Annotated in this window: 98 protein-coding genes, 1 tRNA gene and 1 pseudogene (2 of these 100 cut by a window edge); 51 read left to right on the plus strand and 49 right to left on the minus strand. The window is 55.8% G+C overall.

Features of this window, described 5'->3' with window-relative positions; all coding sequences use genetic code 11:
- A protein-coding gene (locus QWU00_RS00585; protein ID WP_035381769.1) for a methyltransferase domain-containing protein crosses the window boundary here: on the plus strand, positions 1–751 show its 3' portion. The gene continues 131 nt to the left of window position 1, outside the view; 751 of the gene's 882 nt are visible here — the last part of the coding sequence; its start codon lies beyond the left edge, outside the window; the stop codon is at positions 749–751.
- Positions 752–755: 4 nt separating this feature from the next.
- Here QWU00_RS00585 and moaA read toward each other — a convergent pair whose 3' ends face one another.
- The 3 genes from moaA to QWU00_RS00600 all read right to left on the minus strand — a co-directional run bounded on the left by moaA (position 756) and on the right by QWU00_RS00600 (position 3,613).
- Positions 756–1,772 (minus strand): GTP 3',8-cyclase MoaA, encoded by a 1,017-nt coding sequence (gene moaA, locus QWU00_RS00590; protein WP_035381767.1) that lies wholly within the window; start codon positions 1,770–1,772, stop codon positions 756–758.
- 564 nt (positions 1,773–2,336) lie between these two features.
- Complete coding sequence (gene galU / locus QWU00_RS00595; protein WP_035381766.1) at positions 2,337–3,221, minus strand: UTP--glucose-1-phosphate uridylyltransferase GalU; 885 nt, start codon at positions 3,219–3,221, stop codon at positions 2,337–2,339.
- 305 nt (positions 3,222–3,526) lie between these two features.
- Positions 3,527–3,613: transfer RNA gene (locus QWU00_RS00600), tRNA-Leu, on the minus strand.
- Positions 3,614–3,687: 74 nt separating this feature from the next.
- On the opposite strand from QWU00_RS00600, the gene lipB reads away from it, so the two are divergent.
- Complete coding sequence (lipB, locus tag QWU00_RS00605; protein WP_035381764.1) at positions 3,688–4,377, plus strand: lipoyl(octanoyl) transferase LipB; 690 nt, start codon at positions 3,688–3,690, stop codon at positions 4,375–4,377.
- Here the strand turns inward: lipB and QWU00_RS00610 are convergent.
- Together QWU00_RS00610 and QWU00_RS00615 are read right to left on the minus strand one after the other, a co-directional pair.
- Positions 4,355–4,948, minus strand: coding sequence for a LolA family protein (locus QWU00_RS00610; RefSeq protein ID WP_231551856.1), 594 nt, complete (start codon positions 4,946–4,948; stop codon positions 4,355–4,357). The genes lipB and QWU00_RS00610 overlap by 23 nt on opposite strands.
- Complete coding sequence (locus QWU00_RS00615; RefSeq protein ID WP_035381762.1) at positions 4,945–5,283, minus strand: BolA family protein; 339 nt, start codon at positions 5,281–5,283, stop codon at positions 4,945–4,947. The genes QWU00_RS00610 and QWU00_RS00615 overlap by 4 nt, the downstream gene beginning before the upstream one ends.
- A 44-nt stretch (positions 5,284–5,327) precedes the next feature.
- Here QWU00_RS00615 and QWU00_RS00620 point away from each other — a divergent pair, with 44 nt between their 5' ends.
- From QWU00_RS00620 to cobT, 3 genes are all read left to right on the plus strand, one after another.
- Complete coding sequence (locus QWU00_RS00620; RefSeq protein WP_081473519.1) at positions 5,328–5,939, plus strand: J domain-containing protein; 612 nt, start codon at positions 5,328–5,330, stop codon at positions 5,937–5,939.
- Between the two features lie 93 nt (positions 5,940–6,032).
- Positions 6,033–7,040: an AAA family ATPase gene (locus QWU00_RS00625; RefSeq protein WP_006557648.1), complete on the plus strand. Its 1,008-nt coding sequence runs from the start codon at positions 6,033–6,035 to the stop codon at positions 7,038–7,040.
- A 25-nt stretch (positions 7,041–7,065) separates the two neighbouring features.
- The gene (cobT, locus tag QWU00_RS00630) at positions 7,066–9,006 is read left to right on the plus strand and encodes a cobaltochelatase subunit CobT (RefSeq protein WP_006557649.1); all 1,941 of its coding nucleotides are present in this window, start codon (positions 7,066–7,068) and stop codon (positions 9,004–9,006) included.
- Here cobT and QWU00_RS00635 read toward each other — a convergent pair.
- Both QWU00_RS00635 and QWU00_RS00640 read right to left on the minus strand, forming a co-directional pair.
- A complete protein-coding gene (locus QWU00_RS00635; protein WP_035381760.1) occupies positions 8,995–10,464 on the minus strand; it encodes a pyridoxal phosphate-dependent decarboxylase family protein in 1,470 nt (489 codons plus the stop codon). The genes cobT and QWU00_RS00635 overlap by 12 nt on opposite strands.
- A 3-nt stretch (positions 10,465–10,467) precedes the next feature.
- Positions 10,468–11,460, minus strand: coding sequence for a bile acid:sodium symporter family protein (locus QWU00_RS00640; protein ID WP_035381758.1), 993 nt, complete (start codon positions 11,458–11,460; stop codon positions 10,468–10,470).
- Between the two features lie 161 nt (positions 11,461–11,621).
- Between QWU00_RS00640 and QWU00_RS00645 the strand changes: the two genes are divergently transcribed.
- Entirely contained in the window at positions 11,622–12,521 is a 900-nt protein-coding gene (locus QWU00_RS00645; RefSeq protein ID WP_052051515.1) for a hypothetical protein, read from the plus strand.
- 267 nt (positions 12,522–12,788) lie between these two features.
- Here QWU00_RS00645 and QWU00_RS00650 read toward each other — a convergent pair whose 3' ends face one another.
- The 3 genes from QWU00_RS00650 to QWU00_RS00660 form a co-directional block, all read right to left on the minus strand.
- Entirely contained in the window at positions 12,789–13,232 is a 444-nt protein-coding gene (locus tag QWU00_RS00650) for a hypothetical protein (RefSeq protein WP_231551855.1), read from the minus strand.
- Between the two features lie 266 nt (positions 13,233–13,498).
- Positions 13,499–16,981 carry a transcription-repair coupling factor gene (gene mfd / locus QWU00_RS00655; protein ID WP_035381756.1) on the minus strand — a complete coding sequence of 1,161 codons (3,483 nt, stop codon included), beginning with the start codon at positions 16,979–16,981 and terminating at the stop codon, positions 13,499–13,501.
- On the minus strand, positions 16,978–17,301 hold the full coding sequence (locus QWU00_RS00660) for an FAD assembly factor SdhE (RefSeq protein ID WP_035381754.1): 324 nt from the start codon (positions 17,299–17,301) through the stop codon (positions 16,978–16,980). Before QWU00_RS00660 ends, mfd begins: the two co-directional genes overlap by 4 nt.
- Before the next feature lie 68 nt (positions 17,302–17,369).
- Between QWU00_RS00660 and recG the strand changes: the two genes are divergently transcribed.
- The gene (recG, locus tag QWU00_RS00665) at positions 17,370–19,511 is read left to right on the plus strand and encodes an ATP-dependent DNA helicase RecG (RefSeq protein WP_035381751.1); all 2,142 of its coding nucleotides are present in this window, start codon (positions 17,370–17,372) and stop codon (positions 19,509–19,511) included.
- A gap of 296 nt (positions 19,512–19,807) precedes the next feature.
- Here the strand turns inward: recG and QWU00_RS00670 are convergent, their stop codons facing one another.
- The 5 genes from QWU00_RS00670 to QWU00_RS00690 form a co-directional block, all read right to left on the minus strand.
- Positions 19,808–20,431 carry a thiamine phosphate synthase gene (locus QWU00_RS00670; protein ID WP_035381750.1) on the minus strand — a complete coding sequence of 208 codons (624 nt, stop codon included), beginning with the start codon at positions 20,429–20,431 and terminating at the stop codon, positions 19,808–19,810.
- On the minus strand, positions 20,428–21,204 hold the full coding sequence (locus tag QWU00_RS00675) for a thiazole synthase (RefSeq protein WP_035381749.1): 777 nt from the start codon (positions 21,202–21,204) through the stop codon (positions 20,428–20,430). The genes QWU00_RS00670 and QWU00_RS00675 overlap by 4 nt, the downstream gene beginning before the upstream one ends.
- Before the next feature lie 3 nt (positions 21,205–21,207).
- Positions 21,208–21,405, minus strand: coding sequence for a sulfur carrier protein ThiS (gene thiS, locus QWU00_RS00680; protein ID WP_006559437.1), 198 nt, complete (start codon positions 21,403–21,405; stop codon positions 21,208–21,210).
- A gap of 212 nt (positions 21,406–21,617) precedes the next feature.
- Positions 21,618–22,604, minus strand: coding sequence for a glycine oxidase ThiO (gene thiO, locus QWU00_RS00685; RefSeq protein ID WP_035381745.1), 987 nt, complete (start codon positions 22,602–22,604; stop codon positions 21,618–21,620).
- 116 nt (positions 22,605–22,720) lie between these two features.
- Entirely contained in the window at positions 22,721–23,197 is a 477-nt protein-coding gene (locus QWU00_RS00690) for a DUF3429 domain-containing protein (RefSeq protein WP_035382015.1), read from the minus strand.
- A 182-nt stretch (positions 23,198–23,379) separates the two neighbouring features.
- Between QWU00_RS00690 and eno the strand changes: the two genes are divergently transcribed.
- Positions 23,380–24,657, plus strand: coding sequence for a phosphopyruvate hydratase (gene eno, locus QWU00_RS00695; RefSeq protein WP_035382013.1), 1,278 nt, complete (start codon positions 23,380–23,382; stop codon positions 24,655–24,657).
- Between the two features lie 171 nt (positions 24,658–24,828).
- Positions 24,829–25,158 (plus strand): FtsB family cell division protein, encoded by a 330-nt coding sequence (locus QWU00_RS00700; RefSeq protein ID WP_035382012.1) that lies wholly within the window; start codon positions 24,829–24,831, stop codon positions 25,156–25,158.
- A gap of 808 nt (positions 25,159–25,966) precedes the next feature.
- Here the strand turns inward: QWU00_RS00700 and rpmG are convergent.
- Positions 25,967–26,134, minus strand: coding sequence for a 50S ribosomal protein L33 (rpmG, locus tag QWU00_RS00705; RefSeq protein WP_003623017.1), 168 nt, complete (start codon positions 26,132–26,134; stop codon positions 25,967–25,969).
- A gap of 141 nt (positions 26,135–26,275) precedes the next feature.
- On the opposite strand from rpmG, the gene QWU00_RS00710 reads away from it, so the two are divergent.
- The gene (locus QWU00_RS00710) at positions 26,276–27,475 is read left to right on the plus strand and encodes a molybdopterin molybdotransferase MoeA (RefSeq protein WP_035381743.1); all 1,200 of its coding nucleotides are present in this window, start codon (positions 26,276–26,278) and stop codon (positions 27,473–27,475) included.
- Positions 27,476–27,495: 20 nt separating this feature from the next.
- Here QWU00_RS00710 and QWU00_RS00715 read toward each other — a convergent pair whose 3' ends face one another.
- Complete coding sequence (locus tag QWU00_RS00715) at positions 27,496–28,650, minus strand: carbohydrate porin (RefSeq protein WP_150395581.1); 1,155 nt, start codon at positions 28,648–28,650, stop codon at positions 27,496–27,498.
- 466 nt (positions 28,651–29,116) lie between these two features.
- On the opposite strand from QWU00_RS00715, the gene lexA reads away from it, so the two are divergent.
- Positions 29,117–29,788: a transcriptional repressor LexA gene (gene lexA / locus QWU00_RS00720; RefSeq protein ID WP_035381741.1), complete on the plus strand. Its 672-nt coding sequence runs from the start codon at positions 29,117–29,119 to the stop codon at positions 29,786–29,788.
- A 215-nt stretch (positions 29,789–30,003) separates the two neighbouring features.
- Here lexA and bioD read toward each other — a convergent pair whose 3' ends face one another.
- The 3 genes from bioD to QWU00_RS00735 are packed head-to-tail and all read right to left on the minus strand — an operon-like array spanning position 30,004 to position 33,288.
- Positions 30,004–31,413 (minus strand): dethiobiotin synthase, encoded by a 1,410-nt coding sequence (gene bioD, locus QWU00_RS00725; RefSeq protein WP_035381740.1) that lies wholly within the window; start codon positions 31,411–31,413, stop codon positions 30,004–30,006.
- Between the two features lies 1 nt (position 31,414).
- A complete protein-coding gene (locus tag QWU00_RS00730; protein ID WP_035381737.1) occupies positions 31,415–32,104 on the minus strand; it encodes an alpha/beta fold hydrolase in 690 nt (229 codons plus the stop codon).
- Entirely contained in the window at positions 32,101–33,288 is a 1,188-nt protein-coding gene (locus tag QWU00_RS00735; protein ID WP_035382010.1) for an aminotransferase class I/II-fold pyridoxal phosphate-dependent enzyme, read from the minus strand. The genes QWU00_RS00730 and QWU00_RS00735 overlap by 4 nt, the downstream gene beginning before the upstream one ends.
- Positions 33,289–33,348: 60 nt before the next feature.
- Here QWU00_RS00735 and QWU00_RS00740 point away from each other — a divergent pair, with 60 nt between their 5' ends.
- Positions 33,349–34,644, plus strand: coding sequence for an adenosylmethionine--8-amino-7-oxononanoate transaminase (locus QWU00_RS00740; protein ID WP_081939117.1), 1,296 nt, complete (start codon positions 33,349–33,351; stop codon positions 34,642–34,644).
- 448 nt (positions 34,645–35,092) lie between these two features.
- On the opposite strand, the gene QWU00_RS00745 is transcribed toward QWU00_RS00740, so the two are convergent.
- From QWU00_RS00745 to QWU00_RS00770, 6 genes are all read right to left on the minus strand, one after another.
- A complete protein-coding gene (locus QWU00_RS00745; protein WP_035381734.1) occupies positions 35,093–35,542 on the minus strand; it encodes a molybdenum cofactor biosynthesis protein MoaE in 450 nt (149 codons plus the stop codon).
- 6 nt (positions 35,543–35,548) lie between these two features.
- Positions 35,549–35,809 (minus strand): molybdopterin converting factor subunit 1, encoded by a 261-nt coding sequence (gene moaD / locus QWU00_RS00750; protein WP_035381733.1) that lies wholly within the window; start codon positions 35,807–35,809, stop codon positions 35,549–35,551.
- A 46-nt stretch (positions 35,810–35,855) separates the two neighbouring features.
- Positions 35,856–36,383 (minus strand): hypothetical protein, encoded by a 528-nt coding sequence (locus QWU00_RS00755; RefSeq protein ID WP_035382007.1) that lies wholly within the window; start codon positions 36,381–36,383, stop codon positions 35,856–35,858.
- A gap of 180 nt (positions 36,384–36,563) precedes the next feature.
- A complete protein-coding gene (gene pgsA / locus QWU00_RS00760) occupies positions 36,564–37,133 on the minus strand; it encodes a CDP-diacylglycerol--glycerol-3-phosphate 3-phosphatidyltransferase (RefSeq protein ID WP_006558424.1) in 570 nt (189 codons plus the stop codon).
- 98 nt (positions 37,134–37,231) lie between these two features.
- Positions 37,232–39,154 (minus strand): excinuclease ABC subunit UvrC, encoded by a 1,923-nt coding sequence (gene uvrC, locus QWU00_RS00765; RefSeq protein WP_081939128.1) that lies wholly within the window; start codon positions 39,152–39,154, stop codon positions 37,232–37,234.
- Between the two features lie 265 nt (positions 39,155–39,419).
- Positions 39,420–40,502, minus strand: coding sequence for a dipeptidase (locus tag QWU00_RS00770; RefSeq protein WP_052051512.1), 1,083 nt, complete (start codon positions 40,500–40,502; stop codon positions 39,420–39,422).
- 193 nt (positions 40,503–40,695) lie between these two features.
- On the opposite strand from QWU00_RS00770, the gene QWU00_RS00775 reads away from it, so the two are divergent.
- Entirely contained in the window at positions 40,696–41,502 is an 807-nt protein-coding gene (locus QWU00_RS00775; protein WP_035381731.1) for an exodeoxyribonuclease III, read from the plus strand.
- Positions 41,503–41,934: 432 nt separating this feature from the next.
- Here QWU00_RS00775 and QWU00_RS00780 read toward each other — a convergent pair whose 3' ends face one another.
- On the minus strand, positions 41,935–46,326 hold the full coding sequence (locus QWU00_RS00780) for a translocation/assembly module TamB domain-containing protein (RefSeq protein WP_052051494.1): 4,392 nt from the start codon (positions 46,324–46,326) through the stop codon (positions 41,935–41,937).
- Positions 46,326–48,251: an autotransporter assembly complex protein TamA gene (locus QWU00_RS00785; protein WP_035382000.1), complete on the minus strand. Its 1,926-nt coding sequence runs from the start codon at positions 48,249–48,251 to the stop codon at positions 46,326–46,328. The genes QWU00_RS00780 and QWU00_RS00785 overlap by 1 nt, the downstream gene beginning before the upstream one ends.
- A gap of 295 nt (positions 48,252–48,546) precedes the next feature.
- Here QWU00_RS00785 and QWU00_RS00790 point away from each other — a divergent pair, with 295 nt between their 5' ends.
- The 8 genes from QWU00_RS00790 (at position 48,547) to QWU00_RS00825 (ending at position 59,816) form a co-directional block, all read left to right on the plus strand.
- Complete coding sequence (locus QWU00_RS00790; protein WP_035381729.1) at positions 48,547–49,626, plus strand: lysophospholipid acyltransferase family protein; 1,080 nt, start codon at positions 48,547–48,549, stop codon at positions 49,624–49,626.
- A gap of 162 nt (positions 49,627–49,788) precedes the next feature.
- On the plus strand, positions 49,789–51,210 hold the full coding sequence (miaB, locus tag QWU00_RS00795; protein WP_035381727.1) for a tRNA (N6-isopentenyl adenosine(37)-C2)-methylthiotransferase MiaB: 1,422 nt from the start codon (positions 49,789–49,791) through the stop codon (positions 51,208–51,210).
- A complete protein-coding gene (locus QWU00_RS00800; RefSeq protein ID WP_166443771.1) occupies positions 51,207–52,316 on the plus strand; it encodes a PhoH family protein in 1,110 nt (369 codons plus the stop codon). The genes miaB and QWU00_RS00800 overlap by 4 nt, the downstream gene beginning before the upstream one ends.
- The gene (gene ybeY, locus QWU00_RS00805; protein WP_035381726.1) at positions 52,300–52,839 is read left to right on the plus strand and encodes an rRNA maturation RNase YbeY; all 540 of its coding nucleotides are present in this window, start codon (positions 52,300–52,302) and stop codon (positions 52,837–52,839) included. The genes QWU00_RS00800 and ybeY overlap by 17 nt, the downstream gene beginning before the upstream one ends.
- Positions 52,836–53,768 carry a hemolysin family protein gene (locus QWU00_RS00810; protein ID WP_035381724.1) on the plus strand — a complete coding sequence of 311 codons (933 nt, stop codon included), beginning with the start codon at positions 52,836–52,838 and terminating at the stop codon, positions 53,766–53,768. Before ybeY ends, QWU00_RS00810 begins: the two co-directional genes overlap by 4 nt.
- Before the next feature lie 84 nt (positions 53,769–53,852).
- Positions 53,853–54,476, plus strand: a complete 624-nt coding sequence (locus QWU00_RS00815) for a thioredoxin domain-containing protein (protein ID WP_035381997.1) — start codon at positions 53,853–53,855, stop codon at positions 54,474–54,476.
- Between the two features lie 41 nt (positions 54,477–54,517).
- Complete coding sequence (locus tag QWU00_RS00820) at positions 54,518–59,071, plus strand: AAA family ATPase (RefSeq protein ID WP_035381719.1); 4,554 nt, start codon at positions 54,518–54,520, stop codon at positions 59,069–59,071.
- Positions 59,058–59,816: a hypothetical protein gene (locus QWU00_RS00825; RefSeq protein ID WP_035381718.1), complete on the plus strand. Its 759-nt coding sequence runs from the start codon at positions 59,058–59,060 to the stop codon at positions 59,814–59,816. Before QWU00_RS00820 ends, QWU00_RS00825 begins: the two co-directional genes overlap by 14 nt.
- A 483-nt stretch (positions 59,817–60,299) precedes the next feature.
- Here QWU00_RS00825 and QWU00_RS00830 read toward each other — a convergent pair whose 3' ends face one another.
- Positions 60,300–61,817 (minus strand): acetyl-CoA hydrolase/transferase family protein, encoded by a 1,518-nt coding sequence (locus tag QWU00_RS00830; RefSeq protein WP_035381715.1) that lies wholly within the window; start codon positions 61,815–61,817, stop codon positions 60,300–60,302.
- A 286-nt stretch (positions 61,818–62,103) separates the two neighbouring features.
- On the opposite strand from QWU00_RS00830, the gene QWU00_RS00835 reads away from it, so the two are divergent.
- The 4 genes from QWU00_RS00835 to gltA all read left to right on the plus strand — a co-directional run bounded on the left by QWU00_RS00835 (position 62,104) and on the right by gltA (position 65,204).
- Positions 62,104–62,832, plus strand: coding sequence for a metallophosphoesterase (locus tag QWU00_RS00835; protein WP_035381710.1), 729 nt, complete (start codon positions 62,104–62,106; stop codon positions 62,830–62,832).
- 69 nt (positions 62,833–62,901) lie between these two features.
- Positions 62,902–63,219 (plus strand): chorismate mutase, encoded by a 318-nt coding sequence (locus tag QWU00_RS00840; protein ID WP_006558973.1) that lies wholly within the window; start codon positions 62,902–62,904, stop codon positions 63,217–63,219.
- Entirely contained in the window at positions 63,216–63,743 is a 528-nt protein-coding gene (locus tag QWU00_RS00845; RefSeq protein WP_035381709.1) for a SixA phosphatase family protein, read from the plus strand. The genes QWU00_RS00840 and QWU00_RS00845 overlap by 4 nt, the downstream gene beginning before the upstream one ends.
- A gap of 150 nt (positions 63,744–63,893) precedes the next feature.
- Positions 63,894–65,204, plus strand: coding sequence for a citrate synthase (gene gltA, locus QWU00_RS00850; RefSeq protein ID WP_006558971.1), 1,311 nt, complete (start codon positions 63,894–63,896; stop codon positions 65,202–65,204).
- 182 nt (positions 65,205–65,386) lie between these two features.
- Here the strand turns inward: gltA and QWU00_RS00855 are convergent, their stop codons facing one another.
- The 3 genes from QWU00_RS00855 to QWU00_RS00865 all read right to left on the minus strand — a co-directional run bounded on the left by QWU00_RS00855 (position 65,387) and on the right by QWU00_RS00865 (position 67,156).
- Entirely contained in the window at positions 65,387–65,785 is a 399-nt protein-coding gene (locus QWU00_RS00855) for a hypothetical protein (protein ID WP_035381708.1), read from the minus strand.
- Positions 65,786–65,879: 94 nt separating this feature from the next.
- Complete coding sequence (locus QWU00_RS00860; RefSeq protein WP_035381706.1) at positions 65,880–66,116, minus strand: hypothetical protein; 237 nt, start codon at positions 66,114–66,116, stop codon at positions 65,880–65,882.
- A gap of 116 nt (positions 66,117–66,232) precedes the next feature.
- Positions 66,233–67,156: an ELM1/GtrOC1 family putative glycosyltransferase gene (locus QWU00_RS00865; protein ID WP_166443770.1), complete on the minus strand. Its 924-nt coding sequence runs from the start codon at positions 67,154–67,156 to the stop codon at positions 66,233–66,235.
- Positions 67,157–67,257: 101 nt separating this feature from the next.
- Here QWU00_RS00865 and QWU00_RS00870 point away from each other — a divergent pair, with 101 nt between their 5' ends.
- From QWU00_RS00870 to QWU00_RS00885, 4 genes are all read left to right on the plus strand, one after another.
- Complete coding sequence (locus QWU00_RS00870) at positions 67,258–68,010, plus strand: orotate phosphoribosyltransferase (protein WP_006558967.1); 753 nt, start codon at positions 67,258–67,260, stop codon at positions 68,008–68,010.
- A gap of 13 nt (positions 68,011–68,023) precedes the next feature.
- Positions 68,024–68,875 carry a glutamate racemase gene (locus QWU00_RS00875; protein WP_035381705.1) on the plus strand — a complete coding sequence of 284 codons (852 nt, stop codon included), beginning with the start codon at positions 68,024–68,026 and terminating at the stop codon, positions 68,873–68,875.
- A 962-nt stretch (positions 68,876–69,837) separates the two neighbouring features.
- On the plus strand, positions 69,838–70,740 hold the full coding sequence (locus QWU00_RS00880; protein ID WP_081939115.1) for a glycosyltransferase family 2 protein: 903 nt from the start codon (positions 69,838–69,840) through the stop codon (positions 70,738–70,740).
- Between the two features lie 394 nt (positions 70,741–71,134).
- Entirely contained in the window at positions 71,135–72,358 is a 1,224-nt protein-coding gene (locus QWU00_RS00885) for an alpha/beta fold hydrolase (protein ID WP_150395573.1), read from the plus strand.
- A 20-nt stretch (positions 72,359–72,378) separates the two neighbouring features.
- On the opposite strand, the pseudogene QWU00_RS00890 reads toward QWU00_RS00885, so the two are convergent.
- Together QWU00_RS00890 and QWU00_RS00895 are read right to left on the minus strand one after the other, a co-directional pair.
- Positions 72,379–73,112 (minus strand): annotated as a pseudogene (locus QWU00_RS00890) (IS5 family transposase).
- A gap of 77 nt (positions 73,113–73,189) precedes the next feature.
- Entirely contained in the window at positions 73,190–74,578 is a 1,389-nt protein-coding gene (locus QWU00_RS00895; RefSeq protein WP_035381701.1) for a hypothetical protein, read from the minus strand.
- A 1,018-nt stretch (positions 74,579–75,596) separates the two neighbouring features.
- On the opposite strand from QWU00_RS00895, the gene QWU00_RS00900 reads away from it, so the two are divergent.
- The gene (locus QWU00_RS00900) at positions 75,597–76,523 is read left to right on the plus strand and encodes an MFS transporter (RefSeq protein WP_316248926.1); all 927 of its coding nucleotides are present in this window, start codon (positions 75,597–75,599) and stop codon (positions 76,521–76,523) included.
- Positions 76,502–76,828, plus strand: a complete 327-nt coding sequence (locus tag QWU00_RS16940; protein ID WP_316248925.1) for an MFS transporter — start codon at positions 76,502–76,504, stop codon at positions 76,826–76,828. The genes QWU00_RS00900 and QWU00_RS16940 overlap by 22 nt, the downstream gene beginning before the upstream one ends.
- A gap of 226 nt (positions 76,829–77,054) precedes the next feature.
- Here the strand turns inward: QWU00_RS16940 and QWU00_RS00905 are convergent, their stop codons facing one another.
- Positions 77,055–78,125, minus strand: a complete 1,071-nt coding sequence (locus QWU00_RS00905; RefSeq protein WP_035381699.1) for a polyprenyl synthetase family protein — start codon at positions 78,123–78,125, stop codon at positions 77,055–77,057.
- A 115-nt stretch (positions 78,126–78,240) separates the two neighbouring features.
- Here QWU00_RS00905 and QWU00_RS00910 point away from each other — a divergent pair, with 115 nt between their 5' ends.
- Entirely contained in the window at positions 78,241–79,011 is a 771-nt protein-coding gene (locus QWU00_RS00910; protein WP_035381697.1) for a tRNA1(Val) (adenine(37)-N6)-methyltransferase, read from the plus strand.
- A gap of 131 nt (positions 79,012–79,142) precedes the next feature.
- Here the strand turns inward: QWU00_RS00910 and QWU00_RS00915 are convergent, their stop codons facing one another.
- The 3 genes from QWU00_RS00915 to QWU00_RS00925 all read right to left on the minus strand — a co-directional run bounded on the left by QWU00_RS00915 (position 79,143) and on the right by QWU00_RS00925 (position 83,344).
- A complete protein-coding gene (locus QWU00_RS00915; protein WP_006558959.1) occupies positions 79,143–80,159 on the minus strand; it encodes a ribonucleotide-diphosphate reductase subunit beta in 1,017 nt (338 codons plus the stop codon).
- A gap of 65 nt (positions 80,160–80,224) precedes the next feature.
- Complete coding sequence (locus QWU00_RS00920; protein ID WP_006558958.1) at positions 80,225–82,156, minus strand: ribonucleoside-diphosphate reductase subunit alpha; 1,932 nt, start codon at positions 82,154–82,156, stop codon at positions 80,225–80,227.
- Positions 82,157–82,360: 204 nt separating this feature from the next.
- Complete coding sequence (locus QWU00_RS00925; RefSeq protein WP_035381696.1) at positions 82,361–83,344, minus strand: Gfo/Idh/MocA family protein; 984 nt, start codon at positions 83,342–83,344, stop codon at positions 82,361–82,363.
- A 373-nt stretch (positions 83,345–83,717) separates the two neighbouring features.
- Between QWU00_RS00925 and secD the strand changes: the two genes are divergently transcribed.
- Together secD and secF are read left to right on the plus strand one after the other, a co-directional pair.
- Positions 83,718–85,283 carry a protein translocase subunit SecD gene (gene secD / locus QWU00_RS00930; protein ID WP_187668703.1) on the plus strand — a complete coding sequence of 522 codons (1,566 nt, stop codon included), beginning with the start codon at positions 83,718–83,720 and terminating at the stop codon, positions 85,281–85,283.
- A gap of 12 nt (positions 85,284–85,295) precedes the next feature.
- Positions 85,296–86,228: a protein translocase subunit SecF gene (gene secF, locus QWU00_RS00935; RefSeq protein ID WP_035381693.1), complete on the plus strand. Its 933-nt coding sequence runs from the start codon at positions 85,296–85,298 to the stop codon at positions 86,226–86,228.
- A 91-nt stretch (positions 86,229–86,319) separates the two neighbouring features.
- On the opposite strand, the gene QWU00_RS00940 is transcribed toward secF, so the two are convergent.
- From QWU00_RS00940 to mscL, 3 genes are all read right to left on the minus strand, one after another.
- Positions 86,320–87,789 (minus strand): glycosyltransferase family 2 protein, encoded by a 1,470-nt coding sequence (locus QWU00_RS00940; RefSeq protein ID WP_052051492.1) that lies wholly within the window; start codon positions 87,787–87,789, stop codon positions 86,320–86,322.
- A 407-nt stretch (positions 87,790–88,196) separates the two neighbouring features.
- The gene (locus QWU00_RS00945; RefSeq protein WP_052051491.1) at positions 88,197–88,568 is read right to left on the minus strand and encodes a hypothetical protein; all 372 of its coding nucleotides are present in this window, start codon (positions 88,566–88,568) and stop codon (positions 88,197–88,199) included.
- Positions 88,569–88,617: 49 nt separating this feature from the next.
- Positions 88,618–89,076, minus strand: a complete 459-nt coding sequence (mscL, locus tag QWU00_RS00950; RefSeq protein ID WP_006557105.1) for a large conductance mechanosensitive channel protein MscL — start codon at positions 89,074–89,076, stop codon at positions 88,618–88,620.
- 279 nt (positions 89,077–89,355) lie between these two features.
- On the opposite strand from mscL, the gene rpmE reads away from it, so the two are divergent.
- From rpmE to QWU00_RS00965, 3 genes are all read left to right on the plus strand, one after another.
- Positions 89,356–89,583 (plus strand): 50S ribosomal protein L31, encoded by a 228-nt coding sequence (gene rpmE, locus QWU00_RS00955; protein WP_035381688.1) that lies wholly within the window; start codon positions 89,356–89,358, stop codon positions 89,581–89,583.
- 197 nt (positions 89,584–89,780) lie between these two features.
- Positions 89,781–90,293, plus strand: a complete 513-nt coding sequence (locus QWU00_RS00960) for an Hsp20 family protein (protein WP_035381687.1) — start codon at positions 89,781–89,783, stop codon at positions 90,291–90,293.
- 210 nt (positions 90,294–90,503) lie between these two features.
- The gene (locus QWU00_RS00965) at positions 90,504–91,109 is read left to right on the plus strand and encodes a DUF1013 domain-containing protein (RefSeq protein WP_035381686.1); all 606 of its coding nucleotides are present in this window, start codon (positions 90,504–90,506) and stop codon (positions 91,107–91,109) included.
- A gap of 116 nt (positions 91,110–91,225) precedes the next feature.
- On the opposite strand, the gene QWU00_RS00970 is transcribed toward QWU00_RS00965, so the two are convergent.
- Positions 91,226–91,390: a YdcH family protein gene (locus QWU00_RS00970; protein ID WP_081939127.1), complete on the minus strand. Its 165-nt coding sequence runs from the start codon at positions 91,388–91,390 to the stop codon at positions 91,226–91,228.
- Between the two features lie 233 nt (positions 91,391–91,623).
- Here QWU00_RS00970 and QWU00_RS00975 point away from each other — a divergent pair, with 233 nt between their 5' ends.
- From QWU00_RS00975 to QWU00_RS00985, 3 genes are read left to right on the plus strand one after another with little or no spacing between them, the layout of a single operon-like run.
- Complete coding sequence (locus tag QWU00_RS00975; protein WP_006557097.1) at positions 91,624–91,830, plus strand: YdcH family protein; 207 nt, start codon at positions 91,624–91,626, stop codon at positions 91,828–91,830.
- A 33-nt stretch (positions 91,831–91,863) separates the two neighbouring features.
- Complete coding sequence (gene purE, locus QWU00_RS00980) at positions 91,864–92,403, plus strand: 5-(carboxyamino)imidazole ribonucleotide mutase (RefSeq protein ID WP_081939114.1); 540 nt, start codon at positions 91,864–91,866, stop codon at positions 92,401–92,403.
- Positions 92,400–93,605 (plus strand): 5-(carboxyamino)imidazole ribonucleotide synthase, encoded by a 1,206-nt coding sequence (locus tag QWU00_RS00985; RefSeq protein ID WP_035381685.1) that lies wholly within the window; start codon positions 92,400–92,402, stop codon positions 93,603–93,605. Before purE ends, QWU00_RS00985 begins: the two co-directional genes overlap by 4 nt.
- Positions 93,606–93,626: 21 nt before the next feature.
- On the opposite strand, the gene QWU00_RS00990 is transcribed toward QWU00_RS00985, so the two are convergent.
- Positions 93,627–94,409: a JAB domain-containing protein gene (locus tag QWU00_RS00990; protein ID WP_231551852.1), complete on the minus strand. Its 783-nt coding sequence runs from the start codon at positions 94,407–94,409 to the stop codon at positions 93,627–93,629.
- A complete protein-coding gene (locus QWU00_RS00995; RefSeq protein WP_035381683.1) occupies positions 94,406–95,218 on the minus strand; it encodes a JAB domain-containing protein in 813 nt (270 codons plus the stop codon). Before QWU00_RS00995 ends, QWU00_RS00990 begins: the two co-directional genes overlap by 4 nt.
- A 48-nt stretch (positions 95,219–95,266) precedes the next feature.
- Here QWU00_RS00995 and QWU00_RS01000 point away from each other — a divergent pair, with 48 nt between their 5' ends.
- The 6 genes from QWU00_RS01000 to QWU00_RS01025 all read left to right on the plus strand — a co-directional run bounded on the left by QWU00_RS01000 (position 95,267) and on the right by QWU00_RS01025 (position 103,430).
- Entirely contained in the window at positions 95,267–97,498 is a 2,232-nt protein-coding gene (locus QWU00_RS01000) for an ATP-dependent helicase (protein ID WP_081939112.1), read from the plus strand.
- Positions 97,498–98,409: a 50S ribosomal protein L11 methyltransferase gene (locus tag QWU00_RS01005; protein WP_006557091.1), complete on the plus strand. Its 912-nt coding sequence runs from the start codon at positions 97,498–97,500 to the stop codon at positions 98,407–98,409. The genes QWU00_RS01000 and QWU00_RS01005 overlap by 1 nt, the downstream gene beginning before the upstream one ends.
- Positions 98,410–98,493: 84 nt before the next feature.
- The gene (locus tag QWU00_RS01010; protein ID WP_035381678.1) at positions 98,494–100,278 is read left to right on the plus strand and encodes an aminopeptidase P family protein; all 1,785 of its coding nucleotides are present in this window, start codon (positions 98,494–98,496) and stop codon (positions 100,276–100,278) included.
- Between the two features lie 94 nt (positions 100,279–100,372).
- Complete coding sequence (locus tag QWU00_RS01015; protein ID WP_006557089.1) at positions 100,373–101,404, plus strand: isocitrate/isopropylmalate dehydrogenase family protein; 1,032 nt, start codon at positions 100,373–100,375, stop codon at positions 101,402–101,404.
- A gap of 116 nt (positions 101,405–101,520) precedes the next feature.
- Positions 101,521–102,246 carry an NUDIX hydrolase gene (locus QWU00_RS01020; protein ID WP_231551850.1) on the plus strand — a complete coding sequence of 242 codons (726 nt, stop codon included), beginning with the start codon at positions 101,521–101,523 and terminating at the stop codon, positions 102,244–102,246.
- Positions 102,243–103,430: an MFS transporter gene (locus QWU00_RS01025; RefSeq protein ID WP_052051490.1), complete on the plus strand. Its 1,188-nt coding sequence runs from the start codon at positions 102,243–102,245 to the stop codon at positions 103,428–103,430. The genes QWU00_RS01020 and QWU00_RS01025 overlap by 4 nt, the downstream gene beginning before the upstream one ends.
- A 34-nt stretch (positions 103,431–103,464) precedes the next feature.
- Here QWU00_RS01025 and QWU00_RS01030 read toward each other — a convergent pair.
- The 4 genes from QWU00_RS01030 to rpsD all read right to left on the minus strand — a co-directional run bounded on the left by QWU00_RS01030 (position 103,465) and on the right by rpsD (position 108,673).
- Positions 103,465–104,552, minus strand: a protein-coding gene (locus tag QWU00_RS01030; protein ID WP_150395605.1) for an IS3 family transposase whose coding sequence is annotated in 2 segments (ribosomal slippage) — positions 103,465–104,291 and positions 104,291–104,552 — 1,089 coding nt in all. Because the reading frame shifts where the segments join, the coding sequence is not laid out codon by codon here.
- 250 nt (positions 104,553–104,802) lie between these two features.
- The gene (locus QWU00_RS01035; protein WP_052051565.1) at positions 104,803–105,981 is read right to left on the minus strand and encodes a glycosyltransferase family 32 protein; all 1,179 of its coding nucleotides are present in this window, start codon (positions 105,979–105,981) and stop codon (positions 104,803–104,805) included.
- 424 nt (positions 105,982–106,405) lie between these two features.
- Positions 106,406–107,953 (minus strand): peptide chain release factor 3, encoded by a 1,548-nt coding sequence (locus QWU00_RS01040; protein WP_035382376.1) that lies wholly within the window; start codon positions 107,951–107,953, stop codon positions 106,406–106,408.
- 102 nt (positions 107,954–108,055) lie between these two features.
- Complete coding sequence (gene rpsD / locus QWU00_RS01045) at positions 108,056–108,673, minus strand: 30S ribosomal protein S4 (RefSeq protein WP_035382398.1); 618 nt, start codon at positions 108,671–108,673, stop codon at positions 108,056–108,058.
- A 362-nt stretch (positions 108,674–109,035) separates the two neighbouring features.
- Between rpsD and QWU00_RS01050 the strand changes: the two genes are divergently transcribed.
- A complete protein-coding gene (locus QWU00_RS01050) occupies positions 109,036–109,590 on the plus strand; it encodes an HdeD family acid-resistance protein (protein ID WP_035382377.1) in 555 nt (184 codons plus the stop codon).
- 91 nt (positions 109,591–109,681) lie between these two features.
- Here QWU00_RS01050 and nhaK2 read toward each other — a convergent pair whose 3' ends face one another.
- A complete protein-coding gene (gene nhaK2, locus QWU00_RS01055; protein ID WP_035382378.1) occupies positions 109,682–112,300 on the minus strand; it encodes a Na+/H+ antiporter NhaK2 in 2,619 nt (872 codons plus the stop codon).
- Between the two features lie 346 nt (positions 112,301–112,646).
- On the opposite strand from nhaK2, the gene fumC reads away from it, so the two are divergent.
- The 4 genes in view from fumC to QWU00_RS01075 are tightly spaced (at most 47 nt apart) and all read left to right on the plus strand, a layout consistent with a single transcriptional unit that may run on beyond the window.
- Complete coding sequence (gene fumC, locus QWU00_RS01060) at positions 112,647–114,095, plus strand: class II fumarate hydratase (RefSeq protein ID WP_035382379.1); 1,449 nt, start codon at positions 112,647–112,649, stop codon at positions 114,093–114,095.
- A 47-nt stretch (positions 114,096–114,142) separates the two neighbouring features.
- Positions 114,143–114,325: a hypothetical protein gene (locus QWU00_RS01065; RefSeq protein WP_035382380.1), complete on the plus strand. Its 183-nt coding sequence runs from the start codon at positions 114,143–114,145 to the stop codon at positions 114,323–114,325.
- A gap of 12 nt (positions 114,326–114,337) precedes the next feature.
- Positions 114,338–114,493: a hypothetical protein gene (locus QWU00_RS01070; RefSeq protein ID WP_156105428.1), complete on the plus strand. Its 156-nt coding sequence runs from the start codon at positions 114,338–114,340 to the stop codon at positions 114,491–114,493.
- A gap of 22 nt (positions 114,494–114,515) precedes the next feature.
- On the plus strand, positions 114,516–115,343 hold the 5' end (the start) of the coding sequence (locus QWU00_RS01075) for an ABC transporter substrate-binding protein (protein WP_392388307.1). 900 nt of this gene lie beyond the right edge of the window; only the first 828 of its 1,728 coding nucleotides appear in the window; the start codon lies at positions 114,516–114,518; the stop codon falls past the right edge of the window.

Genomic DNA, 115,343 nt, shown 5'->3' on the forward strand with positions numbered 1-115,343 from the left:
CACGCGCCCCCTTCATTCGGCTCTGGATTTAGGAGGACGCGGGATTATCGCGCCACGCCTCCTGAAGCGCGGAATGGACGTTGTCTGTTGTGAGCCCACACCTCCTCCCACCTTATCCGAAAGCGCACCAACTGTGTGCGCTGATGAAGAGTGGCTGCCTTTCGCGCCTCACAGTTTTGATCTGGTTGTTGCCAACCTGTCCCTTCATTGGATCAATGATCTTCCGGGCACGCTGACCCAGCTCCGCCAGACCCTCAAGCCAGACGGACTGTTTCTGGCCAGTGTTCCCATTCTGCCAACGTTACGGCCGCTCAAACAGGCGCTGGAAATGGCGGAACTCGCTTTGAGTGATGGTGTTTCCCCCCGCGTTTCTCCTCTTCCCACACAGCAGAGTTGCGCCCACTTGCTTCAACGGACAGGTTTTGCCCTCCCTGTAGTGGATACGGAAAAACTGGATCTTCGATACCGCTCATTGACCAGCCTCATACGGGATTTGCGCGCTGCCGGAGAAACCAATGCATTAAAACTGCGCAGCCACATCATTCCACCGCGCATGCTGTTTCCTGCCGCAGCAGCAGAACTCGCCGCACTGGAGGATCAGGAGGGGACTTTTGCCATGCCGTTGCACATGGCCATTCTTACGGCATGGAGCCCTTCCCCCTCACAACCAAAACCTCTCCAGCCGGGACAATTCACGCACTCTCTTGAAGAAGCGCTGAAAAACCCAGTTCCGCCGAATACACCTTCCTGAGGCCTTATCCGCCAGTCACACTCATATGGCGGGCTGGTCCCTGAACATCTCCGGGCTTAACCCCCAGCATGAAATTATGACCACGTGGCTTGAGGGCAATGGCTGTTTGAATACCAGCCAACAGCGCTGCATCATCCCCACCGGAACGCATGATTTCGCGCAGGTCAATCCCGTCTTCCTGCCCCAGGCATGTGTAAAGCCGCCCGGTACAGGATACTCTTACCCGGTTACAACTATCACAGAAATTATGGCTCATAGGGGTAATGAACCCAATGCGTCTTCCGGTTTCAGCAACCCGCATATATCGGGCAGGCCCGCCTGTTCTGTCTCCCAAAGGTTCCAGCGTCCAACGGCTCCCCAACTGTGTTTTTACCGTGGAAAGTGGAAGGTATGTGGCCGTACGGTCTTCCCCTGTCTCGCCCATCGGCATGGTTTCAATCAGACAGAAATCCGCTCCGATGTCTCCACACCATGCCAGCATGTCATCAAATTCATCATCATTCACACCTGCCATGGCAACGGTGTTAATTCGCACAGCCAAGCCTGCCGCCCGTGCTGCACGGATGCCCTCCAGTGTGGCAGCAAGCTTTCCTCGTCGCGTTATCTGCGTAAAACGTGCCTCATCCAACGTATCCAGACTAACGTTCACGCGACGTACACCGGCTTTGAACAATGTTTCCGCATAAAGGGCCAACCTGCTGCCGTTAGTCGTCAACGTCAGTTCCTCAAGCCCCCCGTCCTGTTCAGGATGATGAAGCCAGTGACCAAGATGCTCGAGAAAGACGCCGATATCCTTGCGAACAAGCGGCTCCCCGCCAGTAAGACGCAATCTTTTAACGCCATGCTTCACAAACACGCGGCACAGACGAAAAAGTTCTTCGAAATCAAGAACATCAGCGCGCGGCAAAAACGTCATGCTTTCGGCCATGCAGTAAACACACCGCATATCACACCGATCTGTCACCGACATTCGAAGATAGGAAATACGGCGGCCAGCAGGATCAATTAAAGAGGACAACATAGGTCCACTATATAGCAAAACACCATCACGTTGTCGAAATCCAAATGCGGGCCGCGCCTATCGGGCACGAGAGCTTCTTCAGCCAAAGAAACCATATGTGGAAAAGAAAAAAGAGCAGAACCTACGCCACAAACCAACCCTGGCTCGTCTTCGCTCATTATCAGAAACGGAGAGCCAAACAGAAACGATGACTAATGGCTTGTAGGATGGTCTGGAAAATCAGGCTCTATAGCGCAAGTTGCGCGTGTCAGATTTTTTCGGCGACTCTTCTAAAGTAAGAGCCGTCTTCAATGTATGAAGAAAAATAAAGAATTCGGGGACGGAAGGCAACCAATACGCCCCCCTTCCCAACTCTAAGGCCCCTTATCCTGCATTGTTTCAAACGCAGATGAAGGAAGACACTCATTATATCCTATTGCTACCGTATTCCCCCGCCTGACTGGAGACATTGCAAAAGTTAGCCCTTTCGCAAAAGACATCCTCAGCCGTCAGCGTTGACCTACACCCAGCACGAATATCGTACTCGTGCTGGGTGCCGGGTTCAACACCATGCGAAAAAAGCGCTCACAGGGTTTGGGTATAATTTTTCAGGAAGTCTTTTACATCATCAGCCAAATCAGGGCGTTCGAGGGAGAATGCAATCTGCGCTTCCAAGAAGCCGATCTTATTGCCGCAATCAAAACGACGGCCTTCATACCGCAGACCATGGAACGGAACTTCGCCAATGGTTTTTGCCATGGCGTCTGTCAATTGCACTTCACCGCCTGCACCTTTTTCCAGCTTGGAAAGATAAGGCATGATTTCAGGGGTAAGAATATAGCGTCCAATAATGGACAGGTTGGACGGTGCCTCTTCAGGTTTCGGCTTTTCAACCAGACCTTTCACCTCGACCAGACGCCCATCATCCTTACCGGTATCCAGAATACCATAGCGGTTGGTGTGTTCACGCGGCACTTCGGTAACGGCAACAACGCTACCACCCGTCTGGTAATAGGCATCAGCAAGCTGCTTCAGGCAGGACGTTTTTGCCTGCACAATGTCATCGGGTAGCAAAATGGCGAACGGATCATCCCCAATAAAGCTGCGTGCACACCAGATGGCATGCCCCAAACCCAGCGGTTCCTGCTGACGCACCGCCACCAGAGACCCTGCTTCAATGGAACTCGGCTTCAGGGCTTCCAGCGCCTCTACCTTGTTACGCTCACGCAGTGTTGCTTCCAGTTCGTAAGCAATATCGAAATAATCGATCAGGGAATCCTTTCCACGACCTGTAATCAGGCAGAATTCCTCAATCCCTGCTTCACGCGCTTCATCAATCGCATATTGAATGAGAGGCCGGTCAACAACTGTCAGCATTTCCTTGGGCATGGCTTTGGTTGCCGGCAGGAAGCGTGTACCCAGTCCTGCAACAGGCAGAACTGCTTTACGTAAAGGCTTGGGCTTGGACACGAATACGACACCTTGAATTAAAGTTCAGTTGCAACAAATGCGCCACGGTATCGCTACTATCGGGGGCCTGCTTCGTCAAATCAGCCCAGATAGTGCCACACCTGCTCTTGTAGAGAGCGAACTCTCCGATAAGGTAACGCATTTGCGATAACAAAGATTACCGGGATTTTAAACAAACAAAGAAAGGCCTGACTATGGCATTTGGGCCATTTTCAGACTGAAATAATATTTTTATGCTAAAAATTCATGATTCCGAGAAAAATCAGCTTTTATGTTTTGCTGAATTTTTCCGGAAATCAGAGAATTGGTGCGGCCGAGAAGACTCGAACTTCCACGGGGTATTCCCCCACAAGCACCTCAAGCTTGCGCGTCTACCATTCCGCCACGGCCGCCCCGTGACAACCAGTACCGAAAGAGCGATACCGTTTGGTGAGAAGCCCTATAACCGAACCAACATCAGGCGGCAATGACCAACAAACACTTTTTATGGGAAATCAGCAAAAACCCGGTCCCTTACCCTTATGCTCTCTCCCGCATGCAGGATATTGCCCAGAAAATCCGCTCCCAGCAGGCAGAGGAACGCGTCTGGCTGCTTGAGCATCCCCCTCTTTATACAGCCGGAACCTCCGCCAAACCGGCAGATCTCTTCAACCCCCACCATTACCCTACCTATGATGCCGGACGCGGCGGGCAATGGACCTATCACGGCCCCGGCCAACGAATCGCCTATGTCATGATGGATCTGCAAAAACCCCACGGGCAGGTCCCGGCGCGCGATTTACGGGCCTATGTGCACGCCTTGGAAAATTGGATCATCCGCACATTGGCAGAATTCGGCTTGAAAGGAGAATGTCGGGATGGACGTGTCGGTGTGTGGGTCATTGATCCGCAAAGCGGTCAGGAAGAAAAAATTGCCGCAATCGGGGTGCGCGTTTCACGCTGGGTCAGTTGGCATGGCATAGCCATCAACTTGTGCCCCGACATGGAGGATTTTGACGGCATCGTGCCTTGCGGCATCCGGGAATTTGGGGTCACCAGTTTTCAGAAACTTGGCCTGCCCGTGACCTTTGCCCAACTGGACGCCGCCCTCGCCAAAAACTGGACGGCGGTATTTGGTGAGCCCCCTTCAGCGTTTACGCCTCTTCAAGACGAATAAACAAAGTACGGCGCCGCTCATCAACAAGCCGGATCTCATACAAAGCGAGCCTTGCACCATCATCCCGGAAAATCAGGGTAACGAGCCCCTGAGACGGGTTTTCCGTGCGCGCAAGTGACACCTGAAGAATTCCGGCAGGCTTCTGAATGTCCGTCACCGTCACGGCACCTGTGAGCGACAAAGGATTGCCCATCAGAAGCCCCAGCGGGTTGTGGGCCAGCCCCATACGGGTTTCTGAGCCTGTCTGACTGTCTTTAAATACGGCGTGAGAGCCAGATGCCTCCAGATCCATGGGATGAGGCGCTGTGTAAATCAGGTGGAGATACCCTGCATGATATGTCAGCACGCCTCCGCCTATCGTACCATTGGGCCATGTCTGGCTAAAGGGCACATTCTGCAATTTCACAGCGCGAAGATAGGCTTCAACCCTGTGAACATCATCCTGCCCGGCAGGAGCGCCCTCTCGGCCTGTGGCACACGCCGCCAACGCCAGCAGCCCGAACAGAGCGATGCGGCGGGAAACGCCATAGCGCATGGGGCGACTGGCAGAACCGTCAAACAGAATGGTCATGAAAGAGCTGCATCCTCTTCTGGTGTCCGTAATGTCAGGGCCAGAGCGTGCAGACCGCTGCCAAATTCATAACCAAGCGCGTCATGCACCATGCGCGACCGATTCACGCGGCTCACCCCTTCAAACAGCCGACTGACCAGCAGAACGCGAAAATGCGTTTCCGTTGCTCCGGCTTCTGGTCCTCTTGTTATGGCCACATGATGAGCATGACGGCTGCTTTCATCCAGAATTTCGAGCTTTTGTGGCGCAAATGCGGCGGTCAGTGCCTCTCGCACACGGCAGGCCCGTGCGCCACTCGCCTCAGATGTCGATGCAGAATTGCGACGCGAAGCCATATGTTCCCCCTTGCACAGAACAGTTCATGACGCACATAACCCTGATGATGAAGCGAAGGAATACCCGTCATCGGGCGTTCGATCCGGATCCGGACGCCCCGCAGCGCTGCTGTGACATGCCGGATTGTGACAAACCCGCCGGTTATCGCGCCCCTCGTTCGCGTGAGACGCTCAACCAGTATTACTGGTTCTGCCTCGAGCATGTGAGGGAGTATAACGCCCGGTGGGACTATTACAAAGGCATGTCACCCGGCCAGATCGAAGCGCATCTGCGTGCCGATATCGCATGGGATCGGCCATCGTGGGCGTTTGGGCAGAGTTCAGCCCGCCCCCGCAGCCAGAATTTCAATGAAGAAGAGATCCTCGATCCGCTGGATATTCTTGGTCAGAATCGTCGCGCCCGCGCAGAACGTCGCCGTCAGGCGGCCAGACCGCATATCCCCGACGCCCTGCGTGAACCACTGGCAACGTTGGGTCTGGACTGGCCTGTCACGATGGATGAAGCCAAGGCCCGTTACCGCTCGCTGGCCCGCAAGCACCATCCAGACACAAACAATGGAGATCGTGAGGCGGAAGAACGCCTCAAGGTTATCAACGTTGCCTTTACGATCGTGAGATCACATCTTGCAGGAGAGGGTCTCGAAAAAGCTGGCTGATCGTGCCATCCTGCATCCCCTTCTCTGCCCACCGGGCTCTGTGCATCTGGCCGCATGACCGGAAAGCCCACTTAAAAATCAGACGGATAAAGAATGACTGCTTCTGCAAGCCCGGCTTCCACGGGTGACCTCCCCCCGATTTCCGCCCTTTCAGCGCCGGATCGCGAAGTCTCGGTCCGCGAAGTGTTCGGCCTTGATTCTGACTTCACGGTCCCTGCCTTCTCCCTCCGCACCGAGCATGTGCCAGAAATTGATCCGGCCTATCTGTTCGATCACGATACCACCCTGTCCATTCTGGCCGGGTTCGCCTTCAATCGGCGCGTTATGGTGCAGGGCTTTCACGGAACAGGGAAATCCTCCCACATTGAACAGATTGCGGCCCGGCTGAACTGGCCGTGCATCCGCATCAATCTGGACAGCCATGTCTCCCGTATTGATCTGGTGGGGAAAGACGCCATTGTGGTGCGTGATGGCCAGCAGGTGACCGAATTTCAGGAAGGTCTGCTGCCATGGTGCCTGCAACACCCCTGCGCACTGGTGTTTGATGAATATGATGCCGGACGCCCGGATGTGATGTTCGTGATCCAGCGCGTTCTGGAAGTGGAAGGGCAACTCACCCTTCTTGATCAGAACCGTGTCATCAAGCCGCATCCATGGTTCCGTCTGTTCGCTACAGCCAACACCATCGGTTTGGGCGACACCACAGGCCTGTATCATGGCACCCAGCAGATCAATCAGGGCCAGATGGACCGCTGGAACATTGTCACATCACTGAATTACCTGCCGCATACGCAGGAAGTCGGCATTGTGCTGTCCCGCCTGGGCATTGACCCGAATGACAAAGCAGCCCGCGGTACCATTGAAAACATGGTGGCCCTTGCCAACCTGACACGGGCAGGATTCATGGCGGGCGATCTTTCCACGGTCATGTCTCCCCGTTCGGTCATTGCGTGGGCTGAGAACGAACGGATTTTCAAGGACACAGCTTTTGCGTTCCGCGTCACGTTCCTCAACAAATGTGACGAAGCCGAGCGCAACATGGTGGCGGAATATTACCAACGCTGCTTCAACACGAGTCCTCTGCCTAAAAAGGGCTTCTGAAGTTTGAAGGGAGAGCGGTTTTTCAATGGCTGACAGCAGGAGAGGAGCACAGGCTCCACCGCCGGGCCATAACCGGAATCAGGGAGCGTCAGACTCGGAAAACCGGATTGACGCCTTCAAGCAGGCCACAGCCGCTACCCTGCGCGCATTGGGCGGCCAACGCGATACGGATGTCTCGTTTCATACGGGCAATATGCCGGTCGCGCCCCTCAGTGTGGGGGGGAGTGTGCGTCTTCAGCAGCCCTCCCGCCATCTGCGGGAAGATGAAATTTCGCGTATTCGCGGTGCTGCTGATGCACAGGCGCTACGGCTGAAACATCACGATGCCGATCTGCACAAATCCCGCACGCCTGACGACAGCATGGCGCGGGATGTGTACGATGCTCTGGAACAGGCGCGTATTGAAACCGTCGGCGCACGGCACATGAAAGGGGTCGCCGCCAATCTGCGGGAGCGGCTGGAACAGGACTGCCGTGAAGGCGGCCTTGAACGTATGACTGACCCCAGTCAGCTTTCTCCCGCTGTAGCGCTGGAGCTTCTGGCGCGCGAATATCTGACGGGCGAACCTGCCCCGGTGGCAGCGCAGGGTATCCTGCATAAATGGCGGGAAACCCTTCCCCCAAAGGCTTTGCAGGCCCTTTCAAAGCTTAGTGAAAATCAGGATGATCAGGCTGCTTACGCCCGCACATCCCGCCAGCTTCTGGCTGCCTGCGCCCTGACGGAGGAAGACACATCTTCTGACGAACTGGAAGAAGATCCCGACGGTTCGGACTCTGCCGATAGTCAGGATGAGAATGACGCATCCCCGCCTGAATCAGAAGAAAACGCACCGCCAGCCGAACCAGAATCGACCGAGGCCGCTCCACAGCCTCAACTGATGGCCGGAAGTGGTGAAGCCTCACCAGACATGCTGGAAGAGGAAACCGAGGGCAGCGGAGCAGAAGGAACGGGCGATGCCGCAGGGCCGGGCAACCGCCCGGAAACCCCACCGGGCGAAACCGCCAAGACCTACCACGCTTACACCACAGCATTTGACGAAGAAATTCGCGCCGAAGATCTGTGTGATCCAGAAGAACTCAACCGTCTCCGCCACCAACTGGACCTGCAACTGGCCACCTTGCATGGCGTAGTCTCGCGTCTGGCCAACAAACTGCAACGCCGTCTGATGGCGCAGCAAACACGGTCCTGGGAATTTGATATGGAAGAGGGTCTGCTTGATGCTGGCCGCCTCTCCCGCGTGGTGGTTAACCCCCTGCTCTCTCTCTCCTACAAGCAGGAACGCGACACGGAATTCCGGGATACCGTTGTCACGCTGCTGGTGGACAATTCCGGCTCCATGCGGGGCCGCCCTATTTCCGTGGCAGCTTCCTGCGGTGATATTCTTGCCCGCACGCTGGAACGTTGCGGGGTAAAGGTGGAAATTCTCGGCTTCACCACGCGCGCGTGGAAAGGGGGCCAGAGCCGTGAAAAATGGCTGCAGGATGGAAAGCCGCCAGAGCCCGGCCGCCTGAATGATCTGCGTCACATCATTTACAAAGCGGCCGATATGCCGTGGCGCCGCGCCCGCACTAATCTTGGGCTCATGCTGCGCGAAGGCCTGCTGAAAGAAAATATTGATGGCGAAGCCCTACTGTGGGCATGGAAGCGCCTGAAAAACCGGCCGGAATCCCGCAAGATTCTGATGGTAATTTCAGATGGCGCTCCGGTGGATGACAGCACGCTTTCCGTTAATCCGGGCTCCTATCTTGAAGATCACCTGCGTGAGGTGATCCATATGATTGAAGACCGCAGCCCCGTGGAACTGACAGCAATCGGCATCGGGCATGATGTGGGGCGCTATTATCAGCGCGCCGTCACCATTACCGATGCGGAAGAACTCGGGGGCACCATGTTGCAGGCACTCTCCGGTCTGTTTGATGAAAAAAGTGCCCAGCGTGGCCGCCGGAAGGCGCGCTCACGCCGGTAAGGTCTCGGCGCTCGCCCGGTGCAGGGTTTTCCCTGTCCGGGTTTCGGCCAGATCAAGCAGGGCATTCAGCAGAATATCGGCGTCCTGCTCCGTGGTGCGGTGATTGACAATAGCCGCACGAATGGCCCGCTTCCCATGCAGCGTGGTGGTGGAAGGTGCTGCAATTCCACTTTCATGCAGATCCTTCACCAACTCGCCATTCAGCGTATCCAGATCCTCGTTCTCCACCACCACACGGAAACAGACGATATTCAGGGTAACTGGAGCCAGCAGTTCCAGACATGGCGTGTCGTCAATCCGGGCTGCCAGATAACGTGCGACAGCACAGGACCGGGTCACCACCTCCCCCAGCCCATCGGTGCCAAATCCGGCCAGAGTAAACCAGACCTTGAGCGCCCTGAAGCCACGTGACAGATCCGGCCCCAGATCACAGAACCACGGCGCACCTGCCGCCAGCCCTCGGTCTTCCCGTGCCAGATAAGCCAGAGACTGGGCAAAAGCTGCGGCCTGCTTCCCTTCTTCACGCACAATAATGCATCCGGCATCGTACGGTGTCTGCGCCCATTTATGGAAATCCAGCGCTATGCTGTTGGCCTGCTCCATTCCGGCAAGTGCTGGAGCATATTCAGCCGAAAGCCGCGCTAAAGCGCCAAAAGCGCCATCCACGTGGAACCAGAGCCCCTCATCCCGCGCAAAAGCCGCCAGATCAGCCAATGGATCAATGGAACCCGTATCGACTGTTCCCGCAGTACCCACCACCAGAAAGGGTTCAAACCCGGCGGCCCTGTCCTCCGCGATCATGGAGCGCAATGCGTCCATATCCATACGAAATGCCGCATCCATCGGCACACGCCGCAATGCATCGGTTCCCAGCCCTGCCAGATCAAAGGCGCGGGCAATGCATCCGTGGGCCGTTTGCCCGGCATATCCCACCAGCCTGCGGCTTTGTATCCCCTCAGCCCGCATTTTCACACCCGCGGGCACCGCGCGGCTGGCCGTAATCACACCAATGAAATTCGCCATTGAAGATCCGGTAACCAACACGCCGGTCGCTGTTTCTGGAAAACCAAGCATGCTGGCTGTCCAGCGAATGACCATCCGTTCCACTTCAACCGGAGCATGGTCTCGTCCGCCTAGATTGGCGTTAAGCCCAGCGGCCAGCATCTCCGCCAACATGCCCTGAGGGGTGCCACCACCGTGCACCCACCCCATAAAACGTGGATGCCTGTTACCAACTGCATAGGGCAAAACCTGCTGGGTAAACTGATGGTAAAGCTGCTCAACAGGAGCGCCTGACTGCGGCAAAGGCACATCATGAAATCCCTGCCTGACACTTTCAGGCATAGGTTGCCACACTGGCCCCGCAGCCACGGTCTTCACATTATCCAGCATGTCATCCAGCATGCGGTGGCCCAGGGCACGCAGGTCTTCCCAGTTTTCCGGATCAAGCCCAGCCATGGTTCACTCTCCTACTTCGGCTGGTGTCAGGAGCGCTTTTTCTGCCTCGTGCTTCTTCATCATGACCGCAAATTTACGTGCCAGCACAGCACAGACAAACAACTGGATCTGATGATAGATCATGAGCGGCAACACAACGAGCCCGACCGAAGCTGGCGGAAAGAGCACGTTGGCCATGGGCACCCCTGAGGCCAACGTTTTCTTGGACCCGCAGAACACCACGGCGATCTCGTCCCGCAAAGGCATGCCCACCATCCGGCTGCCAAAAGCCGTGATGACCAGCACACACACCAGCAACAGAAAGTCCACCACGGCAATCAGGCCGAGTTCGCTCAGCGGCAGACGGTGCCACAGCCCCTGAATCACGGCATCACTGAACGCTGTGTAAACCACAATCAGGATAGACCCGCGATCCGTCATGGATAGCAACTTCTTGTTGCGGTGCGCCCATGCGCCAATCCACGGCTGAAGAATCTGCCCCAGCACAAACGGAAGCAGAAGCTGGAAGACAATATCCATCACGCCACCAGACTGCCCACCATGGCGCGCCAGCACCAACCCGACCAGAAACGGCGTAATGAAAATGCCAAAAACATTGGATGCCGTCGCCGCACACACAGCGGCGGGCACGTTCCCCCCGCCGATGGATGTAAACGCGATGGAAGATTGAACGGTGGACGGCAGACAGCACAGGAACAGAACGCCCAGCCATACCTCGTTCTGCAACAGGCCGGGAAAAGCGGCATGCAACGCCAAACCCAGCAGCGGAAACAGCACAAACGTGCAGCACAGGATCATCAGATGCAGGCGCCACGCGGTCAGCCCTTCCACCACGGCCTTACGAGAGAGGCGCGCGCCTTGCAGGAAAAACATCATGGCAATGACAATAATGGCCAGCCACCGAAAAACCGGCACGGCTGCACCATGGCAGGGAACAAACGTGGCCAGCAGCACAGTGCCGATCAGGCTGAGAAGAAACGGATCTAATCCAAACATGCCGCGTACCGTCTTTCCTGTTTTTTCCGGGGCGTATAGTCCGTAACCCAAGGCACAGCCAACCCGCACTATTTTTTCACATCAAGATTGCGTCTGCCGTCTGCTTACGCCACCTTTACGCACAAATGAAAGCACACACCATTCCCCCTCTGGCCTCTCTCATGCTCGTGAGTGCGGGTCTGGCCTACCTTGCAACCTCACCCGTGCGGGCGCTGGCGGCACCACCCGGAAGCTGCGCTGTTATAAACCACGGTGCGGTTCAGACGTCCGCCCACGGCGTGACGTATCAAAACACCACCGTACGCACGCCAGATGGCAGCACCACGCTTACCGTCAAGCAGATGCATTACACCGCCCCGGAGGGGGATGACGATTCCATACAAAATCAGGCAGATGCGGCATCGCTCCTGCTGGTTTCCGCCATGACGGGCCACCACAACGCTGCCTGTTCTGACTGGCTGCAACAGCAGGGCCAGAGCGTGGCCAAAGGCCTGAAAGCTGGAGGCACCTATGATCTGGCATGGAGTAGTGCTGCAATCAGCCGCGGCTCCGCGCATGTCGGTATCGGGGCGGCTCACCTTAAACTGGAAGGCAGCACCACAGCCCATACAAGTGCGGCCACCCTGGGCCTAACCGGACTGTCCTTCCGGAATGTCGCTAATCAGGACCTTCTCCCCACCACCGCCCATGCTGCGTTCTCTCTTCCAGCATCGGAGCTTCCCGCGCTTATGGCGGCTATCGGCGGCAAGGCAGAGCAAGCCCCGGCGGTGCATGTCACCATCTCCAGTTTTGACGCGCAACGCGACACCGTGCAGTTGAAGGGAAATGGCACGGCAACCCTTACCGGTAACGTCAACGCCACCTCCGCATCCGGCCATCTGGAAATAACGGAACTGGAATCCCTGATCGAAAAGGCGCGTGCAGCCCAGCAGATGAAACTCGCAGCCGGTCTCGTTCTGGCCCGTCTGGTCAGCCATACGCAAAACGGCGCGAATGTCTGGAATACCAGTTGGGAAGGCGGCATTCTGACTGTGAACGGCTTCCCTCTTCCATTAAAATAACGAGAAGCGTCGCACTCTCCTGAGCACGCTCCACCATCGTCTGAAGCGAGAGCGTATCGAAGAAGCTGGGTAAAAAATCAGCAGATGTTGGCTGGCGAGGGATTTGTGGGGCCAAACAGGCAACTGTGGCGGCCCCATGATGGGCCTTCACGACGGCGTTCAACCGCAATCGTCGTTGCCCACAGCAAGACCAGCGTACCATTCTTTTTCAAAACAGCGTCTTAAGCTGCTTTTACAAGAATACGGTGGCAGCCACCTTATGCACCACTACCACCCAATCGGCCCCATGCCTGGGTCCCAGTTCCCCCATGCCGGGTTCCAGGCTCCCCATGCGCCCCAGTTCCATTGGGCATCATCATACATCTGAGCCGTCATTTCCTGCTCATCTGCTAACGCCTGTGCCTGCACATATTGCTGGTAACGGCTATAGGCCGCCTCATCCCCCACATACAGGCAATCACACACCAGCGGGTCTGAATACACGTAGAACACGTGATCATTCTTCACGCGCCTTACCAAATGATGCGCGGGCAAACGGTTCAGCATGGCCTGCCGTTCGGGCGTATCTGCCGGTTTCTGAAAGAAACCCGCCGCGGCCAGATGGTCTTCCTTCCCTTCAATCTGTTGGGACGCCGTCTCACAAGATGGAAGCATCATCAGGAGCCCAAAAGACAGAACAGCCAGAAATCCGATAGGCGGGCGATGCATCATCCTGTTTCCTTTTCCTTTGACAGACCAGAAAGGATCTGACAGGGCCGCCCCTTGCCCCACATCTAAAGACGGAAATGAGCCCCTGTGATGCAGGCTGGAAGGCAGCATGGTCGTCTGGCGGCCGCTTTATGCCTAACAGCCCCCTACTTTTGTGCCAGAAAACTCTTTTTTAAAGATGGTTTGAAGCAATCAACACGTCAGCCCCATCAAGCCATCCAGCAGCTTCTCCTGTTTTCCCGCCAAAACCTTGCCGGAGCAGAGAGGACTCAAGCCCTCTCTGCCACAGGTGCTCTCTCCACCAGCTTGACCAGATCACGCAATACCCGGCGGGCCAGATCAATACGCTGCACATTCGTCAATTCGCGCACCACCGCCAGTTTGTGGTCAGGCCGTAATCTGACGGCACCATCTTTCCAGCGCCCCATCCATTGCACCAGCCCAGCGGGGTTCTTGAAGCTATTCTGACGGAACTGAAGCACCATTCCTTTTGGCCCAGCTTCCAGACGCTCAATGCCCGCAGCCCGACACAATCTTTTAAGATCAACAATATCCAGAAGGTTTTTTACCTCTGGCGGCACTGCGCCAAAGCGGTCCACCAGTTCGGCTTCCATGGCTTCCAGTTCCGCATCGGAAGCAAGCCCGCTGATACGCCGATACAGTCCCAGCCGCACCGGCAGGTCCGGCACATAATCAACGGGAATAAGTACAGGCAAACCGACAATGATGTTGGGGGTCCAGTCTCGGTCCTCGGCACGTCGACGGCTGGCGTCCGCACGCAGATCAGCCACGGCGTCTTCCAGCATCTGCTGATACAGCTCAATGCCAACTTCGCGCACATGGCCAGACTGCTGATCTCCCAGCAGGTTACCCGCCCCGCGCAGATCAAGATCGTGAGACGCCAGCGTAAAGCCAGCGCCCAGCGTATCCAGAGTCTGCATGACTTCCAGCCGCTTTTCGGCTGAGGCCGAGAGAACATGGGTTTGCGGCCATGTCAGGTAGGCGTAACCGCGTTGCTTTCCACGGCCAACGCGCCCGCGTAGCTGATACAACTGCCCCAGCCCGAACATGTCAGCCCGATGGATGATCAGCGTGTTCACCGCAGGCATATCCAGCCCGCTTTCCACAATGTTGGTGGAGAGCAGGATGTCATATTTCCCGTCAGAAAACTCGGTCATAACCCGTTCAAGTTCTGTGGGAGTAAGCCTGCCGTGCGCCTGAATCAGCTTGGCGTCCGGCACAATGGCTGTCAGCCGTTCCGCCAGCCGGTCCAGATCTTCAATACGCGGGGCCACACAGAAAATCTGCCCCCCCCGGAAGCGTTCACGCTGAATGGCCTCCCGAATCACCACGCTGTCAAACGGCATGATGAATGTCCGTACTGCCAGCCGGTCCGTAGGCGGCGTGGCAATCAGGCTCATCTCCCGCACACCGGAGAGAGATAGCTGCAACGTTCTGGGCAACGGCGTTGCAGAAAGCGTGAGTACGTGCACATCATCGCGCAGCGCTTTCAGTTTTTCCTTATGCGCCACACCAAAATGCTGCTCTTCATCAATAATCAGCAGTTCAAGGGCCGCGAACTGGACCGTCTTGGCCAGCAACGCGTGCGTGCCGATCACCACATTAATGGACCCATCAGCCAGCCCTTTGCGCACGGCTGTGGCATCCTTGCCCGTTACCATGCGGGAAAGCTGGGCTACCTTGATGGGGAAGCCCTCAAACCGGGCAGCAAAAGTGCGGTAGTGCTGGCGCGCCAGCAAAGTGGTCGGCACCACCACGGCCACCTGCCCGCCAGACATGGCGGCAACAAACGCAGCCCGCAGCGCAACTTCCGTCTTGCCGAAGCCTACATCCCCGCACACAAGCCGATCCATCGGGCGGCCTGAACCCATATCCTCAAGCACATCAGCAATGGCGCGGGCCTGATCATCCGTTTCCACAAACGGGAAGCGGGCACAGAATTCATCCCACAGACCCTCCGCCGGGGCCAGCACTGGCGCTTCCTTCAGCGCACGGGCCGCAGCCGTCTTGATCAGGTCGGACGCCATATCGCGGATGCGCTGCTTCATCCGGGCCTTACGGCCCTGCCACGCAACACCGCCCAGCTTATCCAGCGGCACACCGGCCTGATCCGAGCCAAAGCGGCTCAGCAATTCAATATTTTCAACCGGCAGGTAAAGCTTTTCATTCCCGTCATACAACAGGCGAAGGCAGTCATGCGGCGCCACGCCAACACTGACGGTTTCCAGCCCATCATACCGGCCAATGCCGTAATCCTGATGCACCACCAGATCACCTGCCGTAATTTCTCCGGCCTCGGCAATCAGTTCATCGGCACGGCGGCGGCGGCGTGGTGGGCGGCCAATACGCTCCCCAAGCAGATCCTGCTCAGAAACAAACGCCATGTCCTCCGCAACAAAGCCGCGTTCCAGACCCAGCGTCAGCAAGCCAACAGAACCGGGCTTGGCCTTTTTCGCCTGCTCCCAGTTCTCATAGCTCTGGGTCACTACCCCGTGTTCGCGCAGCAGGGTGCCAATGCGCTCGCGTGAGCCCTTGCTCCACGCCGTCACATACGCGCGGCGATTGACCTGCCCCCAATCCCGCACCTGCTCGCCCAGCAGGGTGAAAACCTTTTCACGCTCGGCATTGGGCACGATCTTGGCGAACATCTTGCCGGGGCGTCCGCCCACATCCATACCGCGGGCCCCATCGGGCTTGGCATAGGGGCTAAACGCCACAACCGGCAGACGGCTGAGGATGGCATTCCATCCTTTGGAATCCAGATACAGAAGATGCGGCGGCAGAGCCCGATATGGCGTTTCTCCCTCCCGCGGCGGCTGACGACGCGCCTGATAGTGGTCGTCAATCATTTCCAGCCGGGTTTTGAGCACCTCTTCCGCCTGATAATCGAGCGAGACCGACACGCCGGGCAGATAGTCAAATACCGTTTCCATCTCGGTATGAAAAAGCGGCAACCAGTGTTCCAGCCCCGGATACCGGCGGCCGTCGCTCACATGTTCATAAAGCGGGTCCGCTGCGGCGGCAGGCCCAAACACGTCCCGCCAGCCCGTGCGGAAACGGGAGATACTTTCTGGATCAAGCGAAAACTCGGAAACGGGCCGCAGGGTCAGTTCCTGCAGGCGCGATGTAGACCGCTGGCTACCCGGATCAAAGGCCCGGATATTTTCAACTTCATCACCAAACAGATCCAGCCGCACAGGTTCTGCTGCCCCAGCGGGATAAAGATCAAAAATCCCCCCACGGCTGGCAAATTCACCGGCTTCCATCACCGTATCTGTACGGGTGTAGCCATTGGCCACCAGAAGTTCGATCAGAAATTCCTGATCAAGGCTTTCTCCCTGCCGAATGATCAGGGACTGGCCTTTAAACGTGCTGCGGGGGGCCACACGCTGCACAACCGCCGCCACCGTTGTCAGAATCAGGCGCGGCTTGCCATTGGCTGGCTCCAGAAGTCGGGTGAGTGTCGCCACACGTTCGGCCACAATGGTCGGGTTGGGAGAAACCCGATCATATGGCAGGCAATCCCAGGCGGGAAAGCGAAGTGTCTCAACATCAGCCCCCATATAGGCCAGCAAATCTGCCAACCGTGCGGTAGAGGCATCATCCCGGGCAATATGCAGCACCGGTCCCTTATGCTCACGCGCTCTGCGCGCCAGCAGGAAGGCATCATACCCCTCCGCAACACCCCATATGGAGGCTATGCGGTCCTCGACACTCGCTTCTGCCGTCATTCCGTCTTCCCGGCTCCTTTGGCGCGGCTGGCTTCCACCATCCGGCGTAACATGGGGGTGGCTTTTTCCTCGGGCAATGGCAGGCGGCCAAACAGCCAGTCTGTCAGTTCCGGGTCCGGCATCTGCATGATGGCTTCCATATCCGCCAGATCAGCCTCGCTCATGGTCGCCACGTTGGCCTCCACAAACCCGCCGATCAGAATATCGGTCTCAAATGTACCACGATGATTGGCGCGGAACACCAGCCTGCGGCGGCGGGCCGCAAGCGGATCATCCTCGGATACGGCGGAAGCGGGGGCACTACTAAAATTGTCTTGCATGGCGTTACTGTCCTATAGCCTTGGCATTCCTGTCTGTCAGCCGCCAAACAGAGGCTTATGCATCTTCGGTGTCCAGTCCCTTTTCCATCACATCCTCTCCGGTTACGGAGCAGACGGATCTTTCACCCCTTTCCGCGGTGCTGGCCCCGCTTGACAGCCTGCCCGGCGTCAGCGCCGCGCGTGCAAAGCTGCTCAGCCGCATAGCGGGCGGCTCCCGCGTGCTGGACCTGCTGTTCTGCCTGCCGGAAAGTGTAACAGACCGCCGCGTCCGCCCGCCGCTTGCGCAACTCAGCCCTGACAGCATTGCGACGGTCACAGGCACGGTTCTGGATATCCGGGCCCCTGCCCCCCGCACGCGCCAGCCGTGGCGTGTCACCATTGAAGATTCGACCGGGCGCCTCGAACTGGCTTTTTTCTCCCCGTGGCAGGCCAAGCAGGTCGTGGTTGGCGAATCTATTGTGGCCTCAGGCAAGGTCGAGCGATTTCATGACAGGCTGACCATGACCAGCCCGGACTATCTGCTCCCCGCCCGCTCGGCAGACCGCATTCCACGTCTCGACCCGGTCTGGCCCCTTACCGCCGGACTGTTCACCGGGCAGGTAAGGCAGGCCATGACCGCCGCACTGGAGCGCCTGCCTGCCACCCTGCCTGAATGGCACGCGCCTTCCATTCTCAAGCGCAGACGCTGGCCTGATTTTGTCACCGCCCTGACCTGGATGCAGTTTCCTGACCGTATTCCCGGCAGCGAAGCAGGCGAGGAATGGCGGAGCGAACAAACCCGAGCCCAGGCACGTCTGGCCTGTGACGAACTGCTGGCAGATCAACTTGCCACCCGCATTGCCCAACGTGCCTCCCGCAGTCGGCCCGGCCGTTCATTGAGCGGGGATGGCCACCTGCAACAACAGGCACTTGCCACGTTTGGCCATACGCCCACGCCCGGCCAGAAAAAAGCCCTGTATGAAATTGAAGCCGACATGGCGGCCCCTTACCGGATGAGCCGCCTGTTGCAGGGCGATGTTGGCGCGGGGAAGACGTTGGTGGCCCTGCTGGCCATGCTACGGGCAACGGAAGCTGGCGCACAGGCGGCCATCATGGCCCCTACGGAAATTCTGGCCCGCCAGCACGCCCTGACATTTGAACGCCTCTCCCCCGTGCCGGTGGTCTATCTCTCCAGCTCCGTAAAGGGAAAAGCCCGCAAGCAGGTGCTTCAGGCCATTGCGGATGGCTCTGCTCCTCTGGTGGTGGGAACACACGCACTGGTTCAGGAAACCGTGCAGTTTGCAGACCTCGGCCTTGCCGTAATTGATGAGCAGCACCGTTTTGGGGTGGAGCAACGTCTGGCGCTGGTTGAAAAAGGCCATAACGCGGACATGCTGGTCATGACCGCCACACCGATCCCACGTACCCTTTTGCTTACCCGCTTTGGTGACATGCAGATCAGCAAACTGGAAGGCAAACCAGCAGGCCGCAAACCGGTGCGCACATCCCTGCACAGCATTGGCACAATGGACGACGTGCTTGCCGGCCTTGACCGTGCCCTTGCCAAAGGCGCGCAGATCTTCTGGGTCTGCCCTCTGGTGTCTGAAAGCGAAGCACTGGACATTGCAGCAGCAGAAGCCCGCCATGCAGACCTGACAGAACGATTCGGCCCCATAGCCGGACTGGCCCATGGGCGGCAGGACGCCACAGTGCGGGAAGAAGCGCTTCAATCCTTTGCGCAAGGCAAAACCCGCATGTTGGTGGCAACCACGGTGATTGAAGTGGGGGTGGATGTGCCAACCGCCACCATCATGGTGATTGAACATGCAGAACGCTTCGGCCTTGCGCAGTTGCACCAGCTACGCGGCCGCGTAGGGCGAGGCGCGAAGGACTCGTTCTGCCTCATGCTGCATGATGACGGGCTGGGCCTCACAGCCCGCCGCCGCCTCACCTGCCTGCGTGAAACCGAAGATGGCTTTCTAATTGCCGATGAGGATTTCCGCCTTCGTGGCGGCGGAGACGTAACGGGCCGCAGGCAGTCCGGCCTTCCGGATTATCGTATGGCCTCGGAGATCCTCGTGGATATGCTGCTGGATGCCGCGCACGAGGAAGCCGAACAGATCCTGCCCGATACGGCCCCAGACCAGAATGCGCCATTGCCCCCAGCAGCGCAGGTGCTGCTGGCTCTGTTCAACAAGACCGATGCTGCCCGTATCTTTGCTGGCGGCTAGATGTGTCGTTGCGGAGTTTGACGGTGCGCTGCCTTTTCACGGAAGCAGAAGGATGCGCCTGCGCCAGCTTCACCACAAAAGCCGGAGCGCCCACGCGAACACATTCCTACCCAGCCCTCCGTCCAGTCGCCATTTGAGAAGACGGCAGGAGAGCGGGCTGGCTCGAAATTTTGGAGAAGTGAAACGCCCACATTTTAAGAACGGACGAGCGCCACCCTGCCATCAAAGTTTTTTCAACAGCATTTCAGGGGCGGTTTCAGATGATCTCTTTGTGACGACGCTTTACAAGACGTGCCTCAGACGGCAGCGCGTGTCTCGGCGTCCGCTTCTGCCAGCCAGCGCTTCACCTGCCCTTCCGGATCAGCATGCAGCGTAAAGTCAGAGACTGCGGCCACGCTATCCGCACCGGCGTCCAGACAGGCCCGTAGCCGCTCAAACGTGATGCCGCCGATCGCCACCAGAGGCAGATCACCGATCAGCTTTTTCCATTCTGTCAGCTTTTCCACACCCTGCGGGCCAAAGGCCATCTTTTTCAGGCGCGTGGGCCAGATGGGGCCAAGGGCAACATAATCCGGTGCGCAGGCCAACGCCCTGTCCAGCTCTTCATGGCAATGCGTGCTGATACCCAGCCGGACACCAGCCTTCCGGATTGCGGCCAGATCTGCCGTATCCAGATCTTCCTGCCCCAGATGCAGGTAATCAATGCCTTCATCCAGCGCGATCTGCCAGTAATCGTTCAGCACCAGACACACGCCATGTTGCTTGGCGTAAGTGTGAGCCCGACGAATTTCAGCCACCAATTTCTCCGGCGAATAATCTTTTATTCTCAACTGGATAAAGCGTGCGCCAGCCCCACCGAGCCTGTTGACCCATTCTGCTGTATCGACAACCGGATAAATTTTCTGAGGGAGTGCACTCATGCCAGCATGGCCTTTCCTGCAACAGGGGTGGAGGGAACAGCCATATCGCGCTCTTCCATAGGGTCAGCCACGCGTGCCAGCACGCCAGCTTCTACAGCCAGCCGGAACGCCCGCGCCATCACGGCAGGATCACCCGCCTTGGCAACGGCGGTGTTTATCAGCACGGCATCATAGCCCAGTTCAAGGGCCTGCGCCGCATGTGATGGCACACCGATCCCTGCATCCACCACCAGCGGCACATCTGGAAAATGCGCACGCAGGGCCCGCAGCCCGAAAATATTGTTAAGCCCTTTGCCGGAGCCAATAGGCGCCCCCCAAGGCATCAGCACGTCACACCCCGCCGCAAGCAGCCGCTCAGCCACCACCAGATCTTCCGTGGTGTAGGGAAAAACCTTGAATCCGTCTTCACTGAGAATACGGGCGGCTTCCACCAATCCGAAGACGTCAGGCTGAAGCGTATCAAGCTCACCGATCACTTCCAGCTTAACCCACTCGGTACCGAAGACCTCACGCGCCATGTGGGCTGTTGTCACGGCTTCCTTGACCGTATGGCAGCCAGCCGTATTCGGCAGCACCGGCACACCCAATTCACGAATAAGGGACCAGAATGCCTGCCCGGCCCGCTCACCTGCAGATTCGCGCCGCAGGGAAACCGTCACCACTCCCGGTTGGGCAGCCTGAACCGCATCCCGCAAAATATCAGGGGACGGATACTGCGCCGTTCCCAACATAAGGGGAGAGGAAAGTTCAACCCCATAAAAGCGTGCTGTCATACGTCAGCCTCCCTGCATCGGGGCAACAATTTCCACCTGCGCACCATCATTCAGCGCAGTTTTATCGCGTAGCGGCACGGGCACAAAGCTACCATTCATTGCCGTGGCAATGCGGGCGCCACCGTAGCCGAGTTCATCAATCAGCGCCGCCAAGGTGGTGGCGGATACTTCATGAACTTCATCATTGACCACGATCTTCATGCGGGCGTTCTCCCTTGTTTCTCTTCGGCACGTAAGCACAGCATCCCGATCACGCAACCTCTTCAAGGCTGTCAAAAAACTCTCTGCATCACCCTGCCCAGGGAAAGCGCGAGCTTTTCTGCTCCGTTTTTTCCGGAGGGATAGTGCGGTCAATTCTCTCAGAGCCACTTGGCCCTCGCAGCCTTACCTCTCCGCTTGTGAAACGGCCCTAATTACCCAGCATTTCCCACGGAATTACCAAAAATCATGTCTGCAGCTTCCCGCGCGCGCGCCGGGGAAAGGAGGAAGCCGTGACGGTACATACCGTTCACAAACACATGGTTCCCTTCCCGCACCACACGGGGCATGTTGTCCGGGTAGGACGGGCGCAAGCCGGTCCCCATCTCCAGAATTTCCGCTTCCGCAAAGCCGGGGTGCAGCACCCATGCCGCATTCAACAGTTCCGTCATGGAGCGCACAGTCATGCCGCCTGCGTTTTCGCTTTCAATCATGGTGGCCCCGACCATGAACACATGGTCCGCACGCGGCACAATATAAATGGGAATACGCGGATGCAGCATCCGCACGGGGCGATGCAGCACAACATCCGGGCAACGGAGCAGCAGCATTTCCCCACGCACCCCACGCAGAGTAGGCAATTCCTGCCGCACATTCAGGCCCGTACAGTCAACAATCCAGTCAAATGCAGCGTCATCGGGCACATCTGCGGCTGAAAAGACAGCTTTGCCCCCCAGACTTTCCAAGCGGGCCAGCAAGGCAACCAGCGCCTTACGCGGGTCGACATGGCCTTCATCTGCAAAGAACAGACCTTTATGAAAACGGCCAGCCAGATCAGGCTCCAACCGGGCAATTTCCGCACTGTCCACAGTCTCGAAATGCGTGGTGCGACGGCCAAAGCGGGCAATTTCCCCACTGTCACGCGGCGGAGCCAGAACAAGGCTGCCTGCCCGCACCACATTGGGCACGTGCGCTTCCCACCAGTCAACCGAATCTACGGATTGTGCGGTCACTTCTGGTGGAGCGGATTCCGCTTCACACCACGGGGCAAGCATTCCCCCAGCCATCCATGATGCGCCAGCCCCCACACGACCGCCGGGTTCATAAAGCGTGACCACGCCGCCACGCTCCGCCAGCGTAACTGCGGCCGTCATGCCTGCAACACCAGCCCCTTTTACCAATATGCGGGGAGTATGGGTCATGATGTGTTGGCCTCCTGCCACCCGATCCTGTGTATGCTGCCGAGCGTCTCGAATTCTGGAGATATGTTATAACGCACGCAGCAGCCTCGGCCACCCCTTGTCCGGTCACCAGCCCGTCAGAAAGCACGCGCCAGCAGCACCACCACCAGACAACATTCCATCACCGCCGTGGCAATCCAGCGCAGCCCCATATAGCCGCTGGGCAACGCGCCGCGCCGCCAGCCTTCGCGCTCAACCAAAGCCAGAATGGGCACAGCCAAAGCCAAAGCCGCCACGCCAGCAACAGGCTGCCATGCAAAAGCCAGATAGGCCGCCAGCCAGCCCGCCAAGGCAGGCACCACGCCCAGAAGCAGCCGAAAAACATCCATACGGTCTGCGCCAGCCGTAATAATGGAGGGCGAAGGGTCCAGCGCCAGGCCCCATTGCACCGCCCCCCAGAAGCTGAGGGTCACTGCACCATAAAACACAAACGCCATAAGCAGATTGGGAACGGGCACACCCGAAGAGAAGAACACGATACAGCATGCGCCGAACAAAAAGGGCAGTAATCCGGCCATTGTCAGCACCACGGCTACAAATGGAAGTCTTTTCATGAGCGTTCGGCGTGCCTCCTTTGCACGGTTTCCTGCAATAGATTGGTTGACAGAAAAGCCCAAGAGGCTGCCACTAGCAACCACACGGAACATTGGCTTCCATGTTTCGTTACGCTCGAAAACAAGAACAAGACACCGCTGCCGGACGCATAGCCGGCGCCAGAAACGGGAATGAAAAAAGTATGAGTGCCATTGTCGATATCATCGCGCGCGAAATCCTCGACAGCCGCGGCAACCCAACGGTTGAAGTGGATGTAGAGCTGGCTTCTGGCGCAAAAGGCCGGGCAGCCGTTCCGTCCGGTGCGTCCACAGGCGCGCATGAGGCAGTGGAACTGCGTGACAAAGACCCCAAGCGCTACAACGGCAAGGGCGTGCTGCACGCTGTTGAAAATATCGAAAACGAGATTCTCCCCACCTTGCAGGGTGCCGAATCCTCCGATCAGATTGATATCGACAACGCGATGATCGATCTGGATGGCACCCCTAACAAAAGCCGTATGGGCGCCAACGCCATTCTTGGTGTCTCGCTTGCGGTGGCCAAGGCCACGGCAGCAGAACTTCAGGTGCCGCTCTATCGGTATGTTGGCGGTGTTTTTGCCCATACGCTTCCCGTCCCCATGATGAACATCGTGAACGGGGGCGAACATGCAGATAACCCCATCGATATTCAGGAATTCATGATCCAGCCGGTTGGCGCGCCCACCGTGGCCGATGCCATCCGCTGGGGAAGTGAAATCTTCGCGCATCTGAAAAAAGCGCTACAGGCTGCGGGCCTCAACACCAATGTTGGGGATGAAGGCGGATTCGCTCCGGCCCTGAAATCTGCTGATGAAGCACTGAGCTTCATTTCCCGTGCCGTCGAATCCGCAGGTTACCGTCTGGGAGAAGACATCACCTACGCTCTGGATTGCGCTTCCACCGAATTTTATCACGATGGCAAGTATGATCTGAAAGGCGAAGGCAAGGTTTTTGATGCAGGCGAAATGGTTGCCTACCTTGAAGATCTGACCAAACGGTACCCCATTGTCTCCATTGAAGACGGCCTTGCGGAAGACGACTGGGAAGGCTGGAGCCTTCTGACCGAAACCCTTGGCCGCAAGGTCCAGTTGGTTGGGGATGATCTGTTCGTCACCAATCCCGAACGTCTGCGCCGTGGCATTCAGGCGGGCGTTGGCAACTCCCTGCTGGTGAAAGTCAACCAGATCGGCACGCTGACGGAAACGCTGCAGGCCATCGAACTGGCTCACAAGGCTGGTTATACCGCCGTCATGAGCCACCGCTCTGGTGAGACGGAAGATTCCACCATTGCGGATCTGGCCGTCGCCACCAACTGCGGGCAGATCAAGACAGGCTCCCTCTCCCGCTCTGACCGTACCGCCAAATACAACCAGCTCATCCGGATTGAACAGGAACTGGCAACGGCTGCCCAATATGCGGGCCGCACCATCCTGAAAGTCTGATCCCGCACTCAGCCTTTCCTGAAACAGGAAAACCGGAGCCGCATGGAGAACCGTGCGGCTCTTTTTTTTACATTATCAGGCCGCCTTTTGCTTTTCTGTCTGGGTGTTCATGGTTTAGACATACTGTTCTGGGAAAATTCATTTCCTGATGGCAAAAAGGACAAGAACAACGTGCAGATAGGCCGCATGATCAGACGCGCAGTACGAGCCGTTGTTCCCCCCATGATTTTTCTTGGTATCGCAGGTTATTTTGGCTGGAACGCGACCCAGGGCGATCATGGCATGAAAGCCTATCAGCAACAGCTTCTTCTGCTTGATCAGGCCAAACAGTCCCAGCAGGACGCCATTGCCGAGCAGGCAGCATGGCGTCGCCGCGTTAATGGCCTGCGTGAACAGTCTCTGGATACAGATACGCTGGATGAACGGGCGCGTGCCATGCTCAATCTGGCCGACAAAAACGATATCGTCGTCCCCTATGATCGGCGTGATCCGCTATATTGAAACGCAGACACACTTAACCCCATTCGAACGGCACACTGCGATAAAGGGTTTAACAGTCCTGACTTAATGGCCCTGTTTAAGAGGATAACGCCTGCCACCACATAGGGAAGTGGTAGCCTCCAACGCAAGCAATGTCCCTTCCCCTAAAAATAGCACACTTGAGCAGCAGCTTGCACCCAGCAACCGCCGTTGCTCATCACGAAAGAAAAGAGTGATTTGTGATTGCTCCATGCTCTGACACACCCAGAGACCCAGTGTGCATAGAGAAATTCCTCTGCAGGACGGAAAAAACCACTTTCGCCAACAATACGAAGTATCCGCCAACGCCACACTTGAAGCCGCCCGGCCTCCGTTCCTAGATCCGCAGACGTTATCTTCCGAGTAATCGTGGTAGCCAGACCAATTCAATGGTCCGGCAGAAGCACAGTCTCAAGGACTGTAGAAAAAATACGAACGTCGCGTGGGTTAGCGCCCGTACACCATTTTCCTTCCCTCACGCGATAAAGCGGCCGATTGTTTCACCTTTCCTGTAGACGCACCGCAATGCGTCAGGGCAACAGATAAAGCTGTTTCCTCGCCTATCATCACCTCACCCGTTCTGCCTCTTCTCTCAAAGAGAATGGAGCCGGTTGCTTAAGGAGTGCTTCCCTTAAACTCAATCACCGACCACACGAGAGCAACGTTGCATGCTTCAAGAACAAAGAATCTGGTCTGCACGTGCTTTTAAGTTCACTTCATCCTTACGCACTACAAACAAAAAACGGCGCCCTGAGGCGCCGCATTTGCATCATCCACGCAGGGCGGATGATTATTTGATCTTTGCTTCGCGGAACACAACGTGCTTGCGGGCAACGGGATCATACTTTTTCAGTTCCATTTTACCGGTATGCGCACGAGCGTTCTTCTTCGTGACGTAGAAATAACCAGTGTCCGCCGTGGAAACGAGACGGATCTTGATAACATTGGTCTTGGCCATGGCTTCCTCAGCAGAGCATCATGAGTCCGGACAGAAGGCCCGGGTGGTGTTCAAGTGGGCGCAAAATGCGCATACAAGAGCCAAAGGTCAAGTATTCTTCCATCAATCAGGCGTGGTAAAAGCCAAAAGGAGTAAAAAAACATGCTGGATGTGGCTGTTGCGCGCGCCCGAATCCTGGAAAAACTCTCTCCGTGCGGTCTGGAAACAGTTTCCGTGGCACACGCCTGTGGCCGCGTGCTCGCCGCTCCCGTGGTCGCCCGTCTCTCAAATCCGCCCGTTTCCGTGTCATCAATGGATGGATACGCCGTCAGGATAGACGATGTGCAGGAAGGAGCCACGCTCGATATTATCGGCGAAGCACCCGCAGGCCACCCATCCAGCCTGACGGTAAAGAAAGGCCAGTGCATGCGTCTGTTTACCGGCAGCCAGATTCCGGCAGGTGCGGATACGGTGCTTATTCAGGAAAACATGCGGCGAGACGGGAACGCCGTAACGCTGCTTTCCGGCGGCAAGGCAGGACAGTTCATCCGCAAACAGGGTCAGGACTTCCAAAAAGGGGAAACGCTTCTTTCGGCAGGAAAGGTTCTGACAGCGCGGGATATTGGGCTGGCCGCCGCCGCAGGGCATGTCTGGCTGACAGTCAGCCGTCGTCCCCGCGTGGGCATTCTCGCAACGGGGGATGAGATCGTGCTGCCGGGGGACCCGGCCCAACCTGATTCCATTGTGAATTCCGGCGCATTCATGGTGACGGCGTTCCTGCGCTCCATAGGCGCCGAAGCTGTTTTACTGCCGGTAGCCCGCGATAATGTGGAGTCTCTTTCCACCGCCATCGCGCAAGCCGATCATCTTGATCTTCTGGTTACGATCGGTGGAGCCAGTGTAGGCACGTATGATCTGGTGCGCGAAGCCTTCAAGCCCCATGGCCTCAATCTGGATTTCTGGAAAATTGCCATGCGGCCCGGTCGCCCCCTGATGTCTGGTCAGCTTGGCAAAACCCCCATGATCGGCCTGCCAGGCAACCCCGTTGCCGCCATGGTGTGCTCCGTGGTGTTTGTTGCAGCCGCGGTGCGCACACTCATGGGTCTTCCCCAAGGCGCTGAACTTGAAACAGAAACAGCCATTCTCGGCGCTGACCTGAAGGAGAATGACCAACGGCAGGATTTCCTGCGCAGCACCCTGCGTTCTCAGCCCGATGGGCAGCCACCCATCGCCACGCCCTTCGCCTCGCAGGATTCTGCTCAGATGAACATTCTGGCGCAAAGTGACGCTCTGATTATCCGCGCGCCCCATGCCCCTCCCCAGAAGGCGGGTACACTTTGCCGCATTCTGCGCCTTCCATGAAAATACTTTAAAATCAGAGACTAAAAGTCCACGCTTGAATGAAGACCAAAGATCGCTTCATCCTTCACGCGGCGGCCATTATCCCCCACCACGCCGCCGCTGGGGGAGAGGATGCCCTGAATATCGGGCTGAACCAGCAACCAAGGACATGCCTGCCATTGATATGTCAGTTCCAGATGATATTCGTTCCCCTGTGCGATTTCATGAGACCGCCGTTCTGAGCGCGCCAGAATTTTACTGGGGGCACCCACACCAAAACCTAGACCGAGAGAATCATCGGCGCGCTGAAAAGGGGCGTTAAGAACAAGCCCTGCATCTACGGAATACGCAATCTGGTTGCGATCAGCCTCCGCCGTGCCGGTGCCTCGCGCAAAGGCGGAGAGAGTTTCACGCCCCGGCAGTTTTGCTATCACCTGATCCGCCACGGCATAGAGGGCCCAGTTCCCCTTGTGCCGCATTTCAAGAGTCGCCTGATCCGGAAAACGGCCGGTATCGCCATATCCCCCCAGCTTGAAAGTGCCCGCATAAACCGGAGCCTGCGTGCGGTACTGGGCCTCCAGAAACATCAGCGCCCCCGTCCCGAAATGAAAGCGTGTGCCCCCCGGGTCCTGATTCTGGTTCCATGGATCATTTTCGTTAATGAACCCAGCGCCAATAGGGTTGTCATCCCCTACGGACGCCAACACCGTCCAATGATCATCCGGATGGTATTTCACCCTTACAGCGGGCGTGGCCAAAGGGGATGAAGGCCCTTGATCATAAAGGTTATTATCAGGCAGCATCGGCCAGGAAAAAGACGCGTTCAGGAACGTCTGGGCCGTATCGCTCCCCATAAAATCCCGGCTTAAATCCAGCTTGCCAATCCGCACGTCCCCCCGATCATGATCGAACGTCTGATCATAGGCGAGTTCATACAGGCGCAGGTTATCGTCCGCCTCAATGCCGGAAACCTGATTGAACACGTAAAGCGGCTGGTTGCTGAACGGTCTGCCACGAATATCAACGCCGCTGATATTGAATGTACCCAACTTCAGCCCAGTCATACGGCGCAGATCAAGCAACAGCGTTGCCGTAGTCATGCCAATGTAATTATTGGACGGCTGGCTGCCACCAACGGGCACGCCCCAAAATTCGTTCTGGTCATTTACTTGAAAATCAATGCCATAGGATTGCACAGTTTCCCGCAATCCGCCCCACTGGCCTGTCAGCTTGTCCGCAAAAGCATTCCCCTCAGCGCGTACGGGCTCAGCTAGATATCCCTTTGCAACAGCAAGGGCCGCAACCCCCAGAAAGCAGAGCCGCCGAAAAAGGATGCGGTCACAGGAAATGAAGTTTCTCCATCAAATATCCATCAGAGCACACAGGAAGCTAAAACGTCCCTCAGCAGCGGCTCAGAACGTCACACCACCCCCATATGCTCTGCGCACCTATCCCGAAACAGACCGGATGAAAACTGACGGAACCCGGACCCAGCCCCTCAGACCATAGGGACGCAGCCAGCCCCTACCCCAGACCGCCGGCGTTTTTCAGAATATGGAGGAGGTGAAACAAAGGGGAATAACACCTTGACCAGAAAAGAGAACTTATATAGAACAAATCCTTTAAGTAAGGCCGTTTGATTCTGTTTTGAGGTGACCCAAGATGCTGACACGTAAACAGCACAAGCTTCTGCTTTTTATTGATGCACACCTCAAGCAGACCGGCTTTTCTCCTTCCTTTGATGAAATGAAGGAAGCCATGGGCCTCCGGTCCAAATCAGGCATTCACCGGCTTATTTCTGGGTTGGAAGAACGCGGCTTTCTCCGCCGCCATCATCATCGCGCACGGGCTTTGGAAGTCATTCAGCTTCCTGAAATGGCACCTGCGCCTGCGGCCACCCCTACCCCCACAAATGTGGTCCATGCCGATTTCTCACGCCCGGTAGCACAAACCCTCAAGGTCCCCCTTTACGGACGCATTGCTGCTGGCCTGCCAATTGAAGCTATGGCGGAAACAGACTCTTTTCTCGATGTACCACTCACTCTGGTAGGCACCGGGGAATATTATGCGCTGGAAGTAACGGGGGATTCCATGATTGACGCAGGAATCATGGATGGGGACTTCGTTATCATTCGTCGTACAGAGAGTGTCGAAAACGGCCAGATTGTCGTGGCGCTCATTGATGATAATGACGTCACACTCAAACGCCTGCGCCGCAAAGGCAATGCCATTGCTTTGGAGCCTGCCAACCCGAATTATGAAACGCGCATTGTCCCTGCAGAACGCCTGAAAATTCAGGGCAAACTGGCTGGCTTGATCCGCCGATACCACTAATGCCTTGAAGCGACACCCCTCAAATATAAAAGAAGGCCTCTTCTTCTAAAGAGAAGAACCATCAGATCGGAGAGGCTTTTAAGCTCAGCCTGCCCGCCCAATCTCGCAGTGTTAGATTTTTAAGTTGGTTTAAACTTTCATAATCATAAGATTATACGATCTTTTTAAGAATTTGTCTGATCTCTGATATTTTCATTTTAGCCGGACTTATTTTATCAGGCTCCGCCTCTCACATCCGCCCACGATGGTAACGTCTGGGCTATGCCCTCCACACTTTGCGCCGACACGTCTGCTTGAAACGGAATTTCCGCCAGAATACGAACCTTCCCCTTTTCGGTTATGGTCTCCCGGTTCGCCGGATTAAGGGGGCCGTTCAGCACCACGCCCGCCATGGCAATCCCCCGCTGACGGAGCGCTTCAAGACTCAAAAGGGTATGGTTCAGTGTGCCCAGCCCACTCCGTGCCACCAGCACAACAGGCAACCCCCATTGGGCGGCGAGATCACACATCATCAGTGTTTCCGTTGCAGGAACCATCAGGCCGCCCGCCCCTTCAACCACCATTGGCCGTTCAGGCTCCTGCATGCGGAGCGCCAGACTGGCAGGATCAATGGTCACACCCTCTGCTCGCGCCGCCGCTTCAGGCGATAAGGGGGCCTGAAAAGCTCCAGCAGGCGGCAGGCAGTCCTCAGGGGCACAATGCGTCAAAGACAGAATGGTTGGCGTATCACCAGCCTCTTCCGCCAATCCGCTCTGTAGCGGTTTCCAGTAGAGAGCCTCCCATGCCTTGACCAGACAGGCGGAAACAAAGGTTTTACCCACGCCGGTATCCGTGCCGGTGATAAACACACCCGCCCGCGGGGGCTTTTGAAAACACCCATAAGCCAGACGCCATGTCACCACACTCCCCTGCGCATCAAAACGCGCCAGACTGCGCCGTAAAGCCGACAGTTGCATGGGACGGTACCCCGCACGAGGGACGGACGCCCCGGTCTCTTTCAAATGGCGCAGAAAAGCCCGTCCATTACTGAAAGTCTGCACACAGGCTTCAGTCTCCCATCCACCATTGAACAAGGAGGGATACCATTCCCCTATGCTCGCGGCTGAAGGGTAATCAGGCGTACCACTTTCCTCATGTTCCACAGCGCAGGCCGTGCGCCACTCCTGAAAAGTACCATCCATCAAAGTGGAGAGAGCAAGAATTCCGCCCGGAGACAGCAAGCGCCCCAGCCTAGCAATGGCCTGCTGCGGGTGCTCCAGCCACTGAAACACCAGATTGCCGCAAACAATATCAAACGGCCCGCTTACGTCAGGCTCTCCGGCATCCATGATACGGTAACAAAGCCCTTCACCTACCCGCTGCTGCGCGCGTTCCAGCATGTGAGGCGCAATATCCGTGGCAACAATGTCCGCCTGAGGCCATGCATTGCGCAACTTTTCGGTCAGAAATCCGGTGCCACATCCTAATTCAAGAATACGCAGGGGCACTCTCCCCTCCATCCGCTCCTGAAGTTTTTCAAACAGGCGCTGGGCCGCCACCCGTTGCATGGTGGCCGCTCCCTCATATCCCACGGCCCTGTCAAAACGATCCCGAACCAAAGCACGCCGATCTGTATTCTGCCCCATTCTAACCAGCGTCCTTCATAAGCTTCTGGATGTGTGCTGCACAAAATTCAGGATGGGTCAGCGGTAGCATATGCACCCCCTTCTCCTGCCATTCGATTTTTATATCCTGAGGAAAAGCGGCCTTCGTCATACTTGCGGATACAATAGGATCTTCTCCGCCCGCCAAGGCCACCATGCAGGAGGCGTCATGCGCGACAACACGCTCGATCTGCGCACGGACATCCCCCTTCGCCAGCAAGGATAATCCAGCCTGCAACGCTGAAACATGACATGTGGAAGACTCTACAGCCGCCATCCCGCAACGGGCCCGAAAGCTGTTCACAACAGTCCCTGCGTCCCGCGCCAGACCTGCCTGCATACGGGCGAGCACACGTGGCCCTACACCTTGAGGAAAATCCGCACCAGAGGCAAACCGGCCAAATGCATTGATCCCCACAAAGCGACTTCCTGGCGGCCAGTCCCGTTGAGAGAGCAGCCACATCAACCCCATTGAATGCCCCACGCCCAGAATAGGCCTGTCCGCTTCCAGCGCAGTCAGAATCTGCCCATCGTCCCGTTCTCCGGCAGACTTGGCAAAATACCCCAGATCAATCAGATGAGCGGGTGGCAGGTTCAAGTGTGCCAGTACGGGCTGCCAGATTTGCGGACCACAGGCCCACCCATGCACAAAAACCGGCTGCAACGCTGTCATGGATTTTTCTGCACCCCAGATAGAATCGCCTCCGCCAGCGCGTCCACCTGTTCCAGTGTATGATGCGCATGCAGCACCACGCGCAGACGGCACGCTCCCGGCGGCACAGTTGGCGGACGGATGGCCACAGCCAGAAAACCAGCAGCCTCCACATAACGGGAAAGTGCGAGCGCGCTCTCTTCCTCTCCCACTACCACCGGCACAATCTGAGTGGAGGATGGCCCCGTATCCAGCCCGACTTTCTGCATATGCTGCCGGAAATGCTCCGCTAGTCCCGCTACCCGGTTGCGGGCAATCACCATCTCCGATTGAGGCAGCAATTCAAGTGCAGCTTCCACTGCACCCAGCACCATGGGCGATGGCGCTGTGGAGTAAATATAGCCAGACCCACTATTTTCCAGCCATCGGCACACAGCCGAAGAGGACGCGACAAACGCGCCCATTCCGCCCAGCGCCTTGCTGAACGTACCCATAATCAGATCAGCCTGACCGTCCGCCAGACCTTTCCCGCCTTCCCCCAGAATGCCAGTTGCGTGCGCCTCATCCACACAAAGAAACGCATCATTCTGGCGGCAGACTGCACCCAGAGCAGCGATATCCGCCCGGTCTCCATCCATGCTGAACACGCTTTCCGTCAGCACAATACGCAGGCCCGGCTCATTCACTTGGTGAAGCAGGGCTTCAAGATGGCCAACATCATTGTGCCGAAACCGAAGCGGCCGCACACCTGCCGCAGCACACCCTTGATAAAGGCTGGCATGAATTAGTTTGTCCGCCAGCACAACGGGAGGCGAGCCCGTAACCGCAAGAGACAATCGTGCCAGCGCAGGCACCAACGTGGCATTGGCCTGCCAGCCGGAAGAGAGAATACAGGCTGCTTCCATGCCTTTCAGGCGCGCCAGCCGTTTTTCCAGCGCGACCGCGCCCGAGCACGTGCCCGCCACCAGACGGGAGGCACCAGAACCCGTACCAAACCGCCGCCCCCACAGAACTGCACGCTCCTGCAACAGCGGATGCCTGCGCAAGCCGAGATAGTCATTTGAGGAGAAATCGACCAGAACAGCACCGTCCGCCCGTTCCAGAAGACCATGGCCTGCCGGATTCAGCGCGCGTGGCGTGCGAAGACGCCCCTGCTCAGCCAATTTCTCCAGCCCCTGCTGGAAAAGATGATCAAACCGCGTCATGAGAAGACTGGTGCCGGAGGCCGGGCCGCCGGTCAATCACCCAGCAGGAGAAGAACCAGAATGTCTGCGTCCGCCAGCCGTCCCAGCTCATCCACACAGCAGATGCCACAGTGGTACGAGGACGGCCTGCCCCACATCTGGCTCCCTTATTCCCAAATGAAGACAGCCTCAGCTCCGTTGGCTGCCGTCCGCACCCATGACACACGCATAGAACTTGCAGATGGCCGAGAACTGGTGGATGGCGTGGCAGCATGGTGGACGGCCTGCCACGGCTATAATCACCCCCATATTCGCGCAGCGGTTAGCGCTCAGCTTGCTGCCATGCCGCACATCATGTTCGGCGGCACAGTGCATGAACCCGCTCTCAGGCTTGCAGCGCGCCTCTGCGCCATGCTGCCGGGAGATCTGGAACGGGTTTTCTTTACCGATTCCGGGTCAGTCTCTGTTGAAGTCGCCATGAAAATGGCCATTCAGTATCGGCTGAACAAAGGCGAGACAGGCCGCACCAAACTGCTGGCCTTCAAGGGTGGCTACCATGGAGACACCTTGGCGACCATGGCGGTCTGTGACCCTGAAGAAGGCATGCACCACCTCTATGGCTCCGCGCTGGCCGAGCATATTATCGCTCCTCTGCCACAGGATGAGGCCAGCACCGCTGAATTTCTGCGCCTGCTGAAAAACCATGCTCACGAGCTAACAGCCATCATGACCGAACCTCTGGTGCAGGGGGCCGGCGGCATGCTGTTCCACAGTCCGGAGGTATTGCGCACCCTACGCAAGGCCGCCGATGACCACGACCTGCTGCTGATTCTGGATGAAATTTTTACCGGCTTTGGCCGCACAGGCAGCATGTTCGCCTATGAGCAGGCCGGAATCGTGCCGGATATTGTCACCCTCTCCAAAGCGCTCACAGGCGGCACGCTGGCGTTGGCCGCCACCGTGGCCCGCCGCCACGTATTTGAAGCGTTTCTGTCTGACAACCCTGAGCATGCGCTGATGCATGGGCCCACCTTCATGGCCAATCCGCTTGCCTGCGCCTGTGCCAATGCCTCTCTTGATCTGTTTCAAACCGAGCCCCGGCTGGAGCAGGTTCAGGCCATCAACGCTTTCCTGACGGACGCACTGGAACCCTGCCGCACCTTACCGGGGGTAAAGGACGTTCGCACATTGGGCGCTATTGGCGTGGTGGAACTGGAAAAAATTGCCAATCCAGATGCGCTGCGTCAGCGCTTTATTGCGGAAGGTGTATGGATACGTCCGTTCCGTTCCATCATTTATCTCACCCCCGCCTTCACCATGACACAGGCAGACCTGAAAACCCTGACGGACGCCATCTACCGCGTCCTGTCCAGCTAGGAGAAAAACCCATGCGCCTCCTGCTTCCTGAGAAGCATCCGACCACCAGATGGAGCCATAGCGGAGCAGGACTGGGGCCTCTTGATCATACTGTGAAGGGGCGACCTGAAATCAGCAGCAGAGCTGCCGGTAAGGCTCAAGTTTTTTCGAACAGAAAAATAACTCGAATACCCGGCACGAGGGAAAAACAGGCAGAAAACCGTGCTCCAACTAACGCAAAAACGCACGCTCGAGAGCAGACTTGCAGCTTTCTCAAATCTGCCTTTTTATAAGACCCCAAAAACCAACAAAGACACTCAAAACACGCTTGAATAGTCTGTCCTACAGGGCAAAGCTTTTTGCTTGGAAGTTTTCCGCTTCTGCGGCTTCACTCCCCACTTTCTCTGCCGCAACTCGTCTCTTACGCAAAAATCTGGCCGAGCTTTACGTTCCCCTGCCTTCTTTCACGCTAACCCCAGAGGGCAGCAGCTTCATCATCCGTGTCACGCGCTTCGACCCACCTTTTGCGACCATCCGTAAACCGCTCACATTTCCAGAACGGTGCGCCGGTTTTCAGACGATCAATTAGAAACGAAGTGGCCTGAAGAGCCTCGGCGCGATGCCCGGACGCCGTGCCCACAAACACAATGGGTTCCCCCACGCGCATGGTGCCCACGCGATGAATAACCGTGCAGCCCAGTAAGCTGAAACGGCTCCCGGCCTCTTCCGCCAGCGTTGTCAGCACCTTTTCAGTCATGCCGGGGTAATGTTCCAAGGTCAGGCTTTCCAGCCCGTCCCCTTGCGCGCGCACCTGCCCCATGAACACGCTCATCCCGCCAACATTTTCAGATATCTGGGAAAGGCGCTCCATCTCTCCTGCCAAATCAAACGCAGCAGTCTGAACCACAACACGTATCATTAGAGATCATCCCCCCGTCATGGGTGGAAAAAACGCCAGTTCATCACCGGGTCTTACACTATCCTGAAAGCTGCCAAGCGCCTGATTGATCGCCACTCTAATCCGTGGGGTCTGCTCAAACAGATCATTCAATGCAGCATCCCGAGCACGGAGAGCCGAAAGGAGAGTGGCTACGCTCTCCCCCTCGGCAGAAACGGTCGCCGTTTCCTGCTCCCGGCCCAGTTGCTCGCGCAGGGAAGCAAAATAGAGAATGGTCACAGTGGCCACCCTGCTTTCTCCTTTTCTGCAATCCTCCGTCACACTCCTGAACGGTTTAGTGAGCAGGCGGGGATATCGTTTTTTTGGATTGAACGGTGCTAACCGACCCATCCGGGTGGATAAGTGTTACCGTTCCATCTCCGTTCGGAATTTCAATGGTCGAAGCCGTTCCGCGCTGCACGCCATATTTATCGGCGGCATCAGGTTCAGCATCAGGCAGTTTACCATGCGGCTCTTTAACCGGGGAACTTCCCTCGGGCACGCTGACACTCATTTCGCCGCCGTCCTGCAACTGCGGTCCGCTCTCGCCCATGCCACCACCAAGCACTGTGCCTATGCGGTCTTTTTCAACATCTTCAAGCGTGGGCAACGGAGCAGGAGGGCCCGGCCAGATATCACCACCCTGCGGCAAAATCGGGGTTTCAGCGGTGGAGTACCCATGTACCCGCCGCATGTTCAGATCTTCTCCCGCCGGAGAATTGGGGTTCTCTCCCGGCAGAGTCGCAGTATCGGAAATATATTTCCCAAACCCGGAACATCCGCTCAAAACCAGACAGGCTCCCAGTAGAGCAGCTTTCCGCATCATCTGACTCCGCTAACCATGACGTTGCACAGGCAAATCAGCGATGCCCGCTGTAGCGACACTGTGCCAGAGAAAGGTAAATAACGGTTTGCGGAGGGGATACAAGCCAATGCCTTCATTTTGAGACAATTATGCAACAGGCCACCCTTGGTTGAACCAGGTATCACCCACAGTCACCCGTTACAGGTCCACATGCCGCAAACCTGTGGTGAGATAATCCCAGCCGGTGATCAGGGTCAGGGCTGCGGCAATCCAGAGCAGAACGGAGCCAATCAGCGCCACGTGCAGCCATGGCATACCAAGCAGCATACCCGTACCATCCCCAGCCAGCAAAAAGCCGATGGCGGTCATCTGAAAGCCGGTTTTCCATTTAGCCAGTCGCGTTACCGGCAGACTGGCCCGGCGCTCCGCTAGATATTCCCGCATGCCGGAAACCAGAATTTCCCGACACAGAATAACAATGGCGGGCCAGAGGCTGAGGTAGGGAAGCCGGGCAAAGCCTGCCAGAACCATCAGGCAGGCCCCCACAAGAAGCTTATCGGCAATGGAATCAAACATTCTGCCGAAGTCTGAAAGCTGGTGCCGTGAACGCGCCAGCTTGCCGTCAAAATAATCCGTAATGCCTGCCAGAATAAACAGCACGCAGGCCGCAGCATCAGTCTGCGGCGTTCCCCATGCGGCAAAAACCACCACTATGGGAATCGCCACAATGCGCGATATCGTCAGAACATTCGGCAAATCTGTCAACATTGGCGGGAGACTAGCCTATTTCCCGCCCGGCTGAAATGGTTTCTGGCACCGCGTTCATGCCACTCACCCAGAAACGTAGCGCAGCCCTGCCCTTCACGTCAGTTTGGCGTCCAGTCTGGATGAAAATGCCCATACACGGCCCGCGCTGTTTCCCGATTGATGCCGGGTGCCGATTCGAGTTCTGATAGCCCTGCCTGCTTTACGCCCCGGGCCGAACCAAAAACATTCAGCAGCATGCGTTTCCGCGCTGGCCCCACCCCCGGAATATCATCCAGCTCGGATGTCACCAGCGTTTTGGAACGCCCTGCCCTATGGGTTGTAATGGCAAAGCGATGCGCTTCATCGCGTAGCCTTTGCAAGTAGTACAGAACCGGATCACGCGGATCGAGCTGAAACGGCTCGGCATCGCCAGTATGAAACCACTCGCGCCCGGCATCCCGGTCCGGCCCCTTGGCAATGCCCACCAGCTTCACCCCTGTCACGCCCAAATCATCCAGCACGGCTCTTACGGCAGAATACTGCCCGGCTCCGCCGTCAATCAGCAGCACGTCAGGCCAGTTGGATAGATCGCCCTCAGCGGCTTCCTTCAATGCGCGGCCAAAGCGGCGCTCCAGCACCTCACGCATCATCGCAAAGTCATCCCCCGGCGTTACCGGACCTTTGATCAGGAATTTGCGATAGGCTCTGCGATCAAACCCTTCCGGGCCGCCCACAATCATGACCCCGTAAGCATGAGACCCCATGATGTGGCTGTTGTCATACACCTCAATCCGCTGGGGCGGCGCATCCAGCCCGAAGACCGTCGCAACACCCTCCAGCAGTTTGGCCTGCCCGGCGGTTTCGGCCAGCTTACGGTGCAAGGCATCCCGTGCGTTCGCCACAGCATGATCCAGCACCTGCTTTTTCTCGCCGCGCTGGGGAGAGAGGATTTCCACCTTCCGCCCCCGCTTGAGGGAGAGAGCCTCACTCAGCAGGAGTTCTTCCGGCAAGGGATGATTAACCAGCACCTGCGCCGGGCATGGCTTGTCATCATAAAACTGCGCAATAAAGGCGGAGAGTACATCTCCCGGCTCCTCATCCTTGGTGTGAGCCGGAAAGAACGAACGGTTTCCGTTGTTTCTGCCGCCCCGGATGAAGAACACCTGAATACAGGCCTGCCCCGCTTCCTGCCAGATGCCAAACACATCCGCATCATGCAGGGACGCCGGGTTAATCACGCTCGATTCCTGCATCTGCGCCAACGCCCGAATACGATCCCGCAGCATGGCGGCCCGTTCAAAGTCCAGCGCTTCCGCGGCCTTGTGCATTTCGCTGCTCATCTCTTCCCGCAAGGCCATATCCTTGCCGGAGAGAAACTCCCGCGCCTGTTCCACCAGCCTAGCGTAGGAGGGCTGGTCGATACGATCCACACAGGGGCCGGAACAGCGTTTGATTTGATACAGCAGGCAGGGCCGCGTCCGGCTGTTGAACACCGCATCCGTGCAGGAGCGCAGCAGAAACACGCGCTGCAACAGGTTGAGCGTCTGGTTCACAGCCCAGGCCGAAGCAAATGGGCCCCAGAGGCTCGCCCCCTTCACGGGCTTTCCCCGGTGCTTGGCCACCTGCGGGAAAGGATGTCCGTCTGTCAGCATCAGCCACGGATAGCTTTTGTCATCCCGCAGCAGAATATTGAAGCGGGGCTTCATGCGCTTGATGTAGTTGGCCTCAAGCAGCAGGGCCTCGGCCTCGGTATGGGTGGTGACAATCTCCATGGAGGCTGTCTCGGACACCATACGCCGCAGCCGTTCAGGCAGACGCGCCACCTGAGTGTAAGACGTTACACGCTTTTTCAGCGCCAGCGCCTTACCCACGTAAAGCACATCCCCTTTCTCGCCCAGCATACGATACACGCCCGGCGAAAGCGGCATGGTCTTCAGGGCATTCCGGATCACCTCCACACCTTTGGGTCTGGCAGCCGACACCTCCACAGCCGCAGGCACGCCTACGGGCACATCATTTGAAGAAATGTCAGTTGTCATCAGGCGCTCTTCCGAGAAATCAATTTCATCCACCGTTTCTGTGGATAAGTTTGTGGAGTACCGGGCTCATCGCCCCTGAAACCCGCAGATTTCCAGCCCCCTCAACGCTTTGCATATTTTTTAGACACACAACCCAAACCCTTGATTTACAAAGGGTTTATAAAAGGACATTTGAGGAGGAAACGTGCGTTTCAGAGATTTTGTTGAAAATAAAGGAAGTCAAGGGAGGAAGTGGACAAATTGTGCAGAAATCTGTCCACCGTGGTTTTTACGCAGTGATCGCGCTTTGTTCCGCAACCTCTTCCGCCTTCTTCAGCAGCCGCATGAAGTTTCCACCCCAAAAAGCCGCGATCTCGCTGCGGTCATAGCCGCGACGCAGCAATTCTTCTGTCACGTTCACGCCCTGCGTGGCGTTCTGCCAGCCTTCAATTGCGCCACCACCGTCAAAATCGGAGGATATCCCCACATATTCCGGCCCAATGCGCTTCACCACATAGTCAATATGGTCCACAAAATCCGCAACATTGGCGGTACGCGGGCCATCCCCTTCCCGTGGCTTCAGGAACGCAGGCATAGCCGTGATCTGAATCACACCACCGCTTTCCTTCAACGCATCAAGCTGCTCATCATCCAGATTGCGCGGATGATCACACAGCGTGCGTACACAGGAATGGCTGGCCACAACCGGCACAGCGGACACCTGCACCGCCTGCAACATAGTGGATTTGGCAGAATGTGACACATCCACCAGCATCCCCAGCCGGTTCATGTGGGCGATGGCATCCCGCCCTACAGCAGAGAGGCCACCATGCCGCTCCGGCTTGTCGCCCAGGCTAGGGCGATGCACGGCCGCATCGGCCAGCGCATTATGCCCATTATGCGTAAGCGTAACGTAGCGTGCGCCCTTCGCGCGAAACTGTGCCAGTAGCGCGGGGTCGTCTCCCATCGCGTAGCCGTTTTCCACGGCAGGCACCACCGCCAGCGCGCCCTCTGCCTGCGCTGCAAGCATGTCCGCCACAGTCGAGCAGACGCGTGCTGTCACACCATTCTGCGTGCCTTGCATACGGTTGATGGCATCCAGCATGGCCAGACATTGCGCCTGAGCCTCGGCGTGACCTTTTTCCGTCACCGGCCCCTGCCCGATATAGGCCACAAAACACCCGGCAGACATGCCGCCCTGCTGCATTTTCGGAAGATCAACCCTGCGGGTTTCCGTGTCCACAAAGGCATCACCCTGATCCGGCCACGGAATATCAATGTGGCTGTCCAGCGTGAAAAGCGCGTTATGAAGCGCACGCGCAGCAGAAGAAGCGGAAGGTTGGCTCACCGGAGCCGAAGAAGGAAGCGTCATGCTGCAGAAATGGTCCCATATGCGATAAATGCAAGGCGCACGCCCTGCCGGTTTTGTTTCCAAAGACTGTTTGAAAGTTCAGCAGCACAACGGCTGGCGCGGAACGATACACGCCAGAGAGACCTGACAGACTTTTCAAACACCTTCCCTACTATGTGCCGAATTTCACTTGCCCCGCAAACCGGGATGCGCAATGCCGTTGGGCATGCGACTTGTAACCTGGAACATCAACTCCCTCCGTCTCCGCCTGCCAGTGCTGGAAAAGCTGGACGCCACCCTCGCGCCAGACATCATCTGCCTGCAGGAAACCAAAGTGCCAGACCCTCTTTTTCCGGCAGATGCATTGCGGAACATGGGGTTTGAGCACCTCCACTACAAAGGGATGAAGAGCTACAATGGCGTGGCCATCCTCTCGCGCCATCCCATTACGCCGCTTGAAAAACTGCCGGACTGGCATGGCAAGGAAGACTGTCGCCACATAGGCGCGCAGGTGCATCTGCCAAGCGGCCCTGTCGAACTGCACGATTTTTACGTGCCGGCAGGCGGCGATATTCCTGATCCCGAAACCAATCCGAAATTTGCCCACAAGCTCGCCTTTGTGGAGGAAGTAACCGAGTGGTTCACCACCCGCAAACGGGACCGGACTGTGCTGGTTGGGGATTTCAATATTGCCCCACTGGAGCATGACGTCTGGAGTCACAAGCAGCTTCTGAATGTGGTCAGTCACACACCACCAGAAACGGAACGCCTGAATGCGTGGCTGAATGTGGGTTTTGTTGACGCCATGCGCCACTTTGTCCCTGCCAGCGAGAAGCTGTACACATGGTGGTCCTACCGTAACCGGGACTGGAAGAAATCCAACCGTGGCCGCAGGCTGGACCATGTCTGGATTACGCCTGACCTTGTGCCAGACCTCACCGGCATGACCGTCGTGCGTGAAGCCCGAGACTGGGATACCCCGTCTGACCACGTGCCTGTGATTGTCGATTTCAGTCTGTAGCCATTGCTTGAACGCCTGCGGATAGGGATTGGTGCAGGATTTCGAGGGTGAGAAAGCGGATATAAAGGACACGGGCCCAATCTGCCGGGAGGGAAACCTCGCGCAATTTCAACCGCCAAACGCATTCAACAGCCCAAAAGACCCACCACGCCGCCTACTGGGTCTTTCAAGCAGTCATTCACGAGACGCGTTAAAAAGTCAGACGTTGAAAGAGCGTGTTCCTGTGCACGCCTGACTATGTTGTCTTTAGCCATCTCCGTCACACGCTGCCGCGCGGCGGAAAGACCTCTTTTTTATCCTAAAATGCCGCGGCAGCCTTTATTTCCATACTTTTGAAACAGGCTCCAAAAAGAAAACAGGGCTGCTGGCAATCAAGCCACGACATAAAACGTCTCTGCCAGTTTTGCTCCGCTTCCCAAGCAACTGCCTCGCTTAATAACGGTACTGCCAAAGCAGGCCCACGCTGCTGCCCGGATCATTTTCCGGCGTGGTAAAGCCCGTTACGTTTCCGCCGGTGCCGACGGTGGTGTTCAGCTTGAGGTGTTTTGTCAGATCCACCTGCACCTGTGCCTGCGTGCCTGAGCCAGAGGTTGCCTGCTTGGCTCCCACATAAACACCCTTCATTACGTATTTCCCGGCTTCCACCGTTGTTCCACCGTTGCCCACACCAGACCCGCCGCCAATGGCCAGACGGTCCAGATGCAGGGTTTTCCGCAATGTGCCCATCGGATCAAATGAGGTCATGCCAGTCAGCGTCGCCAGCGCTGTTCCCAGTTCCACCATCTGCGTGGAAGAAAGGGAGTGGGCATCCGTGCCAAACAGCAGCATGGCCAGCACCTGATCCTGAGGTAGCGGCGGGTTGGAGACAAAGCTGATCTTGGGGGCACTGGCATATCCCCCCACCTTGAGCATGGCGGTCTCACCATTCACCACACGGTCGGCTTCAAAATCCAGAGTGGGGTCAAGCTTGTGGCTCACACCACTCCCGTTGAAAGCCACGCGCCCCTTGGTGAAGTTAAGAGAGATCCCGGCGAGGTCAAAGTTGCCGCGCTTCAGGTCAAACCCGCCGGTAACCTGCGGTGCCTGCGCTGTGCCATTCACTTTGAGCTTGCCTGCCATTTCGGCATCAAGCCCATGCCCACGGACGAAGAATTTACCCGGCGATGTCACTGTCAGGTCCAGCCCGATGACAGCCGCCTTGGTGTCGGCTGTAGCCTCCTTGGGTTCCGGCGGTTTGTCACCAGGGCGAACCACATCAAGACGCGCCACGGAAGACGGCAGGGAGTTGGGGATGTTAATTTCCACCCGTGGCAGGGATATACCTCCCACAACATCCATACGGGTACTTACCTGCCCGCGTATGGCGATATCCGCGTTCATGACGGCTGTCAGCAGATCGCTGGAAATGGGCCGTGCGTTCTTGGCCGTAATATGCATGTCAATCGGCATGCCCGGCGCCATGACACCCACAGACCCTGTAACGCCGAGCGTGCCTTCACCCGCCTTGGCTGTCAGGTTCTGGATGACGACATTCTCGTGCGAGCCGACAACCCGGCCATTGATCTCCGCCAAATGAACGCCCTGAGCAAAATCCTGAAAATCCGCATTATGCAGATCAACTGTGCCCGTCACGTTGGGGGACGCCATGGTGCCAGCCACCTGCATGGCAAGCTGCACATCGCCTTTGGCCTGCCGCGCCTGCGCACCCAGCACCCCATTGGCAATGGCCAGATCAAGATGCCCGTCAGACCGCAGATTGATCGGCCCTGTTTTGGAAAGCGGAGCCGTGCCAGCCACAGTCAGCGCCAGCTTCGGCCCCGCCGCTGCCTTTACGTTCACCTTCGCGGCTGTCCCGGCCAGATCGGCCTGCGCATCCACACTTAACGCCGGAATGGAGGCTGCTGCACTGCTGCCATCCATTCTCAACCCGCGCCCGGTCAGATGCACCTGTCCTGTCGGCCGATCCATGCTGCCCGCAACCTTGGCCTGAAGGGAAAGATCACCCTGCGCATGAACATCCGGCGCAAATGGACGCGCCAAAGCAGGCGTCACGTGCCGGATATCTGCCGTAACGGACAGTGTGGGCTTGATGCGCCCTGCCACATCCAAGGTGGCGGGTTCGGCCCCACGCGTGCTGAGAGTAGCACGCAGACGGTCCACCCCCATTGTGTCGCCAAAGGAAACCAGTGCGGGTGCCAGCAGCTTGAGGGATTCTTCCTTGGCGGTTGCCGCCAGTTTCTGCACCTTCACCTGCTTTGCAGGCAGATTAAGCAATGCCGCCGTATCCAGAGACAACGGACTCCCTGACCAGCTTGCCGGACCAATCTGCGCTGTCAGCGCCATGGCGTTGTCTGGCCCTTTGGCCGTTACCCGCGCCTGCCCTGTAACACCCGCAGCAGAGAGACCGGCCAGCTTCAACGTCAGATCCGCATCTGGATGCGCGGCAGGGTCACGCACCGTGCCCGCCAGCGCCAGAGACCCGATTTTAGCCTGAGCAGTTGAGACGTTGCCGTCCAGCTTCAGCGCTACCTGAGGTTTCTCACCCACCTGCGTGGTCTGAACAGACGCTGCCAGTGCCCCGGCAATCTGCTGACCAATCAGGTTTCTGAAATCTGCCAGCCGCCCGATTTTGAGGGTTAAATTCCCTAACGGCACAACCTCACCCTGTGGCAGCGAGAGATCACCCGCCCCTTGCAGGCTGTTCCAGGAGAGTTTTTTCAGATCAAGCTGGCGCGCGCCTTTTTCATCCTGCGCAAAGGCCGCATCCAACACCAGAGGCGCTTTATCAACTGAGCCGTTTGCCGTCAGCGTGCCTGTGGGCGCAGAGGGAAGATGCGTCAATGCGGCATCCAGCACAACGGGGCCACGCGGCATGGTGGCAGTGCCGGGATCACCTTCCATATGGAGGGTGGCGGCAAAGTCCTGCATCAGCCCTTTGGCATTCAGCGCAAGGGTCAGTCCGCCACGCAATGACGGCAGCGCCTTGCTCAGGTCCGGCAACGCCAAGGTGGAGGCAACATCCATATCATGGCCGGTATTCACCCGCCCATGCGCTGCCAGATGCAACGCCTGCCCGTCCACAGCCAGCTTGGTGATATCTACCTGTTGCCCGCCAGAACTTTCTGCCTTTTCGGCCTTCGCTGTGGCTTTGTCTGTTTCAGGCTTATGAGGCGTCTCGACAGCAACCTTGCCAGCCCCATGATCCGTTGCTGCTGGCTTCACACCGTTCTGCGGCGCAGCCAGTTCCGGGCCATTATCCTTCTTGGGAGCCGTTTTTTCCGAACTCCCTTCCGGCTGCACCATTCCGGGTTCCAACGGGCGAAGCGTTGTGACAAGCGAGAACGTTCCCTTCGGACCAATCAACCCGACTGCCTGTGGCTGGCCACCCGTAATAACCAAGGTGCCATCCGCACTGACATGCGTATCACCCGTCGCTTTGGCAGGAAGATCAAACGCGGCTTTCATGCCCATCTGCCCTTGCAGGGGCGTATTGCCCATCTGCCCGAAAGGACGCAGATCAGGGAGCGCCAGTTCCAGCGTGCCGCGCTGTGGCGCGGCTGTCATCACATTGCCGGTCAAATGCAACAGCGGGTGCGACACATCCAGTACCAACGGCCTGCCATCCGCCTGCGGAGAAATTGTAGCATCCAGTTGCACCGGGGCACTGGCCAGCAAGGTGGGGGCGGAACCCGGAAGCCGCACACCATCCGCCGTCATAACCAGATGCATCTGGTCCGCTGCGCCGGGGTGACCGCTCTGCCCGGTAAAGGCAGCCTTCAACGTGCCGACTCCCGCGCCAGATGCCACAAGCCGGTCTATCTGGAGGGAGCCGGTCCCATCCGGCTGGCTCATCTTGCCTTTTAGCTGTGTCACCAGATGAATGGCGTCCCACCCCAGATCAGGACGCAAGGCCAGCTTGGGCGCATCCAGTTGCGCCCTAAGGCTGCCGAGTTTTTCACCCAGCAGATCAAGCACACCGTCCGCCTTGGCGGTAATCGGCCCTGCTCCGGCAGAAAACGCCAGAACCGCAGCGTTTGTTGGCCCTTTGATATCCAGAGAGAGCGCAAGCGGGGTCAGTTGCGGCATCTGCAGTTTGGTGGCTGCAAAGCCATCTTTTCCTTCCTTGGCGTCCAGATGCAGGCCCAGCTTGCCGCCGCCCGTAGTGGTGGCCAGATCAATCTGCCCCTCTGCATCAAGCCGCTTCACACTCAGCGCAATGTCCGATCTGGGCAAGGATGGCAGCGTCAGCCCATTCAGCACCGGATCAATGGACGATAACCGCCCGTGCCCTGCCAGCGAGAAACTGGCTGCGGTTCCCGCCAGTGGGGCGCCCACGTTGATCCGCCGCACGGCAAGATCCTGAATATCGATCCCCAACCCCAGACTGGATTTACTGGTGGATGGCTTGGCCGGGGCTGCCTGTGTGTCAGACACCGGCAGACGCGGGATATCCAGCTGATCCGCCTTGATCGCGTAAATGCGGGCCGTACGCCCAACCAGACTTAAAGGAGACCAGTTAAGGTCAATATTCTTCAGCGACAGCCACACGCCCTGCTTATCGCGCAGCGCAATGGAATCCAGATGGAAATTATCAGGAAACCGGCCTGAAAGCCCGGAAAGCGCCACCATCCCCCCGGTGAGGGAAGTTGTCTGCTGCATCAGCAACCGTCGACCCGGCCCGGTATTGGCGCCAACCAGAATAACCCCAACCGCCAGACCTGCCACGCCAGCCAGAACGCCAACTGTCAGCCCGGCAATGCGCCCTGCACGCCGCAAAGCGCTGCGGCGCGGCGGTGCGGGCATATCCCCATCCTGCCCCGCCATCAGAACGTTTCTCCCAGCCCGATATAAAGGTCCCACTTGTCCCCACGATGCGGACGGTTGAGCGGAACCGCCACATCCACGCGCACCGGGCCAATAGGCGTGTAGTACCGAACGCCACCGCCCGCACCCACGCGCAGAGTGCCTGTAAAGGGAGAACTGCTGCTGCCCACCTGCCCGGCATCCACAAACCCGGCCATACCAAAACTCTTGAACAGCCTCTGCCGGTATTCAACCGTGCCTGCATCCAGCGAAGTACCGCCGATAGCGTAGCGGGTACGGCCATATTGCGGCCCCACGCCCTGCCAGCGATACCCGCGCACGGTGGCGCTGCCACCCGCGTACATGCGCTGGTCTGGTGGAATATCGTAGGTTCCAGCGCCCTGAATACTGCCAATGGTCCCGCGAATAGCCAGAATACTGCGCCCCGGCTTGCTGATCCCCAGATGTTTGAGGTCAAAATAATACGAGGCAGACGCATTCATGATCGTGAAGAAAGACGTGCCACTCCCCTTGCTCCCCAAGGAGATGGAAGGCGAAATATTCACGTTGGCACGCACACCATGAGTGGCAGGTTCAATGGGGTTCCCAACTTCCGTATTATCAAAGGTCGCGCCCAGAGGCAGAGAACCGATGGTGTAATCACGCGTCACGCCAAACTGTTCAATCTGCTCCTGCTCTCCGGCCACCCCGAAATTGACATTCCAGTAGCGGTCAATCTGGCGCGTAATCCCGGCGCGCACCAGAAAAGCCGTCTGCCGGTAGGACCAGAACAACTGCCGCAAGGCCTCAACACGCACGCTCAGATTCTGCTTGCGACTATAAAAACCGGGTTTGAAGAAATCTGCATACACATCATACCCCAGCCCCTGCTGGGCAGACCCACCCAGACCGGTAACCAGTGCCGTCAGCTTCAGCCGTTCCGCATTGCCCAGCAGATTGTAGTGGGTCCATGTCACGCCGCCACGCACCCCCAGATCTGTTGAATACCCTGCTTCCGCCCCAACAGAACGGCGCTTGGCTTCCTGAAATGTAAAATCAAGCGGCATGGTGCCGTTTACTGGCTGTGTTGCCCCATCCTTGACCGCCACGTTGGAAAACACGCCCAGAGAGGTCAGATCCTGTCGGGCTGCATCAATTTTGGATGGCTGGTAAAGCTGGCCTTCTTTCAGCGTCAGTTGTCGCCTTACAAAAGGCTCCCGCACCCGTTTGAGGCCAGACACATCAATCCGGCCCACATTCAACACTGGCCCGGGTGAGACAGGATACACAACATCCAGCGTGCGGGTTTGCGGGCGCAAATAGGCCTGCGGCTTGTCCACCTGCGCCAGCGCATGGCCATCTTCCCGCAGGGCATCCAGCAGCGTGCCTCCGGCCCCCAGCACCGTCTCCGCTTCGGCCGCATCCCCTGTTTTCAGGGTGAACGCGGCTTTCTGCTCAGGTGTCAGCTCCGCCGGACCATTGGTTTTTTCGTCAACCAGCTTGACCGAGCCCAGATGGTAAAGAGGGCCTTTTTCTACCGAGATATCGGCAGTCACCTTCTCATTGGCGGGAACCGATTCAATCCAGTTGGAAAGTGCCGGAGACTGGCCATCCATCACCACTGCGTCTTTGTCCTTGGCGCGGTGAAGGGTGATTTTTACCGTTCCTTCGTAATACCCATAGCTTTCCAGCGCGGATTTCAGGCGGTCATACTCATTGCGCACGCGCCCGGCCAAGGCAAAAGGCCCCACGGCATGCGTCCCCTGAAGGCCCAGCAGATCAGAAGATGATTTCAGCGCCGTATCCAGATCAGCCTGCCCGGTGGGCTTCAGGTTGGTCACATAAGCCTGCGTTTCCGCTGCCCAAGACCAGCCTCCCGCCGCCACACCCCACAGGGAAAAACCAACAACCACACGATTCGCCGTCAGCACGAGTCCGTTCAGGATGCCTCTACCGCTCATCCTCACCCGTTTCTTTCCGCCTGCCGTTGCACCGTTGCCGCCACTTTCTCATCTGTGTTTTTTCAAGGTCTGCATTGCTCCATGCCGTATCACCATGACGAAAATACGGTCAGTCGCACAGCACAGTCCAACAGAATGGGTCTTTTCGCCTTTGTGCCATCTCCGCTCCAGAATGCGAAGCACGATTGTCCACCTCCACAAGTTCGCGTTATGAAAGCCGCATGGTTTTTCATTCCTGTTGCCTGAGCAAAACCTGCCACCCTGTGGCAGGGGCAAGAACATGACCCGCGCTCGCCCTGCGCCAAAGCGCTCTTCTGCTCCTTCCGGCCCTACCGATCCCGCCGCCCTTTCGCCCCTTCCTGTCTGGGCGGAGCGGCTCTGCACGCTCTCTGCCAATATCCGTGGCAGCCTGCGTCTGGGCGGGATCGTGTTCTGGGTGCCGCTTTCAGTCGGGTTTGAAGCGTGCCTGCTTCTTGTTCCGGGCACGGCAAAAATCAGATGGACGCGTGTCATCTGGGGCGTGCTGTGCAAACTGCTGGGTGTGCGTATCCGGGTAGTGGGCAAACGGGCGGGCACGGTTGGCGGCCTACGCGCCCGCAAAAGGGGTGAGCGACCCGTCATTTACATCTCCAACCATTCTTCATGGCTGGATGTGCCCATTCTGGGGACGATTCTGCCTTCCGTCTTTGTTGCCAAAGGCGACATTGAAAACTGGCCCATCATGGGGCTGGTCTCCAAAATCGGGCGTACCATTTTTGTCAGCCGCCAGCGCAGCACAACAGGCCGCGAACGCGATCAGATGATTCGTCGCATGGTGGAGGGTGACAATCTGGTGCTGTTCCCAGAGGGCACATCATCTGATGGCTCACGCGTGCTACCCTTCATGTCCGCCTTCTTTGCCATCGCCAAACTGCCCAAACTGCGTGATGGCATGGACAAATCACTCCTGCCCATCACGTATGAACCGGGCATGACACCCATTATCCAGCCCGTGTCCGTGGTGTATGACAGGCTGGAGGGCTTACCCGTCCAGCGCCTGCGTCGGCCCGTGTTTGCATGGTATGGAGACATGGATCTCGGCCCGCACCTCTGGCAGATGGTGCAGTGGAAATCCCTTCAGGCCAGCGTGATCCTGCACGAACCGCTAGACCCGGAACTGTTCCCCAGCCGCAAGGCTCTGGCTCAGGCCGCGTGGCACGCTGTGGCCAATGGCGCAGCAGAACTCCGCCAGAATGAAGAAGGCAGCACGCAACCCGGTCGCTGTGATCCTGCCGAGCTTCCGTGCAATAAAACAGGATTTCTCAAACGTCAGCTTGACAGAGTGGCCTCCAGTTTTGCTTCATACAGAAACAGGCACTGAGCAGACGAAAAAACGGCTGCTCCACATGCAGGAATACCCTGCGGAAGGAGGTCTCTCCTGTCGGTTTCAGAACACAGAACTCTGGCACGGATATCCTTGATGTGAGAAAAGAGGCTTGACCTCGGACGCTGTCCGCCTGATTTCCTCCCCCTGCCGTATGGAATGGGCCTGCGGCACGCCGGAGCCCCTGTTGTCATGACTGGATCGACCACCGCCCTGTCTCCCTCTCGCCGCGGCCTGCATGTCATCACATGGGGCTGCCAGATGAATGTGTATGACAGCGCCCGCATGAGCGACGTGCTGCGCCCGCTGGGTTACCAATCCGTGGACGCGCCTGAAGCTGCGGACATGATTATCCTCAATACCTGCCACATCCGTGACAAAGCGGCGGAAAAGGTATTTTCCGAGCTTGGCCGTCTGCGCAAAATCAAGGAAGCCCGCAAGGAAGAAGGCGCGCAGACCATTATTGCCGTGGCTGGCTGCGTGGCACAGGCCGAAGGGCAGGAAATTCTGACCCGTGCCCCTTACGTGGATATCGTGCTCGGCCCGCAGACCTACCATCGCCTGCCGGAAATGGTGGCCCGAGCCGCCCGTGCTGGCGGTGCGGTCATTGATACCGATTTCCCGGCAGAACAGAAGTTTGACTTCCTGCCAGATGCAGCCGCACCGCAGACACCGGGCAACTACACTGCGTTCCTCACCATTCAGGAGGGGTGTGACAAATTCTGCTCCTTCTGCGTGGTGCCTTACACCCGGGGCGCCGAAAGCAGCCGCTCCGTGGCCTCCGTTCTGGCCGAAGCCCGCCGGATGGCGGAAAGCGGCGTGAAGGAAATCAGCCTGCTGGGCCAGAACGTGAACGCCTATCATGGGGAAGGCCCGGATGGTTCCGTCTGGGGGCTGGCACAGCTTGCAAACGCGCTGGCAACCATTCCCGGCCTCTCGCGTATTCGGTACAGCACTTCGCACCCGCGTGATATGGATGACGCCCTGATCAACGCCCATCGCGATTTACCTGCGCTTATGCCGTTCCTGCATCTGCCAGTGCAGTCCGGCTCTGACCGCATCCTGCGGGCCATGAACCGTGGCCACACGGCTGACGAGTATCGGGACATTGTGCGTAAGCTGCGTGAGTTACGGCCTGATCTGGCCCTTTCCTCAGACTTCATTGTCGGTCATCCGGGTGAAACGGATGAAGATTTTGAAGCCACCATGCAACTGGTGCGGGATATTACGTTCGCGCAGGCTTATTCTTTCAAATACTCCCCTCGTCCAGGCACGCCTGCCGCAGGAGCCCCTCTTCAGGTGCCGGAGGATGTGAAGGACGCTCGCCTGCAGGCGCTTCAGGCCCTGCTCCGCCAGCAGCAGGATGCCTTTAACGCTGCCTTGGTGGGGCAGACCGTTCCCGTGCTCTTTACAGGGGAAGGCCGCAAACCGGGCCAGATTACAGGGCGTTCCCCCTGGCTCCAGCCCGTTCATATTTCTGGCCCGCGTCATCTGATCGGTCAGGAACTGCCTGTCAGAATTACTGAGCGCCTGACCAATTCACTGGGGGGCACTTTGGTAGAGGAGACCGTGTACGCTTGAACACAACGCACCAGCCCCTTTCAGCCCCGCCCCCTGTTTCCGGCTCTGGTGACCCGGAAAAACCGCTAACGCTGTTGTTTGAAGACAACACGCTACTGGCCAGACTGGTGGGAGATCATGACCGCCACCTGCGGCATCTGGAAGAAGGGCTGGATGTGCAGGTGGCACGGCGCGGCAACCGAATCTCCATAAAAGGGGCCGCACCCCACACAGCATTGGCCCGCACAACGCTCAGCACCCTGTATCAGAAACTCGCCTCCGGTGGTGCTGTAGACGTTAGCGCAATAGATGCGGTTATCCGCATGACCCGCCTGCATGAAACCATAAGGCAATCTCCTATGCGGCCATCCGATACAGAAACCATTGCCCCTGCATTCCTCCCCACTGAAGGGCTGCCAGCCCTTAAAATGCGGCATGGGGTGATCGAACCCCGCTCCGCCGGGCAGGCCACCTACATGAAGGCGCTTGCCAACAAGGAACTGGTGTTTGGCATCGGCCCGGCGGGAACAGGCAAAACCTATCTGGCCGTTGCGCAGGCTGTGGCCATGCTTCAGGCTGGCTCGGTCGATCGCATCATTCTCTCCCGGCCTGCGGTAGAGGCTGGTGAACGTCTTGGCTTTCTGCCTGGAGATATGAAAGACAAGATCGACCCGTATCTGCGCCCGCTTTATGACGCTCTGCACGATATGCTGCCGGGCGATCAGGTCATGCGGCGCATGGCAGCGGGTGACATTGAGGTCGCCCCCCTCGCCTTCATGCGCGGTCGCACTCTCTCCCACGCCTTTGTTATTCTGGATGAAGCGCAGAACACCACCATCGCGCAGATGAAGATGTTCCTCACCCGTCTTGGGCCAGGCTCCCGCATGGTGGTAACGGGCGATCTTACCCAGATTGACCTGCCTTCCGGCACCACCTCCGGCCTGAAAGACGCCATTGAAACACTGGCGCACGTGCGGGGTGTCACCATATCTCGCTTTGAAGCAGCAGATGTTGTGCGACACAGACTGGTCGCCCGCATTGTTGAAGCGTATGATGCAAAAGCGACGGCTAACAGGGAGACCTCCCGCAATAAGGGCCGTCAGGAGAACAATGGAACCGCCAAGTAGCAGTAGTCACGTTCAGGCTCAGGACGTGACTTATGGGGAAAGCCCTGTTTTTGCAGAGTCTTTCCCCTCCTCCGCCTTTGAAGAGGCGCCTGAAGTCCTTGTTGAGGACAGGCGCTGGCGCAGTTATGTCGCCGCCCCCGAAAAACTGGTCTGGCGTGCGCTTGCCGCCTGCACGGATTACGGAAGGCAGCCCGGCAGCGTGGTGTTATCCACGGACCGTGTTGTCAAACGGCTGAATGGCGAACATCGCGGCAAATACCGCCCCACAAATGTGCTGACTTTTGAACCTCCACCCGGCATTCCGGGAGGAGACATCATCCTTGCGCTGGAAACGGTGGTGCGGGAAGCCCAGAAGGCTGGCCGCCCGGTAAGCCACCATCTTGCGCACCTGATCGTGCATGGAAGCCTCCATCTGGCAGGCTATGATCACCACCACGCGGGGGAAGCGCGAGAAATGGAAATGCTGGAATCCCGTCTGCTCTCCCGGCTGGGTGTTCCCAACCCGTGGAAGCCGCGATCATGAGCGAACACGACACCACGCAAGAAAGCCCGCAGAGCCGTGGGGGGCTGTTTTCCTTCTTCAGCCGCAAGAAGAATGCCCCCGGCCTGCGCAGTTCCATTGCCGCCCTTGTGCAACAGGCTGCCGACGAATCTGAAGAAGAAACAGCAGATGGCGAAAAGCCGGAACTGGATCGTCAGGAACGAGCGCTGATTGCCAACATTCTGCGCCTACGCAACATATCAGCAGATGATGTGATGGTCCCGCGCCCTGATATTGTGGCCATGTCCGTCTCCATCAGTCTGGACGATGCACTGGCCATGATGCGGCGGGAAAACCATTCCCGCATGCCCGTCTATCGGGACCAGTTGGATGATATTGTGGGCATGATCCATGTGAAGGATCTGATCGCCTATGTGGGCACCAGTGAAGCCTTCAATCTGGAAGCCCTGCTGCGCCAGCCCCTTATGGTTGCGCCACAGATCCCCGTGCTGGACCTGATGCTGCAAATGCGCCAGCGCCAGACCCATATGGCGCTGGTGATTGATGAATATGGCGGCATTGATGGTCTGGTGACCATTGAAGACCTGATTGAAACCATTGTGGGCGACATTTCGGACGAGCATGACGAGCCCGCCGCTACCTTGATTGTGGAACGGCCCGATGGGTCATTTGATGTGGACGCCCGCTGCCCGGTGGAAGAGTTTGAACGCCAGATTGGCCCGATTCTTACGCCCTCGGAAAAAGAAGCCGAGATCGAAACCATTGGCGGCCTCGTGTTCCGTATGGCAGGGCATGTGCCCACTCGCGGCGAAGTTCTGACGCACGAGAACGGCTATGTCTTCCGCGTTCTTGATGCGGACGCCCGCCATATCCGCCGTGTAAGGCTGCGCAAGCTGCCAAATGCGCCGGAAAAGCCCGCTGGCAACGGCCAGAACACAGCGCAAGAATAAAGAACGGGTTGACGGCAGCATGGTTCTGCCGTCATGCCTATTTTTCTGGATCAGTCCCAACTAGTTCACGGAGCCCGGATTTCCATGGCCTTTTCTCGCCGCTCACTTCTTGTCACAGCAGGTACCGCACTCGTTGCAGGTGCAACTGGCGGTCTGGCGCGCGCTCAGGGCACAACCACGGACACCCGGATAACCCCCCGTGAACTGGGTGACCCCAAAGCCAAGATCGTGGTGGAGGAATGGTTCTCCCTCACCTGCATTCACTGCGCCCATTTTGCAGAAAACACCTTCCCGCTGGTGAAGAAGAACCTGATCGACACGGGCAAGATCCGCTACGTGTTCCATGATTTCCCCACCGATCAGCTTGCAACCGTTGCCGCCATGGTGGCTCGCACCTTGCCGCCAGAACGGTATGAAGCTTTTGCCGTCTCCCTGCTGTCCAGCCTTGACCGCTGGGCCTACGTACAGAACGGCAGCCCGCTTGAAGCGCTGAAGAAAATGGCGGCCTTTGCCGGCATGCCGGGCGAAACGTTTGATAAAACGGTGGCAGACCAGCAGCTGATGCAGTTCATCCTGGCTCAGCAGACGGAAGCACAGGACAAATATCATTTTGATTCCACCCCCACCTTCCGCTTCAACAACAAAATTCAGGTTTCAAACGATATGGACTATGAAACCTTTGCCAAGAACGTGACGGACGCAAGCTGAGCATCCGCACGGCACACGTGTTCGTGCAGGCCCGTTCTTAAATGACCGTCCGTTTTGTTCGTCTGCGGATTGCCGGTTTCAAGAGCTTTGCTGATCCCATAACGGTGGAAATCCTGCCCGGTCTCACCGGTATTGTGGGGCCAAACGGCTGCGGAAAATCCAACGTTGTGGAAGCTCTACGATGGGTCATGGGGGAATCCTCCGCACGCTCCCTGCGTGGTGGAGAACTGGATGACCTGATTTTTGCTGGCACAACGGGCCGGGCTGCCCGGTCTCTGGCAGAAGTCACTGTAACGCTTGAAGGTACAAAAGGCCTTGGGCCTGCCGCTTTTACGGACCTTGATGAACTCCAAATCAGCCGCCGGGCCGAACGTGGCTCCGGCAGTGATTACCGTATCAACGGCAAACCCGTGCGTGCACGTGATGTGCAAACCCTGTTTGCCGATCTCGCCTCCGGCGCACGATCTTCCGCCATGGTCAGTCAGGGCCGTGTGGCCATGCTGGTGGGGGCCCGCCCGGAAGAGCGCCGCACCATTCTGGAAGAAGCCGCCGGAATCACCGGCCTGCATGCCCGTCGGCACGAAGCCGAACTCAAGCTGCGGGCAACTGAAAATAATCTGACGCGCGCAGAAGATCTTCGGCAGCAGCTTTCTACCCGGCTGGATGGTCTGGCCGAACAATCGAAAGAAGCAAGCCGCTACCGGGAACTTGCATCCGCCCTGCGTGAAGCGGAGACAGAATTGCTGGCCGTGCTGCACGCCCGCGCCCGTCTGGCGGTAGAACGCGCCATTGACCTGGCCGCCCGCGCCCGCACCGCGCTGACCGAGCATGAAGAAGCTGCCGAAACAGCGGTTATTGTTGAATTTGAAGCCAATCAGGCGCTTCCCGCCATTCGGGAAAAAGCCGATACGGCCCGCACGCTTCTGGAACGGTGTCGCGTCACGGCTGAAGGTATGGCGCGAGAAGAACAGCGCGCCACGGCACAGGCACAGGCTGCCACAGAACGCCTGAACCAGCACGAAGCCGATTTTGCTGCCGCGCAGACCCGTGCGGACGATGCCGCCGCCACGCTGGAACGCCTGCAAACAGAACAGGCAGAAGCACAGGCTGCCATAACCTCCCTGCCCACGCGTATGGCGGAAGCCGAGGCACAGCAGGCACAGCTCACCGCAGATCTGGCCCAGGCTGAACAGACCCTGACCCGACTGACAGAAACCCTGACCGCCGCCCGCACCCGGCGAGACCGGGCTACGGAAGAACTTGAAACAGCCAAGGCGCTACATGCCCGCACCTGCGAGGCCGTAACAGCGCTTCAGACCGAACTGGACAGCCTGCAAACCCGCATGCCGTCCGAAGAGGAACGGGCAACAGCCGCCTCCGCGCTGGAAGCCGCGACCAAGGCACAGGCGGATGCGCGGACGGCACTGGAAGAGGCTGAACGCACGCGGTCTCAGGCCAGCGTGGCGCTCTCGATCGCCCGCAATGATGCGGAAAATGCCCGGCAGACACAGGCCGAAACCAGCAAGACGCTGGACCGTGCGCGAAGCCGCCTTCAGGCATTGCGCAATGATCTGGCAAACCTTGAAAAGCGGCATGCAGATACACAGGCCGCTTTGCTGGCCGACTCCGCACTTCAGACCTTGCGCGATCAGGCAGCCCACGCCAGCCAGACCCATCAGGCTGCTGCCCGCACTCTTGAAGAAAGTGAATCGGCACGCCGCACAACCAGCGCGGCCCTGACGGACGCCAGCCGTCGCTTTCAGGCGGATGAAGCACAACGTAAAAGTGTAACGGAAGCCCGGCGCACGGCAGAAACCGCCCTGCAACGCGCCAGACAGGAAGAAGAAGCCCTCACCCGTGGCCTTGAACAGGCCATGAAGGAGGCGTTGCCGGACACAGTTTTGCTGGAAGCCCAGCAAAAACGCGGTGCGCTGGAGGAGGATCTTCAGAAAGTCGGCACGGCACTCACACAGGCCGATACGCACCTTACGGACCTGAAAGCAGCGCAGACCGAAGCCTTCCGTAACCATGATACGCTGCGCACGGAACTCACGCGGCTAAAGGCGCAGGCGGATGGTCTGGCACAGGCTCTTGGTCAGGATGAGACAACGAGTGCTGAGCCCGTCTCTGCCCAGATTGATGTGCCAGAAGGGTACGAAGCCGCTCTGGCCGCTGCGCTGGCAGAGGGACTGGATGCACCCGCCGCTGATAACCAACCACGCGGCTGGCATCTGCTGACAGGCGCGGAAGGTACCGCCCCCACACTGCCCGGCAATGCCACGCCGCTTAAAACACATATCAAGGCTCCGGCGGTGCTGGACAGGCTTCTCGGTTTTATCGGCCTGTTGCCTGATGGAATTGATGGCGCAGCGTATCAGGCTTTGCTTCTGCCCGGGCAGAGTCTTGTCTCACTCAAGGGTGATCTATGGCGGTGGGACGGGTTCTATACGCGCGCAGGCGAGCCGGATGCCGCAACGCGACGCCTCGGCCAGCGCCGTATTCTAAAAGAGACAGAGCAGCGCATCACTCTTCTGGAACAGGATGCGCCTATCGTCGAACAGGCAGCCAAAGCGGCAGTGGAAGCAGTGCAGACTGTGGAACGGCAGGTCGCAGAATACCGCACCCAGCGGGCCCGGCTGGAGCAGGCACTGCAACAGGCCCGCGCGCAGGAAGCGGATATTGAACGCCGCCATGCTGCGTCCCGTGCACGGCTGGATGGCTTGCGCCCCCAGCAGGAACGCGCGGCTGGTGCCCGCACGGATGCAGAAACCGCTCTCGCTGCCGCCCAAGCCGCAAGCGAAGCTCTGCCCTCCGCCGAATCGCTCCGCGCTGCACTGGAAGACGCACGGCAGCAGGACACCACGGCACAGAATGCCGAGCAAAAAGCCCGCTCGGCCCTCAAAGCCGCCGAACAGGCCCTGCGTACCGCCAACGATGCCCTTACCCGAGCCGAAAATCAGCAGGCGGCGGCCAATGCCCGCATGGAAACCCTGCTGCCTGAACGGGAACGTCTGCGACAGAACGTAGCGACGGAAGAAAACACACTGGCTGAACTGGAAGCCCGCGTAAGTGCGGGGGCAGCCAACAAACAGTTTGAAGACGCCCTGCGCGCAGCGCAGACCCATCAGACAGAAGCGGAAGCCGCTTTCCGTAAAGCAGAGCAGGATGCCGCCGCTGCTGAAAAAGCGGCACAGGAAGCCAGTATTGCGCACCAGCAACTGCAACAGCAAGCACTGGAACTTCGCTCCCGTCTGGAAGCGCTGACGCCGCGCCTTCAGGAACTCACAGCAGAAAAAGCTGAGCGGGAAGATCTGTTGGCCCGTGCGACCACCGCGCTGGACGAGGCCTCTGCCTCCGTGCCGGAAAATGCGGATGCCGAAGTCACCCAGCTTCAGGACCAAAAAACCACGCTGGCCACCCAGCTTGAACAGATACGCGACTTACGTGCTGAGCTGCTGGCTGAAAAAGCCACACTCGCCACCCGTCAGACCACTCTGGCCGCTGGCATTGAAGAATGGACCACCCGCGCCGCCACAGCCCGTACGGATCTGGATCACGCCCGCCTGCGCCTTGAAACAGCCCAATCAGAACACCAGACCGTTTCTGAACTGCCAGCAGAAGCCGAACGCCAGAAAAAAGAGACGTTGCGGGCGCTGACCGAAGCTGAAGAACAGTATGCCGCGGCTGATAAAGCCCGCGCGGATGCAGAAGCCGCCCTTGCCGCGGCCAACGAGCAACGCCGCAAGACCGAAGGCGAACTGACTACCGCACGCGAAAACCTCCTGAAAGCCGAGGCCAAGAGCGAACAGGCCCAAGCCATTCTGGACCAGTTGCTAACGGAAACGCCTGCCCCACCCCGCCCCCCGATGGGGGACCTGACAGAAGCCGCTGAAACCTCCCTGCGGCGCAAGATCGCCCGGCTGACTCGGGAGCGGGACGATATGGGGCCAGTCAACCTGCGCGCGGAAATTGAAGCGGAAGAAGCCTCCACCCAAGCGAATACCTTAGCTGCTGAAATTGCAGACCTTGAAGCGGCTATTGCCCGCCTGCGCGGGTCTATCGGCGCGCTCAACAAAGAAGGTAGAGAGCGGTTAATGGCCGTTTTCACACAGGTCGATCACCATTTTCAGTCGCTCTTTTCACGCATGTTTGGCGGTGGCCGTGCGCATCTGGGACTGGTTGGCAGTGATGATCCGCTTGAAGCAGGCTTGGAAATCTACGCGCAGCCCCCAGGTAAGAAGCTGGCAACACTCTCCCTGCTTTCCGGGGGTGAACAAGCTTTAACCGCTCTTTCATTGATTTTTGCCGTCTTTCGCTGTAACCCAGCCCCCGTTTGCGTCCTCGACGAAGTTGATGCACCTCTTGACGATGCCAATGTCGGGCGCTTCAGTGCTCTACTTGGTGACATGGTAACAGAAGCAGGGACTCGCTTTCTGGTTGTGACACATCATCAATTGACAATGGCCCATATGGACCATCTGTTTGGCGTGACCATGCAGGAACGTGGGGTGAGCCGCGTACTGTCTGTTGATCTTGCGCGTGCGGCGGCTATGGCTGGCCAGCAAGACAGGGAAACCACACATGTCTCATCCTGAAATGACGGTGGACGCCCCTAAACTTGAGGGGAACCCACTCAAACGATGCCTGGGCAAGGCCGCGCTGGCTATTGGCGTCTGTGCGCTGACCGGGTTCGGGTTGGCACTCCATCACTCAAAAGCCTATGGGCTGATGGCCCGTATTCATCATGGGCTTGTTATCTGCACACCGGGCACCGGGCTGAGCATGACTCCGGCCTCTACCGGGCTACTCAGCGGCGCAACCTCCCCAGCCATGATCCGCTTGGCGCTTGCCACGCAGGATGATGGCCGCGTCATTGTGGTGCCAGGCTCCAATCAGTTGAGCGATGTTCTGGCTTCTTCCCGCCGGGCACATACTCTGTTGATGCTCGATCTGAACGATACCAACCCGGTAGATGTGGCAAAGCTGGTCCGCAAAGCCAGAATGCGTGATCGCGTGGTGCTGGTGGCTCCCAATCATGACGGTATTGAAGCTGCTCTACAGGCAGATTCGGCCATGATGGTGGCTATTCCCATCAACTCCACACGGGATGCCTACGCAGCGCATAAGCTGGCTAGACACCATCCGTACGCAGCCTATCTCTCTCCCACGGCGTCACCGGGCCTCTTTACCTTGGTGCATCGTGATGCCGAAGCGATCATCACGGAAAATCCTGCCACCCCCTCTTTCTCGGCTTCTCAGTTTCTCTCGGAACGCCCAGTTGATATCGTGGTGACAAAGCAGCCAGCGCAACTCACACAAGACCTGACGCTACACAACTAACCGGCCTCTCCCCTCCCTTCGCTGTGTGCTGCATCTGTTTTGAAAGCCGACACCAGGTACCGATGGGGAAAGTTTGGAACATGAGCATGGGTATGCCGGTCTAATCCGTAGGCCACATACCCAAAAATGGCGGTCATCGAGACAAAACTCTCGCCAGAACGCACTGTCATGCTTTTCCACGCGGATTCTGACTCTAAAACAACAGTTTCAAAGGTACCCCGCTCAATCGGGTAGTCTTTTTTACCTGAGCGCTGTTGTCTTTATTGTCCTACGCTACCGTCTCAGGCAGCAAAACGCCTTTTCAGCCATAAAGCATCCTGCTGAGCCGTTACCTCCAGCTTTTCGAAGCACTCGGAACGCCCTGATCAAGGCGCGGCCTTGTACCCAACGCTGATACCTACTTTCGTGGTGAAATAACAAAAGGCCGGGCAACAGAGGTTTCCCCTCTGCGCCCGGCCTTTTTCTGTCTGCAAAAAAGCCAGATCAGGCTTTGAGCATGCTACCCGTTTCAACAAAACGCTGATGCCATGCCAGCGCTTCATCAAGCAGATGCGGCGTATGCTTACCAAACGAGTCTTTCAGCGCACGGTCCAGATAATCCTGAAGCATCGGCTTATAATCAGGATGCGCACATTTGGAGATAATCTCCTGCGCGCGCTTGACCGGAGACAGTCCACGCAGATCAGCCAGCCCCTGTTCGGTCACAAAAATCTGGGTGTCCTGCATGATATGGTCAACATGCGCGGCCATCGGCACAATGGCGGAAATCTTGCCGCCCTTGGCCGTGGACGGAGACAGGAAGATGGACAGATAGGAACTACGGGCAAAGTCGCCTGAGCCGCCGATCCCGTTCATCATCTTGGACCCCATCACGCGGGTGGAGTTCACGTTGCCGTAAATATCCGCTTCAATCATGCCGTTCATGGCAATACAGCCAAGACGACGAATCACGCCGGGGCTGTTGCTCACGTCCTGCTGGCGCAGAATGATCTTGTTGCGGAAGAAATCCATCCGGTTGTTGATTTCTTCGGCAGCATCCGGGCTCAGTGAGAAAGACGTGGCCGAGGCAATACGCATCTTGCCGGAATCCAGCATGGACAGCATGCCATCCTGAATGACCTCGCTGTACCCAACCAGATTTTCAAACGGCCCTTCGTTCAGCCCGTCCAGCACCGCGTTAGCCACGTTGCCCACACCGGACTGAAGCGGCAGCAGGGACGGTGGCAGGCGGCCCTGTTTGACTTCATGCTCAAAGAAATCAAGCAGATGCTTGGCAATAGCCTTTGCTGTATCATCCGGCGCGGCAAACGGCGCATTCCGGTCCCGATCATTGGAGCGCACAATCGCCACGATCTTGTTGGGGTCCACTTTCAGGGAGTGGCCACCAATGCGCCCATCAGCTTTGGTCAGGGGGATGATGTCACGCGGCGGAATCCCGCTGATATTGCCATCCCAGATGTCATGAATGCCTTCCAGACCCGGATGCTGCCATTCATTGACTTCGATGATGACCTTCTCGGCAATATCGAGAAATGTCTGGGAGTTACCAACAGAAGATGTTGGCACAATGCCGCCATCTTCCGTAATGGCAGTGGCTTCCACCACGGCAACATCAAACTTGCCGTAGTTGCCCTGTATGGCCCGGCCAGCAACCTGCCCCAGATGGTTATCAAAATAATCTGTCTCACCCGCGTTGATACGGTTGCGCATGCCGGCATCCGTATTGAAGGGTGAGCGGAAATAAACGCCATTCACCTTGGCCAGCGCGCCATCAAGCTGCGGGCCGGTTGAAGCGCCGGTAATCAGGCTGATACGATAATCTTCTCCCTTGCCGTGCGCTGTTTCCATCAACTGGGCCAGTGCTTCCGGCACCGCCTTGGGGTAACCAGCCCCGGTAAAACCGCTGGTACCAACCACATCGCCCGGACGAATCAGTTCTGCTGCGGCTTCTGCCGGGCGGACCTTGCTGCGCAGGGAGGCATTACGAATGCGCTCTGTCATGAGAGGCTTTCCTGTTCCTGTTCTTACTGTTCTGAAAAAAGGCCGAACGAAGAAAGGGGACACATATACTGCATGTGGGCATGCAGCTACCGCCCTCTATATCCAGCCTTTTTCCCACCGACACCGTCCCGGCGCCGGGTAATGGCGTAACCTAGGCAGAAAAACTTCTCTCTGGCGTGTCACATGCTTGTGCACAAAAAGCCGAATGCAAAAAAATATCGCCATCCCCTTCCCTGTCCAGACTAGTGAAGCCTACATGGAAGGAAGGAATGGTGGACAAACGCGGATGGACAAAGGCTTCTTCCTTGACGAAAACGTGAAAAAAGCAATGCGGAAAGGACTCCGCGTTGTAGGAGATGTGCACGGTGATCTTGACGCTTTCCGACACGCCGTCGCCACAGAACGTTTCATCATCCAGTTGGGAGATCTTGTCGATTACGGGCCAGACAGCGCAGGTGTTCTGCGACTGATGATGGAGGTCATGCAACAGAAGCGTGGCCTGTTTCTCATCGGGAATCATGACCGCAAGCTGGGGCGGGCGCTGCTGGGCCGTAAAGTGCGGCCGGACCCGCCGCTTGAGGCAACGCTCTCACAGCTTGCCCTGCCCGAAAATGCCGATATTGCCCGTGCCGCACTCTCCTGCCTGGAATCAGCCCCCGCATGGCTGGTGCTGGACCGCAAGATTTTTGTACATGGTGCCTTTGATGTCCGCATGCTTATGGAACCACCGCCACCACCGTTGGAACGGGTGACATTCCTGCTCTCACGCGCGTTGTTCGGTGAAACCACCAACCGCATGCAGAAAGATGGCTACCCCGAACGGTGCCTGAACTGGGTCAACCATATTCCCGGTGGTTACACTGTTTACTGTGGGCATGATCAACGCTCCACCAATGGGTGCCCCCTTACCATTCCCGGCCGCGCAGGGGGGCAAGCCATCTTTACAGATACCGGAGCCGGCAAAGGCGGCCATCTTGCATGGCTGGACCTGCCACCGGTTTCGATGGAAAACTGAACTGGAGCCGTATAAAAAAGCGCTGAAACCCGGCCTCTTTGACCTTCAACCAAGAGATACCATACCACCGTGACAGACCAGACTTCTCCCGCAGATGCTCTTCAGGACCTCCGCCGCAGCATTGACAATATTGACGCAGCCCTTGTTGCCATACTGGCAGAGCGTTTTCGTTGCACAAAAGCTGTTGGAGCCCTCAAGGCCCGCTATGGCATGCCGCCTGCTGACCCCGCGCGTGAAAGCCGGCAGATCGCACGGCTGCGTACCCTTGCAGAAGAAGCTCATCTGGACCCGGATTTTGCTGAAAAATTCCTGAACTTCATTATTCACGAAGTCATCCGGCATCATGAAGCGATTGCCAGACAGTCTTCAGACTCGGCAAACACATGACACGCCGCCTGCTGCTGCTAAGGCATGCGGAGGCAGCCCCGCCCCCTGCAGGTGACTTCAGTGAAACGGCTGATCTCGCCCGCCCCCTGACGGCAGCAGGCCGCGCCGCCGCCCAAAGATGCGGTGCCTGGCTGCGGCAGCATACGCTCTCGCCAGACCTTGTACTGTGCAGCCCCTCCGTTCGCACCCGGCAGACTCTGGAAGGGCTACTTCCCTTTCAGCAGCCTCCTGCTTTCCCTACCCGCTTCTGCCCCGAAATTTATGAAGCGCCACCAGAAGCACTGCTTGCCCAGATTCGTACCGCACCAGTTCAGGCACGCACCGTTCTTCTGATCGGCCATAATCCGGGCATCTCCGCATTGGCCCGCCTGCTGGATCAACAGGCCATTGCACTTGATCAGGGATTCGCAACTGCGTCTCTCGCAGTCTTCAGTATGTGGGGGTCAGACACAGGAACCGACACACCAAACTGGGCGCAATGTGACGGACAAAGCCTGACTTTGGACACATTCGCGCGACCCTAGCGCGGAAAAACAGCGGTTTTCCGGCGGAGAGCTCCCAAGATAACGCGCGGTTTATCGGCACACTTCTTCCTGTTTCTCACGGGATCGGAGACAACACTCAAACAGCAGGCCGCAACAGGGCTGCGGTCCCTAAATGCAGAAGGAAACATCATGAGCGCGTCGCAGAACGAAGGTAAGCAGAACACCGCCAGCCTTTCGCTGGGTGGAAAAACTGCCGAATTCCCTGTTCTTTCCGGCACCCTGGGGCCGGATGTTGTCGATATTCGCAAGCTTCCGGCTCAGCTGGGCGTTTTCACCTTTGATCCCGGATACGGTGAAACAGCATCCTGCAACAGCAAGATCACCTTTATTGATGGGGATAATGGTGTCCTTCTGCATCGGGGTTATCCGATCGCCCAACTGGCAGAACAGGCATCTTACGAAGAAGTCATTTACCTTCTGCTGAATGGCGAACTGCCGAGTGATGCTGAATACAAGAAATTCACGCACACCCTGACAAACCATACGCTGCTCCATGAGCAGATCCGCAATTTCTTCAATGGTTTCCGGCGTGATGCTCACCCCATGGCCATTCTGTGCGGCACCGTTGGGGCGCTGTCTGCATTCTACCCGGACGCCAATGACATCGCGGTTCAGGCCAACCGCGATCTGGCCGCCATGCGGTTGATTGCCAAGATCCCGACCATTGCCGCATGGGCTTACAAATATACGCAGGGTGAAGCCTTCATCTACCCGCGGAATGACCTGAACTACGCCGAAAACTTCCTCTCCATGATGTTCGCGCGCGTTTCAGAGCCATACAAGATCAACCCTGTTCTGGCTCGCGCCATGAACCGTATCCTGATCCTGCATGCGGATCATGAGCAGAACGCCTCGACCTCTACCGTTCGTCTGGCAGGGTCCACGGGCGCCAATCCGTTCGCATGTATTGCCGCTGGCATTGCCGCCCTTTGGGGACCTGCTCATGGTGGCGCGAACGAAGCCGTTCTGAAAATGCTGGCTGCCATTGGCAAGAAGGAAAATATTCCTGATTTCATTGCCAAAGTGAAAGACAAATCCAGCGGCGTAAAGCTGATGGGCTTTGGCCACCGCGTGTACAAGAACTTTGATCCGCGCGCCAAGATTATGCAGCAGACATGCCATGAAGTGCTGACCGAACTGGGCATCAAGGATGATCCGCTGCTGGATCTGGCGATCGAGCTTGAAAAAATCGCCATCAATGATGAGTACTTCGTGCAGCGGAAGCTGTATCCGAATGTGGATTTCTATTCAGGCATCATTCTGAAAGCCATGGGCATTCCCACCAGCATGTTTACCGTGCTGTTCGCTGTGGCCCGCACCACCGGCTGGGTCAGCCAGTGGAAAGAAATGATCGAAGAACCTGGCCAGCGCATCAGCCGCCCCCGCCAGCTTTACACTGGTTCCGCAAAGCGGGATTTTGTTCCGTTCGACAAGCGGTAATCACCAGCTTCGGGGAAGGTTTTTCTGCCTTCCCCGGCTTTCCTCTCCAGACGTTCTCAAAACGAGTCAGCCAGCGTTTCTAGCGCGCCCTCTCGTTTCTAATGCGCCATCTGGAAGCAATTGTTTCTTCTTAAGCGAACAGACTTTCCTCAGCATTTCTGTCTGATGAACAGACGCAGCTTTCAGATTTCGGCTTCCACCAGAAGCGCCTCGTCCTGCGTGGCCTGTCCTTCCCGAATCATCAGAAACTGGCCAGACCAGTTACCCGATATGGACCATGTTCCACTGATTTCCGTCGCATCGTCATTGACCGTGCCGCTGTAATGCACGTCATGCGCGCGGACTGTGCCTTCATAAGTCTTCACAAACACAACCTGCCGCCCTGTATGATGACCGCTCAGCACAGCATAAAGAATGGAATGGTCAGGCGTTGTTTCAGTCGCCTTTTCCGTAATGGCACCAGACAGCATGCCTGCTTGATCGAGTAGAGAAGCCGTGAAAAATTCTGCTGCATACCCGCGCGGATACGTGAACTGCCCCTGCCATAATCCTGTCAGGGAGGATGTATCATGCTGTGTCATGATGCCTCTAAACAAACAAAAAGCCAGACCGGAATACCCGATCTGGCTCACACTCTTCCACAGAAGAATTTGAAACCTCGATAGACCTCAGCCGTTAGCAGTCGCAGCCTTTGGTCGGTCCTTCAGATTTACGCACAACGTGATGATCAATCCATTCAGAGACCAAGCGACGTGCTTCGTTCAGAGACGCTTCAGGATGATGAATGCGATAAAGCGTGGTGCAAGCATGAAACGCGGTTACGTCTTCAGTGCCCACCTCACGCAGCTCCTGATACGCCGTGATAACAGCACGCTCACATTTACGTGCGATCCGACTTAGTTCAACAGCCACAGCACCATCCTTAAGTTAATAATCAATCTCAACAAGTTCAGATTAAACGCCTCTTCCCTCCCCTACGCAAGCAGGAATGTCTTTTCTCCTGATCACAAGTTTTTTCAGTGACATTTTTACAAGGCCCAACGCGCCTTCATAATGTCCGCCACACGGCCTGCTTCATCAAGCACAGAGCGGGGCCAGGGCACAAAATCATCTTTCAGAATCCGCAGATGCCTGTCTTCAATCAGCCTCAGAGCAATCCTGCCACGGGCTCCACGCAGGTCCTGCTCCCGCTCCATCAAAAAAACCGGCACATCCACAACACAGGCTTCCACCAACATCGGGCTCTCGCCTCCGGCCACCACAACGCAGTCAGAGCAAGCCATAAACCCCAAGGTAGGGTCCTCATCCGGCTCGCCCTTGCACCAGACGAGCATGAATGCGGACGAAAGCCCGGTAATAAAGGCATCCGTCAGGCTCCTGCGGTTTTCCCCCCGCACACTCAGCAGAACGGAACCCCCGTAGCGGTTCACCATCATGGCCAGTTTCTTGCCACTCAGCAGGGCTTCTTCCTCGGTGCGGAACGCGCCTTCACCCACGGCAACGGCAACCCGCGGATGAGGCAGATGCTCCAGCCGCTCCTGCCACGCTTTACCAGCACGCGCCACAAGATGAGGCGACACAATACTCAGCGGTCCCAATGTCGGGCAGAATCGGGGGGCAACCGCTGCGGCGGAAGACGCCACCACCAGATCGAACGGCAGAGAACGGAGCATGGGGGCTGTACGGGCCTCTCCCCTTACACACCAGACCACCGGGCATTCTGCTTTTCGGGCCGCACGCAGGGCCGCGTAGCCGCTCCGCACGCCCGATGTCAGAATAAGCCCCGGTGCGCGCCGTCCCTTAAGGTCCGAATCGAGCGCCAGATCATCCACACTGATGCGCCTGAACAAACACCCAAGCCGGGACGCCAGAATATAGGCGGGCCCAGCTTCTCCTGCTGCGGCCTTCTCCACCACCCATACCGGGGCCAACTGCGTCACAGACAACATCATTTTTTCATTCCGCCGCCGAAGACTGAGATGAAGCATAGATTTTCAGGCTGCCTGAGGCTATTGCAAAGCAAATTCCAACCGCCAATTCAAGGAAACGCTTCATGACGTCACCCGCAAACCTGGCCGCCCCCCATTCTGGCGAGACCAGCGATTGGGACCGCGATGCGGCTCTGAGCACGGCACGTCTGTTGCTGGAAATCAAAGCTGTCAATTTCCGCCCGGAAGAACCCTATACCCTGACCTCCGGCTGGAAATCCCCGGTCTATATTGATTGCCGCCGGATTATTTTCTTCCCCCGCGCCCGCCAGAAAATTGTGGAACTGGGTGTGGAAAAAATCGGCCGGCACGTTGGGTATGAAAGCCTGGATGCCGTGGTTGGCGGGGAAACAGCCGGTATTCCCTTTGCAGCGTGGATGGCGGATCGCATGCTGCTGCCCATGGCTTATGTGCGCAAGAAGCCCAAAGGCTTTGGCCGTAATGCCCAGATTGAAGGCGATGTGCCCGAAGGCATGCGCACCCTGCTGGTGGAAGACCTCACCACGGATGGCGCATCCAAAGTACGCTTCGCCAACGCCCTGCGGGATGCTGGTGCGCTTGTGAACCACGCATTCGTGGTCTTTTACTACGGTGTGTTCCCCGGTGCGCAGCGCACGTTGTCTGAAATGAATGTTGCCCTGCATTCCCTCTGCACCTGGTGGGATGTTCTGGAAGCCTGCTCAACCCGTCCTTATTTCTCGGAGTCTGCTGCGGCAGAAGTCAGGCGCTTCCTTGAAGACCCGTGCGCATGGTCTGCCCGCCACGGCGGTGTTGGCAGCCTGGAAGAAGCCGCAGAATACAAAGCTAAACAAGGCTGATCTTCGCAGAAAAATGACTGGTCCCGCACATTCAGGCACACACCATCTTCTGGCGTTTGATTCCGGAATAGGTGGGCTTGGCATTGTGCGGGCCTTACGCACGCTTAATCCTGCACTGGCCATAGAGTATCTGGCTGATACAGCCGTCTTTCCTTATGGTGAGCAGGATGACGCGTTTCTGGTTGAGCGTATTCTCACCCTCATTTCCGAGGCCATCAGCAGGCTACGCCCACAGGCTGTTGTCATTGCCTGTAATACGGCCAGCACCCTCGCGCTGGATGCCCTGCGTGCCGCATGGCCGGATATGCCGTTTATCGGGTGCGTTCCCCCCATCCGCTGGGCCGCCCGAATCACTCGCTCCCACGTCATCGGTCTTCTGGCCACCCGCGCCACTATTCGGCGGCCTTACCTGACACATTTGCACGGTTTGTATGCGCCGGAGTGCAAACTCCTTGCCCATGCCGCCCCCGGCCTAGCCGCATGCGCAGAACATCTGTTCCGGGGAGAAGACGTACCTGCCCGCACCATTCAGCAGGAAATTGCTGGGTTGTTTGAGCGCGACACCAAAGGAGAACTGGATGTAGTGGGGCTAGGATGCACCCATTATACCTTTGTACTAGACCAACTCCGGGCGCTCTCTCCTGCCCGCGTTACGTGGCTAGACCCGGCAAACGCCGTAGCGCGCCACGCTCTCAGCCTCCTTCAAAACCACCCTGAGCACACGCCCCCCACCTTCCAGCCACACGCATGGTTCACCTCCATGCCGCCAGACGCTGAGGCGCTACGCCGGAAACTGCCTGATTTCGGCTTTGAAGACATCGCCCTGTGGGAGAACCTCCCCACATCAGAAAAGATGACGGCTTAACAATAGCTGGGCTTCACATAAGCGCCACTAATGACCGCGTTCTGGATGAAGGGCATCTCATACATACCTCCCGTAACCGCTCATTCGGCCCCAGTTTCTTGTCAAAATGCCAGGCAAGAAACGAAGCAATCGGAACAGTTCCCTTGCTTTGGATTCTGCGAACAGACAGTCCATAGCGTAATCTACCTACTATATTTGGTAATTAGATCATGGTCTTCCGTCGCTTCAATGATTGGGATAACAGCAATATATTTAGGCAGGTTTTCGTTTCCATCTCGAACGGTTCAGACATGGAAGTTAATCGTCACTGTCAAAGAGTAGTAAGAGAGAAACGTCACCAGAGCATAGGGTTGTTCAAAAAGCAGCATGGCAACAAAATTCTGGCACTTACAGTTGAGCGGAGCAATCTCTCGCGTTTATGCCGAATGCATTGACATCACTTCGATCGCATAGAAGTGCTAGCGTTTATTGATAACCTCGCATTCGATGCCTTTATCGTCGGCAATCCATTCTATAGCGCTGCTATCGTCGTCATTTCCCAGAATCCAAGACACACCTTCTGGATAAAGAAATGTGTGAATCGCAGCGTTTTTATCTGATCGAAAACTTTTCCCGCAAGTTCAAGAAATCCAAATACATTGCAAGACAGATCGACAAAACAGACAAAAACTTTAACCCGCGGAGCTATGGCATGGTAGCCTCTATTCAATCGCGATAAATTCCCGCAGACCTTAGTTTGGCTCTGGTACTTCTACAATAAGGGTGTAGAGACTGACTATCAAGTTTTGTCCTGACGGCCTATCTTCACTGATATTTGCAGAAAGTTGTAAAAAATCACTTCTATCACCTTTCTGCATCAGAATTTGAAGCGTAAAGTCTCAGGATTGTTGAAATATTTTGGGACAACTATCACTGATCTTTTTGGGTTATTGAACGCGAGCTGTAATGACAGATGAGTTTTAGTGCGTATAAAAAACAATTTTGGGGAGGAAAAATTGAGTTTTTGTGTTGTAGCGTGTGCCAGGAATGAAAATTTATATATAAACGAATGGATTATATATCATCTTCATATAGGATACGATCATATATTCTTATACTGCAACGACGATGATCCTGCATTACTGTTTTCTGCCGTTCTACCTTTTATCCAAAGTGGAAAACTTACCTTTCACCACCATCCCACTAAAGGTGATCAGTGGGGAATGTACAACCACTTCAATCACGTTTATAGGAATGATTACAAATGGGTTACTTATTTAGATGTAGATGAATTCATAACCATAAAAGACAATAAAAATATAAAACAGTTTATGGCTGAATACGACAGGTATGATTGCTTATATTTAAATTGGGTCTTGTTTGGCACCAATAATCATGAAACCAATCCCGAAGGACTTGTCCTTCAGAATTATACTAAAAGAGATCAGAAACCAAATACAACTTTTAAAATAATTTTGAAAACTTCTTCTATAGACGTACCTTTTATGGATCAGCATAGGTGCCCATTCTGGCACGGAGTCGGCTATGGGGATTGGGCATACAATCCGTTTAACCATAATGAGCTAAATAGTGTAAATGTTAATCACATTAAGATAAAAGATGTCTTGCAAGAAAACGATAAATACACAGATGAAAATTCAGAAACCATAATGAAACGTGGTTATGTTTCTCATTTTTATTTAAAATCTTCTCAAGCTTATCATGAACGAATTCGTAGAGGAAAAGAATTGGGTCCCGGCTGGTCTTTAGACTGGGAAGAAAAGCTAATTAAAAATGAACATCTTATTGAAATTGATCGCACCAACTCAACAGAAGATAATTATTTAAAGAACATCTCTTCCAACCTTTTTTGGTTTTGCTTTTGATATGCTGTTCATGAAAATGGATGCGAAACCATTGTCTGAAGCACGCTCTGTCTATCTGATTGTCGGCCCAACCTATGTCGATACATGGCTCTATCCTTTCTTTCGTGCTCTGCATTTAGATTAGAGTTAGTGTTCTCCACTTAGAATCACCCTGCTGCTAGGCTAGCTCTCTTGAGAAATCAGCCTAGCAGCAGAGTTGAAGACGGTATCGGACAGTCAGCCTGCCGCGCAATGTTCTATTGGGTTCTCAATAACGCGGATGAAATAGCGCCATCTACGCTTTCTGCTCAGAAAAAATATTCGGCCCACTCCAATCCTCAGAATGGCGATGTCCAGCTTTTCAAACACTCTCACTCCATGTAATTTTAAACGCCCGCCAAAGATTGGAATAAATATGACTGATACTATAACGGAATTTGAAAATTCAGGTTATATTGTAAGAAGCTTCATCCCTGATGAAGTTGCGGATATTGTCATTGTTAGTTTTACAGGTGTTGGGGCACCTGAGCGGCAAAACGGGTCTTTTTTTGGAGAGCCTTTAGCAAAAGCTCTCAATATGCCTTTTATTGGTCTAATTGCGAAATCAGACAGCTGGTATTTAGAAGACGGGATTGATGATGCCATAGGCGCGATTAAAGTCATTCTGGATAGAATTCGCCGGAATGCAGCCTCTTTTATTCAAGTGATCGGCTACGGGATCTCGATGGGAGGATTTGGGGTTATAAAACATTCTAAGGCGCTTGGTTTGGACGCACTGCTCTCCCTCGCGCCTCAGTGGAGTATCGATTCTTCGGAGACAGGAAGAAAAAGTAGTTTTTCAGGATATTATCAACATTATATGCAACATATGGGGCCACGAGCCAGCGATGTAGCCATCCCATCCTATATATTTTATGATCCTAGGCTAGATGAAGAACGAGCAGAAGCTGAGTCCTTCAGTCAAATTCCGACAGTAGTTTTAGTACCTGTCGCACATGCTGGGCATATGGTCACAAATTCCCTTAAAGGATCGAAAAACTTTCAAGAATTGTTAAATGCTGTTTTACGTGGCGAAGATATTCTTTCCACCACCAAGATAATTCGCAACAAAAGCAAAGAAAATGTTTATAATATAATACTGAAGTGTTTGGAGAAAAAAATAGATTTTTTCCCTCTAGCTTTATCAAGTAAACGCTCTGAATCCACTGGGGCAAAAGAATTTATTGTTGCGAACCATAAAGAAGCTTGGCGTGCCATCGCAACTTTATTCGAACGTGGTCAAAAAAGCTCTGCTTTTAAATTGGCCCACATTTTAGCCCCAAGGGATTTATTATTTCCCTCTTTCACCAAAATTCTCGCTTGGACCGGTGAGTTTATTGTCTACAATCCACTTGAAAAAACTTTTAGTCAAACAGAACATCATCACATTACGCAAGGTGAACTTGTCGTTGTCATTAATGGTTCCATTTATTCGCTCTCCGCTACCGGATTAATGAAATTGCCATATTCTACCGAATTTAGCGAAGACAGCTTTGTCATCCGCGCCGCTGATGGAAAGGCTCTCTCTGCGCGGGAGAACGGAAAAATAGGATTTACAGAATGGGTTGCTCGGTGGGAGAAATTTACCACTTTCGACTAGGTCTTAGGTCTAATCAACATTCAAGTGGTCCAGATCATGGTTGCTGCGAAATGGGTGGTTCTGCGATCGTAGCGCTTTGCGAAACAACGACAATGTTTCAGGCGATTGAAGCATCGCTCAATACGGTTTCGGTCTTTGTAAAGATCTTGGTCGTGCGGGATGGACACCTTCCGGTTCCGTTTTGACGGAATGACAGCCTCTGCGTTCATGACAGCAATCTTTTCACGGAGCCCATTGCTGTCATAAGCCTTATGGGCGATGACCGCGTCCACAGTCAGGCCTTCGAGCAATGCAGATGCCTGGGTGGCGTCATGAACCTGACCGCCGGTGATAATGAACCGTAACGTGTCACCCCAGAGCATCGGCCCGCATGTGTATCTTGGTGGTTAATCCGTCTTGGGAACAGCCTGATTTTGCGCCTCCCTTTTCAGGTTGTCGCGTACTGGTGGGCGCGGACAATGGTGCTATCGATCATCAGACACGCATTGTCGCGATCGGCGGTCAACGCGGTGAATACCCGCTCCCACACACCCGCATGGCAGCAGCGGCTGAAGCGCCGGTGGACTGTCTTCCAGTTACCATAGTGTTCCGGCAGGTCGCACCAGTAGGTGCCGGATCGCAATACCCATAAACATCCGTTTACGAACACACGGTTATCCGATCCAGTCCACCAAGGATCACTCGCTTTCCCAGGCAACAGAACCCTGATCTGTTCCCACTGCGCTGTGCTCAATTCGTATCGCTTAGTGTCCATCGTCCGCTCCGCCCATCAATACGAAGACCGATGAAGCAGCAATGAACCTATTTGGGAATCCTGAGTGTCGATTGGCCCTAGATCAAGACATCAGGCTTATCGTCGTCCCTAAGTATGCTCAGGTAATTTTTCATTCGTAATGACCGATCTTCACGATAGATGCACGGCCAGAAATGGGCAAAACCCAAAGCATCATTTTTTGAAAAGTCTATCTTTTCAGCCGCAGGCACTGAAGTTCTTGGCGTAATTAAATCACCACTGAAAATGTCAAACTTCCGAAAGATAAAATTGAGTATGCTTTGATCATCATAAGGAATCGATTTCCTTCCATGTATATGCATATATTTGCGCATCATGACATCCGCCGCTCTGAGATAGCGCCCGAATTTTTGGAAACTCGGTATGCCGATCACTCCTCCATTAAAGCCCGCGTCATCCTCGATAGGAAATGAATCATCAGCATAAAGTGTAGCCCCACAACTCTGTGTCTGAGTTACCCAACGCTCTTCTTCTACTTGAGCACTACACTTATCAGATATCACAAGTTTTGTTAGGAAATTTTTGATTGGCAAATCAATTACTACGTCTAGGTCTATATATAGGAATGGCTGATATTCATAAATGAATTTTTTATTGAAAATTGATATTCTACAATCAACATAATCTTGTTGATCAATTGCATTCATATAAAATATTTTTATATCTTTACGATATTTTTTATTTATTATTCCATAAACATATTCCTCAGAATTATTTGTTACTATTAGAACTGTTCCCTGAAATTTCCCGATTTCAAATAGACTCTCAACTGATACACGGAACTGATCAGAAATCATTCCTTTCCCAAAAAAAGCATACATTACAACGGGATTGTAAAGAAGAAATTCTTCAGGCTTCCACTCATCAAGATGCATAATTATAGAATTTGGAGCAGATCCCTTTTCTTTTAAAAGATCCTTTTCATAGTTTATAAATGGAAAATTCTCATGAATGTCGACCCGACATCCATCAACCATAAGGAACTCATTCTCAAAGCCTGAAAAATCTATATCTGCAATCTTACCTGTTGATTTCCTCACCCACTGGTTTCGCATGAGTTGCATGACGTCCCGGACAAGATCGACTTCGAAAAAACGAAAAGTTTCCCACAGACCGTGAGTAACAGCGAGCATATCTATTTGATCGTTGTTATTCGCTCGCAAATATCGATCATCTCTACGAATCGTTACGATTCCGCCATTATGATGACGATCAACAATCAGGCTATCGGTGATTACGGCCCTGGTAAATGACATACTTTCAAGGTCAAGTGTGTTTTCATACTGATCTTGCAACACCCAATGTCCATGGGCCTGAACAGCCACAACGAGCTCTTCTATTGTGGAGATATCCGAGATTGGCTTTCGTATGACAGATGTCCCGTCCACACATAAAATTTTTCCATCATAACAAGCAATTGCGAACATTCAGTCTGTCTCACCTTACAAATATGTTATCAGTATCCACTTTAGATCAAGACATCTTACAATATGTTTGTCTTAAATTTCTATAGCTCTTCAGCTCCAGAGTAACAGCAATATATTGTTCTACGGTATGTTGTGGGTTAGGAATAACTTATGTAAAGGCTGTACTGTTTTGACGGAAGTGCAGGGTGTTTTCCTAGTTTTAGGAAAACCAACAGAGCCGATGTTTATGCTTTACGGGATGGTAGTCTATTTATGGAGGCTGCGCTGCACCGTTACCGCGCCGGTATCCTATGGTAACGAGGCCTTGCTGTCCATTTGAGAGACTGAAGAAACATACTTCGACGTCTGAGCCGCAAATGTGAACGTGGTGTGATTGATCGGATCTTTCGTTATTTAGTCGCTGATAACCGTAATAAATACCTGATGATCGACAGCATGATTGTTCCGATAAATTAAATACAAAATGCAGGTGCCCAGCAAAAGGGGACACGAAACCAGGGCATTGGACGATCACAAGGCAGGCTAACTACGAAAACCCACGCAAACTGGATGCCCTCGGCAAACATGTGGCATTCGATATCATATAAGGAGAGGATGCCAACATCACCCAAGCACATATTTCTGGATACGATCAACCAGAATGCTTTCTTCGCCAACCGGGTCTACGATATAAACAGACTGATCGACAGCCTGACATAGCTAAGGATACACCATTTATTCCCCTCAAAAATAAAAGAGGGTCACAAAGGGAAACATACTTCGCGCTCTATAAGGAATCTTATCGGAGGCTTTTTCAACAAAATCAAACTCTCCTGCGCCATCTTGACGCGCTACAATAAACTCACACCCTCTTTTCTGCAGCCGTTTGGTTTTCTTGGATCGTCATTCTGTTTACTGATGACACACCGTATGCTTCCAAGAAGTAGACCATACCCCCCCCGAAGACGCAAAGAGGCTGTGTGAACTCTCCGTATGCAGGCACCTCACACAGTATCAAAAAAATAATAAGGATCGTCTCGTGAGCCAGTCTCTTGCCGAACGCCCCACCCGCACCAGGTCCACCGTATTTCCAGTGCTAGGGGCCATCAGCTTCTGTCACTTCCTGAACGACACCATGCAGTCGCTTCTGCCAGCGCTTTACCCTATCCTGAAAGGGAGTTTTGCGCTGGATTTCGGGCAGATCGGCTTTTTAACCCTTGTCTACCAGATCACGGCCTCCCTGCTTCAGCCACTAGTTGGATTGGTCAGTGATCGCAAACCCCGCCCCTATTCCTTGCCGGTAGGCATGGGCTTCACGTTAATGGGGTTGGTCACATTGGCCTTCGCACCGTCCTATTTGCTTCTGGTGTGTGGAGCTGCCCTTCTTGGCATTGGCTCATCCGTTTTTCATCCCGAATCGTCACGCATTGCCCGGTTGGCGTCTGGTGGGGCGCATGGGCTGGCTCAATCCGTGTTTCAGGTCGGTGGCAACTTTGGCACCGCCATGGGCCCACTTCTTGCTGCCTATTTTGTGCTCCCGCGTGGGCGCGAAAGTCTGGCATGGTTTGCTCTGGCTGCGTTAGGAGGCATGGCGCTGCTGGGTATTCTGGGCCGCTGGTATGAGCAAACCAGCCGAACCCAGGCAGGTAAACCATCCCTTACGGTCCTTCATGCCCATCTCAGCAGGGTACAGGTGGGCAAAGCACTTCTCATCCTGATTGCGCTGGTCTTTTCCAAATATTTTTATCTGGCAAGTATCACCAGCTATTACACCTTCTACCTCATGCACCATTTCGGTTTGCCTGTGCGCACAGCCCAGACCTATCTGTTCGTCTTTCTGGCCGCCACCGCTGCAGGCACCATTATTGGTGGCCCTGTTGGGGATCGGATTGGCCGCAAACTGGTTATCTGGGTCTCCATTCTGGGGTGCTGCCCTTCACTCTCATGCTGCCCTATGCGGGGCTGAACGCCACCATCGCCCTGAGCATTCTCATTGGGCTGATTCTTTCCTCGGCATTCTCAGCCATCGTAGTGTATGCGCAGGAACTCATGCCGGGACGAGTTGGTACCGTAGCGGGACTTTTTTTCGGTTTTTCCTTCGGCATGGGCGGCTTGGGTGCTGCTGTTCTGGGTGAACTGGCTGACCACACAAGCATTGAATTTGTTTATCATGTTTGTGCCTATCTGCCCGCCATCGGACTGCTAACAGCCTTTCTGCCCAATCTGCGCGACATCAAAACCGCAGACACTGCCCCGTCCCCCAAAACCTAATGGCTTTGAAAAAAGCCACCGTTTAGGACGGGAGAGGGATTTTGAGCCCCAAAGAGGCAACCGTGAAGGCACCATGCAGGGAGATCAGGACAAAAACCTGACGCCCCCATCAAAAAAAAACCGTCCGAGCTTCCCGACGGATTTTTCAGATACGTTTTCCAAACAAAAAGAGACCGGATACGCGCAGTATCCGGCCTCACCTGCTCACTCCACACCATTCCGTGAGTTAGCTGGCGCGACTTGCAGAATAACTGGCAGTTTCAATCAGAAGGGACTTGATCTCACCATCCCCAAAAATTGCCAGCGCTTCCCGCGCCTTGGCTGCGTAATCCTCCGCCTTCGCCAAAGTGGTCGCAATGGCATCTGTTGCCGCAATCCGGGCCAGCGCCGCATCCAGATCCTCTGGGGTCTGTTCGCAGTCTTCAATGACGCGCCGCCAGAAAACACGGTCTTCCTCACTCCCGGCTTCATACGCCGCCAGCACCGGAAGCGTGACTTTCCCTTCACGGAAATCATCACCCACTTCCTTGCCCAGCACGGCCTGATCCGCTGCGTAATCCAGCGCATCATCCACAAGCTGGAAGGCCATGCCCAGATTGGCACCATATACCCGCAGCGCTTCACGCTTTTCAGGTGTTGCCTCTCCAATCACGGCACCAGATTCGCAGGCAGCAGCAAACAGAGCCGCCGTCTTGCCATAGATAACCTGCAAATACTGATCGACCGATGTGGAAAGATCATTCTGCGTGGTCATCTGCATCACTTCGCCTTCCGCCAAGGTGGCAGATGCAGCGGAGAGAATGGCCATCACATCCAACGATGCATCAGCCGTGAGAATCTGGAAGGCGCGGGCAAACAGGAAGTCCCCCACCAGCACGGAGGCCTTGTTGCCAAAAATGGCGTTGGCGCTGGCAAGCCCTCGCCGAAGCTGGCTTTCATCCACCACATCATCATGCAGCAATGTGGCTGTATGAATAAATTCTACACACGCGGCAATTTCAACATGCCGCAACTTGCCGTCCTGATTATCGTAACCGCACATCCGGGCCGAAGCCAGTGTGAGCAAAGGACGCAGGCGTTTTCCGCCAGCAGCCACCAGATGGGCCGCCAACTGCGGAATCAACGCAACCGGACTTTGCATACGGTCAATAATAACCTGGTTACACGCGCGCATATCCTGCGCGAGGTAATCGGCCAAGGCTCTTAAGCCCGCTTCTCCTGGCTTACTCACAGAAACACTAGATCCATCCTGGCTTGTGGCCGTGCCAGATTCTGGCAGACTAACTGCAACACCCAAACGCTATTCCCCCAGCCATGGGATGAGTTGACGTCCAACCATATGCGGGGCACCAGAAAAACGGTCAAGGTTCAACCACTTCAAGACAGCCAGACACTTTCTGGCAAGGCTGGTCATGCCCGATCTTTCCGCGCTTTCTTCCGGCACCCTTATGGCCGGAAAAATTCTTTACTCCCAATTCCTCAAAGGGAACAGAACCGGCCTTGAACCTGTGCTTATGGCGGCCGCCGTTCCCGCCCGCCCCGGCCAGCGCGTGGCAGAAATCGGCTGTGGCGCAGGCGCGGGGCTGTTGTGCCTGACTCATCGCATACCAGAACTGAGCGTATGGGGCATCGAACTGGATTCCGCCACTCTTGCGCTGGCGGAGCATAATCTCAAGGCCAATGGACGCACCGGAGTCACGCTTCTGAACGCCCGTTTCCCTGACGCCCTGCCTCCCGACTTCTCCTTCGGCCAATTTGACCATTGCTTTGCGAATCCGCCGTGGCATGACACGGACAGCAGCGCCTCCCCCATGGAGCAACGAGACCTTGCCCGCCGCGCCATGCCTGACACGCTGGAAAGCTGGATCAAAGGAGCCACACGACTACTCCGTTATAAGGGCAGTCTGACGCTGGCCCTGCCCGCCACTCAGATGGCTGCGGCGTGCACCTTCCTGACCCGCGCCCGGTTTGGAGATGTAACGCTGTGCCCCCTGTGGCCCAAAATCGGCCGACAAGCGCGCCTTATGCTTATCCAGGCGCGCTATGGCGTAAAAAGCCCCTCGCGCATCCTGCCTGGCCTTGTCCTGCACCAGCAGGAAGGCGGGTTTACTCCAGAAAGCCGCACCATTCTGAAAGAAGGCAGCCCACTCATCCTGCACCGGCAACAGACGTCCAGAATTTAAACTTGAAGAACAAGTTGTTACCGAAATTTTCGCACGAAAAATCTGCACCACATACCCTGCCTCCATAAAAAAAGGCCACCGCAAGGATGGCCTTTCTTACAAACGTTTCCTTTAGGGAAAATCTTTAATCCTTATTCAAAAACGGACGCCTCAAAGGCTTCTTCCCACGTACCAGTGGTGGACGCACGGCTATATTCGGTTGCACGGTTTTCAAAGAAGTTCGTGTGTTCAACCGCGTTCAGCATGTCATCCAGCCACGGCAGCGGATTAGCTGTGGTGTTGTAAAGAGGCTCAAGCCCAAGCTGAATCAAACGACGATCTGCAATGAAGTGGATGTAGGTTTTCACCTGTGCGGCATCCAACCCTTCAACCGGGCCCATTTCAAACGCCAGATCAATGAACGCTTCTTCGTGCTCAACAATGGTAGCGCAGATATCGCGCAGTTCCTGCTGAAGCTCATCCGTCCAGATTTCCGGGTTTTCATGCACAAATACGCGGAACAGGCGAATGATGGACAGACAGTGCAGCGTTTCATCCCGCACGGACCAGGACACAATCTGCCCCATGCCCTTCAACTTGTTGAAGCGCGGGAAGTTCAGCAGAATGGCGAAGGACGCAAAAAGCTGAAGGCCTTCTGTAAAGGCACCGAACGCTGCCAGCGTCTTGGCGATCTCATGCTTGCTGTCCACGGAGAACGCCTGCATGTAATCGTATTTATCCTTCATTTCCTTATACTTAAGGAATGCAGAATATTCCGCTTCGGGCATGCCCAGCGTGTCCAGCAGATAGCTGTATGCCGCAATATGAATGGTCTCGATGTTTGAGAACGCCGAGAGCATCATCAGCACTTCAGTGGGTTTGAAGACCCGGCTGTAGTGCTTCATGTAGCAATTGTTCACTTCCACATCGGACTGTGTGAAGAAGCGGAAAATCTGGGTCACCAGATGCCGCTCGCTTTCATTCAGCACACGGTGCCAGTCTTTCACATCGTCTGCCAGCGGCACTTCTTCCGGTAGCCAGTGCAGACGCTGCTGCGTCAGCCATGCATCATAGGCCCACGGGTAACGAAACGGCTTGTAAACAGGATTGGAAGTCAGCAGATCGAAATGCTGTTCCTGTTCGCCGCCCCCCGCTTGTGTTTCGCTCATGATGCTGTCCTCATACCTGAAGCATTTTCTTTAAAAACAAGACGCTGAATGACTTCCCTGCCTTATTACTGGCAGGCAAGACATTCATCATAGTTGTTGTTATTGCCCGATGCCGAAGCGGCTTCTGCTCTCTGTGCATCTTCCGCCGCCAGCACATCGGCCTTGGTCAACACGTTACTAACCGTATCTGCCCGCTGGATGGAAAGGGACCGGCAATAATACAGGGATTTCAGGCCCTTCTTCCATGCCATATGGTGAATCTGATGCAGGTCCCGCTTGTGCACATTGGCAGGCAGGAACAGATTGACCGACTGCGCCTGACACACATAAGGCTGCCGGTCTGCCGCGTGCTCCACAATCCAGCGCTGATCAAGTTCAAAGGCGGTCTTGAAAACGGCCTTTTCATCATCACTCAGGAAGTCCAGTCCCTGCACGCTGCCCTTGTTCAGCGTAATGTAGGACCATACTTCCTCCGTATCCTTGCCCTTCTCCTGCAACAGCTTCAGCAGGTGGCGGTTACGCACGGTAAAGGAGCCGGAAAGCGTTTTCTGCAGGAACACGTTTGCTGCAATCGGCTCAATTCCGGGGCTCGCATTCCCGGCGATAATGGAGATGGACGCCGTAGGCGCAATCGCCATCTTGTTGGAAAACCGTTCATGCACGCCATATTCGGCCGCATCAGGGCACGGTCCCCGCAGATCCGCCAGCTTGCGGGATGCTGCATCGGCCTGTTCGCGGATATGTTTGAAAATCTTGCGATTCCAAACCTTTGCCATCACACCCTCAAACGGAACACCTTTGGCCTGAAGGAAGGAATGGAACCCCATAACTCCCAGCCCAACAGAACGTTCCCGCGCGGCGGCATATGCTGCGTGCTTCATTTCCGGCGGTGCACGGTCAATGAAGTCCTGCAACACGTTATCCAGAAACAGCATCACATCTTCAATGAACTGCGGATTATCGTTCCACTGCTCCCACGTTTCCAGATTGAGGGACGAAAGACAGCAGACTGCCGTACGCTGCTTTCCGTGATGATCAACCCCAGTCGGCAACGTAATTTCCGAGCACAGATTGGACGTCTTGACTTCCAGCCCCGCCAGTTTGTGATGTTCCGGTCGCGCGTTGTTCACGTGGTCTGAATACACAATATACGGCTCGCCCTGCTCCATACGGGCTGTCAGAATACGGATCCACAGTGCGCGGGCAGACACCTTGCGGATAACGGTACCGTCCTTGGGGGAAACCAGTCCCCATTCATCGTCCGCTTCCACGGCCCGCATGAAGGCGTCAGACACCAGAATACCATGGTGCAAGTTCAGTGCCTTCCGGTTGGGATCTCCCCCCGTAGGACGACGAATTTCAATGAACTCTTCAATTTCCGGATGCCAGACCGGCAGATAGACAGCGGCGGAGCCGCGACGCAGAGACCCCTGACTGATGGCCAGCGTCAGGCTGTCCATCACCCGAATGAAAGGGATAACGCCAGATGTCTTGCCATTCCGGCCCACATTTTCGCCAATGGAACGCAGATTGCCCCAATAGGAACCAATGCCGCCGCCCTTGCTGGCCAGCCACACATTTTCGTTCCACAGCCCCACAATGCCTTCCAGACTATCGCTTGCTTCGTTCAGGAAGCAGGAAATAGGCAGGCCGCGCGTGGTGCCCCCATTAGAGAGTACCGGCGTTGCGGGCATGAACCAATGCTGGCTCATATAGTCATAAATCCGCTGCGCATGCGCAGCATCCGCCCCGTAATAGGACGATACACGCCCGAACAGATCCTGATAGCTCTCATCAGGCAGCAGGTAGCGGTTATCCAGCGTGGCCTTGCCAAACGGTGTCAGCAGCGCATCGCGTGAACGGTCCACCCTTACCTGGTGATGGCCAGGCAACTGAACCATGTCTTCCAGCTTGCCGGGCTCGAACAGATCGCCGGTACCGACCTCACGCGTCTCGGGACGGCGGCTTTCATTTTCCTGAACGTCGACCAGAGTCATGAGGTCACTTGCTCCGCTTGCTTTAGGTAAGGTGTGGCTGTGCTTGTGGGCGCGCTCTGCCGCGGCACCATATCTCGCGTTTTTGCGCCATCATCGACCCTATATCTAGTGTTTTTTTTCACCCTGAATCGGCAAAAAAAACTTGCTTTCCACTTTTGGCGCAGTTTTCAGCGATCATCAGATATACGGGGCTGAATATTTTTTTCAGACCACGCCAATCAGACCCGACATCTCCATCCGTCTGCGTGACTCTTCAATGCCATCTGCCACGGCCAATGCCGCTGCCAGAGCGCGGCGTCCGGCCCGGACATCCACCACAACCGGCGCTCCATCCAGACACGCCGCCACAAAGGCCTCATGTTCCGCGTGGAGCGAATCATGGTCTTTCCATGAGATCGCTTCCCGTCGGAACCCACCCGTTCCCGGCAACGGAATTCCACGCTCTTTACCAATCATGGTCAACTCGCGCTTACCAAAATCGGCAGAGAGATAGCCTTCCTCAGAAAACAGTCGCATCCGGCGCTCTGTCTTCAGGGAGATTCGGCTTGCGGTAATGGTTGCTACGCAGCCGTTTTCAAAACGGACACGTGCATTGGCAATATCCTCATGGGCTGAACTGACCGCTGCCCCCAGGGCATCCACCTGCGTAATCGGGCTATCTACAATCGCCAACACCAGATCCAGATCATGAATCATCAGGTCGAGAATCACAGACACATCCGTGCCACGCGGCTTGAAAGGCGCAATCCGTGTTGCCTCTATATAAAGTGGGCGTGTGATACGGCGGGTAATAGCCTCATGTTCGGCTGAATAGCGCAGCAAATGCCCAACCTGACACACCAATCCGGTTTCATCTGCCAGAGTGACCAGAAAATCCGCTTGCTCCAGTGTGGCTGCCACCGGCTTTTCCACCAGCACATGCTTACCGGCCCGCAACGCCTGCACCGCCAGTTCAAAGTGGAACTCTGCCGGGGCAGCAACCACCACAGCATCACACTGCGCCAGTAGATCTTCCACACTCTCAAAAACCGGGCACCCGGCTTCTTTCGCCACCTCGGCAGCCCTGCGCATGTCCGGATCAAACAGACCCACCAGCACCTCACGCGGCACGCTCCGCACTTTCAGGGTGTGGTAACGCCCGAAATGCCCGGCTCCAATCACCCCAACCCGCAAGCTGCCCTGTGTCATTCCCGATCCTTCCTCATCCCGCGCACTTTCATTCGACACAGCGGTAGCAGCCCAAAGCACAAACCCCAAAATCACAGATTATGTTTCTATTTTGTTCCTAATCGCCTTCCGTGCTCCTGCCAAGAGCCTGTGTTTTCCCCCGCTGCAAAACCGGGAGAGTGAGGCTTCCCTCCCGTTTCTCTCTCCGAATCGAAAATAGTTTTTCAGGGGGGGGCTCTACCCATTTGGGGGCAGCTTTCCGCGCTTTCAGACTGATGCAAGGAGGCCACTTTCCCACGCCGAATACCGGACACCCTCCTTCATATCGCCACAGAGTGTTGCATCACACGCAAGGGAGCGGCATGTTCCGGGCGACAAAAACCGATTGTTTCAGGTGAGAATGTATTACAGCCGCCTCAAGTTGGCCTCGGTACTGGGTGTATGCCTGTTAGGTCTGCTGCTTTGCCTGCCCAATGGCCTGCGCAACCCCTTCCCGTCCATGCCCTGGCGGCAAATCCACCTTGGGTTGGATCTGCGCGGCGGCTCGTATCTGCTTATGCAGGTGGATCTGAAAAGCCTGACGCATGACCGTCTGCAAACGCTGGCGGACACCACGCGGGAAACCCTGCTGAAGTCCCAGCTTGGCTACCGCAACATTACCACCAATGCGGATGCAGGCACCGTCTCCTTCAACCCGCGTGATCCGTCTGAAGCTGATGCTGACGTAACCGCGCTGGAAAAACTGCCGCGCGTTGTTCCCAACGAATTCACGGTCAAGAAGCAGGATAATGGCTCCATTGTCCTGACCCTGTCTCAGGATGCGGTAAAAGCCCGTGCTCGTGAAGCCGTGACCCAGTCCATCGAGATCGTGCGCCGCCGTATTGACGCCACAGGTGCGGTTGATCCCGAAATCACCCGTCAGGGCGACGACCGCATTGTCGTGGAACTCCCTGGCGTGAGCGACCCGGAACGAATCAAGACTCTGCTGGGCACCACCGCCAAGATGACGTTCCGTCTGGTCGATTCAAACCCCATGCACGCTACGGCTCCGCCGCCTGGCGTCAGCCTGCTGCCCATGTCCAACCCGGCGGAAGGCGGCCCCCTACCCGTCTATGATCATGTTGATGTTGACGGCACGGACCTGACAAACGCCGGTGCCGCCATTGATTCCCAGTCAGGCGAATGGGCCGTTTCCTTCACGTTTGACTCAATCGGCACGCATGCTTTCTCAACCGTCACGCAGGCCAATGTCGGTAAGCGCTTTGCCATTGTGCTTGATAATAAGGTGATTGAAGCGCCGGTCATTCGCTCCCCCATTACGGGTGGCAATGGTCAGATTACGGGCGGCTTTGATGCCCAGCGCGCGACAGACCTAGCCCTTATGCTGCGCGCTGGCGCTCTACCCGCTCCTCTCAGCGTGGTTGAACAGCGCACAATCGGTCCATCTTTGGGCGCAGATTCCATCCGGGCTGGCATGCTCAGTCTGGCCGCTGGCTTCGTGATGGTCATTCTGTTCATGGCATTATTCTATGGCCGCTTCGGCTGGTACGCGAACGTTGCCCTGCTGGCCAACCTGGTTCTGATGGTGGCCATCCTCTCCCTGTTTGAAGCCACACTCACCCTGCCCGGCATGGCCGGCATGCTGCTGACATTAGGGATGGCGGTTGATGCCAACATCCTTATCAATGAGCGTATTCGTGAAGAAGTGGCTCGCGGGCGCACACCTCTGGCAGCCATGCAGGCCGGTTTTGAGCGTGCCACCTCCACCATTGTGGACAGTAACGCCACGGCCCTTCTGGCTCATGTCATGCTGTTTGTGTTTGGCACCGGCCCCGTGCGCGGCTTTGCGCTGACAATCACCATCGGTATTGCCACCACGCTGTTCACCACTCTTCTTCTTTCCCGGCTGCTTATGGTCCGCTGGTACGCGCTCACGCGCCCCACCAGCCTGCCAGTCTGAGACGAGGCGCATATGTTCGGACGTCCTCTCCTGCGTTTTGTGCGCAAGGATACCCATATCAACTTCATGCGCGGGCGCTTTGCGGGCCTGATTACCTCAGCCGTGCTGTCTCTGGCCTCCATCGGGCTGTTTTTCTATCCGGGCCTGACACTCGGACTGGATTTTCGCGGCGGGATTGTGGTGGAAGCCAAAACATCCGGCCCGGCCGATTTCGGCAAACTTCGTACCGCTTTGGCCGCCCATAACATCACGCATGCTTCTATCCAGGCATTTGGTGCACCGAACGACGTGCTGATCCGGCTTGACGCGGGCGATGGGCAGGAAACCAACAAGGTTGTTGATAGCGTGCGCCACGCCGTCGATGAAGCTCAGCCCGGCACAACTGTTCTGCGGGCCGATGCCGTTGGCGCATCCGTTTCATCCGAACTGTTCCGCAACGGCATGCTGGCCCTTGGCCTGAGCCTTGCGATGATCCTTGCCTATATCTGGTTCCGCTTTGAGTGGGAATTTGCCCTCAGCGCCGTCATTACACTGGTGCTGGATCTGACCAAGACCATGGGCTTTCTGGTGATTACAGGTTTTGAGTTTGATCTGGTGATGGTGGCGGCCATCCTGACCATCCTTGGCTATTCGACCAACGATAAGGTTGTGGTGTACGACCGCGTACGTGAAAACCTACGCAAATACCGCACCATGCCGCTGCGCGAACTGATTGATCTCTCCATCAACGAGACCCTCAACCGCACACTAGGCACCTCCTCCACCGTCTTCCTGGCCGCCCTGCCCCTGGCCCTGTTCGGCGGAACCACCCTCTCCGGCTTCGCCTGGACAATGCTGTTCGGCATCGTGGTAGGAACGTCCTCCTCCATCTTCATCGCAGCCCCGCTGCTGCTGTTTATGGGAGAGGGGCGGTTGAAGCGAGATGCGAAAACAGCAGAAAAATAACTCTATCTATTAAAAACTGATCTCTTCATTGCGTTAAATATTAAAACAATGAAGAGATCCTCTATTTATTCAGTTTTCACAGTAAAATCTTTTAGAGAAGCCAAGAAAATACGCCTTGCGCGTGAAGGTTTAGCTTTTCTTTTTCTTGACTCGGCAAACCTGAAAACATCAACACAAAATCATTATATGTCACAAAAGAGTCAGAAGCTGACAGCCAGTTCCACGCACTATCAAAATCTTTTACTACGGAAGGGTCGCTATGGAAGCTCGCTCCTATTTCTATTTCAGCTATCTTAGCTCTTTCCCATAGGGATTTAGTCTCCCGGTTCACATCCACTGAATTTCCACTCTCTTTTGGAATAAAGCACATCAGCTTCTGCGTTTCTGGAGAACGTAAATAGATATATTCCTCCCCCTCATGTTCTATATTGTAACTATATGCAAAATTTTTCCTATTTTCACTAATAATATGGTATTTAATGTCAGAAATATATCCATCAACAATACGAACTAAATATACAACATCTCTGTTTTTTCTATATATAATTCCAAAAACTGGATAATCACTAGGAACTTTTACCAAGTGACCATCTATATTATTAACATAGAGACCCTCTCCATCGTTCGAAAATATTTTATAAATATCAGCACCGTCTTCGTCAGACGGTTGAGAATATTTTATCTGTTTGAACAACACATCATTTCGCTCTTTCTTACATTTTGATATGTAAGAGTTTATAATAGATTTCTTTTCCGAAAATAATATTTTATCAGCTTTATTACAAATATCTTCTCTTTCGGAGAAAAATATTTCATTTCGGTCAAAATGATTCCAATAATTTGTTGTATTGGATAGATCCACACCTATCCGCCTTTTAATTCTTCCAATATAATGTTCCATAGAACGACAAATGTAATGATTTACACATGCCCCTTCCCACGTCACTTTTTTTGTAGCTCCATTCCATGCAACCTCTTGGCCTAAAGCATCCACGTAAATCCCCGAATTAATAATAAATTTATGGGGATTCTCATAAGAAAGCACAAGTTTTTCAGGTCTTACAATAGATTTTACAAGTGCATTGTCACCAAAATCTTCCCTGGAATGATGCTTGAATGCTCGATAGATAGGAACATTATCTTTCAAAACTCGACTTGAACTGCCAAATATTCTCCAACTCAATGCTATCGCACTACAATTTTGGTCAAACCCATCTAAAAATTCTACAATACTAGGCGCACTTGAAAGCGAGAGATACTCATCTCCATCAAGAAATGCTATCCATTCATAATGATTTTTCGCTTTTTCAGCGGCATCAAAAAAAGAATCTCTTTGACGATAATAAAAATTTCCTTCTTTTTCGATATTCGATCTATAATATTCTATGTTTACTTTATCAGATATACTTTTTATTACCTGATAAGTTCCATCAGTCGAATAATCATCGTAAATATAAAATTTTTCTACTCCTAATGCAGAATGCCATGCTATCCACCCAGCAATATCATGCACTTCGTCTTTAACAAAAAGAGCAATAGCTAATTTTCCTATCGGCCGCATTACTTCTATCCCGTATCTAACAGATAGTTTTACCTACACCATCAAAAGAGAGCTTAACAGGAGTAATCAGATATCTCCATCAGGCGAACTCCAAAAACACCTATTGCGACTTTTCCATCGGAAGCAATATCAACGGGTTACGCTTTTTATATAATAACCTGTTTAGTTTTCGAGTTTGCAGACCTAGATAGAAAGATCGAAGAACCAACCTCTCAATATAGCCATTGGGCCGACACACTAAATAACGCATATATTCGTGGCCATACACCCACGAAATTTATAGTTAAATATTGTATTATATTCTATATAATACTTTAGAAATAAAACAATTATTCAATATGATAATTTATTTTATCTCAATCCATTCCTTGGTCCATAACTTCACAAATGAACTCCGTGACTGCTTATTATCGACAGCCACTCTCAATCGAACGCAGAAAATGCTCCCCGTTAATTTTTGCAAATCTGATATTTTTATAAGAAGGCTCCTTCTCCGCCATCAGCACACTCAGCAAGGCCATCTGATCTGCTTGAGCCAGTCGAATGACGTCCTGTGGTGCAAGGTCGCCTGACATCACCCTTCCCCGCGCCATGCCGTGGGCGATGATATAGCTATATATCAGCGTGGTTGGTGTGGGGGTGATTTTGACCGTTGCCATCGGGGCTTGGCACCCAGCCAACAGGCTTACGCCGACCATGGTGCAGCATAAGCCGCGGAAACGGCGCAAAAAAAACGGAAAGGCAGACACAGGGTGCTTCATATAGGAAGCGTAGCCCATATCCGCCTTTCCGGGAATAATCTCTTCACGCAGGAATGCGTGTCAGAAATCAGACCTTGCGGGCTGCAAGCTCATCACGGATCTGCTCAAGCAGAACTTCCGTTTTGGTGGGCGGCGGCGGTTCAGCCGGAGCAGCTTCTTCACGCACATGCAGGCGAGTCAGCGCCTTCACAACCCAGAAGATCACCAGAGCCGTAATCAGGAACTGGATGACCGTGTTCAGGAACAGGCCGATGTTGATGGTAACAGCACCAGCCTTCTGGGCTTCTGCCAGCGTGGCCAGATGCGGTCCCTTGAGGGTGACAAACAGGTTGGAAAAATCAATCCCGCCAATCAGCAGACCGATAAGGGGGTTGAACACATCCTTCACCAGGCTGTTGACAATGCCGGTGAACGCCGCACCCACAATCACACCAACGGCCAGATCAACCACATTGCCGCGCATAATAAAGGCACGGAATTCGGAGACCCAGGTAGGGGTATGCACCCGAGATTTAATATCAGCCATACAGCAGAACTTTCCTTCGCATCTACAATAATGTGTGTCTGTACCAACGTTGCGTGGTATTTCACAAGAAAAAAGGAAAATTGCGGTAAATTTCAGCTCTTCCCTGATACTTTTTTGCCATGCCGTTAAATGTTATAATACTAAAACACTCCTAACAGCCGCCAACATGCAGGTTTCTGCGGAAGAGTTGTTGATCCCGCACGCACAGATGGGTATATGCACTCGCACGCATAGCCCGGTCGGCATCGGGACAGCTTTGTTTGAACAGAAAGACTCATCATGAAACCCGGCATTCACCCTGAGTATCACGAAATCAACGTCATCATGACCGATGGCACCGAATACAAGACTCGGTCATGCTACGGCAAACCCGGCGACACCCTGCGTCTGGACGTAGACACCAAGTCTCATCCGGCATGGACAGGCGTGCAGCGTATGCTGGACACCGGGGGTCAGGTGGCAAAGTTCAACAAGCGCTTTGCTGGTATCGGTACCCGCACGAAGTAATACGCCACCTTCTTTCAGGTCGTATGAAAAATCTGGAGCCCCGCCCCTTGAAACAGGGAGCGGGGTTTTCCACGTTTAGCTGTGATGAAAATGCCCGGCATGGGGTTTCATCATACCACTAGATCCGCCGGAGAAGCCTGCCGTAAGGGGGCCAGTTCACACTCCGGCATGACCTTGCTGAACGAGGAGGTTTTCTTATGAGCTATGATTTTGCACCGCTGTTCCGTACCGCTATCGGCTTTGACCGACTGGCGCAGGTCATGGATACCGCAGCCCGGAACACGGCCACCCCCAGCTACCCCCCCTATGACATCGCCAAAACAGGGAATGACAGTTACGCCCTGACAATGGCGGTAGCCGGATTTGGTCCAGATGATATTGAACTTGTCGTTCAGGACAACACGCTGGTTGTTTCTGGTCGCGTCAGCGAGCCTCAGAATGAAGGGGAAATTCTGCACCGTGGTATCGCCCGCCGCGCGTTTGAACGCCGGTTTGCCTTGGCGGACCACGTTGAAGTGACCAGTGCAGATATGAACAACGGCCTTCTGCGCATTGCCGTAAGACAGATCATGCCCGAAGCCCTGAAACCGCGCCGCATTCCGGTGCAGTCCGCAGCACCGAGTGCATCTCCTGTTGTTCAGCCTCCGGCAGCAGCGGAAGGAGCCAATACATCAAGCCCTGCACCAGAGCTTCCCGCAGCGGCTGCGTAACTTTTTACAGCAGGAACCAGCACAAAAAGGAGGGGCTCAGGCTCCTCCTTTTCTGTTTGATGCATTTGCTTCTTGACCTATGCGGGGCGGTCCCCCCATATCGTCGCCAACTCATGCGCGCCGGCAGGCACGCGGGCCTTCGGACAGGTTTCCGAACCGTCACTTTCTCCGGTGCCTGCGCAAGCGCCGCCCGACGACAGGATGGAACCAATGACGACCCTACCGCTGATGCCCAAGGCCACCGCCGTGTGGTTGATTGAAAAGACAGCCCTGAGTTTTACGCAGATTGCCGAATTCTGTGGCATGCACCCGCTGGAAGTACAGGCCATTGCTGACGGTGAGGTTGCGCAGGGAATTGTCGGGTATGACCCCATTGCCAACCGCCAGTTGACGCAGGAAGAAATCCGTCGCTGCGAAGCAAATCCTGATGCGAAACTGAAAATTCTCTCCTCTGGCAATCCGGTCAAGCGCCGCTCAAAAGGGGCACGCTATACGCCTGTTGCCAAACGGCATGATCGTCCAGATGGCATTGCCTTCCTGCTGCGTAATTTCCCGCAGTTGGGCGATCAGGAAATTGTCAAACTGCTGGGCACCACCAAGGACACCATCGCCAAGGTGCGCAACAAGCAACATTGGAACACGCCCAACATCAAACCGCGCGATCCGGTGACCATTGGTCTGTGCAGCCAGACCGATCTGAATGCCGCCGTAACGGCAGCCACGTTGCGTCTGGAACGTGAAGGGCAGGAAATTCCGCAGCCCGCTCCCATGCTGGATGAACCTCATGAGCATGAGCACGGCACAGTAGAAGAGTAATATACGGCATGTCTGGCCGGCATTAGGCCGACCAGACACTCTGTTGATTGGAAATTTTCAGGCACACACGCCCGTAAAGTTTCCCCTCCCCTTTTCTAGCGGAAGGGGAAGCATCATCAGGAAGACAGGCGCTCGATTTCTTCCTTGAGGCGAAGCTTCTGGAGTTTGAGGGTCATCAGAACCCTAGCATCGGGTCGGGGTCGTCCCCCTTCTGAAGAGATCTGCTGATCAATCCGTGAGTGGCGAGATTTAAGACTTTCAATCCTCGACAGGAGCGTCATCGCTGCCTCCATTCGGTTGATGGTCACAATAGCGTAACGCACGTACCCCGGAAATTTTCATGTTTTTTTCATGAGACAAGCATTTTAGGTATGCACTAAAGTCATATCTGTTTTTTTGCTTTTTGACGCTGGTTTCCTCTCGGAACATGCGCAAGACTGCGGCAGATACGGCTCACACGCCACATACAGATCATCCATCGGTGCATGATTCGTCATGCAGGAGACCAAGTAATATGCTGAAAGACCGCGATTCACTGCTCGGCCAGCTTCATGAACTTCGCAGTGAACATCGTGATCTGGACACCATCATCAGTCGGTTAACGCAGGACCCCGCGCCAATAGATCAGCTTCATCTCCAAAGACTGAAAAAGCGCAAACTTTTGCTGCGTGACCGGATTGCATGGCTTGAAAGCCAGCTTATCCCCGATGATATTGCCTGACCGTTTTTTCCTGATACTGGACGCAACCCCACCGTGAGCGAAACCTCTCCCCTGCCCGCAGCCACCAGCCAGACCACCACGCCCGAACCCAAAGTGGGCATTATCATGGGCAGCCAGTCAGACTGGGACACCATGCGTCATGCGGACGCCATTCTGACTGAACTTGAAATTCCGCATGAAACCCTGATTGTCTCGGCGCACCGCACGCCAGACCGTTTGGCTGATTATGCGAAAAGCGCAGCCGGGCGCGGGCTTTCGGTTATTATTGCCGGCGCTGGGGGCGCTGCACATCTTCCGGGCATGTGCGCGGCATGGACACGCCTGCCGGTGCTGGGTGTTCCAGTAGAATCCCGTGCCCTGAAAGGCATGGACAGTCTGCTCTCCATCGTTCAGATGCCGGGTGGTATTCCTGTAGGAACGCTGGCTATTGGCTCTTCGGGCGCCAAAAACGCTGCTCTGCTGGCAGCCGCCATTCTGGCATTGCAGGAACCGGAACTTGCCGCACGGCTTGAAGCCTGGCGTGCTCTGCAAACGGCCTCCGTTGCCAACACTCCCATGACAGACGAAGAATGACCCCGTTTTCCTCATCTTCCGCCAGTGCTCCTCTTGGCCCGAATGCCGTTATTGGTATTGTCGGAGGCGGCCAGTTGGGCCGTATGTCCGCCATGGCTGCGGCCAAGCTGGGTTTCAGAACGCATATTCTGACCAAAGACCCCAACAGCCCTGCCGCGCAAGTTTCGCACGGCGTTACCCTCGGCGCGTATGATGATCTGAAAGCACTGGACGCCTTCGCCCGTGGCGTGGATGTGGTGACGTTCGAATTCGAGAACATCAGCGCCGACGCCATGGACTGCCTCTCCCAATACTGTCCCGTGCGGCCCTCCGGCCATATTCTTCGCATCAGTCAGGACCGGCTGGCGGAAAAGACGTTCTTCACGGAAAATGGCATCCCGCTTGCGCCATGGCATGCGGTTACGGATCGTGCGTCTCTCCATGCGGCGGCAGAAGCTCTTGGCCTGCCCTTTATCCTGAAAACCACCCGCAACGGATATGACGGCAAAGGCCAGAGCCGCATTCATCACCCTGCGGACCTTGAAACTGCTTTCAATACGCTTGCTCCGCATCCGCTGGTAGCAGAAGGCATGGTGGATTTTGCGTGTGAACTGAGTGTGATGGTCGTGCGCGGTATAGATGGCACCGTCCGCTGTTTTGATCCGGGCATGAACCGTCATCGTAATGGGATTCTTGACCTCACATTGGCTCCGGCCCCCGTTGAACCTGCCATCAGTGCCCAAGCGCAGGCTTTGGCCGTGTCCATTGCAGAAAAACTTGATCTGGTGGGTATTCTGGGTGTGGAAATGTTTCTGGACCACACCGGCGCGCTACTGGTGAATGAAATCGCACCACGGCCACATAATTCGGGCCACTGGACCATGGATGCATGCCCGGTCGATCAGTTTGACATGCATATCCGCGCTGTAACGGGTATGCCGCTTCCTCCTGCCATCCGCCATTCAGATGCCGTCATGAAAAACCTGATCGGGCCAGACGATATGGCACTATGGCCCAAGATTATTGGCACCCCCGGCCTTCTACCGCATCTCTATGGCAAGGAAGAAGCACGGCCAGGCCGCAAGATGGGCCATGTGAATTGCATTTTCCCATTTGGTAGTCTGCCCGGAGAACTGGGCATTCAGGATGCTCTTGGCCCTCTGGCAACATCTTTGGCCGCCGAAGAAACCCAAGAGACGCAGGCTGAACCCATTTCTTCCTGAAGCCCGCACGGAAGAAGGATCTTAAAACAGTCCTTCTTCTTTCAAACTGATCAGCCGCGCTCTTCCAACAATTACATGATCTTCAACCGTTATCCCCATCAGGGTAGCTGCCTGAGATATCCGGTGGGTCATGACCACATCCTCTTGAGAAGGAGACGGGTCACCACTGGGATGGTTATGAACCAAAACCAGAGTGCTCGCCTTTAATTCCAGCGCACGGCGTATGACTTCGCGCGGATAGACCGGGGTGTAATTCACTGTTCCGCGCGCCTGCATTTCATCCGCCAGCAGGCAATGCTGCGCATCCAGAAACAGCACGCGCACCTGCTCTACCTGTTCCTGCGCCAGTATTGCCCGCAGGTAGGCGTAAAGCTGATCCCTATCCGCCAGCACACCGTTTCGCTTTACGCGATCCCGTTGCAATCTTATGCCTGCCTCATGTGCCAGTAGAAAATAGACTCGTAAAAGGCTGTTCGCGCCTGTTACCTCCTCCATTTCCTGCAGTGGCGCGCTGAGGGTTGCCGCCAGAGAGCCAAAACGCTGCAAGAGCGCTTTGGTCAGGATGTCGGGATCGGTAGAGCGCGATGCGACTGCGGCAATCAGATGCGCCAACACCTCTGCATCGTCAGGCTGTTTGCTGACCGGCTCCTCTGTCTCTCTTTTCTCCCCCAGCAGATGGTTCAGAAAAGGAATATCCACGGGCTGCATACCGCGCAGGGCCTGCCCCATATCTGCAAAGCCCTTGCCTTTCGGCGCACCAGACTTTGTCGCCCTTGTTTTTTTGAACGGTGATGTCTTCTTCACCACTCCTGCCCTACAAGCCGGAAACTGCGCCATTCCCCATTTTTCAGCACCAGATGATCATGCACGTCCACCGCCAGCAGCGGTGCTTCTTTCAGCACCATCTGTATGAGCGGCGCATCCATCCCCATCTGATGATCAAGCCCCATGGCTGCGGGAGTAAGCCTTATGGTGATCAGGGCAGACGCATGTAAAGAGAGGGCCCGTTGCAACAGGAACGCAACAGCCTTCCGCAAAGCTTCCGCCGTTGCTTTAGCCGTTTGCGCCTTGCTTGCCCCTTGCTGAAAAACAGGAGCCTCATCGGCTGCGCGCACCTCCTCGTCCGACAGCAACTGATTGCGACTATCCAGAAACAAAACCCGCATCTGGCCTGCCGGCAGAGTGGCATAATGCTCATCGCAATATTCGAGCAACGCATCCCAACTGCCAAGCGTGAGGCGCGCCTGCTCTTTCGGAATTGCCATGCAGTGCGCCACACCTGGCATCAGAGTCAGCAAACGAGCAGATGCTGGCCCTACGCCCTGTTGTCTCAGGGCGTCAGCAGGAGCTTCCAGCACTGCGGCCAGAGAACCGAAATGATTGATCAGCGCCTTGGCCTGGGGTTTGGTATCCCGCCGGGGCACGCCCGGAAAGAGAAGCATTTCCAGTATTTCGTAATCCGCAAGTGAGGCCGCTCCTCTCTCAAGCACACGCTGGCGCATGCGTTGCCGGTGGCCTTTGGGCCCGGTGCTGGCAAACACCGGGTCACCCGCCACCGGAGCCGCTTTACCCTCAGCCCCCTCTGCTTTTTCTCCCGTAAACGGGCCGTTCATTCCCTCACTCCGATTGGCCTCAGCCGTGCAAGACTATATAAGGACCACGTGACTACATCCGAACACCCCTCCTCTCCGCTTTTTTCATCATCATCGGGTGAAGGCGAGTCCTATCTGGCGCGCCTGAACCCGGAACAACGCACGGCGATTGAAACAACCGATGGCTCCCTGCTGGTTCTGGCTGGAGCGGGAACGGGAAAAACGCGGGTGCTTACCACCCGCTTTGCCCATATTCTGCTCACAGGCCGCGCCAAGCCATGGCAGATTCTGGCCGTGACCTTCACCAACAAGGCCGCGCGTGAAATGCGCGAACGGATCGGGTTTATTCTGGGCGAACCCGCGGAAGGCCTATGGCTGGGCACGTTCCATGCCCTGTGTGCCCGCATGCTGCGCCGCCATGCGGAATATGTGGGCCTGACACACAGCTTCACAATTCTGGATACGGATGATCAGTTACGCCTGCTCAAACAGGTGATGGAGCCGTGGCGCATTGATATCAAACGCTGGCCGGCACCGGGCCTGTTAGGCGTGATCCAGCGCTGGAAAGACCGGGGCCTGACGCCCGAACGCGTAACTGACACCGAAGATTCGGATTTTGCGGACGGTCACGCCCGCGCCATCTATGCCGCGTATCAGACCCGCCTGCGCCAGTTGAACGCCTGTGACTTCGGCGATCTGATGCTGCATGTCACGGAAATTCTGCGCACACGCCCTGATGTGCTGGACCAGTATCACCGCCTGTTCCGCTATATTCTGGTGGATGAATATCAGGATACCAATACCGTTCAGTACCTCTGGCTGCGGTTGCTCGCCAAACGTTCCGGCGCGCCCTCCAACATCTGCTGCGTGGGGGATGATGACCAGTCCATCTATTCTTGGCGCGGTGCGGAAGTTGAAAACATTCTCCGCTTTGAAAAAGACTTCCCCGGCGCGCAGATTGTGCGGTTGGAACGCAATTATCGCTCCACCCAGCATATTCTGGGGGCCGCGGCCGGCCTGATTGCCCATAATGGTGAACGGCTGGGCAAGACCCTCCGCTCCGGCAAGGAAGACGCCCGCGGCGAGAAAGTTACTGTCACCGGGGTGTGGGATTCTGATGCAGAAGCCCGTGCCGTGTGTGACGCAGCAGAAAAATTCAAGGCTCAAGGCCACTCACTGGCAGAAATGGCCATTCTGGTACGCGCTGGTTTCCAGACGCGCGCTTTTGAAGAACGGCTGGTGCAGATTGGCCTGCCCTATCGCATTGTCGGTGGCCTCCGCTTTTATGAACGCGCGGAAATTCGGGATGCTTTGGCCTATATGCGCGCCGTGCATCAGCCCGCGGATGATCTGGCATTTGAACGAATCATTAACACGCCCAAACGTGGCGTTGGCCCTGCCGCTTTGCAGAAATTCCACGCCGCCGCCCGTGCCAGAGAAGTACCGCTGTCAGCTGGAACGCAGGCCCTTCTGACTGAAGGCGGCGTAAAAGGTAAAATGGCGGATCAAGTCCGCAAACTGCTGGACGTACTATCTACCACGCGGGACATTCTGGCGCGTGAAGGTCATGTAGTGGCCGTGGAGCACCTGCTTGAAGAAAGCGGCTATCTGGATATGTGGCGGAATGACCGCTCGCCAGAGGCTCCGGGGCGGCTGGAAAACCTGAAAGAACTGGTACGCGCTCTGGCCGATTTCGGCACGCTTGGCGAGTTTCTGGAACACGTCGCGCTGGTGATGGAGCATGATGAAAATGCAGGCGAAGCCAAGCTCTCGCTCATGACCCTGCATGGGGCCAAGGGGCTGGAATTTGACATTGTCTTCCTGCCCGGCTGGGAAGAAGGCGTTTTTCCCTCCCAGCGCACGCTGGATGAAGGCGGCCTGAAAGGGCTGGAGGAAGAACGGCGTCTTGCCTATGTGGGCATTACCCGCGCCCGCAAACACGCCCTGATCTATCATGCTGGCAGCCGCCGCATTTACGCCAACTGGCAGCCTTCCATGCCCAGCCGCTTTCTGGACGAACTGCCCGAAGAGCATGTGGCCCGCCAAAACGAAGGCGCGACCCAGCGCCGTGGCCTGAACCTGTCTGATTCGGTTTTTGAAGGCGGCATGCCTCTCACCAGCCGTCGGCGGCAGGACCCGCTTCTGGCGGAAACAACCCCAGCCTTCCAGCTTGGTGACCATGTGCGCCACCCCCGGTTTGGCGTGGGTATCATTATCGGTGCAGACCGGCACCACCTTGAGGTCGTCTTTGAAAGTGGCGACACCAAGCGTCTTCTGTCCTCCTTCATAGAGAAACTTTAATGGCCGCTCCTCCCCGCAGACACGCTACCGCACTTGAAACGGTTACGGTCACTGTTCCTGAAGCGGCTGTTGAAGCCTATGAAAACGCCATTGGCAGCGTATGCACCACGGTTGGTATTTTTGAAGCCAACCCGGAAGGCACGTTGTGGCGCGTAGAAGGTGTGAAAGACGTTGGACACCGGGATGATGACCTCGCCCTTGCCCTGACCCTGGCAGAACTGACCAGCAGCGTAAGCGCGGACCTCAACCGTGTTCCGACAGAAGCCGAGGGATGGCTGGCGCGTACCTATGAATCCTTCCCCGAACAGGAAGTAGGCCAGCATTTTGTTGTTCGTGGCACCCATCTGCCAGACACCCCCAGCCCCACCCGCATTGTGCTGACACTGGATGCAGGCGTGGCCTTCGGGTCTGGCGAACATGGCTCTACCCGGGGGTGCCTGCGGGCTCTGGAACGCATTGCGTACCGCAAACCCCGGCGCATTCTTGATCTGGGCTGTGGCTCCGGCATTCTGGCCATGGCTGCAGCGGCCCTGTTGCATCAGAAGGTTCTGGCCGTGGATATCGAACCATGGTCCGTGCGGGTTTCTGCCGAGAATGCCAAACGCAATGGCTTGAGCCGCTCGCTCATATGCCGTCTGGGCAATGGCTGGAAAACGCCGGAAATCCGGCATAATGCGCCGTATGATCTGGTCTTCGCCAACATTCTGGCCCGCCCCCTGTGCCTGATGGCCAAGGATCTTGCCCAGAATCTGGCCCCCGGCGGCACGGTCATTCTGGCAGGGTTACTCCGTACCCAGATCCGCATGGTTCTGGCCGCACACCGCAGGCAGGGGCTGGTGCTGGAACACACTTTCCTTGAAGGGGATTGGGCCACACTGGTGCTGCGTCGTCCCTATGGCGCTTCCGCCTGATACGCTCCCTTCCCGGCCTGTGCGCTCTTCCACCGCACGGGCCTTTCTTTATCGGCCCCCACATTCTTCCCTGCGAGGTTCCTTATGCCCTCTTCTTCCGCCACTCGCCTGAGCGCCTTGCGTAATCTGCTCAAACAGAACGGTCTGGATGGGCTGATTATTCCGCATAGTGATGAATTTCTGGGGGAATACACGCCAGCCTGCGCAGAACGGCTGGAATGGCTGACCAATTTTTCCGGCAGTGCGGGCGCGGCAGTTGTGTTGCCAGAAACTGCTGCAGTGTTCTCTGATGGCCGTTACATCACCCAGATGGATCAGCAGGTGGATAAAAGCTGTTGGGAACGGCAGCATATCACCCAAACACCGCCTTCTGTGTGGTTGGCCAAACATGCAGCGGCCGGTAGCCGCATCGGGTATGATCCGCGCATCATGAGCAGTGCGGAACTGCGGCCTTTCCAGAAAGCCGCCAAGTCCTTCTCTCTGGTGCCGACAGACGGCAATCTGATCGACCGCCTCTGGTCGGACCGCCCTGCCTTTCCTGCGGCTCCCGCTGTTGTTCATCCACTGGCCTATGCTGGCGAAGACTCGCACAGCAAACGGGTCCGTCTTGGTCAGTCTCTGGCGCAGGCCGGTCTGACTGCGGCCGTGTTGAGCGATTCCGCATCCATTGCGTGGCTTCTTAATATTCGTGGCTCGGATATTCCCTGCACACCTGTCGTTCTGGCATTCGCCCTTCTTCATGCGGACGCCACGGTTGATCTGTTCCTGCAAGCCAGCAAACTCCCTGCGGATGTACGGGAATGGCTTGGCCCCGATGTGCGAGTGCATGATCCTGCAAAAATGGAAGCAGTGCTCGCTACTCTTGCAGGCCGGACTGTCGCCGTTGATCCCGCTACCAACGCGGTATGGTTTGCAGAAACCCTTACCCGGCACGGCGCAATCGTGCAGGAAAGTTCTGACCCATGCCTGCTGCCCAAAGCGTGCAAGAATACCGTGGAGCAGGAAGGCACACGTAAAGCGCACCTGAAAGATGGCATCGCCCTGTGTCGTTTTCTGCACTGGCTGGATACGGATGGTCAGGGCACCACAGAACTGAAAGCCGCTGCCAAGCTGGATGCGTTCCGGGCCGAAGGGGCAGACTACCGGGGTGAATCCTTCCCGGCCATTTCAGGGGCAGGCTCAAATGGAGCCATTATTCATTACCGCGTCACGCCGGAAACGGATCGCACGCTGAACGCCAACGAGGTCTATCTGATCGATAGCGGTGGGCAGTATCCTGAAGGCACAACCGATGTCACCCGCACGGTATGGACTGGCCCGGACACTCCCCCAGCCCCACTGAAAGAAACCTTCACCCGTGTGCTGAAAGGCAATCTGCGCCTTGGCCGCGCCCGTTTCCCGGTTGGCACAACCGGCAATGCGCTGGATACGCTGGCACGATTCGACCTCTGGCAGGCCGGGCTGGATTATGACCACGGCACGGGCCATGGCGTGGGCAGCTTCCTCTCCGTGCATGAAGGGCCTGCCCGTATTTCCAAGGTTCCGAACCCCATTGCCCTTCAGGCAGGCATGATCCTCTCCAACGAGCCGGGTTATTACGAGCCCGGCGCTTACGGCATCCGGCTGGAAACACTGGTTCTGGTGCATTCCCTCCCCACACAGGAAGGCGCACGCCCCACCATGGGGTTTGAAACGCTGACACTGGCGCCATTCGACCGTCGCTTGATTGATCCGGGGATTCTCGGGGCGGAAGATATGGCCTTACTTGATGCCTACCATGCGCAAATCTTGGCTCTGATTGGCCCACATCTGCCTGAAGACGCCAGAAAATGGCTTGAAACGGCCTGCGCCCCCCTCAACAGGGCGTGAGGCAGAGGCGAAGTTGCGACTGGTCACGCAATTGGGAATCGCGTCACCAGCCGAACAGGCGCAGAAAAGCTGCGAAGTGAAGGGAGCTTCTAGAATGACGACAGACAGCAAAACCATCCCCGCTACTCTTATCGCCGGCGACGGTATCGGTCCCGAAATTGTGGAATCGGTGATCGAAATCCTTGATACGGTTGGGGCCCCGTTTGAATGGGACCGTCAACTGGCCGGTATGGCCGGGGTGGATGCGGTCAATGATCCGCTGCCAAAACAGACCATTGAGAGCATTCGCCGCACAGGCCTGGCACTGAAAGGCCCGCTGACCACTCCGGTTGGTGGCGGCTTCAAGTCCATTAACGTCACACTGCGTCAGGAGTTCGGCCTGTTCGCCAACCTGCGCCCGACCAAGACCATCGTTCCCGGCGGCCGGTTCGACAAGATCGACCTGGTTCTCTTCCGTGAGAACCTTGAAGGCTACTATGCCGCCATGGAGCACTACATCCCGGTGGGTGAAGACCCCAAGGGCATTGCACTGAGCTCCGGCTTCAATTCCCGCGCGGAATGCCGCCGCATTGTGAAGTTTGCGTTCGAATATGCGGTCAAGAACAACCGCAAGACCGTAACTATTGTTCACAAAGCCAACATTCTGAAGCTGCTGACCGGCCTGTTCCTTGAAGAAGGCCGTAAGGTTGCTGAAGAATACAAAGGTCGCGTTGCCTTCAACGAACGGATTGTTGACGCCTGCGCCATGCAGCTTGTCATCAACCCGTGGCAGTTTGACGTGATTGTCACCACCAACCTGTTTGGTGACATCCTGTCTGACCTCACGGCCGGTCTTGTTGGCGGTCTGGGCATGGCTCCGGGCGCAAACATTGGTGAAAAAGCCGCCGTGTTTGAAGCCGTTCACGGTTCCGCACCGGACATTGCCGGCAAAGGCATTGCCAACCCGCTGGCCCTGCTGCTGGCTGCCGTCATGATGCTTCAGCACATTGGCCGTCAGGATCTGGCTGACCGTATTGATCTCGCCATCAAGAAAGTCATCACGGATGGTGGTCTGCGCACGAAGGATCTGGGTGGCGATGCCACAACCAAGGATCTGACCGCGGCCCTGAAACAGCAGCTCGTCTGATTTCAGGCTGACAGAACGGGAGGCAGGCTTTTCTGCCCGCCTCCCTTTTCTTGGCCATCTGTAATTTTACTTTTAGATTTCACTCTTTTTACAAATTTCAGATCAGATTGCGTATCATGCCCGACATGATACCCAGCTTTTCCGGTCAGTGGCCGCTCCTCCGGCTTTCCCCTGCCTGTACCATTCGCGTGTCTTCGTCCACGCCTTCGCTTTCGCACGCACTCGAAACAGAGATATCCAACCTCTGGGCGCAGGCTCGCCAAGAAACGCCCGCCTTGTTCAATGGCTGCGTCTTCACGGCTGACCGCGTTACCGCCACCACCATATCCGGACACTGGACAGAATACCGGCGAGTTTTTGCCCAGATGAAAAACCCCGCTCTTTTTCCTCATCTGCGCCTGCAATCGTTGGCCGTGATTGGTCTTCTTGAAACGCCTGATGGATACGTTCTGGGCCGACGGCACCCTTCCTCCCTCTATCAGGGAAATTTCTGGCAAAGCCCCCCGGCAGGCAGCATTGAAAAACGAGGAGAATGCGCGGATGCCTCTCTGCCAGAGCAAATCCTGGCCGAAGCAGAGGAAGAGCTTGGGCTAACAGCGCATGACCTTACCGTAGGCGCCCCACAACTGATCTGCCGCCATCCGGGCACCCGCATTCTGGATATCGGCCTTTCCCTTCACACCTCTTTACCCTTCAAAGAAGTGGAGGAACGCTGGCGCCACTCCGCTAATCAGGAATATGACCAACTGGCGCTTGTACACAAAACAGAAACCGCAAACTGGCTCAACCGTCCCGATCTCCTCCCCACCTCACGCGCCTTGCTGGAAGCCGCCCTCCCATGAACCAGCCACCTTTGCCTCTCCAAAAGCAGGAGGAACACGCCACGATCACGCCACACCTGGTTATGATTATCGCTGCGGCTTGCGGATTGATTGTAGCCAACCTGTATTACGCCCAACCTCTGGCTGGCCCTATCAGTGCCGCACTCGGGATGTCTGCCAGCCAGTCTGGTCTGATCGTTACCATGACACAGATAGGATATTGCGTTGGTCTGCTGCTGATTGTCCCGCTGGCTGATCTGCTGGAAAACCGTAGCCTTATTGTCTGGATGACGCGACTGGTAATGCTGGCGCTCGTGGCGCTTCCCTTTTCAAACCATCCCCTCCCGTTTTTGCTGGCTATCGGGCTGGTCGGCATTCTCTCTGTCGCTGTGCAGATTCTGGTTCCGTTTGCGGCTCACCTAGCCCCTGAAGCACGACGGGGACAAGTGGTTGGCAACGTCATGAGCGGCCTCATGATGGGCATCATGCTGGCGCGGCCGGTTTCCAGCTTTGTCACACAAATTTCGTCCTGGCAGACTATCTTCCTACTCTCCGCCGGGGTCATGCTGGTTTTGTCCGTGGTGCTCCAGTGCGTCCTCCCTCAGCGACACCCCAGAACTCAAAGTAGTTATGCCGGTCTTCTGCTCTCAATGGTTCATCTGCTTGGCCATACGCCCGTTCTGCAACGTCGAGCCTTTTACCATGCCTGCATGTTTGGCGCGTTCAGCCTGTTCTGGACTGTCACACCACTCCTGCTCGCCCATTCGCCCTATCTATTTTCTCAAGGAGAAATTGCGCTTTTTGCCTTTGTGGGCGTGGCTGGAGCTATTGCGGCCCCGATTGCAGGACGCGTTGCAGACAAAGGCTGGACGTGGCCCGCAAGCCTTGCCGCTATGGGCATAGCCTCCCTCGCCTTTCTCTCAACCTGGCTCTTTCACCAGCCCACGCCCTTTGTTGTGGCGCTTTGTATTGCCGGAGTGATGATTGATTTTGGTGTGACCGCCAATCTGGTATTGGGCCAACGTGCCTTGTTTATCCTCGCCCCCGAACACCGCGCCCGTCTCAATGGCCTTTATATGGCTATTTTTTTTCTGGGTGGAGCGGCAGGGTCAGCCTTAGGTGCCTGGACCTACGCACAAGGTGGCTGGATATGGGCATCTACATTGGGAGCAGCCCTGCCTGCCGTCGCCTTCCTTGTATGGTAATCCCCCCATTTTTAGTGGGGCGTTGAATGAGAATTCAGGCAGCTGTTTTTAGTTTCTGGGCGGGGGTTAGCCCGCTGTTCCCCATGTTGGGTCTGTCATGATTATATGTCCAGAGCCATTGTGTTGCGACCTCCTGCACGTCCTGAATGCTTTCAAACAAATACTGCTCCAGCCATTCCTGCCGGACAGTTCTGTTGTAGCGTTCAATATAGGCGTTCTGCTGCGGATTACCCGGTTGCGTATAGATCAGGGTAATCCCCTGTTTTTCGGCCCATGAAACCAACGTATGACTGACATATTCAGGGCCATTATCCATTCGGATGGCTTCTGGCCTGCCACGCCACTCCATAACCTGTTCCAGACAGCGGACAACCCGACAGGCTGGCAGGGAAAAATCAACCTCGATCGCCAGTCCTTCACGATTGAAGTCATCCAGAATGTTCAGGAGCCGAAAAGCACGTCCATCCATCAGCCTGTCCGCCATAAAATCCATGGACCAGACCCTGTTGGGAAGGGCCGGAACCGACAGCTTTTCAGGCTTTTCGCGAACCAGACGCCTGCGGGGTTTAATCCGCAGGTTGAGTTCCTGTTCCCGATAGATCCGATAAACCCGCTTATGATTCCAGACATGTCCCTGCACATTGCGCAGATACAGGAAACACAGACCAAATCCCCATCTCCTGTGAGCCTGGGTCAGTCCCACAAGAAGATCGGCAATCCTGTCGTTCTCCGCTGCCAGTCGCGGACGATAGCGAAAGCAGGTCTCGGATATCCCAAAAATCCGACAGGCCAGCGCAATGCTGACCCTATGATGCGCCACAGCTTGTGCGGCCAGTTCCCGGCGCTGGGCTGGCCGCTTCATTTTTTTCCAAGGGCTTCCTTCAGGATATCCGTCTGCATGCTCAGATCCGCATACATGCGCTTCAGCCGACGGTTCTCCTCTTCCAGAGCCTTCATCTGACTGATCATCGAAGCATCCATGCCGCCATATTTCGCGCGCCACCGGTAAAACGTGGCGTTGCTAATCCCATGCTCCCGGCACAGGTCAGGAACCGGGACACCGCCCTCAGCCTGGCGGATCACACCCATGATCTGGGCGTCAGTAAAGCGATCACTCTTCATCAGAATCTCCTCAATTCTTACGCTGAGAAAATTCTCATTCAAAAGCCACTCTTTTTATGGGGGGATTACCGTATGTCTGACAGAAAAACGCACCTGACGGCAAAAGTGAGCAGGAATTTCAATCATAAGAAAGAAACCGCACAGAGCCCCTTTAAATGAGAGCGGGCGAAGTAAGACAAGATTTCTTATCCCACTTCGCCCTCTTTCTACACAGTACTAACGGTGATCAGCCAAAAAACTCTTGAACCGGTTAGCCCATAGCCTGCCAGAGAGGCAGACGCGCTTTGTAAGGCGCATCAATCTGCTGGATCACTTCCTCAAATTTGGACTGATCATAGAGTTTGACCCGCTCTTCATTCGGAATGCCCTGCAAGGCACGAAAAGCCGTGCGAGAAAGCGCGCGGTTAAAAATACCCGGACCTGTTTTATACGCTATATAAAGATGCCTATGCTTATAACAGTTATTATACAGAATACGCAGGCATTCTTCCATGATACTGCTTTTAGCAACAGTTCCATAGAAGTCGTTATGGGTGACAAAATTCTGTGTCAGGAACAGAACAACATCATCTTTCTGCTCCAACATAAACTGTAACGCAGCTTCATCCCGAATGCGAGCATCAGCATCCAGCCACCAACCACCCAGCAGATTGGTTACATGGACGCGCAGGAAATCTGCCGCCTCGGCAGGATGACGCATGCCAAGGAAAAATTCACGTGCTTCAATGCCATAATATTCATATAGCCAAGACGCTGCTTTTTCCTGATTAAAAACCTCAATTTCCATATCAGGGATACCCTGATGGAAATAGATATTTTCAGTAATTTCTTCCGGTGGTTCTTTATCCCAATACATAAAGAGCTTTCTTGGAATTGTTTGTCCAGATGCTCTTTCGGGCTTATCACTGTTGAAAAGGCTAGGCTGGATTTTCCGTGCTATCTCCAGATACAGCCAGTCAATTTCCTCGCCACTCAAAAACTCTTCAAAGGCATTCCCAATGTGGACCAAGGCAGCCTTATTATCTCCCCCCCTCCAAGCCGACGCAATACCTTCAATATAGTTGGCGTAAGGACGGCATAGACTGGCAAGCGTTTGCAAATCGTGTTCAGGCAATGGCTTACCTGCTTTAAGAAGACACAACAGGCGCACTTGCATCAAAGACTGGGGAAGCGGATATTGGTCCCGATTTGTAGCACAAATACGCAGCGCCAAACCATAAATACAGGCGGCTTCAAACGGCTTTTGATTGTGATGAAGGATATTGGCAATTGTAAAGACGTGCTCAAGCACTGCCCCACCATGATGACCAAAATACTCTACGGCCTGCTGGTCACGTTTAATGCACTCAATTTCAAAAGGCATTGGCTCAGGAGGATAAATATCCAGTGTATTTTCAGCTATCAGCGTATCTAATGTTTTTTCAGTCATAAAAAACTGCCTAACCTTGCATTGTTAGAACTATATTTAATGCAGAATTCTTATTTTTCAAAGTAGCCATAATAGGGAGCGACACCTAAAGTTATTGATCAGAAAGTCCGATCGCTCTTTAGATCCTGATTCTGTATTATAATAAAGAATTCTCTTTTTTTGAGTAGAAGGAAGGCCGCCTCTCTTTTCCCGGCGAATACCAAAAAAGCGCACGTAGCACACAATCGGTCCCCCCCCCTCTCTGTCCTATGCTGACAGCGCTTTATTACTCTCTAGCCTGATACTCATATCTGTAAAGCGCCATTAGTCTACAGAATAGATGGACCCACCCGGACCAGGATGTCTCCTCACCAAAGCGGCTCCTCTGGCGCTCATCCTGTCCGGAAAGACGCAGCACCTCTTCCCTAGTTCCGAGTAATTGGTCCTATTTAATCTCAATCCCGATCTGCTTGATATCGTGAAAGGTGATATCCGGGTTCTGTTCCTGGGTACGGCGCATCATGAAAGCCGAAGTGGCCAGGAACACAGGGTCATCATCCAGATCATCCGCCATGGCGCTTCGATTGATTTGAGCGAAGATTTCAATTTTATCACGAGGCCCGGTAATCCAGCGTGCCAAAGAGAACGGGGTGGCATCAAAACCGATCGCCACACCATATTCCGCCTTCAACCGTGCCTGAAGCACATCAAGCTGCAGGGTACCCACAACCCCGACAATCGGTTGCGCTCCATCCTGCGGGCGGAAGAGTTGCACCACCCCTTCTTCAGCAAGCTGGGTGAGCGCCTGCTTCAGCTTTTTGGCTTTCATGGCATCATCCAGCCGCACACGACGCAGGATTTCCGGCGCAAAATGCGGCACGCCAGTAAAGCTGAGGTTTTCGCTTTCCGTCAGTGTGTCGCCAATACGCAGGGTGCCATGGTTGGGAATACCTACAACATCGCCTGCAAAGGCTTCCTCCGCCAGTTGCCGGTCACGCGCGAAAAAGAACTGCGGTGTATGCACGGCAAAATTCTTGCCTGTGCGCGTATGCAGCAACCGCATGCCGCGCGTAAGCTTACCTGAACAGATCCGCGCGAAAGCGATGCGGTCCCGATGGTTCGGGTCCATATTTGCCTGAATTTTGAAGACCAGAGCCGTCATGGCTGGTTCATCCGCTTTAACTGTGCGGGTTTCAGCCACCTGATTTCGGGGAGACGGCCCAAAGGATACCAAGGCATCCAGCAGGTCTGTCACGCCAATTTCCTTCATGGCGCTACCGAAGAACACGGGGGTCAGATGCCCGGCGTCAAACGCTTCCCGATCAAACTGTGGCAGGGCTGCCTCGGCCAATTCCAGTTCTTCTGCAAGCTGAATCATACGCGGGTCAGACTGCGGAAGCTCTTCCTGAGTATGCAGTTTCTTGGTGAGCAGATCATACGTGCCCACGAACTTCGCTGCACGCCCCACGGGCCACGTTGCTGGCGAGGTATCCAGCGCCAGAGAAGATGCCACTTCATCCAGAAGCTCGAACGGGTCCTGCGCTTCACGGTCCATCTTGTTGATGAAGGTGACAATCGGGATGTCGCGCAGGCGGCAGATTTCAAACAGCTTGCGCGTCCGGTCCTCAATCCCTTTGGCCGCGTCAATCACCATGACGGCGGAATCCACTGCCGTCAGTGTGCGGTACGTATCTTCGGAGAAGTCTTCATGTCCCGGGGTATCAAGCAGGTTGAAGATGCAGCCGCCATATTCAAACGTCATCACGGAACTGACGACGGAAATTCCACGGTCACGCTCAATGCTCATCCAGTCCGAGCGTGTACGGCGGCGCTCACCTTTGGCACGTACGTTCCCTGCAAGCTGAATGGCCCCACCAGCGCGCAGAATCCGTTCCGTCAACGTGGTTTTACCGGCGTCCGGATGCGAGATGATTGCAAAAGTGCGGCGACGGGCAATTTCCGTGCTCAGTTCGGTAACGGGCGCATCAGACATGGGGAACAATCCGGCTGGAAAAGACAAGGGACTAAAACGGCAAACGCCGGGTAAGGAGGTTGCCCTCCACCCGGCGCTGCACAGATCGGGCCGAAGCGCCGATTAACGGGAGTAGTATTCCACCACCAGGTTCGGTTCCATCTGCACCGGATACGGCACGTCAGAGAACTTCGGACCACGGATGAAGGTACCCTTCATCTGGCGGTGATCAACTTCCATGTATTCCGGAACATCGCGTTCGTTGGTCTGCGTCGCATCCAGAACGATAGCAAGCTGCTTGGACTTTTCGCGGATTTCAATCACGTCGCCATCTTTAACCAGATAGGACGGGATGTTCATCTTGCGGCCATTCACCAGCACGTGGCCATGGTTGATGAACTGACGCACAGCAAACGGCGTGATGGCGAACTTCATGCGGTAGATAACCGCATCCAGACGACGCTCAAGCAGGTTGATCAGGTTTTCAGACGTATCACCCTTGCGGCGCACGGCTTCCTGATAATACCGACGGAACTGCTTTTCGCTGATGTTACCGTAGTAGCCCTTCAGCTTCTGCTTGGCCATAAGCTGCACAGAATAGTCAGAGGGCTTGCCTTTACGGCGCTGACCATGCTGGCCGGGACCATATTCACGACGGTTAACCGGAGACTTTGCACGGCCCCACAGGTTGACGCCAAGGCGACGGTTAATCTTGTACTTGCTCTCAAGGCGCTTGCTCATTCTGCGCTCTTCTCTTCCACTACTGCAAAACAGGCCAGCCTGCGCCACCCTGCCTGCCATTGCGCCGGTAGTCTCTGTCCCCCACGGATCAGAGCGGGCGCAGTCCGTATCACCGCCAGATGGGAGCATAGTCCATCTGTCAGCCGTCCTGTCCACATTCCCGGCAATGGGGGCAGCCATTACGGAAAGACTGGCTTTGTGTCAATCTTTTCCGCGCGAAAAGTCCCCTGCTGCCGCCTTCTGCTCCCCAGAATTGATTTAAGACAGCACGCCCCGAACCAAGGGGCTGCGGTATTTGTATCAGTCCTTTCGCAATTGGCGTATCGTGGTCATATTAAACGGTCAGAAAAGGATATTCTGCCATGCCATTCGCCAAAAAATGGGGGCTCTTTGTAGCGCTCGGCGTTGCCCTGATTATTCTGGGCTTTATTGCTGCCATTGATGCCGTCTCCGTAACACTCGCCAGCACCATCTTCATCGGCGTGCTGCTGATTATTGCCGGCACCATGCAGATGATCCACGCCTTTGCCGTGCGGGACTGGGGCGGGTTCCTGTTCTCCCTTCTGGCTGGGGTACTCTATATCATCGCCGGGGTCATGATTATTGAAGAACCGGTAACCGGTGCCGGTATGATCACACTGTTTGCAGCCGCCTGTTTTATTGTGGTGGGCATCATGCGCTGCATTCTGGCCATTCAGTCACGCGGCCTGCCGGGCTGGGGCATTGTCCTGTTTGGGGGCGTAATCAGCCTGCTGGTCGGCTTGAGCCTCTACTTTACGCTGCCGTGGTCCGGGCTGTGGCTGATTGGCACCTTCATCGCTGTCGAACTGATTGCCAGCGGCATTGGCTGGGTGCAGATCGGGCTGGCACTGCGCCAGAGTGAGAACAACCAGTTTCCTCCCTCCAGCGGGTTCTGATCGTCCGCAGGAAAACAGAAAAAGGGGCGTCCGGCCATGTGGCGGACGCCCCTTTTTTATCTTCATACAACCGCCAGAATGTTCCCTACAGTCATTCCTTCTCTATGGAAGCAGCGGGAGGTGGCAGCCGGTTACGGTCCATGCTCAAAAGCGCCTGAGCGGCCATGCCGGGCTGTTCCGCTCCTTCACCGCCCCCCTTGTCACCCGGCACCAGCTTAATGGCCCGGTCACCGTCTTCGCGTTTGCGCCGCAACTTCTCAATATTCTCGAGAACAATCGGATATTCTTCTACCAGACGACGGAAGCGGGACGCGCTGATCACCATGAAATGCCCGAACTGCACCGCACGGATACTCGCCGGACAACGCTCATTCTTGTAAGCCCCCAGAGCACCTATCAGGTCTCCCGCTCCATACAGGATATCCCGCTCGGCAATATGAGCCTCAGCCAGACCCGCGCTAATGAAATAGACATTCCGGATACGCCGCCCGCGCCGACAGATCATTTCCTGCGGGGCCACAAACCGAAGGGATGTGGTGGTGGCCAGATCATGCAACTCAGCCCCCGGCAGCCCGCGAAACACGGCAGCGTGCTTCAGACGGCTTTCAATGCCGCTTTTGAGGTCAAAACTCAAAGGCTTATCCAGACGGCTGCGGCGGCGTTCCAGTTCCTTCATCAACTCACGGTTCAGTTCATCACTGATGAGCGATTCAGAGAGCAGGGAATCATACTCCTCCCCTTCCAGCCGCAGAACAATCTGACGGAAAATCCGGTTTTCCAGCGCTTCTGAATAGCCGTGATAATGCAGCCGCAGCGTTTCCAACGCCTCGTTCAGCAGTTTGCGCTGGCGCTGCAATACCTCGGCCACAATCTCGCCAATACGCGGCCCAAGCGTTGGCTCCAGCCGCTCCCTCATGAAACGGGTCAGCGAGATGGACACGAAATGCGCCACCATCAGCATTTCAAACCGTTCGGCCATGCACAGCATAAGAGGCCGATCAATCCGCAGATGGTTGTGGATCCATTGCGCGGTCTTGAAGCGCAGTGAGGGGCTGAGCCGCCGCCGCAAGGCGCGAACATAGCCCAACCGCCCTTCAAGCCGTGCGCCATCAATGGCCGCTTCAGCACTCCGTAGCAGGGTTTCCATCACCCGACGGGAAAGCCCCTGAATGCGGAACAAATCCAGCAGAAGCGAGCGTTCCTGGCTGGCAATGGTAATCAGCGCCAGGTTCACACGCTGCGTATCACCCAGCGCCGTATCAAACTCATTGGCGGCCTGCTCTTCATCCGCCCGCCGATCAATCTGTTGCAAAACAGGACGTGTGGCATCGGTGGAGAACCCGAGTTCGTCCCCCATCTTCTCCGCCCGTTCCTTTACCTTATCCAGACCAATACTGAGCACCTGATGCCGCATGGCTTCATCAATAGGTGAAAGCTTGTCCAGCTTCAGGAACAGCACCAGAGACCGCAAAGTGGTCCCATTGAGCAGAAGCGTGATGAGCACGAACCCTGTGGCGATAATCCCGATAAAATGCGCCACGGGGGTAGAAACCCGTTCGTTCTCCGTCACAGCCAGCGCCAGCGCCAGTGTGATGGCGCCGCGCAGGCCACCCCATACCATGGTGACCTTGAACGGTGTGGGCACAGGCGGAGAAAGTTTGGTCATGGCCAGAAAAGGCAACAGCCCGAACACCACGGCCCCACGCGCGGCCAGACCGGCCACGCTGGCAATCAGGATAAGCACACAATCCCACCGGGTCATGCCCACCAGCAGATGGGGCACCAGCATGGAGGCCAGAACGAACACCAGAGAACCGGCCCAGAACACAAGCTGCTGCCACAACTGGTTCAGGAACAACCATGTCTGCGGCCGGAAGGTGGATGGCCCATAGACGGAAAGCGTCAGCCCGGCAGCGGCCGTGGCCACCACGCCAGATACCCCCAGAAATTCATCAGAAACGATATAGGCCACATAAGGCAGCGCCACCGTAAGCGTAATTTCCGCCGCCGGGGAACCGCCCAGTGCCGTGATCATCATGAGGGTCAACTGGCCGAAAACCACCCCCACAATCAGCGCGCCCACAAAGGAAATCACGAAGGAAATCACGGCCTCGCCGGGGTGAATGGCGTGGTGCAGCGTGACCGATGGCAGCAGGATGGAGAAGATGGAAATGGCGGCGGCATCGTTCAGAAGCGCTTCCCCCTCCACCAGCCGGGTCAGGCGGGTAGCGGCCCCGATGTCACGGAAAATACCAGCCACGGCGGAGGGATCTGTTGTCGCCACAATGGAGCCAAGCAGCAGGCAGACCACCAGCGGCATCTGGGCAAAAGGCAGCAATGCAAAGCCAATGGTGGCCGTGGAAACCACAACCGCCACAACAGCCAGCAACAACACGGTTGCTGTTTCATGCGCCAACCGCCGGACATCAATGGCCAGCGCCCCCTGAAACACCAAGGCAGGCAGGAAGATAAGCAGGAAGGCTTCACTGTTTATAGGGAAGTCCAGCAGCATTTCCGCCAGACCGTTCAGCGCCGCCAGATGCGAATTGCGCAGCGCAAAATCCGCCAGACTGCCGATAATGATGCCGACAATAGCCAGCAACACTGTTTCTGAAAGTTCAAGCCTGCGCGCTATGGGCTGTACCGCGCTTACAATAACAAGAAGAAGCCCAATGGCGAGCAGTACCGCAGCCAGACCCGTTACCGCCATGCTCTTTTAGCCTCTCCGTCCAGAATCGATCTTATTCTCAGCAGCCTCCCATATCGTGCTGATAAGGCACCAAAATGGCGGAGGCTCCCGTCTATTTTGTTTTCGCTTCTAACACGTGACCGATCGGTCAGACCACACCCGTTCATGATATTTCGCAAACCAGACAAAAACCTTATCACCTCATAGCTGCCTTCATCCCTAACGCAGCGGAAGCGAAATGGTCTCTTACTTGTGACCTGTCTTCTCAGAGTCTTCACCCTGCGGCGCACGTTAAGCGCCCCATATTGCTAAGGGCGCGGCACGCCCTCCGGGGTCTGGGCCAGAACAGCAAGGGGAAACCAGAACAATGACTTCAGCACCCACGATCACATCCTGTCCCATCGGTATTCAGGCCGAAGGCACCCGGAGGGAGCGGGATTCCATGGGAGAAATTGAAGTCCCTGCCAATAAATACTGGGGCGCGCAGACACAGCGCAGTCTGATCCATTTCTCAATCGGCACGGACCGCATGCCGCTGCCCCTGTATCATGCCTACGGCGTTGTCAAAAAAGCGGCAGCACTGGTAAACGCAGCCGATGGCCGTATGCCGCAATGGAAAGCGGACCTCATCGCCCGCGTGGCGGATGAAGTCACGGCTGGCAAACTGGATGACCATTTTCCGCTGTTTGTATGGCAGACTGGCTCCGGCACTCAGACCAACATGAACGTGAACGAGGTTATCGCCAACCGCGCCATTCAGCTTGCAGGTGGGGAAATAGGATCTAAAAAGCCCGTTCACCCCAATGATGACGTGAATATGGGGCAGTCGAGCAATGACTCCTTTCCCACCGCCATGCATGTGGTCACGCTTCTGGAAATAGAAGACCGGCTGATACCCAGCGTTGAAAAGCTGATTGAAACCATTCACAGCAAGGCGGATGAATGGATGGATGTGGTCAAGATCGGCCGCACCCATTTGCAGGATGCTGTGCCCCTTACCGTTGGGCAGGAATGGTCCGGCTGGGCCAGCCTTCTGGAAGACGCCCTGAAAAACCTGCACCACGCGCGGGAAGCCCTGTTTGAACTGGCGGCAGGCGGCACGGCCGTCGGCACAGGGCTGAATGCGCCTCCGGGCTTCAGCAAAGCCATTGCCCGCAAGATTGCGGAGCTGACTGGCCGCCCCTTTGTCACCGCCCCCAACAAGTTTGCCGCCCTGAGCGGGCTGGACGCCATGGTCCGCGCCTCCGCCGGGTTACGCGGGTTGGCGGTGCCCCTGCTGAAAATTGCCAATGACATGCGATGGCTGGCCTCTGGCCCCCGGTGCGGACTGGGTGAACTGAGCCTGCCGGAAAACGAGCCCGGCTCCTCCATCATGCCCGGCAAGGTCAACCCGACCCAGTGTGAGGCCATGGTCATGATCGCCACACAGGTGCTGGGCAATGACAATACCGTGGCCGTAGCCGCCAGTCAGGGCCAGCTTGATCTGAACGTGATGCGCCCGGTCATTCTGGCCAACTGCCTGCACAGCATCCGCATTCTGGCCGATGGCTGTCACAATTTCCGGGTCTTTTCGGTTGAAGGGACGGAGATCAACCGGCCAAAACTGGCCCAGTATGTCAACGGGTCCGTCATGCTGGTCACGGCTCTCAGCCCGGAGATCGGGTATGACAAATCTGCTGAAATTGCCCATATCGCCATTGAACATGATCTCAGCCTGAAAGACGCGGCTCTGAAATCCGGCTATCTGGACAGCGCCACATTTGACCGGCTGGTAAACCCGCTGGATATGGTGGGTAAAGGCACGGCTGGGGCCTGAACATCAGGCATCTTTTCCGTCGGGAAGAATACCGGTATGATCCCAGCATGAAACGTTTTGTATGCCGCCTTCTGGCTTTTCAGAGCTTGATGCTTGTCAGCATGCTGGGACTAAGCGCCTGCGCGGATGATTCTCGCCCGCAGCACGTCTATCATCCCCGCACCCACCATGGAGAAGGCACGCCGCGCTGGTATCGTCCTCCAGCATCTTCTCCCTCCTCTTACCGGTAAGGGGCGTATTTCATGCCTGGTAAACTGGTAAGGCTCGGAATTATTATCGTCACCCTTGCTCTGGGCATTTACGTGCTCAGCGGTGTGTACAAAAATTTCTCTCACCTCATGGTGCCGGATCAGGACACGCCGCCTGCTGTGGATACGAATGCCCCCAAAAGCCCATAGAGGCCGGAAAGGCCTCTGGCCGTTGGTTGGAAGGCCTGCCCATCGTCTTCTTCTGGGTGGAGGATGTGCGCTTGGGCTGCTCACAGCAGGCAGCCTTCACGCCCAGACACCCCAACCGAGGGAAGAAGGGCAAGTGATCTCCCCGTCCCTTCTCACGGCGCATCGAGGAGGCACCTTACGGTTGGTCGCCGCAGCGTCAGGCGGAACGCTTGATCCGCACATTAATTACTCTGCCAAATACATCAACCTGTTTGCTGTCGTGTATGACGGACTGACCACTTTCAAAAAAGTGCCAGGCCCAGACGGCAATACGGTTGTGGCGGATCTGGCGGAGGCCCTGCCTGCCCCGCAGGACGGTGGCCGGACCTATGTATTCACCCTCCGCCCCGATATCCATTTTTCCAATGGCCGGACTGTGACGACTGCGGATGTCGCCGCCTCCATGCGCCGTATCTTCCGGGTAGGCTCTCCTACCGCAGGATCATTCTATTCTGCCATCGTTGGCGCTGATCTGTGCCTGAAGGAACCTGCCACCTGCACACTCAGCGGTGGCGTGGTAGAAGACCCGGCACACCGGACCATTACCTTCCACCTGTCCTCACCCGATACTGAATTCCTTCAGAAGCTGGCTTTTACGCACGCTGTCATTGTGCCAGCGGATACGCCTGATCATGACATAGGCAACACGCCCATCCCCAGCACGGGGCCGTATGCCATAGCGTCGTATGATCCCAACAAATCCCTTGTTCTGAACCGTAATCCCGCATTCAGGGAATGGAGCGCGGAAGCCCAGCCTGAAGGCTATCCGGACACCATAACCTACAGCTTTGGCATTCCGGACGAAGCTGCT

It is taken from the genome of Acetobacter tropicalis (assembly GCF_030644465.1).
Taxonomy (GTDB): domain Bacteria; phylum Pseudomonadota; class Alphaproteobacteria; order Acetobacterales; family Acetobacteraceae; genus Acetobacter; species Acetobacter tropicalis.

Bases quoted from the DNA above. Each gene is read 5' to 3' on its own strand.
- moaA (WP_035381767.1), bottom strand. From the start codon at position 1,772: ATGTTGTCCTCTTTAATTGATCCTGCTGGCCGCCGTATTTCCTATCTT.
- lipB (WP_035381764.1), top strand. From the start codon at position 3,688: ATGACCAACAAACACTTTTTATGGGAAATCAGCAAAAACCCGGTCCCT.
- QWU00_RS00610 (WP_231551856.1), bottom strand. From the start codon at position 4,948: ATGACCATTCTGTTTGACGGTTCTGCCAGTCGCCCCATGCGCTATGGC.
- QWU00_RS00615 (WP_035381762.1), bottom strand. From the start codon at position 5,283: ATGGCTTCGCGTCGCAATTCTGCATCGACATCTGAGGCGAGTGGCGCA.
- QWU00_RS00620 (WP_081473519.1), top strand. From the start codon at position 5,328: ATGATGAAGCGAAGGAATACCCGTCATCGGGCGTTCGATCCGGATCCG.
- QWU00_RS00625 (WP_006557648.1), top strand. From the start codon at position 6,033: ATGACTGCTTCTGCAAGCCCGGCTTCCACGGGTGACCTCCCCCCGATT.
- cobT (WP_006557649.1), top strand. From the start codon at position 7,066: ATGGCTGACAGCAGGAGAGGAGCACAGGCTCCACCGCCGGGCCATAAC.
- QWU00_RS00635 (WP_035381760.1), bottom strand. From the start codon at position 10,464: ATGGCTGGGCTTGATCCGGAAAACTGGGAAGACCTGCGTGCCCTGGGC.
- QWU00_RS00640 (WP_035381758.1), bottom strand. From the start codon at position 11,460: ATGTTTGGATTAGATCCGTTTCTTCTCAGCCTGATCGGCACTGTGCTG.
- QWU00_RS00645 (WP_052051515.1), top strand. From the start codon at position 11,622: ATGCTCGTGAGTGCGGGTCTGGCCTACCTTGCAACCTCACCCGTGCGG.
- QWU00_RS00650 (WP_231551855.1), bottom strand. From the start codon at position 13,232: ATGATGCATCGCCCGCCTATCGGATTTCTGGCTGTTCTGTCTTTTGGG.
- mfd (WP_035381756.1), bottom strand. From the start codon at position 16,981: ATGACGGCAGAAGCGAGTGTCGAGGACCGCATAGCCTCCATATGGGGT.
- QWU00_RS00660 (WP_035381754.1), bottom strand. From the start codon at position 17,301: ATGCAAGACAATTTTAGTAGTGCCCCCGCTTCCGCCGTATCCGAGGAT.
- QWU00_RS00670 (WP_035381750.1), bottom strand. From the start codon at position 20,431: ATGAGTGCACTCCCTCAGAAAATTTATCCGGTTGTCGATACAGCAGAA.
- QWU00_RS00675 (WP_035381749.1), bottom strand. From the start codon at position 21,204: ATGACAGCACGCTTTTATGGGGTTGAACTTTCCTCTCCCCTTATGTTG.
- thiS (WP_006559437.1), bottom strand. From the start codon at position 21,405: ATGAAGATCGTGGTCAATGATGAAGTTCATGAAGTATCCGCCACCACC.
- thiO (WP_035381745.1), bottom strand. From the start codon at position 22,604: ATGACCCATACTCCCCGCATATTGGTAAAAGGGGCTGGTGTTGCAGGC.
- QWU00_RS00690 (WP_035382015.1), bottom strand. From the start codon at position 23,197: ATGAAAAGACTTCCATTTGTAGCCGTGGTGCTGACAATGGCCGGATTA.
- eno (WP_035382013.1), top strand. From the start codon at position 23,380: ATGAGTGCCATTGTCGATATCATCGCGCGCGAAATCCTCGACAGCCGC.
- rpmG (WP_003623017.1), bottom strand. From the start codon at position 26,134: ATGGCCAAGACCAATGTTATCAAGATCCGTCTCGTTTCCACGGCGGAC.
- QWU00_RS00710 (WP_035381743.1), top strand. From the start codon at position 26,276: ATGCTGGATGTGGCTGTTGCGCGCGCCCGAATCCTGGAAAAACTCTCT.
- lexA (WP_035381741.1), top strand. From the start codon at position 29,117: ATGCTGACACGTAAACAGCACAAGCTTCTGCTTTTTATTGATGCACAC.
- bioD (WP_035381740.1), bottom strand. From the start codon at position 31,413: ATGGGGCAGAATACAGATCGGCGTGCTTTGGTTCGGGATCGTTTTGAC.
- QWU00_RS00730 (WP_035381737.1), bottom strand. From the start codon at position 32,104: ATGACAGCGTTGCAGCCGGTTTTTGTGCATGGGTGGGCCTGTGGTCCG.
- QWU00_RS00735 (WP_035382010.1), bottom strand. From the start codon at position 33,288: ATGACGCGGTTTGATCATCTTTTCCAGCAGGGGCTGGAGAAATTGGCT.
- QWU00_RS00740 (WP_081939117.1), top strand. From the start codon at position 33,349: ATGTCTGCGTCCGCCAGCCGTCCCAGCTCATCCACACAGCAGATGCCA.
- QWU00_RS00745 (WP_035381734.1), bottom strand. From the start codon at position 35,542: ATGATACGTGTTGTGGTTCAGACTGCTGCGTTTGATTTGGCAGGAGAG.
- QWU00_RS00755 (WP_035382007.1), bottom strand. From the start codon at position 36,383: ATGCGGAAAGCTGCTCTACTGGGAGCCTGTCTGGTTTTGAGCGGATGT.
- pgsA (WP_006558424.1), bottom strand. From the start codon at position 37,133: ATGTTGACAGATTTGCCGAATGTTCTGACGATATCGCGCATTGTGGCG.
- QWU00_RS00770 (WP_052051512.1), bottom strand. From the start codon at position 40,502: ATGACGCTTCCTTCTTCGGCTCCGGTGAGCCAACCTTCCGCTTCTTCT.
- QWU00_RS00775 (WP_035381731.1), top strand. From the start codon at position 40,696: ATGCCGTTGGGCATGCGACTTGTAACCTGGAACATCAACTCCCTCCGT.
- QWU00_RS00780 (WP_052051494.1), bottom strand. From the start codon at position 46,326: ATGGCGGGGCAGGATGGGGATATGCCCGCACCGCCGCGCCGCAGCGCT.
- QWU00_RS00790 (WP_035381729.1), top strand. From the start codon at position 48,547: ATGACCCGCGCTCGCCCTGCGCCAAAGCGCTCTTCTGCTCCTTCCGGC.
- miaB (WP_035381727.1), top strand. From the start codon at position 49,789: ATGGGCCTGCGGCACGCCGGAGCCCCTGTTGTCATGACTGGATCGACC.
- ybeY (WP_035381726.1), top strand. From the start codon at position 52,300: ATGGAACCGCCAAGTAGCAGTAGTCACGTTCAGGCTCAGGACGTGACT.
- QWU00_RS00810 (WP_035381724.1), top strand. From the start codon at position 52,836: ATGAGCGAACACGACACCACGCAAGAAAGCCCGCAGAGCCGTGGGGGG.
- QWU00_RS00815 (WP_035381997.1), top strand. From the start codon at position 53,853: ATGGCCTTTTCTCGCCGCTCACTTCTTGTCACAGCAGGTACCGCACTC.
- QWU00_RS00820 (WP_035381719.1), top strand. From the start codon at position 54,518: ATGACCGTCCGTTTTGTTCGTCTGCGGATTGCCGGTTTCAAGAGCTTT.
- QWU00_RS00825 (WP_035381718.1), top strand. From the start codon at position 59,058: ATGTCTCATCCTGAAATGACGGTGGACGCCCCTAAACTTGAGGGGAAC.
- QWU00_RS00830 (WP_035381715.1), bottom strand. From the start codon at position 61,817: ATGACAGAGCGCATTCGTAATGCCTCCCTGCGCAGCAAGGTCCGCCCG.
- QWU00_RS00835 (WP_035381710.1), top strand. From the start codon at position 62,104: ATGGACAAAGGCTTCTTCCTTGACGAAAACGTGAAAAAAGCAATGCGG.
- QWU00_RS00845 (WP_035381709.1), top strand. From the start codon at position 63,216: ATGACACGCCGCCTGCTGCTGCTAAGGCATGCGGAGGCAGCCCCGCCC.
- gltA (WP_006558971.1), top strand. From the start codon at position 63,894: ATGAGCGCGTCGCAGAACGAAGGTAAGCAGAACACCGCCAGCCTTTCG.
- QWU00_RS00855 (WP_035381708.1), bottom strand. From the start codon at position 65,785: ATGACACAGCATGATACATCCTCCCTGACAGGATTATGGCAGGGGCAG.
- QWU00_RS00865 (WP_166443770.1), bottom strand. From the start codon at position 67,156: ATGATGTTGTCTGTGACGCAGTTGGCCCCGGTATGGGTGGTGGAGAAG.
- QWU00_RS00870 (WP_006558967.1), top strand. From the start codon at position 67,258: ATGACGTCACCCGCAAACCTGGCCGCCCCCCATTCTGGCGAGACCAGC.
- QWU00_RS00875 (WP_035381705.1), top strand. From the start codon at position 68,024: ATGACTGGTCCCGCACATTCAGGCACACACCATCTTCTGGCGTTTGAT.
- QWU00_RS00885 (WP_150395573.1), top strand. From the start codon at position 71,135: ATGACTGATACTATAACGGAATTTGAAAATTCAGGTTATATTGTAAGA.
- QWU00_RS00895 (WP_035381701.1), bottom strand. From the start codon at position 74,578: ATGTTCGCAATTGCTTGTTATGATGGAAAAATTTTATGTGTGGACGGG.
- QWU00_RS16940 (WP_316248925.1), top strand. From the start codon at position 76,502: ATGCTGCCCTATGCGGGGCTGAACGCCACCATCGCCCTGAGCATTCTC.
- QWU00_RS00910 (WP_035381697.1), top strand. From the start codon at position 78,241: ATGCCCGATCTTTCCGCGCTTTCTTCCGGCACCCTTATGGCCGGAAAA.
- QWU00_RS00915 (WP_006558959.1), bottom strand. From the start codon at position 80,159: ATGAGCGAAACACAAGCGGGGGGCGGCGAACAGGAACAGCATTTCGAT.
- QWU00_RS00920 (WP_006558958.1), bottom strand. From the start codon at position 82,156: ATGACTCTGGTCGACGTTCAGGAAAATGAAAGCCGCCGTCCCGAGACG.
- QWU00_RS00925 (WP_035381696.1), bottom strand. From the start codon at position 83,344: ATGACACAGGGCAGCTTGCGGGTTGGGGTGATTGGAGCCGGGCATTTC.
- secF (WP_035381693.1), top strand. From the start codon at position 85,296: ATGTTCGGACGTCCTCTCCTGCGTTTTGTGCGCAAGGATACCCATATC.
- QWU00_RS00940 (WP_052051492.1), bottom strand. From the start codon at position 87,789: ATGCGGCCGATAGGAAAATTAGCTATTGCTCTTTTTGTTAAAGACGAA.
- QWU00_RS00945 (WP_052051491.1), bottom strand. From the start codon at position 88,568: ATGGGCTACGCTTCCTATATGAAGCACCCTGTGTCTGCCTTTCCGTTT.
- mscL (WP_006557105.1), bottom strand. From the start codon at position 89,076: ATGGCTGATATTAAATCTCGGGTGCATACCCCTACCTGGGTCTCCGAA.
- rpmE (WP_035381688.1), top strand. From the start codon at position 89,356: ATGAAACCCGGCATTCACCCTGAGTATCACGAAATCAACGTCATCATG.
- QWU00_RS00960 (WP_035381687.1), top strand. From the start codon at position 89,781: ATGAGCTATGATTTTGCACCGCTGTTCCGTACCGCTATCGGCTTTGAC.
- QWU00_RS00965 (WP_035381686.1), top strand. From the start codon at position 90,504: ATGACGACCCTACCGCTGATGCCCAAGGCCACCGCCGTGTGGTTGATT.
- QWU00_RS00970 (WP_081939127.1), bottom strand. From the start codon at position 91,390: ATGACGCTCCTGTCGAGGATTGAAAGTCTTAAATCTCGCCACTCACGG.
- QWU00_RS00975 (WP_006557097.1), top strand. From the start codon at position 91,624: ATGCTGAAAGACCGCGATTCACTGCTCGGCCAGCTTCATGAACTTCGC.
- QWU00_RS00985 (WP_035381685.1), top strand. From the start codon at position 92,400: ATGACCCCGTTTTCCTCATCTTCCGCCAGTGCTCCTCTTGGCCCGAAT.
- QWU00_RS00995 (WP_035381683.1), bottom strand. From the start codon at position 95,218: ATGAACGGCCCGTTTACGGGAGAAAAAGCAGAGGGGGCTGAGGGTAAA.
- QWU00_RS01005 (WP_006557091.1), top strand. From the start codon at position 97,498: ATGGCCGCTCCTCCCCGCAGACACGCTACCGCACTTGAAACGGTTACG.
- QWU00_RS01010 (WP_035381678.1), top strand. From the start codon at position 98,494: ATGCCCTCTTCTTCCGCCACTCGCCTGAGCGCCTTGCGTAATCTGCTC.
- QWU00_RS01015 (WP_006557089.1), top strand. From the start codon at position 100,373: ATGACGACAGACAGCAAAACCATCCCCGCTACTCTTATCGCCGGCGAC.
- QWU00_RS01020 (WP_231551850.1), top strand. From the start codon at position 101,521: ATGCCCGACATGATACCCAGCTTTTCCGGTCAGTGGCCGCTCCTCCGG.
- QWU00_RS01025 (WP_052051490.1), top strand. From the start codon at position 102,243: ATGAACCAGCCACCTTTGCCTCTCCAAAAGCAGGAGGAACACGCCACG.
- QWU00_RS01035 (WP_052051565.1), bottom strand. From the start codon at position 105,981: ATGACTGAAAAAACATTAGATACGCTGATAGCTGAAAATACACTGGAT.
- QWU00_RS01040 (WP_035382376.1), bottom strand. From the start codon at position 107,953: ATGTCTGATGCGCCCGTTACCGAACTGAGCACGGAAATTGCCCGTCGC.
- rpsD (WP_035382398.1), bottom strand. From the start codon at position 108,673: ATGAGCAAGCGCCTTGAGAGCAAGTACAAGATTAACCGTCGCCTTGGC.
- QWU00_RS01050 (WP_035382377.1), top strand. From the start codon at position 109,036: ATGCCATTCGCCAAAAAATGGGGGCTCTTTGTAGCGCTCGGCGTTGCC.
- nhaK2 (WP_035382378.1), bottom strand. From the start codon at position 112,300: ATGGCGGTAACGGGTCTGGCTGCGGTACTGCTCGCCATTGGGCTTCTT.
- fumC (WP_035382379.1), top strand. From the start codon at position 112,647: ATGACTTCAGCACCCACGATCACATCCTGTCCCATCGGTATTCAGGCC.
- QWU00_RS01065 (WP_035382380.1), top strand. From the start codon at position 114,143: ATGAAACGTTTTGTATGCCGCCTTCTGGCTTTTCAGAGCTTGATGCTT.
- QWU00_RS01070 (WP_156105428.1), top strand. From the start codon at position 114,338: ATGCCTGGTAAACTGGTAAGGCTCGGAATTATTATCGTCACCCTTGCT.